The organism is Bacillus stercoris (genome assembly GCF_029772985.1).
Lineage (GTDB): Bacteria > Bacillota > Bacilli > Bacillales > Bacillaceae > Bacillus > Bacillus stercoris.
This window is the reverse complement of record NZ_CP121861.1, coordinates 2,006,817-2,122,159: the sequence shown is the minus strand read 5'-3', so window position 1 is coordinate 2,122,159 and position 115,343 is coordinate 2,006,817. Positions and strand designations below refer to the sequence as shown.

The following is a 115,343-nucleotide window of genomic DNA, read 5'->3' as shown; positions in this document are numbered from 1 at the left end:
TTGGATAGCAGCTACTGGGTGGAATCCTGATGCCTACTTGTCATTAATGGAATATGAAAAAGAAGAAGGATTTGATGAGAAGTTCCCTGTTCATGCAACTTCCTACACTATGAGTAAGAATGATAAGTCTGCTGGTCGTCCTGAAGACGATAGTTCTCAAAACGAGAACACCATTAAGTCCAAAACTAATAACAGTAACGGTACGCCCTCTGGCTCATGAAGGGAGGTGAATTAATATTTGAGAAGTGCAATCTTAGAGATTAATAATCAACGAAAAGTAAGTGGACGAACCTTTGTAAAGTGGGTTGTTCTTGAAATACATGAAAACAATACCCAATACAATAAAAACGGTATTACCTGGATCGAAAAATACGTTAATGCAAACTTAAATTCCATTAAGGATATGCCGCTGTGTGTAGAATTTATTGATTGTGAAAACAGTGAGCCATTTGGTCATGGCATGACAGAAATTAAAGATGGAACTCCCCTGTTTGAAAACAGCACTGTAGTTGGTGTTACAACCAATGGATATATCGACACTATAGAAGTAAATGGTCAACAAAAAAGAGTGTTAATTGGTGAAGGTTTTATTTACAACCAAAGGTACCCTAAGTTTGTACAATGGCTTAAATCGAAAATGTTTGATGGCGAATTCCCTGAGACCTCAGTAGAAATTTCTGCTGTTGAAGACAGCTCTTCAATTGAGTATGACGGTGGGTATAAAGAAAAAGGTCGTATACCTATGAGATTTGATTTCACCGGCGACGCAATTCTCGGAATTGACCCAGCTGATGATGCTGCTGTCTTACTGGAACTAAATAATAATCACAAGGAGGAACAGTCAATGGCAAAAACACAAGATGAAGCATTAGTTGAATTGAATAATAAGCTAAACATTGAGAATAAAGCACTTGAAACAAAAGTGACTGAACTTAATGAGGCGCTCAAGAAAAAAGATGAGGAGTTAAATGCTGCAGTAAAAGCAGCTAAAGATGAGAAAGCAAAAGTTGAGGAGAAAGAAAAAGAAATCAAAAAAGCAAAAGAAGAAAAAGAAAAAGCTGATGCCGAGTTGAATTCACTGAAAGAATTTAAACAAAACGCAGAAAACGAAAAGCTAAAAAGTGAACTAAATCAAGATCTCAATAAATATACAGAGAAAGAAAAATCGGTCGCGAAAGAAAAAATCGAACTCTTCTCCAAATCCCCTTCGCTTGAGCTAAAGACACAAATTCTCTCTGAAATTAACTCTTCAATTGCTCAATCATTTATTGCACAACGTCAAAAGAATCAATCAACTGAAACAAATAGCACTAATGATAAAGACATTTTTTCAGAAATTAATGATGCTGGACAAGAAAGTTCAGTATCTATTGATGATCTCTATTAAGATAAAATAACACTTTTATAGAAATGAGGAATTTATATGTTCAAGTTTGGAACTATTGGTGCCTTCAAACAGGTACGAAATAACCCGCGTTGTAAAGCAACGAAAGATTTAGTGCCTGGGTTGGTTGTGTTACCAGATGACTCTACCGGCCTGGCGCCTACCCCTGCCGATGCTACAGCAGCAAAGGGCGACATTTATGTTGTTGGCAATATCATTGATAAACCTGAGGTTAGAAACAAAGCTGATTTTAAAGTATTGAAAGATGAATACGTTCGGGCTTTCCGTGCAACTGATTTGACTGATCTACCAGTTGAGTTGAGTCAAGATACAGTTCAAGGTTTTGACGCTCTCATTGTGGGCGATGTTATTGTCCCAGCAGGTGATGGAACTGGTCAATGGACTAAAGCTGGAGAAGATGTTGCTGATTATAAAGTTAAGCTTAAAGTTCTTGAAAAAACTACATTCGGTGGTAAAGGACTGTACTTAAAAGTACAAGCCTAATCCCTAACTTTTGGAGGTAAAACTTATGAAAATTGAACTTAATAACGTAAAACGGGATTCAGATGTGTTTGCTAATCCCAAGTTAAATTCAAAATCGCCAATTATTGAGATCTTCTCTGCAATTGCAACAGGAAAAGATATTTCTAAATTCGGTAATAAAGCCGATACAGTTATGAAACATGTCAAAGATTTAGCAGCTCAAGCTGTACTAGGAAACCCCGTGGCAAAAGCTGAAATAAATACAATTGTTAGATTGGCAATTGAACCTAAACTTATTTCAGCTGTTAAATTATTTGATTTCATGGGTACTTTTAGACAAATCGGTTATGATCAACAACCAATGATGACTACATACGCACACGAATCAATTAGAAGTGGTTTCCAAGCTTCTCGTGGAGACGTTCCTTTTGCTACTACAACTTGGAACGAATACCCTATTGGAACACAGACTATTTCAGCAGGCTATGCTGTTAATTACCGTGAAATCCAAAGTGGAAACCTAGATAAAGTTGCTGAAGGTATGGAACAAGTTCAGACCGATATGATGAATAAAGCTATGTATTATGTCGTAAATGAAATGTACAACGCCATTAAGTCAGCTACCGGTGTTAAATATTTCTCGGAAAATGCCGGTATTCAAAAATCTGCAGTTGATGACACTATTAAGAAGGTTCGTAGATTCGGTCAACCATCTATCGTTGGTGATTATTCTGTTATTTCTCAGTTAAATGATTTTGCTGGATTCCAAGCAGTCGCCGGAGATGCGACTAGTACAAAATTGCCTGAATCAGTAATGGATGAAATCCGCAAGACAGGTTTACTGAGTACTTATAAAGGTTCTTCTGTTGTTGAATTACCTAATGCATACAACCTCACTGAACTTAACAAGACTGGAGATAACTTCAAAACTTACCTTCCTGAAGGTCTTCTATTCTTCATTCCTCAAGGTGCAAAATCTCCTCTTCAAGTATTCCAACGTGGTGGATTAACTTCTATGACAGGTAACGATATCGTGTCTGGTACAGAGATTACTCGATTTGACATGGAAATCGGTGCAGGTGTAGCTAAAGGACAAGAATATCAAATCGGATTAATCCGTGATGAAAATTTCGAAATCACACCTGAATAAAATCATTATGGAGGGCATTGTCCCTCCTAAGTAAAATTATGGAGGGCATTATGTCAATTAATTTAGATAAGAAAATCGCTATTAAAAATTTGTGCTCGTGGGACTTATATTTCAAAAAATTAGAAAGCCATGGAGATTTCCGTTTACCTGCTAATGGCATTCGTCAAATTACAGTAGGTGAAGTTCAGTCTCAAGTTTTTGATAATGTGAAAATGTTTGTAGGCACTGATGGGCAAGGGTCTCATGCGAAAATTTTCATTGATGATAAAGAAACTAGGGTTCACCTTGGGTTTGAGGCTGCTGAAAATGACAGTGAGCAAGAAGTGATCACACCTGAAAGAATCAAGCAGATTTTAGCTTACAAAACTCAGAAAACATTCGAAGAAAATGTAACTAAAGATATCAAACTAGAATCCGAAAAAGCTCAGTTATTTGAAATTGCAAAGAAAGAAAAAGTAAATGACTATAAAAAGATCAAGTTTATCGAAGAGTTTACTGGTTTTAAGTTTGATACAGAATCATAAGGAGTGATTTAATGACGCCTTATGAAAAAATTATCAATGTTTTTCATTCTTTGTTTCAATCGAACGAAGTGTTGCCGGAGGGTCTTGAAAAACAGTTTTTGATTAATGCTATTAGCGATTACGAAACAGATCTTACAGATCTTGGTTTCCATGAAGAAACTAATACGTTTGATGTCAAACTTTCAAGAGCTCAAACCCAATTACTCGGAATGCTTATGTACAGAGGATATTTAGGCAGATACAGAGATAGGGCTCTCAAGCTGAATAACGTAATTGGACGAGATATTCAATTAACAGGCTTAGCAAACACAAAAGCACAAGTAAATAGAGCATATGAGAGCTTGTGTGATGATATTGATCAAAAAATTAGCAAGCTTAAAACCAATAATTTCGAGTGAGGTGCTTAGATGTCAATAGATTGGTACCTTTCTTCCTCCTCGAATTATTTAAGTGGCTGGGAAAACGATGAATTTAATACGAACAAATATGAAATATTTAAAGAAATTCTTGCGAATTCACCCGAAACATATGATATTGAGCTCAATCATAAGTCTCAACAGGTAATTATCCAAACAACCCAAGACAGTGAAACTAAGAAAGTGCTTACCGTATTAGGATTGCTTAATCGAGGCGACTTGATTAAATATGATGATAGTTATTGGATTGTTAATTCAAGACCTACAGACAATAAAATGAACGATAGTGCTACTATGAGACAATGTAACACCTCATTTTTTCTAACCTCAGAAGACAAGTTAGTCGATACTGGCAAAATTAACGAAATCACCGGTAAGCCAATTTATGAAAAAGTACCTGGTGAAAAAACTGAAGTCCCCTGCATATTCGAAAGGACAACTTCAATAAATGGCACTGAATTGGCGGTAAATCTTCCGGATGGTCAAGCAAACATTACAAGTCCTTATCTTGTTCATGAAAAATTGAAAATCGGACTTACCCTCACCTTCTTTGGCGAAGATTATCAAGTTGATGATATAGACTATTCTAAAGTTTATGGAGACCACGGAACAATAAAATTGGTTGCCAAAAAGAAAGTTGGTGAAAAGACATGAGCATGACTGTTGAACAGATGACAAAAGTCTTCAGATTAGTTATGGATGATGTTGAACTGAATCGGCTCTTGTATTACAAAACTGATCCTCTCTCCCCTTCTCATCCAGATGTTCAATCACTCGAAAATTATTATGACTCCACAAATGACTCTCCCGCTATAATCAATACCATATTCAAGCGAGCACCTAAAACAGATGATCTATCGGATTCACCATTATGTAGGATGTGTGTTTATTTAGGGAACGCATTACCAAAACCATCCAACCAAAGTGCGATGCTTCTTGATCAAGACTTGATGATTGATGTTTTCACCCATATTAACACCTTTGAAGAAACCGAATTTAGAAATCTTAAGATTAATGACAGAATTAATAAGCTCTTGTTCAATCAGAATTTTGCTGGTATTGGTAAGACAAACTCTTATAAAAGACTGCTAATCACTAATCCTCCTGATGGTTACCTCGGATATAAATTAATTTATACCTTTGGGGCAATGAAATGATTGATAGTGAATTCTTTATAACCGGTGAACCAATCCCTACTGAATTTGGCGATTGTCGGTTTATAAAAGTTAAGGAATATGCTTTTTTAACTCCGTACCTCAGCTGGTTTAAGATGTCTAAGAAAGAGATTATTTATACTTACAGCAAAAAAGAAAATAATCAATTTGGCCAATTAGATGGTCTTATTGCCGAACTTAAAAAACTGTCATTATTTGAAATTACAAGTATCCTTCCGAATTTTAAAGAAGCGTATGAAGTAATATTTAGTACAGTTTTTAATGGCGTTGAAATTTTAGAGAAACTTACACCGGAAAACTTTGAAGCCCTAAGAGAATTGGTCTTGAGAATGTCTTGTCTAAAAGAGGAAAAAATCAGCTCTAACCCAGAGATACAGCGAGCTAACGAGCGCAGCAAAAGGGTGAAAAGTCAGGATTCGGATATGGTTGATATGGCAGACATCATGAGTAGTGTTGCTGCTCACACTGGATATTTGTACAAAGATATAAATGAAATGACTCTGTTTCAGTTATACATGACTTACTACAGAGTTGGTCAATTCAAACAGTACGATACCTCCACCCTGTTTGCAACCGTTTCACCTGATGCAGCCAAACACATGGAAAGCTGGGGAAAACATATCGACTTATTTGAAGAAGAAAAACACTACATAAGCAGAGAAAGTTTCATGAAACAAACTAAAGGTTTTGGTAAAGGCAGCGCATAGCTGTCTTTTTTATTATTTAAGGAGGCAACAATTAGATGAAAACAGTTATTCAAGATACAGCTGACGTTTATTTTAAACGAAAATCTGACGGTAAGCTTGTATTCACAGCCGAGGCACAAACAGCATCATTCTCCCAAGCAATCTCCGAAGAAAAACTCAGAGGTGGAATCGGAAATAAACCACTTTACATTCTTAAATCTGAGAAGGAAATTAACCTAACTGTCAAAAATGCTTTCTTTGATTTAGAATGGCTTGCAATGACACAGGGTGAAACAATTCAGGAAGAAACAAAAGTAAAGGTTTTCGATAGAGAACATGGACTGATTGTAGATGATACAAACAAAGTTACTCTAAAAGGAAAACCTGTAAGCGATGTTACTTTCTATAACAAAAAAGGTTTAACATATAAGATTGCTGTTTCAACTGATGGCACATATACAATTCCAACAGCATTTGCGGCTGCTAAAGACAAACTAACAGCTGTGTATCAAATTGAAAAAGTCGGTAGACGTTTAGCCATTAAAGCCAGCAAGTTCTCAGAACGATATGAAGTTGAATATCGCACCATTGCTTATAACCCTGATACAGAAGAAGTTTACAGTGACATCTATATCCAGTTCCCTAATGTTTCTCCTTCAGGGGAATTTGAAATGTCATTAGAAAATGGAAATGCTTTAGCACCTGAAATTAAGTTTGAAGCGTTAGCAGATACAGATACAGACGAAATGGCTGTAGTAATCGAAGCAAGTAGAGATGAAAATACCGCAGCTCCGGTTGAGGATACAACAGGTTCAACTCAAAGCTCAGATCTTGGCGGAACAACTGAATAATTAAGGAGGCGTTTATTATTGCTTTTTTAAACCAGGACGGTGATAAATACACCTCTGCAAAAGATGATGGGACAGGTAATCCCATAACAGCTGTATCAATTGAACGTTCCACTGTCCCCTTGGAGGTTGGTCTCAATAATGACCAGCCTCTTAATGTTAATGTGGCCAACACTGCACTTGATGTAAATATAACTAATACGGCTTCTGTCCCTGTTTTGGTTAAAAACACTGCAGCAATTAAAACCCAAGTTCAAAAATCCTATTCTGAATTTGTTGTTACTGATGCTGATACCATAGCTACAGGTGCAACTAAGTCTTATACAGTTGATCTAATCGATTCACTTGGTGTTTTCAGAACTTACGGTGTTGCTATGTACACAACTCAAACAGACAGCTCAAACAGCAAAGTTTTAGCAAGTATTTATTCCGTACCGAAAAACATCCCATTTTATTCTGCAACTACATCAGGTAATGATAATTCTGTTCTTTTTAACAGCATTGCCTTTGTTCAGAACTATCCTTTGCAAAAACAATTAACTTTCACTGCTCCAAAAATACATCTGACAGTTAAAGCAGCCGGTACAGTTGATCTAACTGGGTTAAAAATCGTTGTTTGGGGGATGGAATAATGACATTTGATGAAGTATGTGGTCTGTTCAAACAATTTGATGGTTTGGAACAAAAATTCCTCTTGCTATCAGATGGTTCCTATATCAGTGTTGATGATTTTAAGCAGCGCTTTGAAGGCGACTTCAATGAGTACGAACCTTTAAGTTCGCTTCAGTCATCCCCTTCTTCAACCCCAGCTTGGGAAAGTATATGGAATAAACTACATGAGGATGGGCTTTTTGAATAAGTCCTCCCCTCTTATTTTTCTAGATAAAAGACAGTTTTTATACAGATTAAGGAGGTGGAGTTGTTGACAGAAACGACTGAAAATGTCGTAATCACGATTCCAGACAAAACTTCATTTACTTTTCACGACTCTGCAACAACCGCATCAGAAGGTGAAGAATTTGTAGTGGGTCATTTTCGGGAGCTTACTGTTAAGATCTCTGGTTCCTCTACTTCTAGAGAATTAAAATTCTTTTCTATAGATGAAAACGGTGAAAAAACGGAGTTGGGAGCAACAAACAAAACAGACTTCCAATTAGGAACTGGTACTCTAAATACCAATGAGAATTGGGATATTGATATCGCCGGTCTGTATAAAATTATGGTTGAAGTAATCTCAGTTAGTGGTGGGGATGTTACAGTGAAAGGAATTGCAGTGAGCTAATGAGTAGCAGCAAATTTGTAGGCCAACTTAAACAAAACAACATACAAATCAACAATCTTAAAGATTCCCTATCACGTACTGAAAAACATATGACTGATTATGAAAAAGAATTGTCTAATGAGATTAATTCGTTTATGGAAAGACAAAATTTCGAGCTTAAATCACACACTGAAGATATAAACAATCCTCACAAGGTGACTAAAACACAAGTCGGCCTCGATAAAGTTTTGAATGTAACACAAGCTTCTAAAGAAGAGTTTGACATACATACATCAAACATTGAAAATCCGCATAATGTTACAGCCTCTCAGATTGGACTTAGTAACGTCCTGAATGAAAAGCAAGCTACAAAACTTGAATTTGATAATCATGTAAATAATACATCAAATCCCCATTCAGTGACAAAAGAACAGATAGGTTTAGGAAATGTCACTAATGTGGAACAAGCAAGTAAAATCAACTTTGATAACCATACCTTAGATACTTCGAATCCTCATAAGGTGACATCTGGACAAATAGGGCTTGATAAAGTTTTAAATGTAGAGCAGGCGTCGAAGACGGAGTTTACTATACATGTCAATGATGCGATAAAACATGTCACGGGTGCAGAACGTACCAAGTGGAATGCAGGACAACTTTTAAAAATAACCAAGGATGACGGTACATTTTTGGTTCGTATTGATGATACTGATGATTTTCTCAGTAAAATTGTCCAAGCAGGCCGAACATTTGGTACGTTCTATTCAACAGGAAAAGCAACGAATTCACCCTCCACCTTATCGACAAGAGGTTTTTTCCACTTCACATCCATTGATAGTAGCGGTAACGGTACTTTCGGATATGTCGTGGCTATAGATTATAAAAATAATATGTATTCAAACTATGTTGACCTCAATTTAGGCTGGTCGGGGTGGAAACGATCTTTAAACACTGATGACTTATTGTATTCGTACGCTAATATAACACTGAAGAATGGTGCGACAGCAGGCACGCGAACTCCAACTTACTCGAAGAATGGGGGAGTTTTATTATTAAGAGGGCATGTCGTAGCTCCCGCTGGAGTTATCTTCGGAACTATCCCGACCACACACGTCCCCACCGGTGGTGCAGTAGTTAATGTCTCAGTGAGTGGAACTTCAGGTTATGCGAAACTTATTATCTATGAAAATGGGGACTTGAAAATCACGGATGTCGTCGCAACTGACTCTAGCGCGATTACTGGCTATTGGTTGGACGTTCCTGTATCAATTTAGAAGGAGATTTGACATGCGCCAAGTCTATATGTATGACGAAAATTACATGTTTGTTCAGCCGGTAATTATCGAAGATATTGACGAAACTGGTAACTACACCATTCCAAATAATTGTACTACAATTCAGCCCCAATCATTCTACAAAGCAAAATTTAATCCCGAAACCCAACAATGGTTTGAGTCAGCAACACAGGAGTATATTGATAGTCTGAAGCCGCCTCCCCCAGTTCCAACAGATTTGGATAAAGTAAAGCAACAATTGGGTGACTTGACATTTCAACTCATGATGGGAGGCTTAATATAATGAATTGGTACGAAATAATTAAAGATTATTATAATGATGGGAACGGTGTTTGGGATGAATACCGAGTAAAGCAAGCTGTTATCAAAGGAAAAATCACTCCGGAAGAATACAAAGAAATAACCGGTAAAGATTACATTGAAGACGAGATGTAAATGTGATAATTTGTATTTATGAATATATTAAAAAACTTAATAATTGTACTTCTAATCTTCATAGGAGGATGTTCCACCGCTTCCCACTCTTCTATTAAAGGATCAGGAAAAACTGAAAATCCCCCTATTGATAACTACAATCCACTGATTATTGCTCACAGAGGAGCATCTGGTTTAGAACCAGAACATACTGTATTATCTTATAAACGAGCAATTCAAGATAAGACAGATTTTATAGAAATTGATCTGAGACAAACTAAAGATGGCAAGTTAGTCGCAATACATGATAAGGATGTTGAAAGAACAACTAATGGAAAAGGAAAAGTGCAGGAACTGACTTTGTCACAATTGAAAAAATTCAATGCGGGTAAAGGTCAAAAAATATTGACAATTGAAGAAATTATAAAAGAATTTGACCTCTCGACCAATTATTACATTGAAACTAGAGAAGATAATACCGGCAATTTAGTAATGGAACATGAACTTGTTGATATACTGAACAAATATAACTTAATTGCTAAACATAAAGTTGTCTTACAGTCTTTTAGCGAAGAGAGTTTAAAGAAGTTGCACTCAATAAATAAAGATATTCCTCTTGTTCGTCTACTTGGTGATGAAGAGGTAAATAGTTTAACAAGTGATACTCTAAAAAACATCAAAAAATATGCTTATGCGGTTGGCCCAAACGCTAAATTAGTTGACGAAACAGTTGTAAAGAAAGTCCATGATTCAAATCTAAAAATACATGTGTTCTTTGATGCAGAAAATGAGAGAAAGTTAACCAAGAAAATGCTTGGTTTAAAGGTTGATGGATTGTTTACCAATGATCCAGCTTATACTTTAAATGAGCTAAAATAAAATTATATTGAAGTTTACCAAGACACCCCTTCTTGCGGGTGTCTTTTGTTATGAAGAGGATAAAAAGGAGGAAATAAAATGGCATCAAAAAAGTTGAATTTAGGTTTAATCGAGGAAAGCATCAGTAAATATGACAAGAAAGAAAAAGTCACATTAACTGATAACGTTCATGTATTCATTTATCCATACTTCTCCCCTTCTCGGTTAACAAAAATGTTAACAGGATTGATTTCAGATCCACAAGAAGCAAAAGAAGCAGGTATCAAATCCTTCAAGGATATAAATCAAGTTCATTGGGCATTCTTCTCACTAATCAAAGAATTTACAGATTTGGGTATTCCAAATGACATTAAAAATAAAGTCAAATGGTATCTTAAACTGGTAGACTCAGAGTATTTCCCTTTGATTATTAAAAGTTTCCCTAAAGAAAGCCTAGAGAAGCTGGGAAAGGCCACTGTGATGTTGCAACAAAACATAGATGAGTTATCAAAAAAATCTCAGGAAGAAGCAAATAATCTTATCCTTCAGAAGGTCGAAGAAATTGAAGGCAGCGCTGTCCCACAATGATGGCGAGAAACATTAAGGAAATTAAGATTATGATTGAACAAGCTGCTATTCAATCAATACATAAATCCTCATCTAACGTCAAAAAAATTATGGTAAAAACAGGACATGAGCGCATTGATGAGGATGTTTACGGTGCATATAATCCCCTGCTTTATGAACGCACAGGACAAGTTAAAGATGCCTTTATAACGACCAACGAAAGCAACGGGGTGTCACTGGACAATATTAGAGAAGATGACGGAAAAGATGTTGCTACAGTCATTGAAACTGGTCAGGGTTATACCTACCCGGATTCATATGGATATGGCTACGGTAAACCTCGTCCTTTTATGAAGAATACTGCTGAGACTCTAAAAGATGGACGAATAACAGAGGCATTGAAAAAAGATTTAAAAACAGATGGAATCAAAACAAACTAATGGTGGTGAATTAATGGTCAAATCAATTGAAAAGAATATGCTCAGATCACGAGCAAAAAAGCTCCCTGAGATTACAGAGTCAATGTGGCAGCAAGTTGACGAGGAACATAAAAACTTAGTTCAAGAGTTTTTAGATGCTCATTCATTTAGAGAAAAAACACGAAAACAGTATTATTCCTCCCTTCGCCAATTCTTTTGGTGGGTACATACCTCTCTAAATGGGAAAAAACTTTATAAAATCTCAAAGCGTGATTTTATTAGGTATCAAAGTTTCTTAAAAAATCGTGGAATGTCTTCCAGTGGGATTGCATTAAAAAAAGCTGGTGTATCATCATTAAATAACTATATTGAAAATGTTGTTGCAGAAGATGATGAGAATTATGAGAAATTCAGAAACTTCACCCGTGGACTCCCGGCTATTCCAAAAACCACAACATATGAAAAAGTAAAGGTTACATATGATGATTACAAGCTAATGATGGACGCCTTAAAAGAAGACGAAAATTATTTAGGATTGGCCTGGCTTGCCACAGCTTTTAATGTTGGCGGGCGAAGAGCAGAACTCATACAGCTAAAAACAGAAATATTAGATTACCCTATCCCCGAAGGTCAGTCATATGTGATGAGTCACAAGGTATTTGGAAAAGGTAAAGGTGAAGGAAAGCCTCTTGAGTACATGATTAACACAGAAGCATTGGAGTACCTTCGATTGTGGCATGAAAAACGCGGTTATGATCATGAATACCTCTTCACTACTCAGTATGGCGGAGAGCCTAAACAGATGTCAGAATCTTGGGCTGACTATTTTTGCTCGGACGTTTTATCAGACATTCTTGGTCGGCGTATTAACCCTCACCTCTTCAAAGCTTCATGCATCACTTATCTCCTCGAAGTTAAGAAAATCAAAATTGAATTGATAAGCAAATATGTAGCTCATCATGAAGATGTCTCAACAACAATCAAACATTATGATTTACGGGATTTTGAAGAAGAAAAGAATCAAATATTTGTTTAGTTAAAATCCCTCTTTTATGCAGAATCAAGATCCTTCAATCGAGGGATTTTGCTTATACATAAAATAATTTAAAAACCCTACATATTAATATGTAGGATCTGGTTTTTTCTCAATGATGTTTTTACAAACCTTAGTGAGGACAACACTGACTATGAGTATTGGGAAAATAAAGCTCATTCCAGCTACCAATCCGAATATTGATGTGCCCATAAAATCAACTGCATTAATCTGTTTAAACAACGATCCAGCTAAAGCTTCAAAAATTAATATCATTGCCATCAAAACTCGACCTTCGGTTGTTTTTAAAGCTATTATGTACCGCCTGATCTTTTCCATTTTTAGCCCTCCTCTTTGAAAATATTGTATCATAACTTAAGATAAAAATGAAAAATCATCAATTATAAATGTTATATATAAAAATGTCAATATTCAAATTGCCATTATTTAGCCGATATTTACCTTGAGGTGACTACAGTGGCATTTATTGAAAGTGTAAAGGAACATCTTACATCATCAAATTTAAGGCAATTAACTAAATTTATTAGACAAGAATTTCCTTTTAAGGGGCAAAGTCATACTGAACAATCAAAAAAGTATGAGGCTTTAAAACAGTTAAGTGATAATGATCTTTCTTCTGGGATAGCCAGAATGACACTTATTGAATCAAGTTTTGATCACTCTAAATCTGCTGCACTTTTTGTTGTAATACTAACCTTATTCTTTGGTGCATTGAAAATTATTTTTGTTGATGATAAACAATCCCTAGGAAGTGGAGTTTATTTGACATTCACTATGTTTTCGGTATTAATACTTTTGATTGCTGTTGGGAAGGATAAAAAAGATATGGCAACAGCCGCCTACTTTAAGACATTACTTGAACGTGTTAAGGTCGACAAAGAGAATAAAAAAGAAACCACATCTCCTTCAAATCATGAAATGAATGATAATCAAATTGTAGTTAATATTCGAACATGGCAATTTTGGATAAAAGACTTTTATAAACAAGCTGACAATTTAGATGAAATCTTATTAAATTGGTCAGACTATGAAATTGCTAGCTACATTACATATTACTTTGGATATTGGACAGCCAACAATAAGAAGGCTGAACTACAACGAATTCGAGGATTAACTTTTGATATATTAGTATTAGGAATCGCAAGAATGAAAGAAATAGAGGAGTCAAATGATAACTCTAAAATAATACCTGGTTTCAGTGCTGGTCTTGTTCTTATTTGTACTCAAGCTTCAATTCTTTATCGGAATATGAATAGTCCCCTAGTTGGTGCATCTTCTGCTGTTTTTGTGGCCTTCATTGTTTATATACTTTTAATTAAAGGGATTAGAAATGGCAGTAATCTCCGATCACGAGCAGCTAAATACAGAAGTTTATTAGAACAGGTATTGTCTGAGAAGAAATAATACAAATAAAATAAACTGTTATCGGCTTTTATCTCTTTGGTAACGATGGTATAATCTAGTAAAATAATCACGGTGGTGGTTGTATGATTTGGGCAATTATTGTTCTGTTAGTAATAGCTGCTTTCTTTATAATAGGGGATTTTGGAGCAGATAAACAAAAGGAAATAGAAAAACAAAATTTTGAGAAAATAATTTCCGCAGGAAATTACCCAAAGGATTATAAGTCATATCTAACCCCAGATAAAAATAAAAAGCTGACTTTGGTTGAATCAGAAAATAAGTTTGTTATACATCATCTCAATGAAATATTGGCAATTGAAGAAAATTCAATCCCATTTAGCAAGATAATCGAAGCTGAGATAGCTATTGACGATCAATCCATAACAAGAGTTTCTAGAGGTAGTCAAATGGCAGGAGCCGTTATCGGAGGACTTGCTGCAGGAGGTATTGGGGCTCTTGTTGGAGGGTTATCTTCAGACAGAACCGAGTCCAAATATTTTAGAAAGATTGACCTTAAGTTAAAACTTGATGATTTTTCTAACCCCATAACTAAAATAGAGTTCTTACCGAGTAAAACTGATACTGGCTTACAAAACACTAAAGGATTTAAACAAGATGATCAAAAAGTTAAGGAAGCTTTATCTAATGTTGAAATTTGGCAAGGGATTATGGAAATAGCAATACGCAAAGGTAGTAAAGCCGCTCAATAGCTGAGTGGCTTTTTTATTTTCCCCCTTCCCTACTGAAAGGAAGTGATTCTTACTTGAGTCAAAACCTCAAAATCATATTAACCCCGCAAGCTGATACCTCATCAAAAACTGTCGAACAGTTAAATCAGCAAATCAAATCTTTAGAAAAAAAGCTTAACTCCCTCAAACTAAACACAAATATCGATTCTACAACCTTAAAAGCTCTGCAAGAATTCTCTTCTGCTGTAGATGCGTATCAAAAAAATCTAAAATCCTATAATCAAACAGTAAAAGAAACGTCTACAGTAATTAAAAATTCTAATGGATCAGTTGAAAAGCTCACCCAGCAATACAAGAAAAACGGTGAGATTCTTCAACGTGAAACGAAAATAATTAATAATCGCAATGCTGCTCTAAGGCAAGAAACTCAAGAAGTTAACAAGCTCGCTCAAGCTACTGAAAAATTAGGTCAAGTACAACAAAAGACAGAGCAAAAGAACTTACAAGGCCAAACCACAAAGGTTATACAGAAAAACCGTAACGGTTTTGAAGACATTGTTTATACGACTGACCCTAAAACTAATGCAACTTCTTCAAGAACCACAACCAATTACGATCAACAAAGGAAAGCAATTGAACAACTAAACCAAAGCCTAGAAAAGTTAAGAGAAAAAGGATTAGTCTCTTCCCAGGTGCTCTCTCGACTTTCCACTTCAATTAACGGTGCTCAAACTGCTGCTCAATTTGATCAAATTGCAAATCGTATTAAACGACTTGATGATTCCTCTACCGCTAAAGCAAAAACAAAAGAACTTGAGCATCAAGTTCAATTATATCAACGTCAAGCGCAAATAAATGTTCAAAACCTAAATACTCGTTACGGCAGTTCACTTAGTACCGCTAACTCCTCTGCCCTTCAGAATTATCTCAACTCAGTTAACCAACTTACGGCAAGAACTCCTAATTTAAGAACACAAATGCAGAATCTAAATATGCAGTTCAGAGAAGTATCTGCGAATGCATCATCTGCTTCTTCTAATGTTTCAGGCTTTGGAGAACAATTAGCACAATCATTTAGTCGTATGCCCGCATATTTTCTGAGTGGGACGATGTTCTATTCAGGGGTTCAAGCATTAAAGTCAATGGTGGAACAAGTCATTCAAATCGATACTTTAATGACAGACATTAGACGAGTCATGGACTTACCTGATTACAAATTTAATGAACTACTGCAATCCTCAATTGATCTTGGTGATCAGCTATCTAATAAAATTTCGGATATCCTTGAAATCACTGGTTCATTTGGACGAATGGGCTTTAGTGAATCTGAACTTGGAGATGTAACTAAAACCGCTCAGGTCTTACAGAACATTTCTGATTTGAATCCTAACGATACTGTTAACACCTTAACAGCTGCAATGCTTAACTTTAATGTAGCAGCCGGTGACTCTATATCAATTGCAGATAAGTTAAATGAAGTCGATAACAACTATGCAGTTAGTACCTTAGACCTTGCAAACAGTATTAGAAAAGCCGGCTCTACAGCCTCTACTTTCGGTGTTGAATTAAACGACTTGATTGGTTACACAACAGCAATTGCCAGTACTACTCGTGAGTCAGGAAATGTTGTAGGTAACTCACTAAAGACCATTTTTGCTCGTATTGGTAATAACCAAAGTTCAATCAAGGCATTAGAAGAGATTGGTATCTCAGTTAAAACAGCTGGCGGTGAAGCTAAGTCTTCGAGCGAATTAATTGAGGAACTCGCTGGGAAATGGGATACGTTAAGTGATGCTCAGAAACAAAATACATCAATAGGCGTTGCGGGTATTTACCAGTTATCTCGTTTTAACGCAATGATGAATAACTTCTCCATTGCCCAAAGTGCTGCGAATACTGCTTCTAATTCAGTCGGCAGTTCATGGAAAGAGCAACAAAAATATGCCGATAGCTTGCAAGCAAGAGTTAATCGTTTATCCAATGCTTTTACAGAAATGTCTGTGGCATCAGGTGAAGCGTTAATATCTGATAGTATCGTAGTGTTCGCTGATGCGTTAAAAAGTTTAATGCAATTAAGTGCCCAAGTAACCAAGTCCGTTGGATTACTTCCGCAAGTATTTGGAGCAGCGACAGCTGCAGTAATATTATTTAACTCTTCACTTCGTGCAAGTGCTATAACTTCAGGTACTGCAATGGGTGCAGCTCTAAAAAATCTTATCCTTAACTTTAATACTTTTACGGTTGGAGTGACAGCAGCTTCAGCCAAAACAGCAATTTGGAGTAAAATCACAACTGCTTTTTCAACTTCACTTACAAGCTTAAAAAAGGCAGCAATGACTACAGGAGCTTTCTTAGCTGGCAGCTTCCTCCCTATGGCAGCAATGATGGCTTTTGGTGTTGTTATTGAGAAGCTAATATCCTCATATTCAAAATTAAAACAAGCCCGCGAAGACTTTGAACAAGCTAAAATCACAAGTATTGAAGCCATTACAACTAATAAAGACACAACTGATCAATTAATTGCTCAATATAAAGAGCTTCAAAAAGCAAAAGAATCAGGTACCTTAAGTTCTGAAAAAGAACAGGAGTATCTTCAGGTCACGCAACAATTAGCTCAAACGTTTCCTAATTTAGTTGCTGGTTACGACTCACAAGGGCAAGCAATAATTAAAAATAATGATGCTCTACAAGATGCCATCAAATATACACAAGAACTAGCTGACCTCAATAAGAAAGATATTCAAACGGGTGCTAAAGATACTTTTTCTGATAGTTTGAAAGAAATTAAGGATCTTCAGGCTGAAGTTGATCAATATAAAAAGATGGCTGATACATACTCAAAAGGTAAGGGTTTTTGGTCATTCTTTGAAAATCCTTTTGCAGATGACAGCTCAATTAAAAATCAAGGTGTTAAAGCTGAACAAGAGGCTCTTCGTGTTGAACAATCACTCTCTAGCTCACAGTCAAAAATCCGTGAGCAAGTTTCCAAAACAGTCGAAGCATTTAACTCCGTAAAAATTAACCCTCAGCTTACCAAGGAAGTCAATGATGCATTTAACAAAATTGATTTCAGCAAAATGGATGCATCGCAGTTAGAGTCCTTTTCTATCAATGTGTCTCAATATATGGATAAGATACAAAAGGCTCTACAATCTGGAAATCAGACCGACTTTTCTAAAGCCTCTCAAGGTCTTGAAAACCTCATAAGTCAATATGTAAATGGTTCTGATAAGGCAAATGGTCTTGTACTCTCTTATGGGGATCTTAAGGATGCTATTGACTCAACAAACAATTCAGCCGAATCAGCTAAAGTAACATGGGATGAAAATGGAGAAGGTATAGATGCTTTAGGAGAATCTGTTGGCACCCTATCTGACAAACTTAAAGATGCCAAAGGTGACTTTGAAGAAATTAGTTCCATTATTAGTGACCTTGTTGATTCTAAACAAAATGATTTAGCAATTTCCGCACTGCAAAACGATGCTTATGATGCCATGGCTGATAACATCTCCCCTTTAAATGAATTGCTTGAGAAAATGGCTGAAGGTAAAAGTTTATCAGCTTCGGAAGCTATGAAGTTAATCCAGAAAGAAAACGATCTTGCAGACGCTATTTCAATTGAAAATGGCGTTGTGAAAATAAACAGGGATGCAGTTGTTAAGCTACGTGACGCCAAGCTAAAAGCATACAATGACATGCAGCAGTCTGTTAAGCAGGATCTAATAAATCAAGCTAATGCTTTAAACAAGAAGATTAATATGTATAAATCTGAAGTTAAAGCAATCAAAACTGTTCAAGATGCTTATAATTTGAAATCAGATCTTGAAAAACAAAAACAGAAAATTCTTGAGGAAATGAAAAAAGGTAATGGCGGAGCAATTCAATACCTTCCTAAAACCCAAGAAGATTTAAATCAAGTTACTGACATTACTGATCAACTTGATGAACTTGATAAATTAGCTGATTTAGCCTCCTCTTCTCTATCAGAGACTGGTACATCAATGGAAGATATGTCTTCATCTGCAGAAAAAGCTTCTGAAGAAGTAAAAACTTCCATGTATGTTGTTGATAAATACAAGGAAGCATTAGAAAAAGTTAATGCTGAGATTGACAAGTACAACAAGCAGGTCAATGATTATCCAAAATACTCTCAGAAATATCGAGATGCAATTAAGAAAGAAATTAAAGCACTTCAGCAAAAGAAAAAGCTTATGCAGGAACAAGCTAAGCTGCTTAAAGATCAAATTAAATCCGGTAACATTACTCAATACGGTATTGTAACCTCTACAACTTCTTCTGGCGGAACCCTCTCCTCAACTGGTGGATCATATTCAGGAAAGTATTCAAGCTACATTAATTCAGCAGCTAGTAAATACAATGTTGATCCTGCCCTTATTGCAGCTGTAATTCAGCAAGAATCAGGGTTTAATGCTAAAGCACGATCTGGTGTAGGTGCCATGGGATTAATGCAACTGATGCCAGCAACAGCAAAAAGCCTGGGAGTAAATAACGCATACGATCCTTATCAAAATGTTATGGGTGGAACAAAGTACCTCGCCCAACAACTTGAAAAGTTTGGCGGTAATGTTGAAAAAGCATTGGCTGCATATAATGCTGGGCCTGGTAACGTAATTAAATATGGTGGTATCCCTCCTTTTAAAGAAACACAGAATTACGTCAAGAAGATCATGTCCAACTACAGCAAATCCCTCTCCTCTGCCACTTCTTCAATCGCCAGCTATTATACAAATAATAGCGCTTTTAGGGTAAGCTCCAAATATGGACAGCAGGAATCCGGTCTCCGCTCCTCCCCACACAAAGGAACTGATTTTGCTGCAAAAGCAGGTACAGCAATTAAATCTCTTCAAAGTGGTAAAGTCCAAATTGCTGGCTACAGTAAAACTGCAGGTAACTGGGTTGTTATTAAACAGGATGATGGAACAGTTGCCAAGTACATGCACATGCTTAACACTCCTTCTGTTAAAACAGGTCAATCAGTTAAAGCCGGTCAAACTATTGGTAAAGTTGGTAGCACAGGGAACTCGACTGGGAACCACCTTCATTTACAGATCGAACAAAATGGAAAAACAATCGATCCTGAAAAGTACATGCAAGGTATTGGAACATCTATTTCAGATGCGTCACAAGCTGAGGCAGAACGGCAACAAGGGATAGCCCAGGCTAAATCTGATCTTCTCTCCCTTCAAGGAGATATAGATTCAGTCAATGATCAGATTCAAGAACTTCAGTATGAACTAGTTCAATCCAAACTCGATGAGTTTGATAAAAGAATTGGGGATTTTGATGTTCGGATAGCTAAAGATGAATCAATGGCTAACCGATACACTTCTGACAGCAAGGAATTCCGCAAATACACCTCTGATCAGAAAAAAGCTGTTGCAGAACAAGCTAAAATCCAACAACAAAAAGTTAATTGGATTCAAAAAGAAATAAAAACAAATAAAGCATTAAACTCCGCTCAACGTGCCCAGCTTCAAGAAGAGCTTAAACAAGCCAAGCTAGATTTAATTTCTGTTCAAGATCAGGTTCGTGAGCTACAGAAGCAACTTGTCCAATCTAAAGTTGATGAGACGCTTAAGTCAATTGAAAAGTCATCTTCTAAAACCCAAGGGAAAATTAAAGATGTTGATAATAAAATTTCAATGACTGAAGAAGATGAGGACAAGGTTAAGTACTATAGCAAGCAGATAAAGCTCATTCAGCAACAACAAAAGGAAGCCAAAAAATATATCAAACAGCTTGAAGAGCAAAAGAAAGCTGCGAAAGGTTTCCCTGACATCCAGGAACAGATCACTGAAGAAATCGAAAACTGGAAAGATAAACAGAAAGATTTTAACCTTGAGCTTTATAACACCAAGAAGTCGATCAAGGATATCTATAAATCATTGGCTGATGAAGTTGTATCCATCTACAAAGAGATGTACGAAAAAATGCGGGATATTGAGTTAGAAGCCCATCAGAAAGCGACACAAGATAAGATTGATGAGATCGACAAAGAAGACGAAGAAGCTAAATATCAAAAGGAATTGAAGGAGAAAAACCAAGCAATACAGGAAACAAAAGATAAGATCAGTAAACTTTCCATGGACGACTCCTCTGAGGCTAAATCGCAAGTCAAAGACCTAGAGAAACAACTTCAAGAACAACAGGAAGCTTTGGATGAGTATATAAAAGATCGTAGCAACACAAAACGGAAAGAAGCCCTTCAAGATCAGCTTGATAAAGATGAAGAATCAATTAACAACAAGTACGATGACCTGGTAAATGATGAACGAGCATTCAAAAAGCTTGAAGATAAGCTTATGGATGGTAAAATCACTGATATTGCTAAACAGCTTAATGAATTCACCAAGTTCATTAACGAGAATATGAAGTCGATTGGGAAAAGTATTTCCAATAACTTGATTGATAAGCTTAAGGACGCTGCCAGTGCATTAAATACCGTTACAACTGGAAATACAACAGGTAAAAAGGTGTCATCATTTGCTTCTGGTGGATATACAGGCACAGGACTTGGAGCAGGAAAGCTTGCATTCTTACATGACAAGGAACTTATTTTAAACAAGACAGATACTGAAAACATGCTGGAAGCTGTGAAACAAGTTCGTCAAACGTCCACTGACAATTCAGTAAAGACTACCTCTAAATGGGGTCAACCTGGTAAAATTTCAGATGTTTTAAGTAAGAGTATTTCTCTTGTTACACCAGCAATGAACGCTGCAGTTGCTAGTCAAACAAGTCTAACTAAAGGCTTAATTCCAACTCTTAAGAACTTCTCGACACCTACTGTAACCCCTTCTACACCTCAAGGAAATACATCAAACAATCAGAACTCATTCACAATTAATGTAACAGAAGCTAGTAATGCTAAAGAAACTGCAAGCTTAGTGTACAAACAATTAGCAAATGGTCTTAAAAATACTGGACTGAATTTCAACATAACATGAGTCGGCTAAAGCCGGCTCTTTTTATATTGGGGGTGAAAAATTGATTAGACAGAGCCAATATTTCCTGTTTGACAACGAAAAGTCCATTGACTACGGAGTGGAAAACGTTAATACAGAGTCTGGGTTAGTTGAGGAATCTTTTTTGGGTTCACGATCAGTTAATGAAACTTATGTAAAAGGAAGATCAGAGCCGTACACTGAAGGTGTCAAAAGAGAAGCAAAACAATTTCCTTTAAACTTTTATGTTGGTGAAAATTATGATGAGAAAAAAATAAGAGCAATTAAGCGCTGGCTAGATGTTGATGATTACAAGCCCTTAGCTTTCAGTGAAAATTTAGACATTGTGTATTATGCAATGCCCGTAGATACCAGTGATCTAGTCCATAATGCGGCTAGACATGGATATGTTCGTTTGACAATGAAATGCAACTCCCCTTATGCATATAGTCGAAACACAAGTACTCATTCCTTTGATATATCATCAGGAATGAAAATCATTGAACTCCATAACAAAGGCGATGTTGCGATTTACCCTACTGTTGAAATTCTTAAAATTGGCGACGGCGATGTAAAAATCGAGAACCTGAGTGATTATACTGATCCCTTTATATTCAGTAATCTAAAAGACAGAGAAATTGTTAAAGTGAATGGCTTCAAAGAAATTATTGAGTCGTCTTTATATGGGAATGAAAGATATGATGATTTTAATGACAATTATATTAGATTGGATTACGGGAAAAATCGATTAAAAGTGACCGGAAAATGCAAACTGAGATTCACTTTCAGATTTAAGTATCGGTAAGAAGGTGGAAAATTGATAACTATTCGCAAGGATACAGAGATAAAAAACATACGCTTATCCCTTGCTAAGCCAGATAAGACTAAAATAGCCAACATTGATGAAGTTCTGAATCCAACTGTAACTTTAAATCATGGAAGCAGCGTTCACGAACTCTCCTTCTCTATTCCGCTTAAGGCCACCTATGATGGGGTCATTAAAAGGAATCATGTTGTAGATTTACTAAAACCCTGGTACCTAATTAAAACTGAGTTCTATGGGCTTGCGATTTGGTTTATTATCACAAAAAGAACCAAGTCTTTCAGCAGTGAAATGGATACTGTACAAATTGAGTGCAGATCTCTTCAACATGAATTGAGTAGAATAAACGTTCTTAAATATGAGGAGACATCTAAAAATCTCCAGGAAGTAGTTACAGACTGTTTAAAGAATACCAGTTGGACGGTTGGATACATTGATACTCTCTTTAACATAAAACGGAGACAGTTTGACGTATCATCAACTAACAAGCTTGATTTTTTATATTCAATCTGCGAGAAGTTCGATGCAGTCCCAGTCTTTGATACAGTAAATGAAACTGTAAGCTTTTATAAAGAATCAGACATTTCGAAATACAAAGGCCTTAAACTGAACCCTCGGCAATATATGATTAGCATGGACGATTCTGATGATGCAGACGAATTGGTAACAAGACTGTATGCTACTGGAAAAGATGGCATAAGTATTAATTCAGTGAACCCGACTGGCCAATCGTACATTGATGATTTCTCTTATTTCCTCTTCCCCTTTCAACGTGACGAACAACGAAATGTAATTTCCCACAGTGCCTATATGCCAGATGAACTTTGTCATGCAATTCTTGATTATAATGATCTTGTTAATAGCGAAGGAAATGCGTTTAATAAGCTTCTCACCCAAAAGAACGAAGCTGAAACTGGTTTAACCGAATTGAATAATGAGCTTTACACACTTGATCTAGAAGTCCAAAAGTTATTAGATCGAATTGATGTTGCGAAGAAAGCTGGAGATGACACAAGTCAACTAAAAGCTCAACTTGCCGTAAAGCAGAAAGCAGTTGCAGAAAAGAAAAACCAAATTGCTACGATTGAATCAACAATTTCTCAAATATCTGCTTCAATTTCTAAGCTTAAAGAAAAGCTTTCTTTTGAGAACAATTTTAGTGAAAATCAGCAAAAACTGCTCTCACGTTTCATTTCGACAACTGAGTGGTCAAATGACAGCATCTATGATGAGAATGAACTTTATGATGATGCCAACGAAGAACTTGAAAGTCGTAATACACCACCAGTGAATGTAACACTCGATATTGTTAACTTTTTTAACTGTATTAGTGAAAAACATAACTGGGATAGGTTCAGTTTAGGAGACATAGTACGAGTTCAACAGAATGATTTAAATACCGATATTAAAGCCATACTTTCAGCAATAACAATTGATTTTGAACAATCAAATATTAGTGTCACAGTTACAAATGGAAAAAGAGTTCAATCTGATTTTGAGAAAATCATTAAGACTGTTTACAGAACAAACAAAATAAGTACTGAATTAAACAAAAGAAAGATTGAATGGGACAAAGTCACTGAAAACTTCAATATCCGAAATGACAGAATCTCAGTACAGCCGGCCCCTCCTGCCATTGCTTCTGATGGCACTGCAATTACCCACAAGGTAAATGATAACGGTTCAGTTGATATTACCATTCAGTGGGACTATGTTTATTCCGATGAGGACAAATACAACATTGATGGATTTGAGGTTTACTTACACGGTAGTGATGACAATGAGGAGTACACATTTGGCTCTGTGCAAGCTAGTGAGAACTTACAAAATGTTAAATATGACAGACGGACAGCCACTTTTACCGGATTACCTTCAAATATGTACTACACTATTGGTGTCCAAGCATATCGAAGAGTAGATGCAGATATAGATATAAATCAGATTCTTCTTTCGGATATAGTTAAATCAAGCCATCCTTCTGAAAACCCCTACCTCCCTTCTCCTTCAATTGAAGTAAAAGGAAGCCTTAGTGGAAAAGTTAACGGTCTCTATACAATCTCCACGGAAGCTAAGCCAGAAGATCCAGAAACAGGGACAATTTGGATTGACCCAAAGACTAATAAACAGGAACTGTTTAACGGAGAGGAATGGATTGTCTCATCTGCAGGATCAGCAGACTCCTTGAATGGTTTTCCTGCTTCTACATCAACTTCCCCAAACTCAATCCCCGTTCGAAATGAATCAGGGATAATTAGTGGTTCAATAGATGGTAATGCAGAGATGTTAGGTGGACGGGCAGCATCTGATTATGTATTAGTTGAAGATATCCTCACTCCCCCAAAGTTTGCAAAGGGTTCTTATATAGGTGACGGTACTCCAAGTAAAGCAATCCCACTCACCTTTACTCCCGATTTGGTAAAAATAACTCCAATTTCAACCGAGGACAGTCAACTTGTTATTGAAAGCACTTTGGGCGGTTATACCTATCAGGTAACTTCAACCGGATTATCCTTAAAAGGCGGAGATACAGGTTACGGCGCTTTAGGCAACTTCATGTTTATTACAGGAGCAGATAGCAATTTTAGGGGCAATAAATTAAACGTTAAATATATCTGGGAAGCTTATCAACAAAATTAACGGAGGTGATTAAACTGGCGGATTTTGCTGAATTATACAATGACCCGATACTAAGTAAAAAGAGAATAGGTTCAGTTGAAGACCCGTACCTAACTTACAATGAAACATTAACAATATTTAATGGAAGAGCACTCCTAACTGAGATTCCGAACAGAGAATTTCGTGTTGAAGTTACTGGGGACAATAAGGAATGGCGAGAGATTGAAGATGGAGAACTTGACGACAACTATTTTAAGGTTGATTACCTTATGGGAGTGGTCTTTTTTAATGCCTCAAACGAAGGAAAATCGCTTACCTTCAATTACAGTGGCGAAGGAGCTTCCTTCTTTCCCGCCTCTCGAATTTGGATAAAGCGTCAAGGGAATATGGTAATTGAAACTCTACAAGGGCTTATTGATGAAGCTGAAGATGCAATAATTCGAATGAATGAACGGATTGCTGAATGTGAACGTGTTACAAAGCGATGTATTGAAATAACTAAATGGTGCAGAGAAGCTACATCCGATTATGAATATGTTGTTGAAAACACAAGAAAAATTTATAAGCCTTCAGTTTATACATACGCCGATATTATTACAACATATCCAAACCCGCTCATTGGCTGGACTGTTGCAGTTAAAGATACAAAAACAGTCTATAGGTGGGATGGATTTGACTGGGTAGACATTGGTACTTCAGAAGTATATGAAGGTTTCAATATTTTATTAAGTGCTGTCGAACCGTTTAGTACAAATTATATATGGTATCAAGATGAAGGCTTGGTACCTGAAAAACAAAGAGTAATCATATCAAATGTTGCACCTGAATCAGGTATGGTTTGGTATGAAATTGATTAGAAGGAGAATCTACTAGTCTCTTTTTTAACTTGGAGGAATTAGATGGGATTTAAATATTATGATAAAAATACCGGTTCCTATGTTCCCATGTCGATTGAATTACTTAAATCAGATGGCGTTTCTTACACTGCACCCTCGATTAAGCAGACTTTCGAGGATATCTTAAAACAAGTAAGCAGTGTTTCAAGTAGCGTCACTGAGAAAGTTGATGGGCTATCAAATCAAATTGGGAACATAGATGATTTTCATATTACGGGTACAAACCTTGTTGAGAAGATATTAAATGCATTAATTCAGCGTAGAGTTAGCGTTACGGATTTTGGAGCTAAAGGCGATGGTGTGACTGATGACACTGCAGCCTTTAACAAAGCTTTGGAAATGGGAAATGCAGAAGTATTTGTGCCAGCCGGAACATACATGGTTAAAGGCTTGAAAGTCCCATCCTACACTAGATTATATGGAACAGGTAAACTCTCAGTTATTAAACTTTATAAAGATGCCCCCGCATACAGCCACGTCATCACAACTGTTCAAAATTCAAAGTACATTATTTTTGAAAACCTCTTGCTTGACTGGAACCTTCAGAAGACTAACAACAGCATTTCCTCTGGCCCCAACTCAAGTTGCTTAAACATTACCAATTCACAATTTGTATGGGTAAATAATGTTCATGCCAAAGATGCAGGATTACACGGGTTTGATGTAACCTCTCCTTCTTATAACTCCCTTACAGATACAGAAGATGTTTATCAACCAGGTGGAAGTAAATACGTTTGGATTAATAATTGTACAGCAACGAACTTTGGCGACGATGGTTTCACAACCCACTTCTCAGAGTATGTTTTTATAACAAATTGTTATTCATATGATGGAAACGGATCAGCTCATACATCAGGTGCCAGCAACACAAATGGATTTGAAATTGATGATGGTTCAATGAAAGTTTGGCTGATCAACTGTGTCAGTAAGAATAACTGCCGAGGATTTGAAGCTAAGGCTCATGAACATGCACCAGCAGCACAGAATGTCACCTTTTTAAATTGTGTATCTGAAAATGATATTCGAAGTTTTGATTTTAGACACATTGGATTCCATAAAGCTAGTGACCCAGAATCTAAAACTGCAAGAAATATTATGGCTTCTAACTGCACAGCAATAAAACCAATTTTCAACGATAGGTTATACGCTGGAATGACACCAAGAGCTTTGGTTATTTCTGCTTACAAAAATGTTAACATTTCTAATTTCACAGCTATCGGTGACCCTTCTTATGACTATAAAGGTAATCCAGCTATTGCAACTCAATATAAAAGCAGGAACATTACTTTTAATAATGTTTCTTCATCTGGATTTAAAACAGCTGGAGCAGATATTTATATTTATGGAGGAAGTCAAAAATCTGACTTTGTGTCCTTATCAAATATAAATGTTCTTGAATCTGCATTAATTGGCATCAGAATTGGCAGTGCTATTAAGAACGCAAGTGTAAATCAAGCAAGTTTAATTGGTTACAGCAAAGAAGGGTCTATTGGCTTGTATTGTACAAATTCTCAAGTTGACATTAACGCAGTCAATTGTGATAAATACGCTATCCCCTCGAAGATTGCCGGAAAAGCCTATACATCCTTTGTACCAAAAAATATTAAAGGTGGCACAAGGATTGCGACAACTTCTGGCTACGCTGCTAAAAATACTAGTCTTGTAGCTGCTTCTTCTGGTGGTGGACAAGCAACGGGTACTGCTTCTGCTGTTATAGCAACAACTGGTGGATCTAAAGCCGATGGCCCTCGTAACGTAGTAATCGCTTCATCTGGCGGTTCTAAAACCACATCTGAAGGCAGTCGTTCAATGGTTGCCGCTTCAAATAACTCTTCTATTGAAGGCACTGGATCATCTAGGATGGTCATAGCTTCCCAAGGTGTTGCCAATAAAACAGGTTACACAGTTGCTTTAGGATATGCTGCTACAGGTGTACCCTCTACAGCAAATACAAAGATTCAATTAGATGCAAAGAATGGGAATATTAATCTTACCGGTCAAGTTAAAGGTGCCTCAACTTTCTCAGATTACGCCGAGTATTTTGAATCGATTGATGGTAAAGCCATTCCTTCTGGTTATTTTGTAACTCTAGAAGGTGACAAAATCAGAAAAGCCAACGCAGGAGATAAAGTTTTAGGAGTGATTTCTGAAACAGCTGGTGTAGTTTTAGGTGAAGCAGCTTTTAACTGGCAAGGTCGTTATTTAAAGAACGAATTTGGCGGATTGATTTACGAAGATATTGATGTAACAGTTACCAATGAAGACGGTACACAAAGAATCGAAACTAAAACAGTTCCGAAAGAAAATCCTTATTATGAACCTTCTGAAGATTATATTGCTCGGTCTGATCGGCCTGAATGGAATATCGTAGGAATGTTTGGCCAGATATTTGTACGTATTGATGGGACTGTTGCAGCTGGTGATCGTATAATTCCTAAAGCCGGTAAAGGGTCAAAATCTGAGGATGGTTCAGGTTACTATGTAATGCGTATCACAACCCCGTATTCACAAGAACGAGGATATGGTGTAGCGCTATGTCTTATCACCCCTACAATCTAAATGCATTAAAAATTAAGGAGGTGTTTACGTTCTAGATAAAATATAGATTTTATTCAAAATACATACTTGAAAGACAGAGATAACAAGAGCATACGTGAGCTAAAGAGAGATGGGTTTAGTCCCCTTCTCTCTTTTTTGTGTTCAAATTTAATTATTAGGAGAGATGTTTTTATGACAATTCAAGCGAGACAAATGCTGGTACCATCAAGTAAATATGCAATTAAATGTCCTTATGCAATGACAGCTGAATATATCACATTCCATAATACAGCCAATGATGCATCAGCAAATAATGAAATTAGCTATATGAGAAATAATAACGCAACAGTATCATACCATTTCGCTGTAGATGATAAAGAAGTTGTTCAAGGACTTCCTACAAACCGGAATGCATGGCACTGCGGTGATGGAGACCACGGTACAGGAAACCGCAAATCAATTGGTGTGGAAGTTTGTTACTCTAAATCAGGTGGGGAACGTTACAGAAAAGCAGAAGCTCTTGCAATCAAGTTTATTGCACAACTACTCAAAGAACGTGGCTGGGGAGTTGAGCGAGTTAAGAAGCACCAAGAGTGGTCTGGAAAATATTGTCCTCACCGTGTTTTAGATGAAGGTCGTTGGAATGAAGTTAAAGCTGCAATTGCCGCTGAATTAAAATCTCTCGGTGGCAAATCAACTACTTCAACTAATCCAACATCATCCTCTCCTTCCCCTTCTTCAGCAGCAAATGGTTCCCTCAAATCAAAAGTTGACGGTCTTCGTTTCTACTCAAAACCATCTTGGGAAGATAAAGATGTTGTCGGTACAGTAAACAAAGGCATTGGATTCCCTACAGTTGTTGAAAAAGTTAAAGTTGGCACTGCGTATCAATACAAAGTTAAGAACTCTAAAGGCGCTACATATTACATCACTGCTTCTGATAAATATGTTGATGTTACAGGATCAATTAAAACCTCTTCCTCTGCCCCAAAAACAGCATCAACTTCTTCAAACTCCTCATCTATTAAATCCGTGGGAAAAATCAAAATTGTCGGTGTATCAAGCGCAGCAATCGTAATGGACAAACCTGATCGAAATAGTTCAAAAAATATTGGCACAGTCAAGCTTGGAAGCACTGTTTCAATTTCTGGTTCAGTTAAAGGTAAAAACAATTCCAAAGGTTACTGGGAAGTTATTTATAACGGTAAACGCGGATACATCTCAGGACAGTTCGGTTCAAAAATCTAATTATATTCAATTATCTCGGAGGATATTTATTGATCTAATGTATCATTGACTATCCTCTTAATTTTAGGAGGTGATGTAATGTCACCTTTCTATATTTATTAAAGGTTGGTGACAAATGGATAATTTTGAGCAAAGCACCATTTCAAGATTAAGTGCACTAGAAGAAAAAGCAAAACACACTGATAGCAAGATTGATTCTCTTGAAGAAAGAACAAATGTTATCGGTCGTATAGCTACACTTGTTGAGCAACAAGTCGAAATTAACAAAGACTCTCAAGCACAATCAAGAGAACAGTTCAGTACTCTTAACGAAATGAGTAACAGTTTAAAAAATCTAAGCAAATCATATGAAAAACTGGACAATCGAGTTGAAATCTTGGAACGCTCTGATTCCACTCGAAAAATTGACCCCTCTCAATTTACAAAAGACCTTGTATTCAAGGTGCTACCAAGTGTGATTGCAACTATTATCGGTGCATGGTTACTCATACATTTTGGTCTTAAATAAAAATGAACAGGAGACGATTAAATGACTAAAATTAACTGGAAAGTAAGACTAAAAAAGAAGACATTTCTTGTTGCAATTTTCTCTGCAACACTTTTATTCGTACAAGCAATTGCCTCTGCATTTGGATACGACTTGACTGTATTTGGTGACGAATTGACAGAGAAATTTAATGCGCTTCTAACTTTTTTATCTGCAATGGGTATCATTGTTGACCCAACAACTCAAGGTATTTCTGATAGTGAACAAGCAATGGATTATGATTCACCGAGATAAACCCCATACCCTTCTCTTGATTGAGGCGGGTATTTTTTTCGTTTTTTCAAATGAAAAAATTGCAGAAAACCTTACATCCTTTTACAATTTTTTCAATGACTATGTTATGATTGTTTTCGAGAGATTTTTGAAATTTTCAGAAAGAGGGGTTTAAATGAGTAAGATCGCTTCTGAAGTTGTCGCTACTACACTGAATGACTGGTACATTGCTATAAAAAAACAAAAGGTTGATGAATCAATAAAATATTATTCAGAGATAAAGAAACTTTTTGATGAAATGGAAGAAGATCAAGAAGTTCTTGCGTATTATAGTCTATTAGAAGAAAGACATAAAATGTTGCTGCATGCCTCACGAGGAGAACCTTTACAAAAGCACACCTATTTTACTGAAGACAATCAAAACTTCATTAAAAAAACAAATGATAAATTAGAATACAACTTTTATTTATTTGAAGCAATGTATGAGGCATACAACAAAAACTATGATCGAGCAATCAACTTATATGGATTAGCTGAGAAAAAGCTTGCAGAAATTCCAGATGAAATTGAGGCAGCTGAATTTTACTCTAAAGTCTCTTATTTATACACTCTTGTTAAACAAAGCATTGTGGCACAACACTATATAAAAAATGCAATTTCAATATATAAGCGACACCCTGATTATAAATGCAAACTAGCTACATCAACAATGATTGCAGCTGCAAACTATGCTGATATGAAACGATTTGAGGAAGCAGAAAAATATTACTTAGAAGCAATTGATATTGCAAAAGAAACAAAAGATGAATTTTTGAAAGCTCAATTATTTCACAATCTTAGTATCGTTTATTCTGATTGGAACAAACCTGATAAATGCATTGAATCTCTTGAAAAAGCAATAGGAAATGAACCTTGGTTACATTCAATTTATTATATAAATTCTTTATTCATGATGATTAAAGAACTCTTTAAAATTGACGAAAAAATGAAAGCCGTTAATTTTTACAATAAAGCACAGGAAAGACTCATATTAATGGAGAATAAAGTATACGAAGCCAAAATCAGCATCTTATATAACCTTTATTGTGGGGAATTAAAAAATAATTTCAATAATTGTGTTAGTAATATTGAGTTTTTAAAACAACAAAATGAACTTGAAAGTGTAGATGAATTGTCTTACATAGCTGCAAAAAGGTTTGAATCAATAGGTGCTTTTGAAGAAGCAACAAGCTTTTTCAATGCGAAAATTTGGGCTGAACAGAAAATGAATCAGGTGGAGGGAATCTTATGAAAAAACTTGTGCTTTGCGTATCTATTTTAGCTGTAATTTTAAGTGGGGTAGCTTTAACGCAATTGAGTACAGATTCACCATCTAACATACAGGTAGCTGAAAGGCCTGTCGGAGGTTAAAAAAAGGTTGATTAATTAATTAGCCCTACTCAAACATTTGAGTGGGCTTTTATTTTATGATTTTTGTCCCCCAGTAAGCCCTGCTCTGTGAAGCGCAGTTCCTGCAGATGTATAAGAAACTGCTCTCAGAATGGCTTTCGATCAATACTTGCATCTAATCCCATCCAAACGAAACCAAGCTTTCTTCTCTTCTCATTATCCACTTCAAATAAAATCATCAGGTGTTACACATATTGATTTAGCCCAAGTAGACGCTATATTGATTTATTTATCATTTTTGGGGTTCGTTACTGATCCAACGACTTTAAGTATTTCAATAAAAAATTCAAAGGGTGAAAAAGACACGCCACTCTATAGAGGCGTGTTTTATATTCTCCATATTAAATAATTATCTAGAATTAAAGCGTCTAAATTACTTTCTGCGAAACAAGATATTGCATCTTCTGGTGTTTCTACAATTGGCATGCCATTTAAATTAAAAGAAGTGTCTAGTACTACGTAAACGCCAGTTATCTCCCCAAATTTTTTTATAAGCTTATAATAAAGCTCGTTATCACATTCTTGAACTGTTTGCAACCTAGCAGTTCCATCAATATGAGTTATAGCAGATAATAAGTTTCTTTTATCTGGATTAACTGTAGCTGTAAACATCATCGATGGACTTCTCTCTCTGAAATTAATGAAATATTCAGATGTTTTTTCTAAGATTACACTTGGGGCAAATGGTCGAAAGGCCTCCCTTTTTTTTATTTCTAAATTAAGACGATTCATAACTAACTTATCTCTTGGGTCTGCTAAGATACTACGATTACCTAAAGCTCGTGGACCAAACTCACTTTTCCCTTGGTACCAACCAATAACTTTTCCTTCACTTAATAATTTAGCTCCCACAGTAGTAATATTATCCATCTCTTTAAAAGTTAAACCTTTGTATTTCTTGATGATAATTCTAAGATCTTCTTGTTTTATTCTATATTCCTTTCCAAGATACAATGGTATATTAAAATTAGGGCTTACTGGGATATTCCTTTCTTTCATATCTTCTATAACACCATATAAGGCATTTCCTATACACAAACCTTGATCCTGAGGGGCACTAGGAACATAAACGCTTTCAACTCTTTTTATATCTAACAATTGACTATTACTAAGACAATTTAAAGCCACTCCTCCTCCCACGCAAATATTACTTAAATTATACTTATTCAATAAAAACTCTGCCCTAACCCTTGTCCATTTTTCTAGTTGTTTTTGAATATACTCTGCCATATCTGCATGAATTTGCTTAAGAGGTTCATTTCTTTTTCGTGGATCTGGTATTGTTACAGATAGTTTACTAAATAAATTTTTAATATCTTTTTCTGTATCTCCCGTATCCTCTATAACACAATGCAAATTTCCATCATAATCCATCCTATAGGCATCACCTATATTTTCAAAAGCCCCAGAACCATATGATGATAATCCCATTGTTTTGCCAGCGTTGTGATAGTTACCTAATCCCAAGTAGTTAGTAATTTTATTATACAATTTTCCGAACCCTAAGGCATATGGATAGTCAAAGTCTCTGTCCACTAATTTTATTTCGTCCTTATTTCCTATGTAATAAGAATTTCTTTCGCAAGTATTTTCGAACATATACGGTGATGTTTTTTCACCAATTATTTGCCCTTCATTGTCATTAATTATAATTAATGCAGAGTCATAACCGCTAGAAAAATAAGCAGCGTATGCATGTGATAGGTGGTGTGTTGGTATTACTATAAGCGATTGTTTTTCATTAATACCTATCTCTTTTTTTATATGATCAATTAAAAATTGAGGAACATTTATAGATACTCCATAAAAACTTACCACAAATTGATCAACGTCTTCCAAACTTAAATTGCAACTTTCAAGAACATATGGTAATGATTTTTTAAAGCCACCATCATATTTTATATATGAGAGTCGTTCTTCTGTAATCGCTGCAGCTATATGGTTGTCTTTGAAAATACAGACCCCTCCCCCATCAACATATCTGATTTCATCATCATCATTTACAATGCACGCATTTAAACCTACTGTAATCATAATACCCTCCAGTAAATAATAAATTTATCCCTCTGTATAAACTTGGTCATTAGACTCAACCGATTTTAATTTAGATGTTAATGAGATAATCAAAGATATTATCCCCATCAATAATAAAATAAAAATAGCAACCCTGATATTATATATACCTACAACTGTAACCATTAAAGACATGCTTAGAGGGTTAGCTGTTTGTTCAATCATTTGAAACGTGGAATTTACTCTAGCAAGATACTCTGTAGGACAGTGCTTTTGAACAAACGTAGCTCGACAAATAGCATACATAGTAGAACCACAACTCATACAAAACAACCCTATAGGGATTAGAAACCATCCAGGCATTAATAATATAAATAACCCTAAAGATATTATGGAATAAGCTAAATTAATTATAAATCCTAAATTTAATTTTTTTAGAATTCTAAACAAAAGCGTAGCTGAAAACATACCGAATCCAGCTGTAGCAGTTATAAAACCTATCTGAGAATCTGTAAAGTGGAGAGAATCTTTTAAATAATAGATTACTATAGTTGTTACTGGAGCAACTGAAAAAGTAATTAGGAATACAGATAAGGAAAAAAACCTTAAAGTTCTAGTTTTAAAGGATATTTTTAATCCTTGCGCAACATCCTGAAAAAAGGTTTTATTAGGCATTTTAATTTTTTTATCTGGGATTCTAACAAGATACAAAAAAAACATCATTATTCCAAATGTGACAGCATCTAATAAAACTAAGTCAATTGGAGCGAGAAAAGTTAATAGTAGTCCTCCTAAAACTGGCCCTGTTAACATTGAGGATGTCCAAACCGTTGTAAATCCTGCATTAGCCTCTATTTTTTGATTAGGGTAAAGTACTGGAATCAATACAAAATTTGAGGACCTTGCAAATAAATCAACCGATTTAATTAAAAAGCCTAGTATAAGTAACACCCAAGCATTCAATATACCAACGTAGTAAAAACAAACTATTAGGATTGCTAAAAGTGCTTGCAGTATATAAGAAGAAAAAATCACTTTTTTGGGGTTTAATCGATCAACCATAGCTCCAATAAAGGGCCCCAATAAAATTTTTGGCAATTGCACTATAACCGTTAAAACACCCATTAAGGATAACGATTTAGTTAAACTATATATTAATAAAGGTAAAGCAAGATCAAACCATGCATTCCCTAATGAATTAAATAGTGTACCGGTTGCATATGTAGTAAAGCGAGAATTCTTCCAAATAGAATTACTTACTTTATCCATTAAAATCCCCCTTTCGATTGAATAGAAGGAGGCTTCAAAAAAAACCTCCTTCTACACTTACAAGATTAATTTGTGTAATGCCCGTTTTGAGCTCTAATAATTTTCACTTTGCGAATTTTCAACATCCCGCTCACCTCCTTTCAAGTTTTTTTATTATCATTTCTTTGCAAAAATCACCCCAAAATTCAAATATTTAAATGCTAAAGAAACTTCTTTAAAACCAGCTTTTCTGAGCATATCGATATTTTCATTAAATGTGTATGGGATCAAAACATTTTCCAATTCCTCTCTCTTTTTTGCTATTTCAATTTGAGAATAGTTATTTTGAGTTTTAAATGTATAGTACATATCTATATATCTGCGGGTGAAGAATGAAGAAGTATCAATGAATTTCTCGTATAACACCAAAATTCCATCTTCCTTAAGGTTATTAAAAAGGTTATTTAAAATCTTTTGTCGATTAATTGGTCTAATGAATTGTAAAACCAAGTTCAGAATAAAACATCCCGACTTTTCAAATTCTAAATCATTTGTTATATCACCGTGTATTAAATTTATTTTTTGCAAATTAAGTTTCTTTATTTTTTCTTCTGCTTTTTCAAGCATTGATTTTGAAAGGTCTACTCCTATTAATGGATTTCCCTTTTGAAATTCTGTTAATTTTCTTCTTAGTAGTATTAATGTTGTTCCTGTAGAACAACCTAAATCGTATATACTGTTATCATTTTTAATATTATCAACTATAAAATCAACTATAAGATTTTGAGTTTCATTGTATAAAGGAACACTACGAGTAACCATGTCATCAAATACATTGCTTACTTCACTATTAAAAGTGAAATCCTCAACTGATTTTTTATGTATATATATTGAATCAGATGGCATATCTATCTTCCTTTTTTAAAACAAAAACTTGGAAATAAGGAATTCGTGAGCATTTTTCAAAAAGTATTGGGTGAGTTTCACTAACCCTACTTATTGGCTGTGGCTCTAGAAGAGACACAATCTTAAAACCCGCATCGCTAAAAGAATTGAAATATGTTTCTGTTGTCCGATGGTAAGTTTTAATAGACTTTATAACTGTTTCACCGTCCTTATCTTCCCTTGATTTTTCTATTGAGCCTTCATTAAAATAGTCTTTCAAAATAAACTCTTCATAATTCCATTTGCCATTATAGTATTCTTTTCTCCAACCTCCTCCATCCTTAATTGGATGAGGAATAGTAATTATTAATGTTCCCTCATTTTCCAAAAGTTCATTCAATTTCCTGAGAGTATTGTTTATTTCAGGCAAATAATCAAGGATATTATTACATAGAATATAATTAAATTTATCATTAATTTCTATAGATTCAATATCACCTAGTACAGTCTTAACTGACCCTGCATTTATATTGTTTGCTTTTTTATCTAAGACCTTTAACATGTCATTTGAAATATCAACTGCTGTTACTTTTGCTCCCTTGTTAGCAAAATGTAAAGCCTGTTCACCAGTAGCACACCCAATATCAAGTATTTTAGTTTCCCCTTTATTCATTTTCACCAATTTACTCATAGTTTTATCTAACAATATGGAATTAAAAGAATCGCTCTCCCGTTCTTCAATATATACTTCATGTAATTGTTTTTCTGAATTTGAAACAGTAACAACTGACGGATATTTACATTTTATATCAGAACATAAGCAGTTATTTTTTTTCTCGAATTTTTCTTCGTGTATTTTATAGTTTTCCGAATTAATTAAAAGCCTTTTTCCGCTTGTTTTTGTTTTTAACCCTAAAAGAAACCGAATGACCTCATTAGCTTGTATTGAAGAGACCATTGCGTTTAAAGGACCGTAACTAGGAGCTTGGAAACTTTCATTTAAATTTACAGATAGTTCCGCCTTGTTGTCAGAAAACTGATAAAGATCGCCTTTATCTTTATAGCACTCGTAACATGCCGTTTCACCAGGTATAACTAAAGGCCCTATTGCACCATATGTCTCTATATAACCAGCGTTACTATAACTAAACCCATATTTTAATGCAGCATTGTTAATCCATTCATGAATAAAGAAAGGAGAATCAGCAGACAAAACAACAAAATCACACTCACTAAAATGATTATCAAACAATTCTTCTCCAGATATAGACTCACAAACAGGAATTAACTCAATCTCAGAATTAAGTAATTGAAGTTGCTTTTTCGCTGACTCAACTTTAGATTGACCAACTTGGTCTTCTTTATAGAGATACTGTCTTGTTAAATTTGATATTTCTATAGTATCTCCATCTGAAAAAATCAACTTGCCAACACCTGCTGCAGCTAAATTCATTGCCACATTAGACCCGATGCCCCCCATACCGACTAAGCCAACAGTCTTTTCTGCTAAAATTTTTTGAGCATCTCCTGCATTCGTATCAATCATTTCATAATACAAGCTGTGTCGAGAATACCTATTATTTGGATCATAATTTGATTTTACAATGATTTCATTTTCCATCAGATCATTTAAAAGTAAATTTATTTCTTTTAATGAAAGATTTGTATTTTCCGAAAGATATACTTCTGCTTCCTTAATTGTTTTTTTTGAAGAAAAAAATCTAAGGACATCAGACAAGTATTCTGGAGCATCTTCAATGACTAATGCATGAGGAGGCATTGAACCAATTGCTATATTGTTTTGTAACTTATGTATACGGCTATAAACTTTCAGTTGATAATAATCTTCCAAAAAAACCATTCCTTTCTATATTAATCATTTATTCCATTAAATAAAATATTCTGATAACTTCGTTTACGGTTTTATTTTACATTATTTTCTCTTTTTTTACAATAAAAAAATAAAAAAAGACATAAAAATCAATTTTTATGTCCTCCAGTAAGCCCTGCTCTGTGAAGCGCAGTTCCTGCAGGTGTATATGAAACTGCTCTAAGAATCGCTTTAGAGCCATATTTGTTTCTAATTCCATCCATAACGAATCCAAGTTTCCTTCTTTTTTCATTATCTACTTCAAATAAGCTCAACTGCTGATTAACATCATCCTCAATATTTGATAACGTAACTGAGATACTTCTCACTGTTTTACCCGAGTAAAACTTATTAAAGAGCATCAAGCAGCATCTATAAATGTCCATCGTGATATTTGTGGGAAGATCAATTGTTTTTGCTCGATGAAATCCACCACCAAGCTCATCTTTACTGTAACCAATTCCAAGGCTGATCGTTCGACCAACTTTATTATGTGTACGTGCCCTCCTCGCGACTTCCTCACAAATCTCCAGAAGAACAGCCTTAATCTCTTCTGTTCTTGTATAATCCCTCAGTAAAATCTGACTCTTACCAAAACTAATCTGACCTTGCATCAATGGAGCTCCTATTTCAGACAAATCGATTCCATGAGCATGATAATACAACTGGTTTCCCATTATTCCGAACTTCTTTTCAAGCAGCTCTAAAGGAAATTTAGCTAACTGACCTACAGTTGATATACCCATTCGATTCAGGTTCCTTTCCATCCTCCCTCCTATCCCCCACATTTTAGACAACGGATGAACATTCCAGAGTTTATTTGGCACATCTTCATATCTCCAACGTGCAATACCACTCTTCGTTTTCTTACTTTCCAGGTCAAGCGCAAGCTTACTTAGCAACATATTGTCTCCAATACCTACAGTACACATCAAACCGAACTCTCTCCACATACTGCTTTGAATTGCTTTGGCCATTTCTTCAGGATCTTCTTTTCCTGCATCTAAAAAAGATTCATCAATTGAATACGTATGAACACATTTTTCTGGCACAAATCTGTAAAACAGCTTTGTAATCTCAGTTGAAACTCTGATGAAAAGCTTCATTTGCGGATTTACAATGTGTATTCTTGGATCTTCAGGTATCTCAAATAGTCTCGATCCTGTTTTGATTCCAAAATCTTTTTTAAGTGCAGGAGATGCAGCTAATACTACACTTCCCTGTCTCTCCGTATTCCCTACAACAGCAAGATAGCATGTTAAAGGATTAAGTCCCATTGTTACAGCCGATACAGAAGCATAGAAGGATTTCATATCGACACAAAGTATATTCTTTCGTGGAAATTGTGAGTAATCAATCATTGTATGTAACTCCTATGATGTTATTCATGTTGATATAAACTGTATTGTCGTTCTGGTCTTTTACGTGAAGCTTTTGTTGGTCAAAATTAATGTAATGTACTCTGCCGATAACATTTTCAACGAATCCGTTATTAAAAAGCTTGAATTTCAATTCTTTATTAAATTCCAATGCCTCAGAGACGAGAATATCCATCTCCTCAATTTGTTGGTCATCTAAGGATGGTTTTTCAATTTTTGATACATCAATCAAATCTTGTTTAAGTTGTGTTAAATGTTCTGGAAGCATCATTGATGTCCATTTGATTGTTCCTCGATCCCTAAGCATATCGACCCACTCCTTTATTGATCTAATATTAGCAGAACAAACGTTCTTTATTCAAGATAAATAAGAACAAAGGTTCGATGTAAATGTTGGTAACGATATTCTTTCAATAAATATCCTAATATTCGCTCATGCAGATGAGAAAAATTAAAAGCACCCTAATATAAGGTGCTTTAAAACTGTTCTTTTTAAATAGATTATTTGTATTCCATTTATAAGGCTTTTCCCCAATCCCCTTTTTACAAATAATTTTTATTCACTCTATTCGCTTTTTAGATTAGACTTCTTCATTTCCGCAATTTCAGTTTCCAGTTCTTTAATCCTTTTATCTTTTAGTTTAACTTCTTTTATTTTTTGTGGAAGAAACGCAATCACTGCTCCCAACCCAACTAAACTATAAAAATTTGTATAAGCTCCCAAATCATTAATTGTATCAATAGGTAAGTGGGGCATTACTATTATCGCAAAAATACCCATGAAATATAAAAGGATTTTTAATTTTTTTTGTTTTTGTTTTTCTGTATCCATTAAATCGGAGAATGTAAGAAAACAGGCGCAAACTGATATTCCAAAAAGATAATTGTTGCCTAATTCTAGCCCACATAAACTCAAAACCCCTAGAAACATAATACATACACCTAATACTTTTACTATTTCTTCATTATCATCCATAGGAAACCTCTTTCTAAATATCTACTACAAATAATTAATTGTGTTTATTTATTGAGTATGCGCTTATCAATTATTATCTAGTCTTTATTGAAGTGTATCACTGTTGAATATCGGTAAATGCCTACAAAATGTTTAACATTTGATATAAAAAAAGAACTTACTTTAAGCAAGTTCTTTTCATACTGGAAATTTATTATGGATATGTCAAGACAAGGACATTTATCTGTTGTATAATTAATCCTGTACATTAGTTGCCAAACAAGGATACGCTCTCCTTCCATGTCAGAAGACGGAAGAGGTGAGAAATTTGACTGTATACCAATCATTAGTGATTATGATCCAGTTTGGCGGTTTAATATTAAATACCGTCTTATTAATATCAAATATCGTGATGTTTTTAATAACCAGTCAAAAAAGAATGTAGCACCCGAAAACTTCCTAGGGTTCTGGGGTGCCTTTCACATAATAATGAGCAAATCCTTTGGTAAACTTGTGTACCAGGGTGTATACAGCACCCTGTTTTTTTACTTTTCTGATTTTAAACAACCATATATCTTACACTTTTGATTATAACACATTAAATGAAACCATTGAAATAATTTGCAAAACTTTTGTTTTATGGATAAAACCATTATTTTATTGGAACCCAGTACTTTATCGATGCAAAAGTGATATTATCCATGATTCAGTTCAAATTCTTCTCTTGTCATCCCAAAGCAAATACCATCATAATAGGCACCTTTAGTGAAAATGATCTTTCTTAGTTGTCCCTCTTTCATGAAACCTAATTTTTCATGTAATCGTATGGATGGATTATTAAAAGAATAAACAGTTGTATTTACTTTTTGATAAGCAAGTTCCAAAAAGAAAAAGCGAAGAACCATCAAGATCATTTCTTTGGCAAATCCTTTGCCCCTATATGGCTCAAATACAGCCAAATAATAACCGAAGGTACCATTTTTCCTATCACAGTCAAAAGTTTCAATCATACCTACTATATTATTATCTCTATCAACTGCAATAAAACGGAATTCATCTTTTTCTAATTGTTCTTCTACCCATTCTCTCATGTTATTAGCTGAACGAGGAAAATGTAGCGAGTCCATATTTCGCAGAATTTCATCATCTAACGAATCAAATATAACGATATCTTCAGGTTGAATTGCTCGCAGTGTTAAATTTTCTCCAGTCCAATAAGTAACTGCCATTTTAACGTTTCCTCCAGTTATCTCCATACGTTTTCTTAACTGCTTAGTAAGTCATCATCTAATTCAATATACAGAATTCCATCATCTTTTTCATCTGTTTCAATTGGTTTATCAACTAAACTAAATATAAACTCCTCAAACGAATTGGCAATCAGGAAAAAATCTTTATTTGGATGACTTAATTCATGATCCCAAAACAAAATCTTTTCATTATCGATATCCATGCATATTTCATTCCCGCCTGCGGAACTTGCGATAGGAATAATATTTCTAGGAAAGCGATCAGAATATGTATCGATTGCATTCTGAAGACTGTCATGATCGTTCGCTAAACCATAAAAACCTCCTAACAATTGTGTATCATCGCCCTTGCCCATCCAAGGATCTTTCTCTATAGGTTTATAGCAAACGTCATACTCAATCTCATCTGATGTTTTTTTACTTTCTAAATAACAGCCGCCATATTCCTTCAAAAAGTCCTTATAATCAGAAGGTAATTGTTTTCCTATGTTCATTTCAATTTCTTTGAGTTGTTCATTTTTATTGATTCTGGGATCTGTTTTTGCATCAATTGAAAACTCTTTCAACTTTTGTTTGATATTATTGAAGCTCATATTAATCCCCTTCGCATTGCACATCTTTAGCAATGAACAATTGCAATACTTTTGTTTAATTGTCTAAACTAACTTTCAATGCATCAGCTAGCATGGCGTTAAAATCATTAAATTTGTTCATCAGTGTTCCAGAGGGTTTATCAAGCTCTAAGTATTCATTCTCAATTACATCTAAACAATACCAAGCTGTATCTGAGTCACCAAAAAACAGATATTTTTTCTGCTCATCATTTTCGTGCCACTGTTCATTTGTTTCAATAAAACCATAAACTTCTTCATTATTTTCTTCTCTCAGTAATTCTTGATCCAATCCATAGATTACCAAGCCATTAAAATCTAATCCGTTTACAGTTTGAAGGAATTTTTTATATTCTAAAGGAATCTCATTTACAGGGAACTTACCTAATACTGCTTCTTCAAAGTTCCTTATTTCTTGGTCTGTAACAGGAGAATTTAATTCATCTCCATACTTTGCTTCAGTTTTTCGAATTTCCTCTAATAAATTTACCCACATAATACTGCCCCCTTATTTCTCACTTGGATATATCTCACCATTAGGAATAGGCCAATTAATCTTCTTTGTTTCCCCCGGTGTCAAACCTTTTGTTAACGAATTTTGCTCATTAGTTATTGCTTTATGATAAGGGTCATTTTTAATCAAAATCAAGTTATCCATGTCGTTTGTGCCACCGTCATCTAGAGGAAGCTTATGGTGAACTTGATATCCTTTTGGATTCAACCCATCTTTCATTCGGGCAATATCCTTATCTGTTAAGCCAGCCTTCTTAAGTTTCTTAACTTTATTGGGATCATTTAATAGACCTTTTAAGAATTGTTTTTTTATAGAACTATTGAACTTTCTTCTAAGTTTTGCTGTTTCTTCTGGACTTCTCTTTGTGTAGCTAATTTCCTTAACTTTAACACCTTTTAAAAGAACCTGTTCACCTTTTAGTGTTCCTACAAAATCATCGCTACCAGCCGATTTATATAGCACACTGTTCTTCTGGTCTATCGCTTCTTTCAATATTGATGTGTTTTTCACATTATGAGTATTCTCTATATCCTGAAGGATACCTGCATACGCCAATTGATTATTATTTAATGAAATAGAATTAATGAAGGTTTTTCCTTTATCAATTCCAGTCTTTACGCTATTAGTAATTGCTTTTTCTCCAGCCCCTAAGACTTTATCGACCTTGGCTGCTCCAGTTGTAGCTAACTTACTTGACCCTTTAAGAATAGAGCCTCCACCTTTTAATCCAACAAGGCTTCCAACAGCATAAGTTATATAGTGTGCTCTCGAATAAGCATCACCATTAACCATTTTATCATTCCAGGAATCAGATAAGTCTTTCCAAATAATTTTAGCATAAGTAGGTGTTTCAATTATGGTACCAGTTATTTTTAATAGCTTCTGCTCATCAGAAAGCTGTGAAAATTCCCAAGTACCAACTGCTAAGTCTTTGGCACCAACTACCGTATCCTTAACGACATCATATGCAGCTACACTTACTCCTTTAATAATATCCCAAGTGATCTCTCCTGCTTCTTCTAGCTGCTTTGCTTGTTCAATTTGCATTGCTAGCTGTACTTGAGACGGCTCCAGATTCTTATAGCCTACCTTCTTAGCAATCTCTAAATACTCATCTGGGTCAGATACACCGTCATTAAGTTTTTTCTTTAATTCCTTGATTTCACGTTCCTTTGCTTCTTCTTTCTTCACACTTAAGTAAGCTTCAGAATGCTTTTCAATATCGCCTTTTTTCTTATGTATGTCACTTTCTCTGTACGCTTTAGCGTTATAGTGAATCGGAGTGGCGTTCTTCCCTTTGCCTGTTGATTCCTGCAGCTTTTTAAAATCTTGCTGGATGAATTGTTCGTTTGGCTCAGTCTCAGCGTACTCTGTTTTTAAATCCTCATCAAGCTTGTTTAGCTTATCGATTGTATTTTCACGTTTGTCATCTGCAGAAGAAAGTTTGTCTTTGAAGTCTTCTGTTGAGAATATTTCAAGAGGTAAGATGTCATTGATGTCATTCAGAATGTCTTTCATCGCTTTCTTCTGTTCTGACATAATGGATTTTGATTTTGTGTATGCATTTACAAGTTCATGTTCTAAAAAAGATTCTTCTATGTAAGCATCAGACATCTTGGCGTCTTCAAGCTTTGCAGAAATGCTGCTTAAGAAAGCAATCTTCATGTCAATTAAATCAATCCATTGATCTGTAACACCGACATGATCATGATAAAATGCTTTAATGTTGTCTGCACCCTTACCTGAAAACTCGCTGTCGTCTAGGTCAGCTACAGCTTTAAACGCTTTTTTGAGCTTCACCATTTGCGACCTTAGTTCCTTATACTCTTTGGTTCTTTTATCCGCTTCAGAGAGTAGTGAATCAGCTTCAAAAACCTTCATATCATTCTCCTTTCATGCTTACTCCATATAAATTTTACCACAAATCCCCATGTTATCACCTAGTACACAACCAATTAACCTAGGAATTTACAACTTTAAATGTTTCTTAGCTCTCTAAAAATCAATTGTAATTTTTTAGGTCATTTGATATAATCCTGCCCGGAGGTGGGATTATATGTAATTATTTGCAACAATTTAACACTCGCTGATTATTCATTTGTTAATAACACAGAAAAAGGAGATGATTGTTTATGAAAAAGTTTTTAAAATGCTTTGGATTAACCGCTCTAACTGTTGTTTTACTTCTTTCTGGACTCTTCACACATGAAAAGAAAGTAGCTGCAAGTGAATCATCTAACAAAACAAGCATCCAAGGAATCGACCTTACCCAACGTATTTCTTCAGTTAATGGAATAAAGCAATTCAGTGAAAACAGCTCCAAAAAAGAGATCACTGGTACCTCTAGCAAACTAGCTAAAATTGCAAAAGAAGAAGGACTCGATGTAACAGATTCCTATCAAACATATATAGCCTACGACAAACAAGGAAACAAACTTTCATCAGGAAACGTTACAAGTGAGAACCAACGAAAAACCCTTGAAAAGAAAGCTGGGAATGTAGTTTATCTCGGTCATACTTTTTTAGGTGGAAAGGTCAATAAAGTAATTCATGGAGTAGAGGTTACAAAAGTTGTTGGAACACCTCCTGCAACTCTTGAAGTTCAACAAGCTCTATGTAAAAGTGGTTATTACAACAAACAATTTACATGCCCTCACGTAATAAGAAAAACTTTCGTTGCAGGTCAAATAAAAAAAGGTGCGGAAGTACATCAACTGCTTAATGTGAATGCTTCAGCCTTTTGGAAGTATTCAGGAAGCGCTATCGCAACTTGGGCAGGAAGACCCCCTTCCATTAGAACTTTAACTTGGACAGAAGGCCTATACCTTACAAACAAAAAAGGCATGTTCTTCCCTGTCTATACTGACAAACAATCGGGATTAAATCTATTAGCACCATCACATGTTTTCTGGAAGAAGATTCCCGCGGAAAAAAGAGTTAAATGGGGAACTAAAGAACGTACAGCCTATAGAAATTGGTACGATAAGAAATATGGCAAAAAAACTTGGACTAAGTTTGAAATCCACCATCAACTTCCAAGGGAATATGGCGGTGGAAATATGACTGGGAATTTAATTCCTTTGGATAAGAGTTTCCACAGAACAGAAGTCAATCCATGGTGGGCTTCTTACTAATTAAAAATAATAAAGGACTCTAATTAGAGTCCTTTACTCATCTATGTTTTCATAATAAGCTTTAACATCTCTTTCAACTTCCCAGTACTTATTTCCGTTCGAACTTAAAAGTCGATCAAACCAAATTTCAAAATTCGCTTTTAAATCCACTGCTTCATCAAAATGATCAATTGAATCCAAATAAAATAGGTAATCTAAGTCCCCTTTTTCATACCTATTTGAATCTATAACATACCTTCCATCAAAATGATATCCAATCAAAAAACACTTTTCTGGTAGGTCTTCTGTTTCATTGTATTTTATAACATCTTCAATACTGAGTATTTCGATTCCATCAAGAAACTCCAATCCATTATGTAGAGCTAGGAACTCCTTATAATCTTTGGGTAAACTTACATTGAAATGTGATTCTAATTTTCTAATTTCTTCTTCTGTTGCAGGTTCATTAAATTCAAATGTGGCATCTTCTAATACGAAACCACCTGGTTGAATCATTGGAAAAGTGCCATACTTAGAAACAGCTTCTTTAATACCAGCAAGTGTCAAATGAATAAGTTTGCCTTCTTCCATATCCCATCCCCCTATCAATAATTATCTAGATTTTACCATGTCATATAGCTATAAGGAAAGCATTACTAATAGGACATTAAATGGTATTAGGAAACAATTTTACTCATAATAGAAGCAGCATTAGTGGTGAACAAAATGTAAGTGTTATTTGCTGTTTTAATCACTACCCTATCCGTAGAGCCATAAGGAAATCCAATCCTTACTGCACTTTTTTCCTCTCCCCCATAGTTTGGATCAAGAAATACATCATTAATTTCTTTGATTGGAATTTCAATTTTGGATAGCTGCCAATCGATAATTAAGTTTTCATTTGATTTTTCAACTTTAATTCCAAGCATAAAAACATTCCCCTTTTGACTATGAATTCAGTGAAATTTTAACATGCGCCTGGAAGTTTTAAAGAGAAAGGCAATGATATTAAGGAAAAATTAAATTCACAATAATTGGATATAGGATTATAATTATTGATGTTTTACCGATATAAATAGAGAACAAACATTCTAAAAGGGGAAATGAAGTTGAAGAAAGTATTATTAGGTTTTGCAGCATTCACTTTGAGCTTATCATTGGCAGCCTGCAGCTCAAATGATTCTGAAAAAGTAAGCACAGAAAAAGAAACACCACAAGCGTCTACAGATGTAGAAAAGAAAACAGAACAAAAGGAATCTACTAAAGAAAAAACTGCTGACAAGTCTAAGGAAAAAGACAAAAAGGAATTGGTAGATGTTACTCTAGATAGAGCTGTTGATGGTGACACAATTAAAGTTACCTACAACGGAAATGTAGACACAGTCCGCTACTTGCTCGTTGATACACCTGAAACTAAGAAACCAAATTCTTGTGTTCAACCATACGGTGAAGAAGCTTCTAAGCGAAATAAAGAATTGGTTAACAGTGGTAAGTTGCAGCTTGAATTTGACAAAGGTGATCGCAGAGATAAATACGGAAGACTATTAGCTTATGTTTATGTGGATGGCAAATCTGTTCAGGAAACATTGCTAAAAGAAGGATTGGCCAGAGTAGCATATGTATATGAGCCAAACACCAAATACATAGACCAATTTAAGAAAGACGAGCAGGAAGCAAAATCAGAGAAGCTTTCAATCTGGAGCAAGAATGGATATGTGACCGACCGAGGATTTAATGGCTGTGTGAAAGAGAAAACCACTGCAGTTAAAAAAGCAACAACGTCTAAACCGGCAGCTAAACAGCCTACTACTCCAAAGGCATCAAGTGAAACTTCGACTACAACTGAAAAAGAAGCTTCTTCAGAAACAACTGGAGAAACAGAAACATTTAAAAATTGCACAGAGTTAAGAAAAAAATATCCGCATGGAGTGCCTAGCTCCCACCCTGCTTACCAATCTAAAATGGACAGGGATCATGACAACTATGCATGTGAACGCTAATTGAAAGCCCTTTGTGGCTTTCTTTTTTATTTTTAGGGCTCTTTACACAAAAAGAGGCTATCCATAGATTTAAAAATTTTCGGGACAACCTCTTTTTAACAATATCTAATCAATCATCTAATTTTCACTCAAAAAAAGCTTTTGAATAATTAACGATACCTTGCACATCTTCAAGAGAATTATCTGCTAATTCTAGAGCCATAAACACTTCATCAGGCACCTCAAATGGGGCTTTTATATTCCATAAGCTAGCTGGCTTAAAACCAAACCTTGGATAATAATCTTTATGTCCTAAAACAATTACTGAACGATAACCAAGCTCTATTGCGTTTTTTAACGCAGTACGAATTAATTTACTCCCAATTCCTTTTTTCTGATAATCAGGCGCAACAGAAACTGGAGCAAGTGCTAAAGAATCGACAGTGTTATCGCCATCTATGATTTTTATTTTAGATAAAAGGACATGGCCTACGATATCTTTATCTTGATTTAATGCGACCAATGAAAGTTCAGGAATGAATGCATCTGATTTTCTAATCCTATTTACAAGTAAATGCTCTTTCTTGTCACTATATTCTTCATTTAAAAAAGCTCTTTTAACAATTTCTTCAGTCGTATTATATTCATGTGTGAGTTCTTGTCTAATTAAGAATTCCATTCATAGTCTCCTGTTCTTTTAATTAATTACCATAAGATTTTTCTTCATCCTATAAATTGCACTCCCTTAATGACCGAAACAATTAAGAACATTTACTTACCCAGCTCTACACGTAAGTTTAATAAACAGATTAGTATGTACTTATTATATGAAATTTGCGTATTTGGGATCAACTTCACTATTTTATTCCCTTAGATTATTTGAGTTCATCTTTAAAATTTTCATCTTCACGATGGTCTTTATGAAAAAACAGCCTATAAATTAAAAGAACCAGAGAGCTATGTGAGGGAGCTCTCTGGCGTTATAGTGGCTGTTAAACCCCTATGATACATATACAGAGTACCTTATATTTGGTATGCAATCAAGCCACTTTCAGATTTGAATAAAATGGGAATTTTATTTAGAATTAAACACTATATACATACATATCAATCATGAGTATATCTATATATAGATCAATCAAAGAACTCGAATTCAATTTCAAAAGGATATTCTTTTCTCTCTTTATTACGTGTTGATTTTTTTAGGATATCTTCTGGTATTACCCGTGTAAAATGGATTTTCTTTATAAATTGTTTTAGTAGTTGGTTACCATATTCCTGGTCAGTAATGTCTTTTAATTCCTCTAGTATTTCTTTTCTTTCTTTAATTGTCTCTAGCTCTTCTTCAACCGACATGGAGCTAATGCTTTTAATTATTTCTTCTTTCTTGGATCTAAGCTCGTCCAATAATGTAACAAGCTCTTGTTTCTTATCTCGGATCTCCTCGTGAGTAAATAAGCCCTCCATTGCCAAATCAATTAAATTTTTCTGTTTTAGCTCATTTTCTTTAATTGCCTTTTCAATTTGTTCAAGCTTCAACTCATTCTTCTTATTAAGATCCTTCATACTCTTACTCTTCAATTGGTCTTCTATTTGCGTCAAATTTTTAGTATACATTCTTAATCCATCAAGGACTTTTGCTATTACAGCGTCCAACTTCTTCCCACAGTTTGGACACTTTTCTCCGTTAGGTAGCAAGTATTCACATTTTTTAAGAGTGTAACCGATGCTGTCTTTTGTGTCTTTCCTAATAATCATTTTTCTACCGCAAACCCCACAAAAGATTAAGTCTTTTAATAATGTAACGCCTGATTTAGTTGCTGGTTTTTCTCTAATACTAATCGATTTTCGTGCTCTTGATTCACGATCCTGATTTGCTTTTGCCCACACATCAGGTGGAATTATTGCTGGATGGGCATTTTCAACAGTGATAGTTTCTACGTTGTCATATTCAAACTTTCCATTTCTTTTAATCTTTTTCCTATTATTAAAAACTAAAGTTCCCTTATATGCAGGATTTCTGATTATCCTCTTTATAGAAGGAAGATTGAAGGCCTTTCCTGTAGCTGATTTATAACCTTCATTGTTCAAAATATCTCTAATTTTAAAGCTCCCAAATCCTTCTGAATGCAGTTGGAAAATGTACCGAATTGTTGGTGCTGCTTCTTCATCAATTTCAAGTTTTTTTGTATCGTTGTTTCTTTTATATCCGAAAGGAACATTTCCACTCACATGTAAGCCTGCTTTAGACATTTGCATTTTATTAGCTTTACTTCGCTTACCTATAGTACTGTGTTCATGACTTGAAATCATGCTGCCAACGTCAAATAAGAGACGGTCAGTCTCTGAGTTAGCTAAATCATAAGATTGATAAGGCGTTAGTATTGGTTTGTCATAATCGATACAGTACTGTTTAACCGTCTGACTTATAAGACCGTTCCTTGAAATCCTGGTTAACTCAAAGCACGCAATTGCATCATATTTTTCAATATTGTCGAGTAGCCTTTTAAGAGCAACCCTTTGAGTTATTTCAGATTTTCCTCCACTTATGACTTCTCCAAATTCTTCATAAGTAAAGCCATGTTCTTCACAAAACTCTATAAGGATTTGTCTATGGTTCTCCAGAGTTTCTACGTTTTCACCCTTCTTCTCCTGACTAATCCTAAGGTATATAGCTACATGGTGTATGTTCTCAAGATTCTTAATCATCGGCGTATTCCCTTTCTCCGTACATGGTGCTATATTTAACTAACTAGAGAATACCACTTTTTATCAAGAGTTTCCATACTTATTTTAAAAAACACAGTAGGAACTGCATAGCCTGAGGTATGCCCTCTCAGCCCTTCAATGATCTCCAAACCTTTGGAAACAGGCGCCCTGAAATGCCCGATACCCTCTGACAGATCACATTGGTAGATATAATACGGACGGACTCTGATTTTTACCAAATCGTGCATAAGCTTTTTCATAATTGGAACCGAATCATTAATACCCGCTAATACGACAGCCTGATTTCCGACCTAAGACACCTGCGTTCACAAGCTTTTCACAGGCTTCAACGGATTCCTCTGTCATTTCGATGCTTGTGTTGAAATGGGTGTTCAGCCAGACCGGATGATATTTTTTCAATATCTCACACAATTGATCGGTAATGCGCTGCGGAAAGACGACAGGCGCCCTTGTTCCAATTCTGATGACTTCCAAATGCGGAATGCTCCGCAGCTCTTTTAAAATGTATTCTAAAATTTGATCATTAATAAGCAGCCCGTCACCGCCTGAAATTAAACAATCACGGATTTCAGGTGTTTCCCGGATATAAGCAATCGCAGCATCCAGCTGTTTTTTAGGGACTCCCATTCCGATTTGTCCGGAAAAACGCCTTCTTGTGCAGTAGCGGCAGTACATGGAACATTGATTCGTGACAAGAAACAGCACACGGTCGGGATAGCGGTGTGTCAGACCCGGTACCGGTGAATCTTCATCCTCATGTAGCGGGTCTTCCAGATCGTATTTTGTTTTGTGCATTTCTTCAGAAAGCGGCACAGACTGCATGCGGATCGGGCATCTCGGATTGTCGGGGTCCATTAAAGAAGCATAGTAAGGCGTAATATTTAAGGGGATCGTTTTTGTAGAAATTCTGACACCTTCCTCTTCTTCCTTGGTCAGATTGATGACCTTCTTTAAATCCTCTAACGTTCTAACAGTATGTGTCAGCTGCCAAAGCCAATCGTTCCATTTCTCTTCCGGAACGTCCTTCCATAACTCGATCTCCTTCCAATGCCGTTTCGGTTTATACCATTTGTTTTCCAAACGAACTCCTCCTCGCGCATGTTTTGACTTACAGTTGTTTGCACCAAATATTCATGTTTTCAAGACCTTCGGCTATAAAGCAATTATTGATCAGCCTTCCGCCATACTGATAACCTGAATGGTACAACACAGCATTCATCCCAAAAGACGAAGCACGGGCGAGAGAAAACACATGGAAGATATCCCTTCCAGCCATTTCTTTTTCTAACGCCTTGATTAAAAAGCTTGTCAGCGAATGGCCGCGGTATTCCGGCAGCACAGCACAATCGGTTATTTCTGCATGCCCCAGCTCTGGATTGATTTCTGCGCTTGCTGCGCTGATCAAGCGGTCATGATCAAGCATGATATAATACACCGTATTTGCCTTCATCGTCTTTTCAATATAAGCGGGGTCAAATACGGGGGTCGGATACGTACGGAATACTTTTTTATACAGCATTGACAGCTGATACATGTCGTTTATCTCTGCTTTTCTCATCGTAAATACGGGTATGTTGTCGTTGCGGAGACGAGGCACTGTGTGATATAAGGATTCGATGATCTCTTGTTCCTCAGTATATGAATCTGTTTGCCTCCGGCTTTCTGAAAGGTAACGAACCATGACACAAGCCGAATGGCCGAGATAATAGCCCTTTAGATAACCCTCCGGCGCAAATAATTGTTTGGCAAGCATTGGTTCATCATGCTGCTTCGTATAGACGATGATTTTTTCCGCATTCTCTTCTTTCGCCGCTGCCACGATATCTGGCAGGGCCTTCTCAATGGCTCCGTCATAACAGACCACTCTGATTCGTTTATTAAAGCTGTCATGGTCCAAAACTGCTGTGACACCGCTACTCTTTATCGACTTGAGCATCCGCATCCTCCCCGTCTGTATGAAGCCCGCACCAATCCATGACAAAAAGTGCAATAATTTTAGCAGATTCTATCATGGCCTCAACCTCAATGTATTCATTGGCCTGATGAGCCGCTTTTGTTTCCCCTGGCCCGAAGACGATCACTGGCGTATCTCCTGCATGATATAAAAGCCCTCCATCCGTTCCCCACGGGGAAGCTTCGAGAATCGGCTCTGTCTGTTTCATTTTTTGATAGGCTGATTGCAGCACAGAAATTAAAGGGTGGTCATCAGGTAAATCATTCGGCAGCCACTGAGCGCCAAACCATTCTACTTCTACGGGATGGCGTTTAAACCATTCGTCACGGTATTCTAAATCCTTCAGCCAGTTTTCCAATTCAAGTTTGACAGCTTCTGGTTTCTCATGGGGGGCAATTCCGCATCTCCCTTCTATGACGACACGGTCTGCAACTGAAGATGGCCAGGCACCGCCTGAGATGGTGCCGATATTCACCGGTACCGGTATTGGGATATTGTCATACAGCGGATCTGAGATTCTCGCATTGCGGACCTTCTCCAGCTCTTGTATCGCTGTAATAACATGCATGCTTTTTTCAATCGCGCTTACCCCTTCATAACGTGTGCCCCCATGTGCCGCTAATCCCTTCACTGTGATCCGAAACCACATTGAGCCCTGCTGCTTTATAAATAGTTTCATATTCGTCGGTTCAGGTATCAGCGCCCCGTCAGCACGATAGCCCCTCATGATGGCAGACAGTGTTCCGGCGCCGCCGCACTCTTCATCTACAACACTCTGAAACAATACATCTCCCTTCAATTTGACATCGCAGGCGTGCAAGGCTTCTAAAGCAAAAAGAAGGGCTGTATTGCCTCCCTTCATATCCGTTGAGCCGCGGCCGTATATTTTACCGTTTTCTTCGAAAGCTTGATACGGTTCATACTTCCAATCCTTTACGTTTCCTTCAGGCACAACATCGATATGGCCGTTCAAAATCAGGGACCTGCCTCCGCCTGCTCCTGTTTTTTTCGCCACGATGTTCGGGCTCTCATGAAAATCAGAACGATTTGATTTAAAGTAGGGATGCTGTTTTAATTGCTTTAGGCTTGGCTCCCATACATCAATGTCCATATGAAATTGCCGGAGTTTTTCAAGCACAACAGCTTGGGCGTTAAACTCTGACCCCAAAGTGCTTTTTTCCCCAATCAGCCTTTTGAGAAGACGAATGGCTTTGGCCGAATGCTGATCAAGCCACCCGATAACTTTTCTTTCAATGTCTTGCATCCTCATTCCCCCTCTTAAGAAAAAGGCATATCTATTTTGATTTCAGCCTCTGTCAGCCTCGTCACCTCTTCGATTGTCGAGCCATTCATCAGCTCTTTTAAAATAAAGTGATGGCCATCGACCTCAAGAACCGCTTTTTCGGTAATAATCAAATCCACACAGCCTGCGGCAGTTAACGGCAGCGTACATCTTTCTGTTAATTTAGGCCCTCCCTTTTGATCTGTATGACTCATGACAACAACCACTTTTTTCGCTTTTTGGGCAAGCTCCATCGCCCCGCCCATACCCGGCACCTTTTTTCCCGGAACAAGCCAATTTGCCAAATCGCCTGATTGGCTCACCTGCAGGGCGCCTAAGATGGTAATGTCAATTTTGCCTCTTCTGATCATTGCAAAAGACATCGTAGTATCAAAATAGGAAGCCCCTTTTACAGCCCGGACAGGATATCCCGCAGCGTTGCATAAATGCGCATCCTCTTCTCCCTTTTCAGGACTTTCTCCAATGCCAAGGACACCGTTTTCGGCTTGAAACATGACCTGCATGTCAGTTGGCAAAAAGTTAGGGACCAAGGATGGGATGCCGATGCCGAGATTCACAATCATGCCCTGCTTAATTTCAGCAGCAGCCCGTTTTGCGATTTGTTCTCTTTCTGCTACTCCCAAGCCCATTTCCACTTCACTCCTTCACTTCGTACAACCCCCTCGACAAAAATCCCCGGTGTGACAATCATTTCTTCAGAAATCTCTCCCATCGGGACGATACGCTCAGCTTCGGCAAAGGTTCTCCTGGCGGCCATTGCCATTAACGGATTCATATTGCGCGCGGTTTTGTCATACGTTAGATTGCCGAATTCATCGGCAATGCACGCATTGATGAAAGCAAAATCAGCCGTCAGCGCTTCTTCTATCAAATATCGTTTTCCCGCCACAGTTACGATGTCCTTTTCCTCGCAAACCATTTGATTATCAATGCCGATATCGCTTAAAATACCGCCAAGTCCTGCTCCGCCGGCGCGAATCCGCTCCGCAAGCGTTCCCTGAGGTGAAAATTGAATTTCTAATGTCCCGTCTGTCATCTGTTTCCCCGCTACAGGATTGGAACCGATATGCGAGGCGATCAGGGTTTTGACCCGTTGATTAACAATAAGCGGGCCGATCCCTATCTCCGGGAAACCCGCGTCATTGCAAATAACAGTTAAATCCGTTACACCGCTGTCCAAAATAGCCTCAATCAATGAAGGAGGCGACCCGACTCCTCCAAAACCGCCAAACATCAGAACCGATCCGTCCTGAACATCTGCAATTGCTGTTTCAATGCTGATTGCTTTTTGAAATGGCGCCATTTGATGTCAATCCTTTTTTAAGTTTTTTTCGACCGCTGCAACTGTTTCTGAAAAAATAGAGATAAGCTCTTCAACTTCACCGTCGGAAATGGTAAAAGGAGGAGCAATAATGACAGCATCTCCTTCTCCGCTGTCTATCCCAGCTTTGGAAGGATAAACAATCAGCCCGCGTTTTTTCGCCTCGCTGACAATAAGCTGGGTTACCGCCTGTTCTGGCGGAAACACTTTCTTCGTTTTCTTGTCTGCCACAAATTCAACGCCTAATAGCAGACCCTTTCCGCGCACATCACCTATGATGCCGCTTTGAGATGCCGCCTCTTCAAGCTTCTTCTTCAGCACAGCTCCTTTTACTTCTGATTGTTTGATCAAGCCGTGCTTTAACACATACCGCAAAACTTCAAGAGCAGCTTTGGCTGAATAGGGATGTGCACTATATGTGTGGCCGCTCATAATCACACCTGATCCTTGTTTAATCGTTTCAACAATAGAATCAGATACAACGGCAGCAGCAATGGGGGCATACCCCGCACCGAGACCCTTGCCCAGTACAGCAATATCAGGAATGGTGTGCCAATGCTCTGTCGCAAGCATCCTTCCTGTTCTCCCAAGCCCTGTCATGACTTCGTCTGCAATAAAAAGCACGTCGTGTGTGCGGCATACCTCGCTTAATTTCTCATAATATCCCGGAGGCGGAGTAATCGCTGCTCCTGCAGCACCAATAATTGGCTCAGCCACAAAGCCGGCAATGAATTGGCTTCCAATTCTTTTGATTGCAGTGTCTAGTTCATCAGCTGCAGACTGAACAAAGTCTTCTGCCGTCTCATGATTCAGCCGATAAAGGTGTGGAGCTGAGATAGCAGGATATCGTTCAACGAGATGGGTGAACCGGTATCTCCTTTCATAAAAACCAGATAATGAAAGCGCTCCCAAAGTTATTCCGTGGTAACTGCTCCACCGAGACAAAAAGATGGATTTTTGTGTTTGCTTTTTTTCCTGCCAATACTGAATGGCGATTTTCATCGCTGTTTCTATCGCTTCTGATCCGCTGTTGACAAAAAAAGACCAATTCACATCTCCCGGCAGCTCCCGTGCCAAGAGAGCGGCTAATTGCTCGGCGGGCTCGCTCGTAAACTGTGAGCGGTAAGCAAAAGACACCTGATCAAGCTGTTCTTTCAGCTTCTCAGTCACATCACGAACTCCGTGGCCGATATTACATGTCACCGCACCTGACGAGCCGTCAAGATATTTTTTTCCGGTCTGATCATAAACATATGAACCCTTCGCATAACCGACAACCGGATAGACCGAGCTAAGCTCCGGCTTAATCAAATAACTGCTCATGCTCCCACCTCAAAACCCTTTTAACATATTGTATGAGTGTCCAAATGGCGGCATGACGTTCCCAGCAAAAACTTTTTCACATAAAAAGAGCCTCCCAGAAGGGGAAGGCTCTTTTTGAATTCAGCATCTAGCAAATAAAAGCGGCTCCGACAATAATTAATAAAATGAACAAGACGACAATCAATACAAATGTATTTGTCCCGCAGCCAAATCCGTAACCGTATCCAGGGTATCCATACATGCTGTTTTCATCCTTTCTTATCACGATATACGGCATTTTATGCGGGCCAAGTCCCAAATGGTTTGTGCAAACGCCTATTTCATGTAAGGAAATAATGAAAAACAGTATGCACCCGCTCATATTTTTTAAATGTCAGCTTTTCGTAAAAATGGGTTGCACCGTCTGTGCTTGTAGCGACTAAGTAGACTGCTTCCATTCCTAGTGATTTGGCGATGGACAGCATTTCTTGCACTAAGATACTGCCGTAGCCCCTCCTTTGAAACTGATCTAAAATTGCTACTTCTTCGATTTTAGCTGTTTTCTCTTGCTGATCGATAAACAGCTCTCCGCACCCAATGGGAATTTTCTGTGCCTGGTCGCTATAACAAACAACAAGAATGATTGTACCCGCTTCGTAGAAAGGATATTTTCTATTTAATTTTTGTTCGGCGATCGCTTCTCCAATATAAATGGAATCGTAAATTTTCATAATAGAAGATCCGTCGCTAAGGCTCTTTGCCGTCCCCCATGCGGTTAAAGGATGTCCCATCTGTCCATTCCAGTCATTAAGCTTCATGTCATATAGCAGCTCATCCTCGACGACAAAACCGCTTTTTACAAGCGACTGCTTCAAACCGAGCGGAAAAACATGCTGCGGCGATGCTTTTAAATGGAGATAATTCGCCCCAAGCAACTTTGGTACGGAGGGCAAAAAATTCAATAACCGCTCCAATGGAAACGTATCATGGAGCTGAACAAAATTATGAGAAAAAATTTGCGGAAGCTGAGGATCTCTGTATACGCTGTAATGATCAAACGATGTCGATTCAGACGTTAACAATATATATTGATGTTCCGTTTTTGCATAATGTCCTGTCATGAACGTCTCCTTTTTATGACCTATCCCTATACTCTGTTGCAATGTTCAATTTCTTTATAATCTCATCGTACACCGGATAAAACGGCTTTCCAATTGGAAATTGCTGAATATTTCGGAAAGAAGCGGAGATTGGCTTCTGATGTAAAAAAAACTTCCTTGCTACTTGTTCACTAATTGGGTGAAAGAAGCCGTTTAGAAACAAAAACGGCTCGCGTTCGATGAAAAACAGCCTTCGGCCAGGCGGATTTTTGATCAATTCAGATCGCTTCCACATAATCGGCGGTCCTTCCAAAAGCGCCTCCAGCTCCTCTTTTCCAACTGTCAATATGTCTTTTTTTTGAAATTGATAAAATTGAAACGCATACTGGTCCACAATGCGCCTTTTTTTTCCGGCTTCAATATAAAATATGGCAGGATGGTCAGCTTCCTTTACTAAAATATAATTCGGAATGTTTAAAATTTTACCAATCCTATATTGGAATAAATATGGGTCTGGAACAGCGACAGTCCGATTTAGATACCAAAAACTCCACTTTTCCCCGACAGGGTGCCGTACACCCTGATCAAGAAAATACACAGTTTGATCTGAACCTTTCACAAAAGAGCCGTCAATCAAATCGGCGGGCAGAAACCGATATGCATTTTGAAATGAATCTGGGGTTTTATAAGTTGTATCTAATACTTCATTTATCGGCAGAAATGGGGTAAAGTTGTTGAGTCTCGCCCAAAAAATTGCGTCGCCATGATTCCAATGCTTCATATCATCATCCCAATAGCCTCCATATTTATAGTGAATGAGATTAAGTAACGAACGGCGATGCATTACTGAACAATGATCAACATGAAAAGCCGCCTGCTCTAGCACTGCATTGGCATTTCTGTAGAAATGTGAGATTTCCTCTCCCCTTTCGTTTACATGTACAACTTTTTGTTTTGAATAGACAACCTGCGCTTCAGGCTGATGTGAAAATTCTTGCACCATACGGCTCAGCCGCTCGGGATGATAAACAGTGTCATCAGTAAGATAGGAAATGAAATCGCCGTCTGCAAATGGGAGCGCACTGTTAATTAATGTGGCATAACGGGCTGTTTTTAATCGATCTGCAGGTTGCACGAAACTGTTATGATATTGAATGCGCCGGTCATGGAGATACTTGTGAATCACCGCAGTTGTTTCTTCATTCGAATGATCATCCATAATAAAAAGCTCCCAAAGATCATGCGTTTGCTGAATCACGCTTTCGATCGCTTTTTGCAAATATTTAGGTTTGTTGTAACTTGTTAAAATAATAGACACTTTCTCTCCCATCTATACCGCCCCCGCCGTCAAACATAAAAACGGCTCCGCAGCAAGCAGAGCCTCTGTCATCATTTAAAAAGCACCCCAGCTTACAACACTTGAGAGTGACACATGAGATCTCGTGTTATTTAACGGGTTTTGAAAAATAACCAAATCAGTCAGTACTTCTTTTACGATGACATTCTGAAGCGTATCTCCATTGATCAAATGAACTTTTGAAACCGGTACGCCCAGCTCCTTTGCAAAAACGAGCTGGCGTCTGAGATCAGATGGATTTCCTTCAGTAGATGATTGACGAATAAGCAGAATCAGCAAAAGCAAAATAAAATGCAGTTCATCTTGGTTTTCTTCTCGATCCACTTGTTTCTCTAAATCCAAATAATCCCTCTCCCTTATCCCTTTACTCTGTTTCACAATATGAGCGACTTTGATGTATGGTATAGGGCTATGTCCACTCCATTAAAAAATCAGCATTTTCCTTAAATACATGAAAAATAGGTCTGGTACGGCGTTCGACTCATACCAAACAACAGCCAGAAGAATAGATTAACGTGAGTTCACTATCGAATAGGAGGTGTGTGTAATGAGCTCTGAAAATGCACAGTTAAAAAAGGATTTAATTAAAACCGTTTTAAGTCCTTTATTTCCAACTGCAACAGAAGGAGGAGAAAACATGGAAAGTAATCTTAAAGCCTTGCTTGAAGCTGCCATCGATCAAAAAGTAGATGAAAGTGAAACGGTTACGGCAGAATCTATTTTAGACCCTTCCCTTCCGGCAAGATGGATTTTTGCCAGAATTACGCCAGGCACGACAATCAGCATTGTGACTGATTCAGGTGACATGATTGGGCCGGTTGTTTTCGTTGCTTTCGATCAAGTTCACGGTATCGTCTTTGTAACACAGGAAAGCTCCGTCACTCCGGCAGGTCAAGCTACAACATTAATTGATGTAGACAAAGTAGAAAGCGTTACGTTCTTTTCATAACATCCGATGAAAGTCTTGTATATCCAGTCGGGATACGGAGGCATATACAGTTATTTTGATCGCTGGGCTGAAGATTGTTTTCAAAACACTCATACAGAGTATATGATTGCAGATAAACCGGAAGCAGAATATTTGGTGAAGATCGAAGCGTTTCAGCCGGACTTCGCACTTATAATGGTTGGAGACCGCGTTCCTCACGACTGGCTGACCTGGTTAAAGGGTAAGGATATCCCCGTGTATGTTTGGCTGACCGAAGACCCATTTTATATTGATATCAGCCTACAGGTAATTAAGCTTGCTGACGCCATATTAACGATTGAACAAAATGCCGCTTTCTTTTATCAAGAGCTCGGCTACCAGCACGCCTATTATGTTCCGATTCCAGTTAATCATCGGCTGTTTAAAAAAATGGGCACCGAACATTCCTTTCATTCAAATCTGCTTATCATCGGCTATCCTTACCCTAATCGGGTTCAGCTTATGAAAGAAGCGGTACATCTGCCTTTCACGGTTCGAGTCATCGGAAAGGAATGGAGAAAATATCTGCCTAAAAATGTGCTCAAACAGCCGCATATCGATGTCGTCAGCACATGGATTCCACCCGAACAGGCCGTTCATTATTATAACGGGGCAGACATTGTCATCAATGCGCATCGGCCTTATCATTTTGCTTTTAACAAAAATAATATTCGCATCAAAAATGCCAGTTATAATAACCGAACGTTTGATATCGCTGCATGCGAAGCATTTCAATTAACAGATTTACCCGCGGCTCATCCTTTTTCATCCTTTATTTCTTATCACAGCATTAACGACTTTAAGGAAAAAGCCGCTTTCTATATCAAAAACCCTGAAGAACGGCATAAAGCTGCAGCAGCCAATTATAATGAGACCGTACCCGCATTTACGTTTGATGAGCTTCCTGCAACACTAAAGGCGATTCATCTGGCGCTTTCTTGAAAAATCGTTCATTGCTATGAACGATTTTTTCATTCACAGAAAAAAGCAGCTTGTTCAGCTGCTTTTTTTCTAGCCGTCAGAACGGTCTTTCAGCTTCCTCGGGTTCACCTGTTTATGAAGATCAGGCATTCCGTCGAGATGCTGTGCAATTTGTTCCCACGATACAATTTTGAAGTTTTGATTGACTGCTTGTCCATTATCGATATTTTCGCCGTCCTGCGCCACAAAAATCCCATACGGATATTTTGGACCAAGCCCGAAACCAAGAACATCAATGCCATCCGTGTCACTAGTACCGTCTATCTTCTCTCCATCTGTAATTTCAAAATTGGCCACATAGCGATTTTTCCCCTGCCGTTCATACATTGCATAGCTGTTATTTCCTTGACTTGAGGCCATGAGATATCCTTTGCCATTTGGTGCATAATAGATTGTCAGTCCTTCAATATCAGCTGTCAAATGTTCTCCTGTCGCACGGTCAACAACCTGTCCCTTTGATCCTCCGCCTGGCTCAGCGTTAAATTTCCAGATGGCCTCATCTTCCTCTGCTATGTATAGATTTCCGTACTCATCATCCGCAACAAGGCCTTCAGTCTGAGTATTCAACTTAAATTCACGCACTTTTTTTCCTGTTACAAAACCTTTTCCACCATCAACAATTTCATATTGCTCAAATTCCCCTTGTTTGCCTGTCACTAATGCGTAAAATGCTCCTGTTTTCTGGCTGTGATACAGGCTGAATCCGTAAACCTCAGAAATACCAGTGGAAATAGGATGTTTCGGATCTGTAATGCTTTTCAATTTTCCTTTATCCCCGTCTATTGCATATACTTCAATTGTATTTTTTCCTTCAGACCTGTTGGATGCTGCAGCAATATCAATTTTTTCGCCTTTCAATGGAAAATCATAGCGCAGATCGACATTATTGAGCTTGCCAAATTCATAAGAATGAAGCTGCTTTCCATCTAAATCATACACGACGAGCCCTGATTTCTTATTTGTCGTAATTAATTTGCTTTTTTCCGGATGCTTCTCATGTACCCAAATAGCCGGATCATCAGCTGCGTCATCGCCAGAAGCGACCGGATCTGTCTCCGTTTGCGCAGTCACTTTGAAATGATGTTCCTCATTCACATCATGAGCCGACACCGAGTTTGCTGTCAGGCTAAGCAATAAACCCGCGGCGGTGCTTAGCAGCATTGTTTTTGAAACCTTCATTTGGTATCCTCCTCTTTTATCACTATCATCTCTATTGTAAAATATATACATGTATTTACCGTGAGGAAAATGAACCTTTTTTTATAGGGTTTCTGGCTCATAAACAACTTTCCCTAAAGAGGTACGTGAGATGACTTTGTCAGCTTTGTTTTTGAGGTGCGAAATGAAAACATAATGAATATTTAGTACATTGTTTATTTAGTTTTATCGTTTGCTAGTCGCTCCTGTTTTCCATTTTCTGTTAAAAAAAGACCACGTTGTGACATGATCATTCCCCTATATTTTGTTTTATTGGTTGCTTTCATTAATTCGATTATAAAGTTGAACATATGATGCATGGTAGAGAAACGAGAGTTGGAGGATAAGCCATGCCTAAACAGCAAACAGCAGAACTAAAACCATTTTTTCATAACAAAACAGTTTTAGTCACTGGCGGAACGGGTTCAATCGGGAGTCAAATTGTCAAACGCCTTTTGCTGCTTACACCTAAACAGGTGATTGTATTCAGCAAAGACGACAGTAAACAGTATGTCATGAGCCAAAAGTATGCGGAGGATAAGCGGCTATTATTTGTACTAGGAGATGTGCGCGATCACAGAAGGGTGAATCAGGTGATGAAAGGTGTCGATATCGTCTTTCACGCGGCTGCGCTGAAACAGGTTCCGACATGTGAGGATCATCCATTTGAAGCGATCCAAACCAATCTCATCGGCGGACAAAATGTGGTGGAAGCTGCCCTTTTACACCGAGTGCAGCATGTCATTAATATCAGTACAGATAAAGCTGTATCTCCTGTGAACACAATGGGTGCCACCAAGCTGTTATCTGAAAAGCTGTTTCATCAAGCAAACCGCCACGTTCAAAACAAAGGAACCGTGTTTTGTTCGGTCCGCTTCGGAAATGTTCTGGGCTCCAGAGGTTCGGTCATCCCTATATTATTTGAACAGATGATGGAGGGTCAGCCTCTGACTATCACAGACAAGAACATGACCAGATTTTTCATGTCAATAGACGATGCAGCTACATTGACTTTGCAATCAGCTGCGATTACAAAAGGCGGAGAAACCTTTATTTTCAAAATGGAATCACTGAAACTTGAAGAACTGATTCATGGATTTGAAGAATATGCATCGCAGCACGGGCTCCCGCGGCCGGCTGCAGTAGAAGTCGGCAAGCGTCCAGGTGAAAAGCTTCACGAAGAATTAACATCCCCGCATGAAATTGAATCACTGTATGAATGGGGCAACCTCTATGCGATCCTTCCAGAGCCTGAAAAACATCCTGACTTTCGCAAAGTCAATCTGCCTGGGTATCAATCTGATCAGGCCCCGCTCATTACGAAAGAAAGAATTGCCCAGATTATTGAAGACTTGCATCAAGAGAAAAAGGCATAAAAACAAGCCTGTCTATCCATTAGGCAGGCCTGTTTTTAATATTTTATTTATCAAAGAGATGCAGGTAACTTTCGTATCCTTCCTCTTTCAGCTTATGCTTTGGAACAAACCGCAGCGCTGCTGAATTTATGCAGTAACGAAGCCCGTTTGGCCCCGGTCCGTCATTAAATACATGACCAAGATGAGAGTCAGCAGTTCGGCTTCTTACTTCTGTGCGAATCATGCCATGGCTCGTGTCCAGTTTTTCTTCCACTTCTTCTTCTTCAACCGGCTTTGTAAAGCTTGGCCAGCCGCAGTGGGAATCAAATTTATCCTTGGATGTAAACAATGGCTTGCCTGACACAATGTCTACATAGAGCCCTTCTTCCTTATGATCCCAATATTCATTTTGAAACGGCGGCTCCGTGCCGTTATTTTGCGTTACCTCATATTGTATGCGATTTAATGACTTCATTTTTTCTTCTTTATTGTACGCCATTTATTTATCCCCCCAATGCTCATTAATAAATCCGGCACGTCCGGAACCTGTCCGGTAGCGCTGATAATGTGCTGGATTCTTTTTATAAAAATGCTGATGGTAGCCTTCCGCTTCATAGAAAGGTTCAGCTTTTAAAATGTCCGTTACAATCGGATCTTTAAAGATGCCGCTTTCAGCCAGACGTTGCTTGGAAGCTTCCGCAAGCTCCTTTTGTTTATCATTATGATAAAAAATGGCTGCGCGATAGGAACTGCCGCGATCAGCAAACTGCCCGCCTAAGATCTGTCGGATCGATTTGCTGCCAAAATAATTCAAGCAGTTTTTCATAAGGGAATACATCAGGATTAAACGTGATTTGAACGGCTTCACGATGTCCCGTCGTTTCACTGCACACCTCTTCATACGTAGGGTTTTCAGTATGGCCGCCTGTATACCCGGACACCACTTTTTCAATTCCCGGCTGTTCGTCAAAAGGTTTAACCATACACCAAAAACAGCCTCCTGCAAATGTGGCGATTTCTTTTTTTTCAGACATACTGGTGCCTCCTTTGTTAATACGTGGTATTATTATATTATAGCATGTAAAAATAGAATGAAAATGATTCTGCTTTTCAATAAAATCTATAGGTTTTAAGCAATATGCTTATGTAATGGAGGTTCACAAATTTGAAAGTAAGAACACAGATGATGTACGATATGGAAACTTTACTCCGTAAAGTCTTTAAACAAATACGAAACGAAATCAATGAAATTTTAGATAAAGAGCTGTCGCGGAATGAATTCACCATTCTTCGGATCCTCAGTGAACAAGGGCCTAAAAAAGTCACTGAATTTGCGCCTATTTTAGAGGTATCGGCAAGCCACATTACGGCTGTGACCGATGCGCTGGTAGAAAAGGAATGGATTACGAGAATCAGATCGAAGGAAGACAGACGCATCATCCGCATTCATATCACTGAAGCGGGCGAAAAAGTCCTTCAGCACTTTAACGAGAAAAAAACGGAATATTTCTTTAAACGCTTTGACTGCTACACTGATGCTGAACTTGCCACGTTAATCGAGCTCTTCAGCAAACTTGATAAAAAACGGTGAAAAAAAGCACATACCGATGTATAGGTATGTGCTTTTCGCAGTGCTTCACTTATTTTTCAGTAAACAGCTTCATTGCTTTCCAGCGGCCATATCTATAATACAAAAATGCCGCGCAGCTGCTAAATAAAAAACTCATTCCGATTCCAAGCCCGATTCCTTTTTGTCCAAGCCAAGCTGAAAATAGAGCTGTGAAAGGATATCTCAACACCCAAAACGAGATCAAATTTAGAACCAGCACCTGCAGCATCGCTCCCGCGGCCCTGACGATTCCGTTCAGCACAAAATTAATCCCAATAAAAGGGTAGAAAAACGCGATCCACTTCAAATATTGTTCACCAAATGCGACCGCATCAGGCTCGCTGATAAATAACCTTATAAGGTATTTACCAAACACCCAAATCATAACCGCAATCACCAGCATGCAGGAAATAACAGCCATCACACCAAGCCTTGCAATCGTTCCTACTCTTTTCTTGTTTCCGATTCCGATATTTTGCCCTGCCATACTGTTGACGGCCGTACCGGCAGCCATTGCTGGAAGCGTGATGATGCTGTCGAGCCGCTGGACCGCGCCAAAACCTGATACCACGTGCTCCCCGTATGAGTTGACAACACTCATAATCGCCAGCATACCGCCTGTAATCACCATCATCTGCAGACCGGCCGGAATTCCGAGTTTTAAAATCAGCGCAGACTCTCCCCACTTGGGCACTCTCGGAATTGAGAATGGCACAAGCTTGTGTTTGATGACATAAAACAACCCATATAGAAACGCAATTCCCTGTGACAAAATCGTTGAATAAGCCGCACCCGCTATTCCCATGCGGAACACAGAAATAAAGAGCGGCGCAAGCACTGTATTCAGTACAACAGCAAACGCAATAAACCGGAGAGGTGTCTTGCTGTCGCCCAGCGCCCGAAGCACAGTACTGATAAAGTTATAACCAAATAAAAACAAAATGCCAATAAATTGAATCTGCAAATAAGTCTCAGCAAGCGGCAGCATAGACTCCGGCGTTTTTAGAAGACGCAGCAAAAGCTCTGACAGAAAAAAACCGGCTGCGCCGAATCCGATGCTTAGGCCTGTTAATAAAACAACAAAAGCGTTAATATACGACGTCATTCCCTTTTCATCATCTTTTCCTTTTTGCTGAGATAAAATGGTTAACGTCGCATTGTTAAGGCCCAAAATAAAAGACAGCACGGTTAGAACAATCGTGCTTGATACCGCGACTGCCCCAAGAGCCTGTGCCCCCAGTAAATTGCCGATCCACAAGCTGTCTATAAACTGAAAGGAAACCTGCAATGCGTTTCCGAGCATAATAGGCGTTGAAAACAGTACAAGCTGTTTCAGCACGTTCCCCTGTGTAAAATCGTATGCTTTCATCTTTTCTCCTTGTGTTCTCAAATTTTCTTCGGACCGCACGAAAAAAGAGACGTTGTTTCATGTCTCTTTTTTCATGATTTATCGGTTTTTTTTCGGTCTCGCATACCGAATGTAAACACCATCACACTTAGGAACAAGGCACAATAGGAAACATTCAAATACATTTGATCCATGTCTTCAGCGGCCAGATGATGATAAGCCAGCCAGCCGAAGTACAGGGAAAATGTAAAGGATAATAAACTGAAATACTGGTAAACCTGTTTCATTTTCAGTCACCTCTATTGTTTAGGATGGTAATAGGAAAATTCAATTTCATCATTTTCTAAATTTATTTTATCCGCTTTGACATACATATCATTCGTTAAAGGCATTTCTGACAAACGCACTTCAATGCTTTTATCTCCGGGGTGAACGTGGACAAATGACGGCAATTCATAAAAGCTGTCCATATAATTTAACACAAAGCTAATCGGTATACTCAATTTCCCTAACGAAAATTTCGTAACATTCAACTCTACATCACCGTTTTTTTTCACGGTCGGTTCAAAAGCGATAAAAGCATCAATAGAGGTAGAAAATGCCTTGATATTCCCTGCGACATGAACATCATCATCAATCTCTACTTTATAATCAAGCTTGTTTGATGCCTTGTCGTTTAAATATGAGTTAACAAACGCAGCTAATGATTCTTTTGTGCTTGTCACTTGAAATCCATACTCGCTCTCAGATGAATCCTTCACCTGAGCTTGCTCTCCCGGGAGCAAAACAAGTGTAACAAACCCGGCAGTGAGGATAAAATTGATTGCAAGCAATATAAAAAACAGTCGTTTCCACTTATTCATGCTGTCACCCTACTCTTTCGGTAATCCTTCTTTTTTTATGGATTGATAGACGCGCTTCGCGATTAGAGAATAACCCGTACCATTAGGATGAAAATCATCTTCCTCAGAAATTCGGCTGCTGTCACTTTTTTTGTTGAACAAATCTTCGATATAAATGATTTTCGCTTGCTTATCCTTTTTCAGCTCTTTTTCAGCAATATGGTTCCAATCCGTGACAACACCGTTTATTTCATTTAGTTCAGATAATGTAAACGTAAACGGATTGTACATGCTGACATAAATCAGCTCAGCGTGATCATTCAGCTTGCGAATTTCAGAAATGATTTTTTCAAAGCGCTTTTCGTACGGTTTTTCCGCTTCCTGAAACGGTTCAACGGTTAATTGCAGGAAGTTTTGGCGAAGGACTTTCATCAAATCATTACCACCAATTGTAAAAAAGACATAATCTGCGTCCTTTATGCCTTTTTGAACCTTTTTATCTTTTAGTTTTTCTAATAAATCATCCGAACGGTTCCCTTTTACGGCATAATTTTTCACGTCAACCGTTTTGACTTGTTTATCTGACCGGATAGAATCCGCCACCTTGCTGACATATCCCTTTCCATCGGGATCTCCGACTCCTTCTGTCAGCGAATCTCCGACAGCCGCTATGACAATGTGCTCTTTCGTTTTCGTTTCATGATCTTTTTGTTTTCCCTCAGATGCTGTACGTATGCTCGTACAAGCAGTAAGAAGCAAAATCAAACCAGCCATGATTGAAAAAATGCGCAGCTTCAATCTTGTTGCTCCTTCCCATTCTACTAGTGGAAAGTGTATCATGTTTTAGAAGATTTGCAAATGCCTAGTCTCCTAGCCTACTTGAGTGCACTGGCTGACTTCACATCAGAAATGATATCATCATACGGTGTATTCTCAACTCCATTGTAATCTTTCAGCACCTTACCGTCCGGGCCCACCAAATAAAAAGATGATTGATGAATCACTTGTTCCTCTCCCTCAGGTTTCTTTACGATCGCTTTAAAGCTCTTAAGTGCGAACTCCTCAATCTCACTCTGGCTGTATCCGGTGAGAAAATCCCAGTTATCAAACGATAATGGATAATTTGCGGCAAATTTCTTCAGCTGTTTCGGCTTATCGTTTTCTGGATCAACACTAAATGATATGATACGGACATCTATATTTTCGGCTTTCAGTTTTTTTTGCAGATCGGTCATATGAGCGGTCATTGGCGGACATATAGTTTCACAATTGGTAAAAATAAAATCCGCCAGCCATACTTCTCCTTTTAAACTCTCTAATGAAACGTTCTTGCCGTCTTGGTTTTGAAATGTAAAAGGCTCCACTTCGTAATTGAGTGGATTTTTAATCTGCTGTTCTCCGCAGGCACACAAAAGCAGAAAAAACAGCCCAGCCATTAAACCTTTGATAACCTTCATGACATTCATCCTTTCAGCCAGCATAAAAACGCTTTCTAAAGCCTGTCCTTACTGTCCCATATTTGTATTCGATACTGAGCAAAAAAAATCCTGCATGCCTCCCATTAACGATTACAAAGGAGGACATACAGGTAAAAACGGCATGTTATGCGTTGTGCTTTAACACCTCTTGATGAAAAACAGCCTGATAATCTGCCCACTTCATCCGGCGCTTCATATAATGTCGGAAAGAATACACTTTTGCCCTGCTGTTTGATGAAAACACTTCTTTTAAGTAGAATTGCAAATGGTGATGTAACATAAAGAAATAGTGCTCATCTTCCTTTAATACAGGTATTTCTGTCACTTTCACCTGAATCCCGTCATCGCGTTTGAACTCTAGGCTTTTGAGTAACAAGCTATCAATCCTCTTTTTTTGTTTTTCTTCTATTATATATGATGCCAGCCTAGCTGTCTGTCATTTTGCGCGGTTGCGAAAAAAATTAGATCAGCAGATGGAATAAGTCTTCATCCTTATTCACCTCTACATAATGAAACGGTTTTTTGTTCATCCGTTCAATCAGCGGCCCATAATCGGCTTTGTTCTGCAGCTCGATGCCAACAAGAGCAGGTCCGTTGCTTTTGTTATTTTTCTTCGTATATTCAAACCTTGTAATGTCATCATTCGGCCCTAGGACTTCGTCAAGAAATTCGCGGAGTGCCCCCGCTCTTTGCGGAAAGTTGACGATAAAATAATGCTGAAGACCTTCAAAAATCAAGGATCGCTCCTTCATTTCCTGCATTCTTCCTATATCGTTATTCCCCCCGCTGACCACACACACCACATTTTTTCCTTTAATTTCATCCTTGTACAAATCAAGCGCTGAGACAGAAAGAGCTCCGGCCGGTTCAGCAACAATCGCACATTCGTTATACAATTCAAGAATGGATGTACATACTTTTCCTTCAGGAACAAGGAGAATGTCATCAACAACAGATTCCAGCGTCCGAAAGGTTTCCTCTCCAATTTTTTTAACAGCTGCCCCATCTACAAACTTATCAATTTTATCAAGTGTGACGACATGCCCAGCTTTGTTTGATTCAAAATAGGATGCCGCTCCCGCCGGCTCAACAGCAATTACCTTTGTATCAGGAGACACATTTTTCAAATATGTACCTACCCCTGAGAGAAGGCCGCCGCCTCCGACACTTGCAAAAAGAAAATGCGGTTCTGCATCAATGTCGTTTAAAATCTCGACTGCGAGCGTCCCTTGTCCGGCCATCACATCCGGATCATCGAACGGATGGATAAACGTCCGAGATTCCGCCTCACAGCACTCTACGGCACTTTTATACGCGTCATCAAACGTATCGCCTGTCAAAATAATATCGATAAATCCTTTTCCGAATAGTTCAACTTGAGATACTTTTTGTCTCGGTGTAGTAGACGGCATAAAAATTTTTCCGTGAATGCCAAGATGTTTACACGAGAATGCCACGCCTTGCGCGTGGTTTCCGGCGCTTGCACACACCACTCCGTTTTCTGTCTGCTCGCTGGAAAGCTGTTTCATTTTATGATAAGCCCCTCTGAGCTTAAAAGATCTAACAACTTGCAAGTCTTCACGTTTTAAATAGATATTGCATTCATATCTCTCAGAAAGTCTGTCATTCCTCTGCAAAGGTGTGTGAATGACAACGTCCTTTACGTTTTGATGAGCCTTCAAAATGTCTTTCACTTGGATGAGAGAGTTTTCTTTCAACAACGGTTTCATGTACAGATTCCTTTCTTGTTTTAAATCCCTATTTAATATGCCATTATAACACGAATATTCAAAAAATAAGACAATTATTTTTATTTAATAATTAAAAAAATACAGACTATGTCCACCACATCTCGTGGAAACTTCTGTTTAACCATTATCCTGCAGACTCAAGAAAAAAGATGATCGTAAAATAAAGGGTGTTTTCAGCCAAAAGGCATGATATAATGAAACCAATTAGAACCAAAAGGAGCCAATTGATGAATAGCGCACCAAAACTCAATACCTTTCAACAACTAATCGGAGAACATCAAACTTTCCTGGAAGCAAAGCGAATCGCCAAGCAGTTCTCATTATCTGAGCTTCCTGTCTTAATAACAGGAAAAATCGGAACAGGCAAAAATCATTTCGCACATGCCATACACTTAGAATCTTCGAGAAGCAATGAACCGTTTATAAGCGTCAATTGCAGCACGCATTCTGAAGAAAGCCTTATGCATGAGCTTTTTGGTCCTAACGGAAACTCAGGTGCTTTTCACAAAACGGCACGAGGAACCCTTTTTCTTGATGAAGTATGGCGCATGCCGGCTTCTGTACAAGCTCAGCTGTTAAAAGCGTTTGATTCAGACATGGAGAAGCCGCGAATGATCTGTGCTTCTGCAGACGGATCCGTGGAACATTCCTTCAGGCAAGACTTATTTTACAGGCTGAACATTTTGACGCTCACACTGCCCGAATTATCTGAACGAAAAAGCGATATACCGCTTTTGACACAATATTTCCTCTCAAATTCCGGGCAGCAATTGTTAATCGACCCCTCTGTCTTTCCGGTGCTTGAGCAGCATACATTTGAAGGCAATGTCAGGGAATTAAAAAACGCTGCAGATTATATGGCGGCAGTATCAAGCGGGGGAACGATTCATCCACATGACCTGCCGCCATATATTAGAGGCGCGATAGACGGAAAAACGTCGAAGAAAAAAGCAAAGCTGCTGACTTTAATGGAAAAAGCTGAGTTTTTGTTTATTTTGGAAACAATAAAAGTATTGAACGAAAAAGGAGAACCTGCCAGCAGACGGATCATTTCTGAACACAGCAAAAATACCCAAACCTCGTTAACGCCGCAGCAGGTCAGAAGCCGTCTTGACTATTTGGAGAAAAAAGACTATGTCACCAAAAGCCGCGGACGCGCCGGCACAAAAATTACCTTTGAGGGCTTGCGCTTTATAGAGACGTTAAAAAATCAAATGATTTAGCGATCGAAAGGAGAATGCACTTGTTTACAATGAAAGAAGAGATCGCCAATGCCATTACACACGGCATTGGTGTACTCTTATCCATCCCTGCTTTAGTGTTTTTAATCATATTCGCGGCTAATTACGGGTCTGCCTGGGACATTGTCAGCTTTACGATTTTCGGTGTCTCTATGCTGCTGTTATATTTGAGCTCTACACTGCTTCACAGCATCACACATAAAAAGACGAAGGACATTTTGGAGATTATCGATCATAGCGCGATTTACGTACTCATCGCAGGAACCTACACGCCTTTTTTACTCGGACCGCTGAAAGGCACACTCGGCTTTACCCTGCTGGTTATCGTATGGTCACTTGCCCTGGGTGGAATTGTCTTTAAAATTTTCTTCGTGAAACGCTTTATCCTACTGTCAACCATAGTGTACTTGATCATGGGCTGGCTGATGATTATTGCGGTTAAACCTTTATATGCTTCGCTGAGCGGAGCGGGATTCAGCCTTCTTTTTCTCGGCGGCATTCTATACTCTGTCGGAACCATCTTTTACATTTGGAAAAAGATTCCCTTCCATCACGCCATTTGGCACAGCTTCGTATTGGGCGGGAGCGCTGCTATGTTTTTCTGCGTGCTTTTCTATTGTGTAAAGGTGCCGTTCCTTTCGTAACAAAAAAGCGCAGTCTTAACGACTGCGCTTTTTTATGCACGTAATTGTTTTTCATTGGCAGGTATATAAGCTTTTGAAAAGGACAATTCAATGTCGGCTGGTTTTAAGCGTTTAAAAAGCGACCCCTTTTGCAGGTGCTCTGTTCCTTTCGTTTCCACCATCACTAACGGAAGTTGATAGCGGGCTGCAAGTTCTACAGGATCAATAGAACCATCTAGTGAAAGAATCAAGCTTTGCCCCTTTTCCAGCTGTTTTGTCACATTTTCATATACCTTCTCTGAATGACCGTCTGAAATCACATCCATCCGATCCAGCCATTGCCCGATAAAAGGCAAGCGGAACACTTTTGGGTTGGCGATAAAGCCGGCTGGTTCCTCAATATATCCAGCAATTAAGGCCAGTTCAGCCAAGCGCAAACGAGAGTGCACATACAAAACAGGACCTTGTGGGATTGGCTCTGGCTGATGGATTGTCACAACTGAACCGGAGATGCCAATACAGCCTTCCAAAAATGCCTTTGGCTGTTCGTACACAAGAGTCATCTGTTTTTTATATGACAGACGAGGGTCGAGCATTGTTTGATTAAATAATTGTTTCATATTTTTCAACAGCATATACACAATATAAACCACTAGAAAGCTGTAGCGAACCAATTAAAATCCTCCCGCTTTAGAAGAATTCTTTTTTTCATACACGAGAAATTCGTAATTATAAGGGTTTTTTTCGTCCTTGATCCCCTGCTCAGAAGAAACCAGTTCCCAATCCCCTTCATCAAATTCAGGAAAGTGACGGTCACCTTCAAACTCGTGATGAATTTTCGTCATATACAGTCTGTCCGCATAAGGGAACAGGTCCGTATAGAGCTGAGCCCCTCCGATCACAAAGCATTCTTCAGAGCCTGAACAAATATCTAGTACATCCTGTAACGAACTGACAACCGTGCATCCCGGAAATTCTGAAGCCGGCGCTGATGTGACGACAATATTTTTCCGATTTGGAAGCGGACGTCCGATCGATTCAAATGTTTTCCTGCCCATAATGATTGAATGGCCCGATGTTACTTTCTTAAAGTATGCAAGATCATTGGGCAAATGCCACGGCAAATCATTGTCTTTGCCGATAAGCCTGTTGGCATCCATCGCAAAAATAAATGAAATCATACGCTGACCGCCCCTTTTTGCTTTAAAACATGTCTGCATAAATCCTTATACTGTTTCATTTTTTTCATCCTTTAAAAGTAGTCTTCTTGTAGTGTAACACAATAAAAAATCATTCCTGGGTTCAGAAATGATTTTTTTATAGTCAGCTGACGACAGGCTTTTCATCCTGTTCTTTTTCTTCATCTTGCAGATCCTGATGCGTATGCGCAATTCTGCTCGCCGCTGCTGCAGCAAGAGCTGCCACAATATCATCCAAAAAGGTGTGAATACCGTCTGGACTTTCATCAAGTTCCTTAATAATACCAATCTTCTCTTTATCCAAATAACCGAAATTGGTCAAGCCGATCGACCCGTACACATTAACGATTGAAAGCGGGATGATTTCATCTATGCCGTAAAGCGGTTCATCTGTTTCAACAAGATGCTGCAGCGGTTCGGGGAGAAGCTTTTGTTCTGCAAGCTGATCGAGTGCAAGTCCTGTCAAAACAGCATGAATAATTTCACGTTTGTTCAAGACTTTTTCTACATTCTCCATGCAAACACTGAGCGGCAGGTTTGGATTGTATTTTTCCTGAAGTTTTTGAACAATGCGTGCAATATCTTCTATCATAACGCCCCGTTTATTCAGCATATCTTTTGTTATATTGACCATTTCATTCATTGTGTACTTTTTCATGTCTAATGGCATCTCCTTTAGGCACTCATCCAGTTGGGAGGCGTGTTGCGGTCCCAGTAAATGCTCCCAAGCTCATGATGTGATTGAAATCCATCTTCTGCTGTATGATAATGAAAATTAAACCAGTAGCCGTCATGAGGCGGATGGTCTCTGCGCACATGGAATCTGAGAAGATCTTCTCCAGTTGTCCGATGGTAAACGTTGAATATTTTTTCCGTTTTGCCTGCTGAAGGCATGCTTGAGATCACAACATCTTGATACGCCTCATCATCTTGAAATGTCGCTAAATAATCACTAATCACATTTTCGATTTTTGGCAGGATCTCTTTCCGATAATCATCTTCAATGACCGGAGCGATTCTGCTGCCGAATTTTAAAAAGGACTGATCCTCAGCGCTGTCAAGGAGCTGTTCCTTGTACGATTGAAAAAGCAGTTCAGGATCTCGCCTGTCATCCGACTCATCATCGTACAGGTCATGCTCATCATAAAAAGCGGTGTAATCATTCTGCTCAAGACTGCTCGGCTGTCCGGAAGGCTTGTCCGCCATAAGAGCAGCCGGAGGAGATACGAGCCCGAACGTCACAATGGTAAATAAAACCACAAGGGTCTTTCTCATCCACAATTTCATGACTGCTTATTCCTCTCTATTTTATTGTCATGTTTCTCTTATTTTAGCACATCCAAAACATTCAAGTCATGTACTATATGAAACTGATACACAAATTAGGAGATTCGTTGCTATGCACTTTGTGTAAAAACGCTTACAATATTCTGTGAAAGGAGGCTTTCCGCATGATTGACGCTCTGTTTGCCACAGTTTCACTCTTGACATTGTTATACTTTGTCGTCATGGAAGTCACCGATTAACAGAAAATCCCGTGATATGAATCACGGGATTTCTTTACTTGCCTGAATGACACCATAATGGAACAGTGCTGTTTTTCTTTTTATGACATGAAAACCAAACTGTTCAAACCGCGGGCTTTTCCAGTGGTCTTTTAGCACAACACTTTTTCTGGCAATACGTACCGCTTCCTTGATACACTCTTCGTGCAAAACGGAATCCTCAGCCAAATCGCGTAAAGGCGCAATACCGTCAGAGGTCTCTACAGGTTCATGAAACATTGGATCGAAGTAAACCACATCAACAGAGCCGTCAGGAAGCTGCTTGATGTATTCTAAGCAATCACCGCTCTTCACCTGGATTCTTCTCATCGCTGCTTGAAGCTCTTCTATACCTGTTTCCCATGAATGCAGCCCCGTCCTCACTAAAACGGATACAAGATGGTTTTTTTCCACCCCAACCACAGACCCCGTTTCGCCTACCGCCATACTTGCGATAATGGCATCTGACCCCAGCCCGAGTGTGCAATCTAAAAACGTATCCCCTTCCGATAAACCGGCAGCCCGAAGCATCGGCTCTTGCTCACCGCGTAAGAAGCGTTTGGCTCTGAACATCGCAGTATTCGGATGAAAAAAGAATTTGGCACCTTGTTTCGTAAATAGCTCAAATCGCTCTTTGCCGACCACAAGCAAATCACGTTCAGCTGACTTCAGCAGGTTTTCAACCGTTTGTTTATTTCGGCCGCAGTATGGCATATTTAGCTCTTTAGATAGCTGCTTTGCAGTTTTTATGGTGTGTTCAGACGGTCTATAGCTTGTTGTTATCATCTTCTGTACTCCCAAAAAGAAAATGCCCGGAAAACGGGCATTTAGCAGTGTGCATCAAAGGCAGCAGTCAGATTTTTCATAATTTCTTCCATGTCGTGTCCTTCAATTTCATGACGCGGAATAAAATGTACAACTTCTTTGCCTTTCAAAAGAGCCATTGACGGCGAAGAAGGCTCTTGGCCAGTAAAATACTCACGCATTTTTGCAGTAGCTTCTTTATCTTGGCCCGCAAATACAGTCACCGTATTGTCAGGCGTTTTGTCATTCTGGAGAACTGCCTGTGTTGCTGCAGGACGTGCCAGGCCTGCGGCGCAGCCGCATACAGAGTTAACGACTACAAGAGTTGTGCCCTCTGCCTTTTCCATAAAGTTTTCTACTTCTTCCGCTGTTGTTAACTCTTCAAAACCTGCTCCAGTCAGCTCACGGCGCATCGGTACGACAAGCTGACGCATGTATTCTTCATAAGCCATTGACATAAAAAAAGCCCCCTCTAGTATCCTTCATCTGAAGTAAAGGATACTATAGAGAGGGCCGGATTTCAAATGTTCACGCCTTAAAATACAGAAGTAAGTGTCCTCACCTGCTAGATTTTCATGATACCGCCAGTGTTGGCACTTGTCACAAGCTTAGAATAACGTGCCAGGTAGCCGGTTTTCACTTTCGGTTCAAAACCTTTCCAGTTTGCTTTCCGTTTTTCCCACTCTTCTTCTGGCACTTGTACATCCAAGATGCGTTTTTCAATATCAACGATAATATGGTCTCCGTTTTCAACAAAGGCAAGCGGTCCGCCCTCAGCGGCCTCAGGGGATACGTGACCGATGGAGAGCCCACGGGAGGCTCCGGAAAAACGTCCGTCCGTAATCAATGCCACTTTTGGTCCGAGTCCCATTCCAACGATTTGAGATGTTGGCGCCAGCATTTCCGGCATGCCAGGTCCCCCTTTTGGCCCTTCGTATCTGATAATGACAACGTCGCCTTCTTTTACTTTTCGGTTGATAATGCCGTCAAGTGCCTCGTCCTGAGAATCAAATACGACAGCCGGCCCTTCGTGTCTTGTAATCCCATTCTGTACGCCGCCCGTTTTAATGATAGCGCCGTCCGGAGCCAGATTACCGAATAAAACAGCAAGACCGCCCTTTTCAGTAAATGGCTGATCCAATGGATGAATAACGTCATAATCCTTTATTTCATGTCCCGCAATGGTTTCTCCAAGAGTTTTTCCTGTAACAGTCAGCGCATCTAAATGAAGCGCTCCTTCTTTCTTGGAAAGCTCATTCAGAGCCGCTGACACGCCGCCCGCTTCATGAAGATCTTCAATAAACACATCCGATGCAGGCGCCAGCTTGGCCAAGTGCGGCACGCGCTCAGCGACTTCGTTAATGCGTTCTAAAGAGTATTCAACGCCGGCTTCGTTTGCAAGGGCAAGGGTATGAAGAACGGTATTTGTAGAACCTCCGAGCGCCATATCGAGTGCAAACGCGTTATCAATCGCTTTTACTGTAACGATATCACGCGGTTTGATATCTTTGCGAATCGTTTCCATTAATTGCGCAGCCGATTTTCTCACAAACTCTTTGCGTTCCGGAGATGTCGCCAGAATGGTTCCATTACCCGGCAAGGCAAGACCAAGTGCTTCTGACAGACAGTTCATTGAGTTCGCCGTAAACATGCCTGAGCAAGACCCGCACGTTGGGCATCCGAACTGCTCTAGTTCTTGAAGCTCGTTTTCGTTGATTTTCCCTGCTTGGTAGGCGCCTACCCCTTCGAATACTGAGGAAAGAGAGATTTTTCGCCCGTCACTTGTTCTTCCTGCCGCCATCGGCCCGCCGCTGACAAAAATCGTCGGAATGTTGATGCGCATTGCCGCCATAAGCATTCCCGGCGTGATTTTGTCGCAGTTCGGAATACAGACCATTCCGTCAAACCAGTGTGCGGATACAACCGTTTCCACAGAGTCAGCGATGATTTCACGGCTTGGCAGCGAATATCTCATACCAATATGCCCCATCGCGATGCCATCATCTACTCCAATGGTATTAAATTCAAATGGCACGCCTCCTGCTTCCCTGATTGCTTCTTTCACAATTTTTCCAAATTCCTGCAAGTGAACATGACCGGGAACGATATCAATGTATGAATTACACACCGCGATAAACGGCTTGCCGAAATCCTCTTCTTTTACACCAGCTGCACGAAGCAAACTGCGGTGCGGAGCTCTATCGATTCCTTGTGTGATCATGTTACTGCGTAATTCTGCCATGGTGATCCCCCTAAATTCTTTCAATTGTTAGATTGGATTTTATTTTAACAATTTTCAGTTTATTTATGGGCTGTTTTTGCAAAAAAGATAATTTAAGGCCGCCCTCGCCTTGGTTTGTTCTTTTGTGTTTTTATATTTATATAGCTTTCTGTCGATTTGAACCCTCCAACTATTAATATTGTTACTTACTATAAATAGTTTTCGAACATTTTTCAACAATATTCGAAATAATTTTTATAAAAAGTGAATTCACATAAAAAAGGTGCATGATCTGCACCTTTTTCATCTCTATTCACCCTTTTTTCTGCTCTCTGTCATTTGTTTCCAAACAGACCCTTTTGCTTCTTCTCCATGTTCAATGCGCTCAAGCGCCATTTTCACTTGAAGGCTGACCTCAAATTCGGGATCATCTTCGGCAGCGCGCAAAGCTTCAATTGCACTTTCATCGCCGACTTCGTACAGGAACATAGCCGCACGCCAACGAACAAGCTTGCTGGAGTCGCTTAACGACTTGATCATAGCAGGAATGGCTTGAGGATCGCCGATATCAGACAGGCAGTCTCCGGCCGTTCTTCTGACTGAGACCGCTTTGTCCTCAAGTGCTTTATACAATAGAGGAAGAACAACAGGTGTTTCAATCATTCCTAAGTACACAACAGCCTGTCTTCTGATGGACACCTTTGGATCATCCAATGCCCTCTGTAAAACCGGGATATCCTCTTCTTTTGGATCCATCTGTTCCAGATGCGCATAACGCTTTTTCCAGTCCTCATCATCAAGCATGTCGAGCGTTACTTTATACGCTTTGCGCTGTACTGCTTGTTTTGCTTCGCTCTTTCCTTGAGCAGCTGCTTCTGTCAGTCGTTTCAGCCGTTCATCACTGTATGCCGCCTGAAGCTCTTCTGTCACGTCATGGCCGATTTCATTAAAGTCGCCGAATCTGACACCTTGTTCTTTCCAGGCCCGCTCAAACACAACATTTGAAGCTTCAGATCTGAGTTTTAAGATCGCCTGCTGAAAGCGCTCAGGTAAGCCGAAGCGCTCTTCCCGCTCCCCATCCGTCAATTTAACTTGCATAGGAATGCCGCTGAACATCTGCACAAAAACTTTTACCTCCCCAAAAGATTCTTGTTCAGAGCGGTTTTCTTCTGCGCTTTCAGCACTTTTCATCCCAAATGCAGTGCGGACTTGCGGTAAAATGTCTTTCCAGTCGTATCTTGCATTCCGTTCAACAGCTAGAAAATCTGCGACGTGATATACCCCTTTAACTCCATCTATTTTAAGGATTTCCGCTATAACGGGCGGTGCGCCTTCTGCTTGCTCAGGTTTATAGTTATTGCTTTTGCCCGCCGGAAGCTCTTCCGTTAAGATGACTTTCATTGTATTCGGGCTTGGTGTAGGTTCAATTGATTTTATCTTCATGATCGTCCTCCTATAGCATATCTGTGACTTATTCTATCACAGTCGTTCCAAGCCTTCTATCACGACGTTTTGGCATCAATCCCGGGTATGTCTTTTTCTAATTGGCGGACAAACTGAAGCATAAAATCGTGTCTTTCTTCTGCCAATTCCCGTGCAGTGTCTGTATTCATCATATCTTTCAGCCGCAGCAGCTTATGAAAAAAATGAGCGTAGGCACTTTGATCATCTCCATAAAGGCCATACCCTTTTGCGCCCGCAAACATGAAAGCTCTCGCAATGCCGACAGCACCAATCGCATCAAGTCTGTCAGCATCCTGTACAGCTTTTCCTTCAATTGAGAGCGGCTCCTTCGCCAATTTCCCCCTGTCCCGAAAGGACATCCTTGTTATAATATGAATCACTCTGTCAGCATCCTCTTTTCCTACCCCGAAAAAAACGAGCTGATCATACACTTCGCTCACAGAAAGCCTGACCGTGTCAGGCAGCTTCACATCAATTAAATCATGAACCAAAGCTGCCGTTTCAACAATGAACAAATCCGCTTTTTCCTTTTCTCCAATATACACAGCAAGATCTGCAACTCTTGATACATGATGATAATCATGTCCAGAGCTTTCGCCAGTCAGGATAGATTGAACCCATGTCCTGATTTGCTCTGCCTGCTTCAATTTCTTCACAAAAACACCCTCTTCATTGCCCTAATAGCTTCACGATAGCATCTTCCAGCTCTTTCGGATTTGTATTTGGTGAATAACGGCCAACGATTTCTCCATTTCTATCCACTATAAATTTCGTGAAATTCCACTTAATTGCCTTAGTTCCCAGCATTCCTTTTGCATGCTCTGTCAAATACACAAACAGCGGATGGGCGTTTTTTCCGTTTACATCCACTTTTGAAAACATGGGAAACGTAACACCGTAATTTGTTTCACAAAATTCCTGTATGTCAGCCTCTTCTCCAGGCTCTTGGTTCATAAATTGATTGCAGGGAAACCCTAAGATCTCAAGCCCCTCCTGCTGATATGTATCATATAATTCCTGCAGCTGCTTCAATTGGGGAGTAAAACCGCACCTGCTTGCAGTATTCACGATCACCAGTACCTTTCCCGTGAAAGGCTGAAGTGTCATGTCTTTCCCTGTTATTGTACGTACCTTCATATGATATATAGACATGTAATTCCCTCCTATGTCCCTGGTGAATATTTTATCTTTTTTTAAATTTCAATTCAAAATGTAAACATCAATTAAGAAACTTGACGACATGAGCAGTCGTTTATTTTCAATTCCTAGGGTTCGTTTTTATCTTATCATTCTATAAAACATTTCAATTCCCTCCGACATCATGGAAAATCATTTTCTGTGAAACCAAAAGATGTGTCAGTGCGTTTATATAAAGAGTTTTCTGTTGTTTCCCCCCTCAACACGTATAGATAGATTGAAAATTGGCGTGAAAATTCCTATAATGAAGAAAATTAAACGGGGAAATAATGGAGGTGGCACGTTGCCTATTAATATACCAACACACCTGCCGGCAAAACAGGTGCTTGAAAGTGAACATATATTTGTAATGGATGAAAGCAGAGCATTTCATCAGGATATCCGGCCGCAAAAAATTATTATCTTAAATTTGATGCCGAAAAAAATCCAAACAGAGACTCAGCTTCTCAGATTGCTTGGAAATTCGCCTTTACAGGTTCATTTCACATTTTTAATCCCAAGCACACACACGCCGAAAAACACTGCAAGAGAACACCTTGACGAATTTTACACGACTTTTTCCAATATCCGTCACAAGAAGTTTGACGGAATGATTATCACCGGTGCGCCGATCGAGCATTTGGCGTTTGAAGAGGTTTCATATTGGGAAGAGCTCAAGGAAATCATGGAGTGGAGCAAAACAAATGTTACTTCAACCATGCATATTTGCTGGGGCGCTCAAGCAGGTTTGTATTACCATTATGGTGTGGAAAAAATTCAAATGCCGAAAAAAATCTTCGGTGTGTTCGAGCATACCGTTCTTTCAAAACACGAAAGATTGGTAAGAGGTTTTGACGAGCTATACTACGTGCCGCATTCCCGGCATACAGATATAAATATGGAACAGCTTCAAGCAGTGTCCGAGTTAAACATTCTTACCGCATCAAAGGAAGCCGGGGTTTGCTTAATTGTGTCTAAAGACGAAAAACAAGTCTTTTTGACAGGGCACCCTGAATATGATACAAATACGCTTCTTCAAGAGTATGAAAGAGATTTGGAACGAAACCTTTCTACTGTCGAGGCGCCTAAACATTATTTTGCAAAAGGCAGCAACGAGCCAGTGAATCGCTGGAAAGCGCATGCCACATTATTGTTTATGAACTGGCTGAATTATTACGTTTACCAAGAAACTCCTTATGAATGGGACTAATTTTTCTTATTTTAGTGATACGCTGAGCAAAAAATATGATAAAATACATCTGATTCAGTCTGCCTATAACAAAAATTTAAAATACTGGAATCCAAATCATTTAAAATTAGCTTAACTTTTTCACTGCATTAATAATTCGATTATGTATTTGTGTTATGTTTATGTATAGACAATAACTCCTTACGATGCATGAAGCTTGCTTGTTGTTGATTACATTGAGGTGAATTTACTTGAATACCAATAAAAGAGTATTAATTTTGACTGCAAATTACGGAAATGGACATGTGCAGGTAGCCAAAACACTTTATGAACAATGTGTAAGGCTCGGCTTTCAGCATGTAACAGTTTCTAATTTGTACCAAGAGTCAAATCCGATTGTTTCAGAGGTAACTCAATACCTTTATTTAAAAAGCTTCTCAATCGGGAAACAGTTTTATCGTTTGTTTTATTACGGAGTTGACAAAATCTATAATAAACGTAAATTCAATATTTACTTTAAAATGGGTAATAAAAGATTGGGCGAACTTGTTGATGAACATCAGCCCGATATTATTATTAATACATTTCCGATGATTGTCGTGCCGGAGTACAGACGCCGAACAGGAAGAGTCATTCCTACCTTCAATGTTATGACTGATTTTTGCCTTCATAAAATTTGGGTTCACGAGAACGTGGATAAATATTATGTGGCGACAGATTACGTGAAGGAAAAACTGCTGGAGATCGGCACTCATCCAAGCAACGTAAAAATCACAGGAATTCCAATCAGGCCGCAATTTGAAGAATCCATGCCGGTTGGACCGATATATAAAAAGTACAATCTTTCGCCAGACAAAAAAGTGCTTCTGATCATGGCAGGTGCCCACGGTGTATTAAAGAACGTAAAAGAGCTGTGCGAAAACCTTGTCAAAGATGAGCAAGTGCAAGTGGTTGTCGTGTGCGGGAAAAATACGGCTTTAAAAGAATCTTTGAGTCCGCTTGAGGCGGAAAACGGTGACAAATTAAAAGTTCTGGGCTATGTGGAGCGCATTGATGAGCTATTCCGGATCACAGATTGCATGATTACTAAACCAGGCGGCATAACTTTGACTGAAGCAACTGCCATCGGTGTGCCTGTCATTCTGTACAAACCTGTGCCTGGCCAGGAAAAAGAAAATGCAAACTTCTTTGAAGACCGCGGAGCTGCCATCGTCGTGAACCGACATGAGGAGATTCTCGAGTCAGTCACTTCCCTTCTTGCAGATGAAGATACCTTGCAGCGCATGAAGAAAAACATTAAGGGCCTTCATTTAGCAAACTCCTCTGAAGTCATTTTAGAGGATATCCTGAAAGAATCAGAAATGATGACAGCCAAACAAAAGACCAAAGCGCTATCTTAATGGCGTACTTGAGAGCATACGAAAACCGTGTGCTCTTTTTATTTATATTCAGCCATTAATAAAAGCGGTTACATTTTTTTCGTGAAACTCACCTTCCTTTTCAAAAATAAGCCGATTCGCAACTTGACGGGTGCTCCCAGATGGTGTATAGTTGAACCATCATTTAACAATGAATCAAAGTTAAATGATGACAAAATTTTTTTTAGCACATGGGTGCTACAGTACTAGGAGGAATTAAGCAATATGCAAAACGGTAAAGTAAAATGGTTCAACAACGAAAAAGGATTCGGCTTCATTGAAGTTGAAGGCGGAGACGATGTATTTGTTCACTTCACAGCTATCGAAGGAGAAGGATACAAATCATTAGAAGAAGGACAAGAAGTTTCTTTTGAAATTGTCGAAGGTAATCGTGGACCTCAAGCTTCTAATGTTGTAAAACTCTAAACTCAATACATGATGATGAGATGACAAATAGAGGAGAGGCATTCGCCTCTCCTATTTGATTTTCATCTGGATTTCAATCGCCAAAATGTTTTGTTTGCACCTCTGTTCAATCTCTTCAACATACTTTTCCATTGACGGTTTTCCTTTTTTCGCGATATCCGCCAGTTCTTCTAAATCACTGTATATTTCTATAAATGTTTTGTGAAGGATCGACTTCAAATCTTTATCATCCATAGCTGCGTTCCCCTTCTCTATCAAGATACCTCAAATAGTAAAACAGTCCTATTATTTCTGGTTCAATAGTTATATCGGCTTATTTTTATTTTATTTGCTATTTTGGTACATAAATTTCAAAAAAACTCTGCAAAATAATTGTGGAGGTGTTTTTGTTGACTTCAAAATTCCATAATGAGGATCAGACTGGCTTTACGGATAAGCGGCAGCTGGAACTAGCAGTGGAAACAGCGCAGAAAACAACAGGAGCCGCGACGAGAGGCCAAAGCAAAACATTAGTCGACTCAGCATACCAAGCCATTGAGGATGCTAAAGAACTGTCACACTCTGAAGAGCTGGCAGCTCTCGACGATCCTGAATTTGTAAAGCAGCAACAGCAGCTGCTGGATGACAGCGAGCATCAGCTCGATGAATTCAAAGAATAAAAACCGCAGCTTCTGCGGTTTTTATTTTTAGTGATTGGTTAAGACATCTCCGTATGCTTTCAATTTTTCACCAACCGTACATTTATTGATACAAAATGAATGTGCATAAGTTTTGCCAAATTCTTTGCGAAATTGCTTCTTAATAAAACAGTCTTTGCAATATTCATCGTGCAGTTCTGTCAGTTCTTTAAAGATCATTTTCTTATCCAATATCGTCATCTCCGTTACGGTCTAATTTCGTGTGGCTTTCTACGAATTGATGGGATAGAATTTTTTTAGCGAGGCCATCAGCTTCCTGGTTGTCTTTCCGTTGTATCGTTTCGTAGGTTGGAGTAAGCTTCAGTGATTCAAGGAGTGCTTCTATTTTGTCCAGCCATTCATTATGAGATGGATCATAGCAAGGCCAGCTGCCGTCAAGCTGATTCAGTACAACAAGTGAGTCCCCTTTGATTGTAATTGAATTTCTGCTTGCCCCAAGCTCTCTTACTTCTCTTATTGCTTCATAAAGTGCCGCATATTCAGCTTCATTATTGGTTTTCAGCCTAAAGCTTTTATTTTTTCTCAAACGATGCCGGACTCCTCCCAACGAATAATAGATGACAATCCCTAGACCCGCAAGTTCGCTCTCCTTATCGAAACTGCCATCAAAATAAACAGTGATGTTATCAGGCTCTTGAGCAAGCTCCTCGGTCAGCTTTTCCAATTCCTTCAGCGTCCAGCTGCCGCCTTTCTCGTCTTCGAACTCCAGCTCTTTCATGTATGGAAAACGTCCAAGATCTCTGGCGAGCATACGTGCCTGCTGTGCTGTCAGCCAGTCTTCGCTGAAAAATGAGACGGATCCCGTTCCTTTTGCTTCTATTTTTAAATGCGGTCTGAGCTTCATTACGATCACCTTACCATTCATTAGTTGCCGGGCTTATGCTATAATCAAACCAATCTTACCCCGGAAAGGAAGCTTTTTCATCTTGTTTAATAATTCGTTTTGGATCTTTTTTGCGATCATTCATTTTATCATTGTTCTTTTATTTTATAAAGGATTTGGCAAAATGGGACTGTTTGTTTGGATCGGTTTTGCGACAGTCTGCGCCAACCTCCAAGTCGTCAAAACAGTGGAACTGTTTGGCTTAACAGCGACACTCGGGAATGTGATGTATGGCACAATCTTTTTTGCGACAGATGTACTGAATGAAAAATACGGGCCGGCTGAAGCCAGAAAAGCGGTATGGCTCGGATTCTCAACGCTCCTGACGCTGACATTTGTCATGCAGGGCGTGCTGCTTTTCGAACCGGCTTCCAGCGACATATCACAAACAGCGCTTGAAACGATTTTTGGATTCCTTCCGCGAGTTGCGTTAGGAAGTCTGCTTGCTTTTATCTTCAGCCAAACGCTGGATGTTTATGTATATTCGGCAATTAGAAGGATATTTCCTTCTGATCGGCTTTTATGGCTCAGAAACGGCGGCAGTACAGCAGTCAGCCAGTTGTTTGATACATTCATATTCACTGCTGTCGCTTTTTTCGGCATTTATCCGGCAGACGTTTGGCTTCATATTTTTATTTCTACATATTTGATTAAGTTTGCGGTATCTTTAATTTCATTGCCTTATGCTTATGCAGCCAAAAAAATGATACCTAATGATGAAAGGAGTTCATAATGCCTACAGAAATATATGTAGACGGCGCAAGCGCTGGTAATCCCGGGCCTTCCGGTATCGGCATTTTTATCAAACATGAGGGGAAAGCAGAATCTTTCTCTATTCCAATCGGAGTGCATACAAACCAGGAAGCGGAATTTCTTGCATTAATTGAAGGGATGAAGCTATGCGCAACGCGCGGGTATCAATCGGTTTCCTTTCGAACGGATTCAGATATTGTGGAGCGCGCCGCTGAGCTTGAAATGGTTAAAAATAAAACGTTTCAGCCGTTTGTAGAGGAAATCATCCGTTTAAAAGCAGCTTTCCCTCTTTTTTTCATCAAATGGATACCGGGCAAGCAAAACCAAAAAGCCGATCTCCTGGCAAAAGAAGCAATTCGGCTGAATGAAAAGAATTAAATCTTAGTCATTGGTTCATCCTAATGGCGAGGTGAACTAACATGAAAAAGAAAGATAAAGGCCGGCTGACTGGCGGCGTTACTCCGCAAGGCGACCTGGAAGGCAATACACATAATGACCCTAAAACAGAGCTTGAGGAAAGGGCAAAAAAAAGCAATACAAAACGCTAGAGAAGATCTATACGATCTCTCTAGCGTTCAGCTTTTCAAGCATGCGCTCAATTCCTTTAATTTGATGGCGGCGAAGCATTTGAGCCGCCTGCTCCATTTGCAAAGTAAATAAAGCGTCTTTCAGTGTGCAGACCAGCGGCACAGAGCAATGAATTTCCGCAAGCTTCCTCGACATCTCCAAATCACTTAAACCTTGCTGAATTTTTCCCTGCTGTCCCTTTGGAAGAAGAGAAAGATTTTCCAATAAACGGTCAATCGTTTCATATTCACGAATCAGTTTGTAGGCTGTTTTTTCTCCAATCCCTTTGACGCCGGGATAGTTATCACTGGAATCACCCATAAGCGCTTTAATATCAATCAAAGCTTTCGGCATTACCCCTGTTTCTTCATAAAAAGTCTCTTTTGTATAGACTTTATAATTTCCGATTCCTTTTTGAAGCAGAGCAACGCTTACTTTATCCGTTAGCAGCTGGAGTAAGTCTCTGTCCCCTGTTACGACCGTAATGTCTGCTTCATTTGCAAATAAATCGGCAAGAGTTCCAATACAATCATCTGCTTCATAACCGGCAAAGCCAATATTCATGATCCCAAGCTCAGCGGCTGCTTCCTTTGCCAAATCAAACTGCGGGATCAGTTCCACAGGCGGTGCGCTGCGGTTTGCCTTATAATCTTGAAACAAGTCATTACGATACGTTTTGCTCCCCATGTCCCAGCAGCAGACGACGTGTGTCGGCTGGAATGTTTCCACGGCTGTAATCAAATGCTTTAAAAAGCCGTTGACACCGTTCGTCGGCACCCCGCTGTCATTTATCATAAAGTTGCGATGTACGGCCGTGGCAAAAAAAGCCCGAAATAAAAGAGCCATACCGTCAACCAGCAATAGTTTATTATTATTCATCTGATAACTCCCTTTTCTTTCATTCCTTCTATTTTAGCATAAAGCGGCCCAAAATAAAAAACAGTATCTCTAATAAAGAGATACTGTTTGGGTATCATCAGTCGTTGTGTCTTTTGTTGCTGGCGATCAGCTTCTCAGCTTCGCGTCCTGCGTAAGAGTCAAAATGGGTTTGAAATCCGTTTTTCTTTTTGGCATTGTTATTCGCCTGTGCATTTCTGTTTCCCAGCTTTGTTCTGCCCAACATGAATCCCCCCCTTACGTCGGATGCCCATAGTATGTGCATCCGGCAGGAGATTCAATCGCGGCAGGATCATCCAGCTTACACGCGGCTTGCGTATTCTCTGACCATTTCTTTTGATACAAGCCGTCTTGTCGGGACTATGCCTTTTTTAGCGAGCTGATTCATTTGCTCGGTGATGTCATTAATAGCGTCTGTAGTAAAAGGCTCATCGTTTTTGCATTTAGCAACAGCTTCTTCAATGGCCATTTCACGCATATTTTCAAGACGCATAAATGCTTTGATATGCTCGTGCTGTTTTGATGAATGTGCTGAAATTGCTTTATGTACCTCTGACATTAATCGTTCATCTCGCTTTTTTCTATTTAGTCTATCATGACCTGACATACAAGCCAACTGAATTTTACATTTTTATTGCATTGTCTGAACTTTTCCAGGAGATGCACGCTTGGTACGCCATTTCAATCTCTTTCGCATGTTCCCCTTCTGCATATCCTTTGAAATACGTCTCTTTTTGATCCGTTATTTGCGCGATTGCCTTTTCAGCCATATCTTCCTGTAAGCGTCTGAGGTGAGCTGTGTAATGAGAGATCAGGCTCTCTTCTTCATTTTTTATCCATGCCTCTGTGATTTTCGTAAGTTTCATCCGTACAGCTTCGATAAAGGCCGATTTTCCTTTTTGCTCAAAAAACTGCTTCGGTGATTTGACCTCTTTTAGTTCCTTTTCAAAAACACGTTCTTCCATTTCTGGTTCAACTTCCTTCAGCTGTATGCCGCTCAAATGCTGATCACCCGCATAAATGGAAAAATAACCGTCTGCGTTTAATGTTTTTTGAAAGTTATCCAGCCATTCTTCTGTGATATGCCGTTCGATGAAACCGCTCATGCGAACATCAAGCGTTTTGATTTCCTGAATATATTCAAACTGGTATTCATGCAAGGCTGTTGTCATCGCCTTACTCACATTCTTTTTCCAATCCCCGTTTTGCAGCCCGGGATGAAATGCCGATTTTAATAAATCATTTGCAAAATACGATAATCGCTGTGTAATGTGATAAAGCTGCTCTCTTGTATCTTTTTTCACTTTCTCAATGATGGTTACTGAGTTCCGCCGTTTCTCGATACCGGCAACTGCCTGCTCAAATGACAGCATGAGACGCTGTTTCTGCGCTTCCTTCTCTTCTATGGACTGATGCTGGGATTTGTGAAGCTGGAAAACAGTTTCGCATAGTTTGTCTGCTTCCAAACTGAGCTGTGCAGCTGACGCTTTTTTAACGTCCACTTCGATAAACTGATCTAAGTGTTTTCTTACTTTAGGGAACTGATTATAAAATGATTCTGGTTTTCCCAGCAGCTCCTCCTTACTTGAAACGGTAAAGAGCTGCGGCTCATAAACCCCTTCTTTTACAAGCTCTGCGCTGACATAATCGGTCACTGTTTCAAGCTCTGTTTTATCTTTTGCAAGGTCTGCGGCATTAATAACGAAAAACATTTTATCCATGCTGAGCGATTCTTTCACAAGTCCGAGCTTCCGTAAAAATGAACGATCTCCTTTTGAAAAGGAGTGTTGATAATAGGTCATATAAAAAAATGCATCCGCATCTTTGATATATTGGAATGCCAGCTCTGTATGCCGTTTATTCATGCTGCTCGCGCCGGGTGTATCAACAATCGTAATTCCTTTTTCAGTGAGTGGGCATGTATAGTAGACCGTTACCTCTTTCACAGCACAGGCCGTTGTTTCCTCTGCTACATACGGCTTTAATTCAGACAGCGGAATCGTTAATATATTCTGTTCCTGTATATACTGCTGATACCTCTCGTATGCAAGCACGAAATTTCTGATCAATTTCACGTGCTCTTCTTGCAGCCTGTTTTTTTTGTCTGCCTTTTCCCACTTCTCTGTGAAGGAACGACCTGCGGGTTCTTTTGATATTCCGGTGAGCTGCAAAATTTCAGCTGTTATGTCATCCTCCGTCTTAAATACTACATCCGCTGTTTTGTTTAGGCTGCCATTGATTGGCTTTGTGATTTTGTTAATTGTCGCTGTGGTTGGCGTTGGTGAGGATGGCAGCACTCTTTCGCCGACAAGCGCATTGGCAAAAGATGATTTTCCCGAACTGAAGCCCCCAAAAAGAGCAAGTGTAAATTTCCGTTCCTCAAGCCGTTTAATCCTATCACGAAACGCTGAAATATGCTTTGACAACATGCTGCTTTCGCCTAAAACATCAGACAAAGTGTAAAAGCGATTGATTTGGTCTTGAAGCGGCAGTTCTTGTTCTATTTTGATTTCTGAATTCGGCATCTGCTGCTCCGCCAGCTGGCCTCGGCCTTGTTTCTGTTCTGGAGCCGCCACTCTTTTTTTCTTCAATTTAAACCATTCTGTGTCTATATGCATCGGGCATTCGGACTCTTCTTCCCAAATGGCCCACAGGCGATTGATTTTCTCGTGGGCATGATTCTCTAAACGAGCCTGTTCTTGAAGAAGGACAAGTTTTTCTGATTCTTGGGCGAGCCGGTCGTTAATCGTTTGCACATCTTTGGAAACACGCTCTTTCACCATAGCGGAGAGTACCTTTATGATGTCTGCGGCCTCTCTTTTCGCCTCTTTCCGGACCAGCTCTGACAAGTCTTTTGTATATTGCAATACATATTCAGAAGAAAAGGCTGCACCTTGCTTGACCGCGCGTTCAATGATGCTTATATCAAGCGGAGTGCGATAGGACTGAATCAGCTTTTCACTTTTAGCGTCATGGACATCAAATACTTTGGCGAGTTTATGGAGCGTGTCTATTATGTGCCAATCCGCTTCGGCCTCTGTTCGTTTGGTCACATCAGAGAAAAAATCATTCCGCCTTTTATCTCTTTCTTGTACAGTTTTCGCTTTAGAAAAGAAAAAGCCGGTTTTAAAAGAAGGCTTTTGTGACTCTAAAAATGCAGCCGCCAATTCACGCATTTCAAAAGGCGTCAGGTTGGCGTTTTTTAAAATACGATTGATTTCTTCCTGCATCCTCTTCTCTGCCTCAGCCGCTTGATTTGCAGCCCCATCCAATTGATCACGCAGCGATTGGACCAGTCCAGTTTGGATGTGAAGCTGTTCAGCGAAACTCGGGCCGTCTGTTTCGTCTTTCTTCAGCATTTCCGTATGTTCCTTCAGCAGATTACGGATCTTTTGTTCGGTTAAAGCCTGCAGATTGTTTTTTGATTGCTTTTCTATTCTTTTTAACTCTTCTCTCAAAGCCCCAATCTGATTAAACGGGTGATCAGGTTCTGTTACTGACGTAAAATAGAGCGCTTCCTTTGAAATCCCTTCATTGCAAAGCATCTCCTCTACCTGTTTTTTATAGTCTCCAAAGTTTGTCTCCGTCTCGTCATGGCGGTCAATTTGATTAACGATAAAATACACATTCGGAATGTTTTCTTTAATTGATCTGAGAAACTTTACATTTTCCTCAGCGTGTACGTGATTATAGTGAACAACGTAAAACAGCGCATCCGCCTGGTGAAGAATAGAAGCAGCCGATAGAAAATGCGCATCATCTGTTGAATCGATCCCTGGAGTATCAATATACGCAACCCCGGAATCGATCTCAGTATACCTGTCAAAAATTTCGACGCTTTCAATCTGTTCACCGTCTTTGCAATATTGCTGAACCTTGTCTTTCTGGTAAGCCCCTTCCAGCTCAGCACACGCTCCGTCTGTTGTATGAAGCCGAACTCGCTTTTCCCCGTTTCTGATCACAACAAGGTTAGCGCTCGTTGGGATCGGGCTTGTCGGTAAAATATTCTCCATTAACAGGCAGTTCAGCAGTGATGATTTCCCCGCTGAATAGTGCCCCGTAAACGCGATATAAACCTCTTCATCTGCCGCTTTTTTCATGACCGCAGCCAGTTTAGCAGCCCTTTGTTCATCTTGATTCTCAATAAATTGCTGATAAAGTTCCCCAGTTTTGTGCAAAAGCTCGTTTCTGTTATGTTCTGTCATAAGCCTGTACCCCTTTGTGCCGTTTCAATTGTGAACCTTTTTCGAAAGGTCTGAATTCATTCCCTTTTCATTTTACACAAGAATAAACTAAATTTCTTTAGGAGAATAGAAAAAAGCCGCCATTACGGCAGCTTCTATAAAAGAAAATCTGCAACTTTTACAAGTTCCAGATTCATCAAACAGATTTATTAGAGATTCCTTTTAATACAAAACCAATTAATACACTATATGTACAAACCGCGCCGAGCAAAAACAGCATTGTCATTTGATTCACCATCCTGATTGAGAATCTTTTTCAAATTCATTTTAACATGAGTGAGAATGATTTTCAATCGCTATTTTACACTGTATTCCTGTAGTGCCTTGTCTTCTGCACGAATTCTGACGGTTAACAACACGGCATTGAAAATGGAAAACAGACACATGGTGACATACGCTTGATAAAGCAGCGGAATCAGCAAAATTTCAAGTATAACAACAGCATAGTTTGGATGTTTCATCCATTTATAAGGACCTTTTTTTACAAGCTCCGCACCTGGAACGACAAGGATTTTCGTATTCCAATATGCTCCCAAGGAACAAAGCGCCCAATATCGCACTGCCTGTACACTTAAAATAACTGCGGCGATACCGATCCACCAGCTTGACGGCTGTTTATTCATTAGCAGCACTTCAGCAATTAAAGACATAAAGAAAAGGATATGCATCGTAATGATATACGGATAGTGGCTCTCGCCAAATTCAATTGCTCCTTGCTTCTTTACCTTTTGTTCATTTTGTCTGGCTACTGCCATTTCTGCTGCTCTTTGAACAATGAGAGTGGAGATCAACAACCAAAACATAAGTCAAGCCCCCTTTTCCCAGCTGAATAATAGCAGTTCTGATGAGAAACCCGGCCCTAATGCGCCAATCAGTCCCCGTTCAGCTTCCTTTTTATGTCCGTTCTGCAGATGGTCTTTGACCACATACAAGATTGTGGCTGAAGACATATTTCCGTGTTTTCGCAATATGTTTTGCGCTGATGAAAGCTTTTCTGACGACAGTCCAAGACTTTTGATGTATGCGTCGATCACTTTTTTTCCGCCTGGATGCGCCAAAAAAACACTTATATCACAGAATGACAGCCGATGTTTGTCCAAAAAAATCTGTACATTTGTTTTGAGCCAATTTTCTACCAAAGTTGGTATGTCTCGTGAGAAAATGACTTTGAATCCTTGATCGGTAAAGTCCCAGCCCATGACATCTTCTGATTGTTTCATCAAAACAGATTGGGAGTCTGTTATCTTCGGGGCAAGCTTCAGTTTGGACACCGTGCGTTCTGCCTTCTCTCCGCATAATAACGCTGCGGCAACGCCGTCACCAAATAGCGAGGTGCCGATCAGATTGCTTTTCGTTTTATCTTCCGGCTGAAATGTGAGGCTGCACAGCTCAGCAGCAATGACAAGCACAAAAGCCTCCGGATACGCTTTGCAGTATTCGGCTGCGCGCGCAAGCCCGCTGGCCCCTCCTGCACAGCCTAAGCCCCAAATCGGAATCCGCTTCGTATATGGAGAAAACGGAAGTTCATTCATAAGCCGCGCCTCGATACTCGGTGTGGAAAGACCTGTGCTGGAGACGAAAAAAACCGCTTCCACTTTCTCATAAGGAATGGCTTCTTGAACAAATTCAGGGTGAGAGAGGCACTCACGAACAGCCTCCCTGCTGTGCTTAAGTGTTTCTTCTATGTATATTTGATTTTTTTCTTCAAAACTGTGCTCCTCTTTATACCATTCAATCGGCTTAACAAACTGTCTCGAATGGATTTGCCCGTTTTTAAAGGAGGATAACAGCCGGTCAATATCTTTAAAGGAATGCTGAAACATATAGCGGGCGAACTCAGCCGCTTTCTTTTGATTTACATCATATACAGGAAGACTTGTTCCAATGGATAAAATAAACGCCATGCAATCACCTCTTTGCATACATTGTGCCGCAACGATCTTTTTTATATGCAAAAAAACTCCGCCGCGGCGGAGTTAGACTGCTGTTTTTTGTTCCGTAAGGTCAGCTTCTTGTTCTGTTTTTTTGGCTTTAGAAAATACGTTATATACAATATTTAAGACAACTGCAGTGAAGCTGCCCGCTACAATGCCATTCGTTGTAAGAAGCGTAAGTGCACTCGGAAGCTGTTTGAAAATATCCGGCACAACGGTCACACCGAGTCCCAAACCCACTGAGCAGGCAACAATCAGCAGATTTTCCTGTTTCGCAAAATCAATGCGGCTAAGCATTTTAATTCCGTAAGCGATCACCATTCCAAACATCGCAACCATTGCACCGCCCAAAACAGCAGATGGAATAATCGTCGTGAAAGCAGCGATCTTTGGAAACAGCCCGAATGCCATTAAGATCACACCTGTGACCACAATGACAGCATTTTTTTTGATTCCTGTGAGCTGAACAAGCCCGACATTTTGAGAGAATGCCGTGTAAGGAAAAGCGTTAAAAATACCGCCCAGAAGCACAGCCAGCCCTTCAGCGCGATAGCCTTTAGACAAATCTCTCTCTGTCAAACGGCGGTTTGTCAGGTCACCTAAGGCGAAGTAAACACCAGTAGACTCCACAAGACTGACAATTGCAACGATGGACATCGTAATGATAGGCGCTGCATGAAAAGACGGCGCTCCGAAGTAAAATGGCTGAATCATTTGTACAACTGCCGCATCCGACACATTATCAAATTGAACTTTCCCCATAAAATAAGCGATGAAGGTCCCAATCAAAATACCGATCAAAATCGATACGGACTTGATAAAGCCTTTTGTAAAACGGTATAGAAGCACAATGATACTCAAAACGATAAAAGCAAGTGCAAGGTTCGAGAGATCTCCGAAATCTGCACTTCCTTCTCCGCCGGCCATGTTATTCATGGCAACCTAAGATCAAAGTAATACCGATAATCGTAACAACAGAGCCTGTCACAACCGGCGGAAAAAACGAGACGAGCTTTCCAAAGAAAAATGAAATAAGTATGACTAGAATGCCTGAAGCAATAATGCTTCCGTAAACCGTCGAAACCCCGTATTCAGATCCAATCGCAATCATAGGCGATACCGCTGTAAATGTACAGCCAAGCACTACCGGAAGTCCGATCCCGAAAAAGCGGTTGCTCCATACTTGCAGAAGTGTAGCCACACCGCACATAAAAATATCAATCGATACTAAGTAGGTCAGCTGTTCAACAGTCAGTCCCATTGCGTTTCCGACAATCAGAGGAACGACAATGGCACCGGCATACATGGCAAGAACATGCTGAATCCCTAATGACAGCGTTTTTTCGAATCCATTTTTCATGAATGAACCTCCTGTACGAAGGACACTTTCCCTTCTTCTAAAGACCGAATTCTTGCCAAAGATTCCACTCGGTAGCCCAGTTTTACAAGTTCATCTCTTCCCGGCTGAAATGACTTTTCAATCACAATGCCAATTCCTGCAATAGAAGCACCCGCTTGCTTCACAATTGACGCGAGCCCGTGTGCTGCCTGTCCATTTGCCAAAAAATCATCGATAATCAGCACATGGTCCTGATCCGACAGGTGGGTCCCAGACACTGCGATTTGGCTTTCTGTTTGCTTCGTAAATGAATAAACGGACGCTGTCAGTAAGTTGTCAGTAAGTGTTAATGATTGATGCTTTCTTGCGAAGACAACAGGTACACCCAGCTTCAAGCCAGTCATTACAGCTGGAGCGATACCTGATGATTCGATTGTCACAATTTTGGTAATACCGTCTTGTGCAAACCTGGTCGCAAATTCGTCACCAATTTGCTGCATAAGCAGCGGATCAATTTGATGATTCAAAAAAGAATCCACTTTCAATACTTGATTTGATAATACGGCGCCTTCTTCCTCTATCTTCCTTTTCAGTGCTTCCATCCAGTCTTACCTCCGTTATGAGAATAAAAAAAGCATTGCCCGCTCAAATAAAGAGCAAGCAATGCTGATATAACAAAAAACCGTACATATGCGGTTCCATTGCTCACCCATAGTCGGGACATTTACGGTGCCCGGTAGAAACTTGCGTGCCATATCCACGCGATTATATGAGTGTTCCTATGATATTGTAATAAATTATATCAAGATTCTAATCTCTTGCATAGGCTGAAAGTGAAAATTTCCGAACTTTATTTTCTTTATTTTAGATATCATTCGTATTTAAAAGGAATCCGATCATAAAAAGCCTGGCAGCCGCGCCGCCAGGCTTTGATTATGCCAAATAGAGATTTGAATATTTGGTTGATAAATAGTCAATTAAATAGCGAACGTTCAGTTCTTCTCCTGTCGCATCTTTAATAATGTCTAACGGCTTTTTCCGTTTTCCATGAATATGCACCTTTTCCGTCAGCCATTGCTTTATCGGATGAAATTCCCCTCTTTCTAGAAGAGCGTCAAATTCAGGGAGATCCTCAAGCATTTTTTGTTTCAGCTGAGCCGCATACATGTAGCCGAGCGCATAGGATGGGAAATAACCGAAATCTCCTCCTGCCCAATGGACGTCCTGTAAAATCCCCTCTGCGTCCGTCTGCGGTGTAATCCCTAAATAATCTTGGTATTTTTGATTCCAAAGCGATGGCAGTTCTTCTACAGACACTTCATTGCTGAAAATCGCTTTTTCAATTTCATAACGGATGATGATATGAAGAGGATACGTCAATTCATCCGCTTCAACCCTGATAAATGAAGGTTTTGATTCATTGATTGCACGGACAAAATCATCCAGGGAGATGTCCTTGAACTGTTCAGGTGATGCCTCTTGAATTTTCTTATAGTACGGTGTCCAAAAATGCTTGTTGCGGCCGATAAAATTCTCGTAAAATAATGATTGAGATTCATGAATTCCCATTGATGCACCGTCTGACAAGTTCGTGCCGCTCAGTGCTTCATCAATATTTTGCTCGTATATCGCGTGCCCGCACTCATGAATGGTGCCAAAGATTGCCGTCCGAAAATCTTTTTCATCATATCTCGTCGTGACTCGAACGTCTCCCCGGTTCAGCGTAGTTGCAAACGGATGAACGGTTTCATCAAGTCTTCCGCCATCAAAATCGTAGCCAAGCTCCTGTAAAAAATACAGACTGAGCTCTTTTTGCTTTTTTTTCGGGAACGCTTTTGTAATAAAGCTTGTATCTGGTTTATTTCCGGAAGCTGTCACCTGTTTAACAAGAGGGATAATCGCTTCCTTCAGCTCAGTAAACAGCTGATCAAGCACCTTTACCGTGACGCCGGGCTCAAACAAATCAAGCAATGCATCATAAGGATGCTCTTGATATCCCCAGTACGTAATAAAACGTTTATTACATTCAATCAGCTGTTCTAAATAAGGAGAAAATAAGCTGAAATCAGATTTTCCTTTCGCTTCCTCCCACGCTGTTTCTGCCTTTGAACACAGAATCACGTATTCTTTATATTCAGCCTCAGGGATTTTCTTATTCTCTTCATACTCTTTTTTCGCCAGTTCAACCGCTTTTTTCGTATCTTCTGACAAGTCATCAATTCGTTCATACAAGGCATCGATTAGCTCTTTCATTCGATCGGATGTCTGGATATTGAATATATCTGTTGAAAGCTGGCCGATGCTTTCAGCCCGGTCCTCTGAGCCGTTTTTCGGCGCGCCTGTTCTGGAGTCCCAGTGCATTAACGCGACTGCTTCGCTGTAATGTGAAATTCGTTTTAAAAGATCAAAAAATTCCTTTTCATATGTATGTATCTCCATATCCATTCCCTCCCTATTCTAGCCGTTCCATTACAGGCTAATGGAAGGGGGGGGGAAAGTCAAATTGTTTGTATAAAAGGCTGCCGGTACGTTTGGCGGCAGCCTTTTTATTCAGTTGATCGTCATTTGATTTTTTGGCGGAGGTGTTCTCCTCTTTTTCCGTTTGATTTTTTTATCCACCCACACTGTTGCCAGCGGGGTTAAGAGCGAGGTGACAATAACGCTTGTCGCTATAATTGCAGTTGCCGATTCAGCAACTGGGGCAAATGAGGCATTCGCTTCCGCTAATGCGTATGGGACAGCTACAGCAGCCCCCGCCGTAGAAGAAGCCGCCACACCCGCGACACCGTCCCCCCGCGCAACAAAACGATCAAGCAAAAACAAGGAGCTGCCCGATAAAATGACGACAGAAACTCCGATAAAAATGCCGAGCAGCCCTGATTGAATCAGCATTCCAAAATTCAAGGTATTGCCGAGCGAAAAGGCGAAAAATGGAATGATCGCTGGCACAACCTTGCTGAATAAGTCCCTGAGATCATGATCCAGATTTCCAAGTATACATCCGAGCAAAAACGGGATGACTGTCGCTGCCAGCGTTTCCCATGGGAATGCGGCAAGTCCCGTCACACCAAACGTCACCATGGTCATAAAAGGACCTGATTCTGTACTAATAAAGGCGAAAGCGCCCGCATCCTCTTTTCTTCCCATATGGTTCATAAGCGCCAAATACAGTCCGCCGTTCGTTTCATTCATTACCGCGACAATTGCTAAAACAGAAAGGCCTGCAAAAAAGCCGGATTGTATGCCATCGTCTGGTATAAATTGCGCTGCGATCACGCCGAGCAGCGCCGCAAATCCGACCTTTCCCAATAATAACGTGATTCCTTTTCTTGCGATGTAGCCTGAGGAACGAAAATCAATCGTTGCTCCTACGCAAAAGATAAAAACACCCAGTATCGGCAGCGTTCCGGTAATCAAAGCACCCGTAAAACCTCCAAAGAACTCCGCTGTTCCAGGAGCAAACGTGTTGAGCGCCGCTCCAAGAAATAGCGGAATAATCATCATTCCGCCAGGTACCCGTTCAATTGTCGCCTTGATTTTCATATTGTGGATTCTCCCATCCTCCGGTTATGAAAAAACAATACCCCTTACACTTGGAAAACAGCCTGTAAATCCTCTTTTGAACAGCTGCCCAGCTGGCTGCCGACACCGACGGCACCTGCTCCGGCTCTAAGCCAATCCGGCACTTCAGACGGATGAATCCCGCCTGTCGGAATAAAGGTCACCTGCGGGAAAGGGCCCGCTAAACTTTTCATAAACGGAAGGCCAAATACACCGCTTGGGAACAGTTTTAATGTCGTAAAACCGAATGTCAGCGCTTCCATAATTTCGCTCGGAGTCAGGACGCCGGGGATATAATGTGTTTTTACAAAAGAAAGGTGCTCAGCAAGATCAGCTGAAAAACCCGGACTGACAATAAACTGTGCGCCAGCCTCAGCAGCTTCCCCAGCTTGCTGCGCGGTGATGACCGTGCCCGCGCCAATTAAAATATCGTCTCTATTACGGAAGGTTTCGATAATATCTGATGCCCCGGGCGTCGTATACGTCACTTCAACTGCACGAATCCCTTTATCTAATAAACTCTCAATCTGCTGACAGGCATCCTGTTTATCCTTTGAGCGAATGACTGCAATCAGCCTGGCTTCTTGCAGACGGTTTTCAACGATTTTGGACTCCATATTAATAATCCCCTTTCTTTTGGTAAACCGTTCTTTGAGCAGATAAAAACGAAGCTAATTTCTCCCTGGTCGGCAAACCGTCCATATCCCCCGGTGCCTGCACTTGCAAAGCGCCAATCGCATTTCCCCTTTGCACCGCATCCTTGTACGACAAACCATCTAGGATACCGCTGATTACACCGACTGCAAATCCGTCTCCGGCGCCGACTGTATCAACCACCCGGTCGACTGGGAAGCCTTCTAGAAATCCTTCACTTGTCTCCGTTTTAAAGTAAGCGCCTTCTTTTCCGAGTTTAATAGCAACAAAGCTGACTCCTTTTTTCAGATAATAATCAGCAATGCCTTCAGGTGTTTTTTCTCCGGTCAATAGCTCTCCCTCTGTGATCCCCGGAAAAAACCAGTCTGCAAGCCCAGCCAGATCATTAATTGTGTGTATCATTGTTGCTTGATCAGGCCAAAGCGAAGGCCTTAAATTAGGGTCGAATGAAATGGTTTTCCCGGCGTTTCTCATATCGTTCATGACATGATACGTGAAGTCTTTCATATCGGCTGATAAGGCAGGCGGAATGCCTGTCACATGCAAATGGCCTGCGCATTGAAAATAGTCTTTCGGATATTCAGCAGAAGTTAATGTGCTTGCAGCTGAGTTTTTCCTATAGTAGGTAACTTGCGGGTCACCTTCTTTCACTTTTGACTTCAGCAGCAGCCCGGTGGGATTTTCGTTCGAGGAGCGGATCACGCGGGACACATCCACTCCCTCTTTTTTAAGTTCCTGTACAATAAACGTGCCGAGCTGATCATTGCCGACCTTGCTCATCCATCCCATTCGGAATCCAAGTCTGGCAAGGCCGCAGGCGACATTGCTTTCTGCTCCGGCAAGCCCTTTAGAAAAAGTGGATACTTCATGAAGGCCTCCATACTCATTTGCGTAAAACATGGCCATTGATTCACCGAATGTCACCGCATCAAGCTTCATCTCTTCCCAACCTCCTCTTAGTTGAGGGCACCTAGGATTAAAGTGACTTTCTCATGATGACTTTTGCCTCCAATTCAATGGTTTGAGGCGCTCCTTTGTCACCTTCAATCCTTTTTAATACACGTTCCATCGCCGTCCTGCCCATATCATGTGACGGCTGGGCGATCGTTGTAATGCCTGGACCGATCAGTTTGTACCATTCCGTATCATCGAATCCTGCAATCCCTATATCTTGAGGGATGCGCAGGCCAAGCTCTTCCATACAGCTGATGATTTTCAGCATAATCAAGCCATTCAAAGCCAGAATCGCTTTTTTTTGCTCCGGCATCTCCTTGTGAAAAGAACGAAGCGCCGCCTTAAGCTGCTCCTTGTCCTTTACGTCAATTTCATACATTCTGACAAGCCCGTTCACATTTTGAACCGCAGCCATTTCCTGATACACCGCTGCTCTTTCTGCACGAGGGCTGATAGAGGAAATTGGTTCGGTAAACAGCGCGACATCAGTATACCCTTTGCTGTAAATCTTCTGAAGAATCTCTTTAGTGATCCATCTGTTGTCAGTCGTTACGGTATCCAGTTTCAGGTCCGGCAGTTTCCGGTCAATTAAGATTGTTGGAATGTGCTGTTCAGCAAAAGCGCGCAGTACATCCTTGTTTTCCCCTGTTGCGTTTAAAATCAGACCCTCAACCGAATGGGCTTCTAGCTTTAAGAGCATTTCCCGCTCTTTTTCAGGACTGTTATCTGTGTTGCACACCATAATGCTGTAGCCATATTGATCACAAACCTCTTCGACTCCCCTGAAAGCATCGACCGAAAAAGGGTTTGTAATATCCGCTACAACAAATCCAATTAACTTGCTTTTTTTTATTTTCAAACCTTGGGCCATTTTACTCGGCCGATAATTCAGTTCTGCGATTGCCTTTTTAATGTTTTTCACTTTTTCAGGAGAAATCGCGTCAATTTTTCCGTTAATATAGCGGGAAACTGTTGATTTCGAAACTCCTGCATATTCAGCTACATCTTTGATGGTTGTATGGCCTGTTGTTTTCTTTTTCATTCAAGTGCTCCTGTATCTCTTATATTTGAAACCGATTTCAAAACCGTTACAACAAAAGAATACCATAATTTTAACATTTGGGAAGAGTTTTTTTAATAATGTGTCAATTCATTATTTTTTCGTTGACTCTTTACACTATTTATCCTAAAATTTTCTTTGAAACCGTTACCAAAATATTTTCATTCAAGTGATGCTGAAATCCTAACCAAGGGGGAAATATAATGGAAAATCGTTATTCTGTACATCCTGAACAAGTAAAACGCTTTACAACAGAGGAGCTTCGCAGTCATTTCTTAATGGATTCTTTATTTACAGAAAACAAACTTACGATGTATTACTCACATGAAGACCGGGTTGTCATCGGCGGAGCGGCTCCAGGGCAAAGTGAACTGAAGCTTGATGCAGGTGATTTTCTAAAAACAGACTTCTTTTTGGAACGGCGTGAAATCGGGATTATTAATGTCGGCCAGCCTGGTGCTGTCAGGGTTGGCGATGATGAATATGTGCTTCAAACAAAGGATTTTCTCTATATTGGAATGGGCAATCAGGATGTATCGTTTTCAAGCCTGAACGGGGAAAAAGCGAAGTTTTACTTCGTCTCCTCCTGCGCCCACAAAAGCTATCCGACACAAAAAGCCGCCCTATCTGAGCTGACACCGGACCGCCTTGGTGATGATGCAGCGTCTAATGTCAGAAGCCTGTACAAAGTCATACATCAGGATGGCATTAAAAGCTGCCAGCTGATGATGGGAATAACGATGTTAGATCAAAACAACAACTGGAATACCATGCCGGCTCACGTTCATGACCGTCGGATGGAGGCTTATCTTTACCTGGATCTTGAAAAAGACTCAAAGGTGTTTCATTTCATGGGCCAGCCAGACGAAACACGCCACCTTGTGGTTGGTAATGAGCAGGCTGTCCTTTCCCCCGCCTGGTCTATTCATTCTGGCGCAGGAACATCAAATTACAGCTTTGTGTGGGCAATGGCTGGAGAAAATTATACTTTTACGGACATGGATCTCATTCCGATGGATGGGCTGAAATAAGATGGGTTATCTGCATGACGCCTTTTCACTAGAAGGAAAAACAGCGCTGGTGACAGGCCCGGGAACAGGGATCGGTCAAGGAATTGCCAAAGCGCTGGCCGGGGCTGGCGCTGATATTATCGGCACATCACATACAAGCAGTCTGTCTGAAACACAGCAGCTTGTGGAACAGGAAGGCCGGACATTTACATCTTTTACATTGGACATGAGCAAGCCGGAAGCGATCAAGAATTCAGCAGCTGAGCTGTTCGAAAACAGGCAGATCGACATCCTTGTTAATAATGCGGGTATTATTCATCGAGAAAAAGCGGAACATTTTGCAGAAGAGAACTGGCAGCACGTACTGAATGTCAATCTAAACAGCTTGTTTATTCTGACACAGCTGGCAGGCAGACACATGCTGAAAAGAGGTTATGGAAAGATAATTAATATCGCCTCTCTCCTGTCTTTTCAAGGCGGGATACTCGTTCCTGCTTACACCGCGAGCAAACACGCTGTTGCCGGTTTGACAAAATCCTTTGCAAATGAGTGGGCAGCATCGGGCATTCAGGTCAATGCAATCGCCCCAGGCTATATTTCTACTGCGAATACAAAGCCTATTCGGGATGATGAAAAGCGAAATGAGGACATTTTAAAAAGAATTCCTGCCGGCCGCTGGGGCCAAGCGGATGATATCGGAGGGACAGCAGTCTTTTTGGCGTCACGTGCTTCAGATTATGTGAATGGACATATCTTAGCTGTTGATGGAGGCTGGCTATCCCGCTGACAATGAAAAAAGCTGACGAACAAGATCGTCAGCTTTTCCTATTACATCATATGCGGTTCAACAGGCAGGACCTTTTTGACTTCATCAATGATGCGTTCATTTTCTCCGCCAGCGTAAATGTGAATCGAGCCGCTGTCTTGATTCGAGCGAATCAGACGCCCGATGCCCTGCCGTACGCGTAACAACATATATGGCAGATCCACTTCTTCGAACGGATCTTTTTTCGCTCCGTTGCGTTTCGCAGTAAATACAGGGTCATGAGGCGGGAATGGCAATGACCAAATTGTAACATTCCTCAATGCGTCACCAGGAATATCGAGTCCTTCCCATAAGTGAACCGAACAAAGTACTGTTTCCTCTTCCTCTTGGAATTTCTCCACTAAGCTGCTGATTTCTTCATCACCTTCAAAGAAAATCGGATACGGCAGCTCCCATGCAGCCGACAGCTCTTTAAACTCGTTTAATTCTTCAAAAGAAGGGAATAGCACAAGGGTTCTACCTTTGTAACGTTTAATTGTTTCAATCGTCTCAGCCGCTTTTTGTTCAGCTGCCATGTCTGTTTTTGTGTATAGATTAACAGTCATTTGCTCGTCATAATCATAAGGTGAATCTACAGTTAATGACAAATAATCATGAATCCCGAGACTGTCGGCAATATAATCAAATGAACCGCCTTCTGACAACGTAGCAGACGAGAAGATATAAGGGATTTTCTTAGAAAACACCTTTTCGCCAAGTACTTCTGCTACCGTTCTCGGCATCACGACAAAAGTGGATTCTGCTTCCTTTTTCTCCAGCCAGCTGATCGCGTCCTTTTGATATAGAGATAATGAATACGCCATTTGTTCAACATATTCTTCCACAACTGACAGCTCGTATTGATCAATCGTGTACATTTCAGACTCGAATACAAGTGCCTCACCGATTTTATCAAGTAAACGGCAAAGCTCGTCCGCCGTCTTTTTGACACGCTGGTCATTTTTTATTTCTAAACGGTGTGAACCGGCTACTTCTTTTGATTCTTCAGAAAGAACATAGAAAAATTCGTCGTTTGCAGCAAGTGCATCTTCAATCAATTCTGCAAACTCTTCTCTGATGTCATTTTGCAGCAAACGTTCTAAAAACAATTCAAGTGTAGACTGCTTCACTCTGTAGGTAAGCGCTTTTTGTGCAGCAAACTCCAGCAAATGCCCTTCATCAAATACAACTGCACTATGATCAGGCAAAAGCGGCAGCTGCCCTTCTCGTTTGCGTGATTCTTCCGTCCATACATGCTCCATATAAAAATCATGAGAACATATGATTAAGTCCGTTGACTTGCGGTAGTAATCTCTGGAAAGCGTCAGGCCGCATCTGTGTCTCATATCACAAGTCAGACAGTCCTGAAACGAGTCGTAGCTTACGTCAGACCATTCTTCATTTGATAGATTTGCGTACTGCTTACGGTCGCCATACGGATAAAAGCGCTGCATCGCCTGTGACTCATGGACAAATGACGGTAACGATTCATAAAGATCCAGCCATTTATCATCATCAGAACGCTGCATTGTTTTTTCAAGCTTCTTCAAGCATAAATATTGCTCATGTGATTTTGACAGCCTTGTATCAATTTTCAGATCAAGATGCTCAGCCAGCTTTGAAATATCGCCCTCTTTTTTCACCAGCTGTTCGATTAATGTTTCATCGGCACAAGCAATGATGGCCGGTTTGCCGACATACCTTGCATAGCTGATCGCAAACAGAAGATAAACCAGCGTTTTCCCCGTTCCCACTCCAGCTTCGGCGAACATGACTTTTTTCTCTTTAAACGCCCGCTCCAGCTGAAAAGCCATAAATACTTGCTCATCCCGAAGATCAAACCCTTTTTCGGGAAGGATATCGTAAAACACGTCACCAATCCAATTGTTCAATTCTTCATAAAAATTCTTTGTTTTCGTTAAAGAAAAAGGCAAACGTGATGTTGTCACCTAGTTCCAACCCCCAACTATTCGACATTCAGACCACCAATAATATCATTTTCCGCTGATGAATACAATAAAAAAACTTGGCATTGCCAAGTTTTTTGCAGTTTACTTGCGATTGATCACATGCGACGATAAAAAAGGATGGTCTGTTGAATAAATATGTTCTACCGCTTTTTCTAAATCATTTTGCGCATGCGACATCACAGACGGAGACGAATCAGTCCCGAGCTCCTTTAGCTCGTTTGCTGTTGCGTCAAGCGCCCTTTGAATAAGATTAAAATGTTCGCTGTTCAGCATGAGATCACCTCTGATGGAAATAATCATCATTGTATGCGAACTTTTCATTTTATATACATGCTTTACCGCATGTTATCCCCGAAACTTGCACAAACTACACTTGATATTCCGTCTTTGGATTATCCGTCTTATCAACAATATTCTATCAGGGAGTGATGTTGACATGAGTTATAGAAACCGATTAGATCAGCATTCTGAACTGTTTCATCACAATTGGACGCGGCCTAAACGTTCTAAGTCTCAAGTAAACGGTCACACTGAAATGTCCCAAACCAACATTATATTGAGAAGCAATGCGAAAGCTCACCGTTGGTAACGATAGAATATGGCTGAAAGATGAAAGAAGACGCATGCAGAGCGTCTTCTTTTTATTCGTTTTCTGTTTTCTTGCGCTGCGGTCTTACTTTTGACCAATATTGATAATAATCCGTTTTAATAAACCCGTTAAAGAGCTTGCGTTTCTTCGTTGCTTTTCTGCCATATGCTTCCTCAAAGTTTTCATTTGATGTCAGCATATACACAGACCAAGTATCAAGCGGCTCGAACGCCTGCCCCATTTCTTTGTACATCTGTTCAACAGCTTTTTTCTCGCCGAGACGCTCTCCATATGGCGGGTTGCCGACAATTACGCCAAACTCCAGATTTGTGGTAAAGTCTTTGACCTGCATCTGCTTGAACTGGATGAAATCTCCCAAGCCAGCTTCCTCTGCATTTTCTTTAGCGATTTGAACCATGCGGTGGTCTATATCGCTTGCGAAAATCGTAAGCGGCTGGTCATAGTTTGCCTTTTCTTCGACTTCAAGCCGCGCTTTGTCCCACAGGTCTTTGCCGATCCATTCCCAATCCTCTGAGACAAAATCGCGGTTGAATCCCGGAGCGATGTTTTGGCCGATTAATGCCGCTTCAATCGCGATTGTTCCGGAACCGCAGAAAGGATCGGCAAACGGACGGTCCGGCGTCCAATTGGTTAATTGCACCAAAGCAGCTGCAAGTGTTTCTTTAATTGGCGCGCCGCCCTGATCGACACGGTATCCTCGTTTGTGAAGGCCTGTCCCTGATGAGTCCAGTGTAATAAGAGCCTGATCTTTCAATAAAGAAATTTCCACTTTATACTCAGCACCTGTTTCTTCAATCCAATCATTGGCTTTGCCGGACTGCAGCTTAAGCTTTTCTACAATTGCTTTTTTGACAATCCGCTGACAGTCGGGAACGCTTGCAAGTGTTGATTTTACCGATTTTCCGATGACAGGGAATTTCCCGTTTTCAGGTATAAATGAGCGCCAGTTAATCGCTTTCGTTTTTTCAAACAGCTCATCAAATGTTTTCGCTTTAAAGGAAGCAACCTGAACCTTTATGCGGTCGGCTGTTCTAAGCCAAAGGTTTGCACGGCAGATGGCGAGCGCATCACCTTCAAAAATAACTTTCCCGTTATCAACCTTGCATTCGTATCCTAAATCTCGTACTTCCTTTGCGACAACCGCTTCAATACCCATCGGCGCCGTTGCAATTAGTGTATACTTCTTCATCGTATCACCCTGTCTTTTAAAACTTTTCTCATTTCAAGATAAAAGCTCTCCTTATACGGGAGAGCTTGTTTTCATCATTTTAAATGTAAGTGGTCTAACGTTCTGTAAGCCATGTTTTGTTCCGTCGTACTGCAAACGGCTTATCACCTCGTACTCAGGCGGCAATCATCTATCTACAGAAAGCATTCTGTCCTTCTCTCCGTTGAATTCCGTTAAGAAGGTTCCCCTACCAAAATTTGGGTTTCTCGCTCGAGGGGTTTACCGCGTTCCACTCTCACCATTTCTAGTGAGACTTCGTCACTGTGGCACTTTCAAGGATACTCAGCCATATCCAGAGGACGTAGGCTTTTTTCCTGCCGTCAGCCCCTAAAGGCTGCCCTAGCTTATGACTTCGCTAGGCACGAACACTACGGGCATCTCAGCACCGTGCGAGCATGGACTTTCCTCTACAGATTCAAGATCTGCAGCGATTACCCGAACGTTAAGAACATGAATTATTATATAACAACTGATTACAATTTACAAGCGCCATTTTTTTCAAGCGCGTCAATCATAAAGCTTGCTGCCAAAAACGTGTTTTTCTAAGTTAGACAGCCGTTTTAAAATATCAAAGTTTGTTGTGTTAGATTGCACAGGCTGTTTCTTGCTGGCTTCTTCAAGCTGTTTTTTCAGCTGCAGATTTTCCTGCTGCAGTTCTTCAATCTCTTGATGGAAGGTTTCATAATCCTTAATAATCATATCTAAAAATTTGTCAACGTCTTCTTGCTTGTAGCCTCTAACGCCTGTTTTAAATTCTTTTTCCAAAATTTCTTTCGCAGAAAGCTTTACTTTATCAGCAAGCATCTTTTTCACCTCGTATCGTGAATCATCACATATATTTTTTCAGAAATCTGTACGGTTGTCAAATTTCTCTCTCTTTGTTAGTAGCTGTCTTCCTCCACTGTCACTCTCAAGTCATCCATCGTGATAAAATAGATGGGATACCCGTCCCGTTCGCGTCTCTTTTCAGCCGTCTCAAGCATATACTTTGGAGATCCTTCCTTTTCAGGATCATATAACAGCATCAAGGCGTCTGATTTTTCTATAAAAAACTGATTTTTTTGTTTAAACTGAAGCGGGCTTTCATACGGCCTGTGAGTCAGGCTTTCTTCGTAGTCAGCCTGTGCCAGGACAGCTTCGTAAAGCTCTTTATTAGGCTCTTTCCAGTTCTTGTCCTGATCGTAGAAAGGGGTAATTACAGCTACCTTTAAATCAGGGTATTCCTCCTGCAAATCATATGCAGCTTCAGCAGCCCACAGCTCCGCTCCAAGCTGTCCCGAAATTAAAATCCATTCTAAGCCCTCATCTAAAAATCCGATCAGCCGGTTTTTAATCGCTTTTTTTATGTAATACAGCGCCTTATCATCCTGCTTAAAAATCCCCAATTCAAACGGTTTATATCCCGTAATAGCCAAAACTTTCAAGTTTTCACCTGCTTTTAAAAAATGGGGTCCCCTTCAGGGCCCCATTTTTAATGTTGCGTGTTACACCAATCAGTCTGCACGATTCAATACTAATCGCAGCAAGGTTTTCCTGCCTGAAAATGCTGATGTGTTGTCGGATCATAGCTAGAGTATGTGTGTGGATAGTAGTGAACATGCTCAAAATGATGGTGATTTACATTTGTCGTATGCTGTGGATGAATATGCGGCACGACAGTATTGGAAAACGTATGGTGCTCACAGCAATGCGTAGGATGGACAATCGGCGCCATCACGTGCGGTCTGCAGTGGTACATAATAAGATCCCCTTTCCATAACTTTATTACAATATTAGGTTATGAAACATAAGGGGTACATGTTCTAATACAAAAACCTATTTTAAAAGTGTGCAATTAAGCTGTCTTTAAAGTTTGAAAACACAAAAGCAATCAAAAATACCACAACAAAGAACAAGTAAAAAACACCCTTATACATACCAACTCTCCCTTTAAAAATAACTAACGTCATTTTACAGGATTCGCCGCTATTCTACAACAAAATCACTGTGAATTCAGCAAAAAAAATTCATAGCGAAACAAGTCGTCTTTTGCGCTTTCCCGGGGAATATTTAAGAGGAATATTTCCTCTTCAGCCGGGCGATTCTCATATGCAGTTTTTTTGTTTCTTTTTCTGATAAAAATGCCGCATCGCTAAGCAGTTGTTCTGCTATCTGCAATGCTTTTCCGAATTCTTTTTTCTTATGCTCAAAATATTTCGCGAGCTCTATTACAGCAGCGTATCTGCACTTCTGATTTTGCGAGCGGGACAGTTTTTCCCAAAGCGGCACTGCTTCTTCCAAGCGGTTTTGTTTTTTGTACAGGAGCGATAAATCCAGTCGTGCACTGTCCTGATCCTCAAACGATTTTTCTATAAGCCTTTCCAGCTGTTTGATCGCTTGATCCGTTTCTTTATGAGCCATAAACCATTTGGCCATGGCATAAGCTTCACTGTGTTCTTTTGGCGCATGTGATTCTGAAAGGATTTTTTTAGACATATGAATATACAATGAAATAAGCGATAGCACATCCATTTCATTATGCTGCAGGACACCTTTTAGAAGATCCGGCTCTTGCGCCTTGATAAAATGAAAGTAAAGCATCGGCGCCAAGTAGCCCGGTGTGTCTTCTAGTCTGCGGATGCCGAGCTCTTCTTTTTCAACCGTGCCGAGGGATACACGGTCCATTTTGTGTTTCCACAGGCGTCTAGCTCCATGTAAAAGGTCAAAGTGGCCGAATTCCGGAAGCTTCGGAAGTCTGTCACGGATCAAGGTATGCCTTGTTTTCACCTGAGGCCAATCAAAGGCTTTGCCGTTGTAGGTCACAAGTGATGTAATGTCAACCTCGCTTAAAAAGCTTTGATACAAGGCGACTTCGTTCCCCGGCTTAGGCAAAAGATGCTGTTTGACTGTCACTCGGTCTTCATACACTCTCGCATGGCCAAGCAAAAAAATGGTATTCCCAGCTCCGCCTCCAAGACCGGTTGTTTCTGTATCAAAGAAAAAGAGATTGTTTTTGTTATACCCTTTTGCTGACAACGTATGCGACAGGCCGCTTTGATTCCACAATGTGATCACTTTCTCAAGTTCAGAAAAATGGTATAACCCATGCCGGTGAGAAAGCGGATATTCTACTTCTCTGATCAGGCAGTATTCATCTTCGAAAAAGAAAGGCTTCATGCCAAAAGCCTCCCACTCTTCTAAAAACGGGATGTCATCAAAGTGGTTTTCTTGTTTGCCAGCTTCTATTTTTTGTTCTCCTTCGTCGAGCACCATGTGCTTTTTCATACGCTGGAGTTTCCCTTTTAATGACATATCCAACCTCCCTCCTTACGACATCTGATCCAACATGCGCAAAATTCTTTCCTTTGCTTTTATCCCTTCTATTTCGGTACCTATACAAGACGGACAGCCGTCATGACAAGGGCATCGTTTTATAAGCTGTTTCGCCGCTTCTTTGATGTCTGAAAAACGTTTAAAAACTTCCTCTGCCAAACCGATACCGCCCGGATAATGATCGTATAAAAATATGGTTGGCAATCCTGTATGGGCTGCTTTAATTTGAGAAACGACATGAACATCATTTCGATCACACATGATATATACAGGGACAATATGCTGAAGCACATTTGTGATGCCAAGAAGCAGCTGTTCCAGTGTCTTTTCCCCGATGTCTTCGTCCGCTGTTTTGATTTCGAGCCAAGCTGCACTTGTATGCAGTTCTTCTTCCGGCAAATGAATAGGTCCAGACCCAATATTTTCAAACGTGGTCATTTTTATTTTTTTAAAAATGGTCGGCAGAGCATTGACAGTGACATCTCCGTAATGCAATGATGTACGGCTTTTTTCTTTCGTTTGATCGATTTCTAACACCTTCAGCTGAACTGCTAGGTTTGCATCTGTATAATATTCGACATCAACTTTTCTGACATAAGCCTTTTTATGGTCCCAATCGAGCTTCTCTACTTGATACTGAACGCCTTCATGCAAATAAATGGCTTCATCATGTAAAAGCGTCATCGCACTAAAACGGTCCATTTCACCGATAATCCTGACATTTGCAATATCCGACTGATCAACTATGACGACATTTTCCTGTGATGCGGAACGCAAACTGATGTTTGAAGCAGGGAACGACTCACTTGCCCAATGATACCGTTCGCCGTTGCGGTGAAGAACGGCCTCTTCCTGAAGATACTCAAGAATATCACTTACATCCATGGGCCCAAATTCTTCATCAGCTCTAAATGGAAGCTCATAAGCAGCACACTTTAAGTGGTCTACTAAAATAATCAAATTCTCCGGATTGATTCTTGCAGATTCCGGCGAACGATTAAAGAAGTATTCAGGATGCCGTACAATATATTGGTCGATCGGCGTCGAATTGGCTACCATGATAATTAAAGATTCACCGTGTCTTCTGCCGGCTCGTCCCGCCTGCTGCCAAGCACTTGCGACACTTCCGGGATAACCCGTCATCACGCACACCTGCAACTGGCCGATATCAACACCAAGCTCTAAGGCATTTGTACTGACCACTCCTAAAATGTCGCCTTCTCTCAAGCCTCTTTCGATTTCTCTTCGCTCTTTAGGCAGATAGCCTCCCCGATAGCCTCTGATTGATTTTGTTCCAATTTCTTTTTTCACGAGCTCCTGAATATGGCTTAAAATAATTTCCACCCGGACTCTGCTTCTGGCAAAAACAATGGTCTGCACTTTGTTTTTTAGAAACTCTTTCGCCAGTTCATTCACTTCTGCAGTTGCGCTCTTTCTAATATTCAGCGGTTTGTTTACAATTGGCGGATTATAAAATACGAAATGCTTGCGTCCGCTCGGGGCACCGTTGTCATCGACCAGCCGCATCGGTTTGCCTGTCAGCTGCTCTCCCAATTCCTTCGGGTTGGCAATCGTTGCAGAAGTGCAAATAAAAACCGGATCACTTCCATAAAACCGGCAGATCCGCTTCAGCCGACGGATCACATTTGCCACATGGCTGCCGAACACCCCCCGATACGTATGAAGCTCATCAATGACGATATACTTAAGGTTTTCAAACAAACTGACCCATTTCGTATGATGCGGAAGAATGGCAGAATGCAGCATATCGGGATTTGTGATGACAATGTGACCTGCTTTTCTCACCTTTTGCCTGATTGCCGGAGACGTATCCCCGTCATATGTAAAGCTTTTAATATCAATGCCCATTTCATCAATAATTTCATTCAGCTCGCTCTTCTGGTCTTGTGCCAGCGCTTTAGTCGGAAATAAATATAACGCTCGGTTTGTTTCATCCTGAGCGATGGACTGCAGGACTGGGAGGTTGTAGCATAACGTTTTTCCTGACGCGGTTGGCGTAACGGTAACAATGCTTTCTCCTTTTTGCACATATTGAAAAGCGGAATATTGGTGGGTATATAGTTCATCAATGCCCCTTTTCGTAAGGGCAGCTTTGATCCTCTCATCTATACTTTCAGGCATGGGCCTTGTTTTTGCTTCACGAGGCTCAATTTCATGCCAATTCACAACGTTTTCATTTCCTTTCAAATCAGAAATGAGTTCAGTCAGTGATTTCTTTTTCATTCTTTACACCTCTTTGTCAAGTACAGTTTACCGAATATTTGTTTGCATGGCTAGGTGCAAATTTTATACAGTTGAATAAAAAAAGCAAGGCATACGCCCTGCTTATTTCGCTTTGATTGTAAGGAGCTTTGATTCGCCTTTACGGGCAGCCTTTTCGCCTGCCGGCACAATTGATCCTACAGCCTCACCATTCATAATAACGATCGGGATGACGGTGCTGCTCGCTTTTTCATTTATTAATTCCAAATCACATGTAATCAGCGGGTCACCGACCTTCACTTTATCCCCTTCTTTAATGTGGGCAGTAAATCCTTCTCCGTTCATATTGACTGTCTCCAGCCCGACATGAATTAACAGCTCGATTCCGGAGCGAGTCCGAATGCCAACAGCGTGTTTGGTGTGGAAAATCTGAATGACTTCACCTTCAGCGGGAGAAACGATTTCACCGTTAGAGGGCTCCAGCGCTATTCCTTCTCCCATCATTTTCTGTGAAAAAACTGGATCCGGCACATCTGACAGGTCCATTACTGTACCGTCTGCCGGAGAATAAATAACCTCTTCTGTCACTTTTTCTTGAGTTTTGCCCATTCCGAATAATTTTTTCAGCAATGTGTTTTCTCCCTTCTCATTCACTTCAACCGTTATCCCTTCATTCACCACTATTTAACCACACTTTCAATTTTGCTTCAATTTATAACAACATCTGGCATAGACGCATAATCTGGTTAAAAAAAGGCGGTGGCTGAAGTGGAATTCTATGATGACAAAAAGAACGAACTGCAAAAGAAAGAGGAAATCATAACGGAGGCAATAGACACTCTTTTTCAATCCTCAGCATTCGGTAACCTTATAAACGGATTTCAGAACCTGATCAATTCGAGTTTAAAGGATGTGCAGACGACCATACATGTCAGAGAAAGAGATACTGGGCTTTATGTCGATATTACCATTCCGGCGACGTTTCGAGATGGCGAAATCGTCGTTGATGTCAAATCGAGGTATCTCCATGTCACACTCCAAGAAAAACAGAAACACCAATATGAAGCTACCTTTACAAGCATGACAAGAACGGTGCAGCTTCCTTATGAAGTTCGCCAAGAAGATATGGAAACATCTTGGAACGAGCAGACAATGACACTATTCTTTCCAAAAAATAAGCATGAATGAACGATTCATTCATGCTTCTATCATTTAAAAAAGCTGGTAAATCCCTTTATTAAAGATCCGACCTGATTCATTGCACTCATCACTTGACCTGTCGTATCCATCATTTTATTAAAATCAAATTGCCCATTGGCTTTTTTGAACTGCGACATAATGCTTTGAAATTGCGAAGGCTGCTGTTGATTAGGCCTTGGAATAGGATAAGGGTTGGAAAATACAGGCGGCTGCATAGGCATAGGCTGGATCGGAGCATAGGGCTGATAGTAATCCTGCTGTCCATAATGCTGCTGAGGAAGATGTTGCTCCAAATAACCGGGTGCAGCCTGCTGATAATATCCTTGCATTTGCTGAGGATCATAATAGCCCATTTGCCGAGGATAGCTTCGAGAGCTCCTGTTCATTGCGATTCCCCCTAAACTCAACATATTTCCCTTCTATATATGTATGAATGACTTCTATTGTTTGTGTCACGAGTAAAGATAAGTGTTTGTCAAATTGTGTCGAAAGTTTAAATTTTTTAAAAACAGAAAAAAGTCGAATCATTATGGTACCATATTTTCAATACAGATGAGAGGGGATGCACCATAATGAACGTATCATACTTAAGCAAACGTTTTGCAGAAATGAAGAAATATGAAACAGACTGTATGAATAAACTGATGGACTTTGCCAAGTTCCTCTATATTCAAGGACATCTCAGCATAACTGAGTTTCGTAACAGTATGAAGGTTCTCGAAGCAAATGGAGCAGAAAGCCCGGCATATGAGATGAATTAACGTCCGGCCCCCTATAACGAATTTAAAAGAAGACAGCCTTTACCGGCTGTCTTCTCTTGCAATTTCATCCTTTACTGCATGCAATGTATAAAGGACTGACTCAGTGATGTCCTTGAATCGTTTTTTATGAATATGATGAACATATGATTGAAGGACCAATTCCAGGAAATTATCTTTTGCGGTCTCAATTTGCTCTTTATGCACATATTTAGGGCGACGGGCTTTTATCAATTCAAGAGCACCCTCCGCCCAGCGAGCCGCCAGCTCATCATTCTCTTCAACTGCAGGCTTTATCGTCTCAAAAAAATCATAAGAATGATTACTGCTTTTTCCTTCCTGATATCGATCAGCGCCTTTTTCAGCAACTTCAATCATTTTCTCGGTCATTTCCAGCAATGTTTGTGATAGCAATACCTTTCACCTCAATGCCTATCGTACCAAACTTCACTCGTAAATTCAGCCGAAGCGGTATACCTTCTCAAACGCATACCTGTGTTCAGGCGATTGATACAGCTCATTTATACAAATATGAAGATCTATGATTTCTTCTTCCAGCACACTCAGGCGATCGTTTTCCGCTTCCCGCATCTCAGCCTCTAATGCATTTACAGAATGATTCAGGCTTTGCTCAGCTCGCGTTAATTCATCTTCTATATCAGAAAGCATACGGAGAATATCTGTCTTGCTTACATAACCGGACATTCGTGTACCTCCCTTTCCTCGTCTCTCCGGTTAACATTCTTTGCTCCCCAGGCTCTTTCCTTCTTCATGACAAAACTAGAAGCAAATCGCCAAACAAACAGGTATTCCACGAAAAGCTGAAGTTTTCGACAAAAACACCTGCAAAAATTGTATGATCCTCCTCCTTAATGCAAACGATACTTGTGAGGAGGTGCCGTATGAAAACTAGACCGAAAAAAGCCGGCCAACAAAAAAAGACTGAATCAAAAGCAATCGATTCTTTAGATAAAAAATTAGGCGGCCCGAACCGCCCTTCTACGTAAGAAGCAAGGAATTTCCTTGCTTCTTTATTTTTTCAGC

At 39.5% G+C, this 115,343-nt stretch carries 128 protein-coding genes, 1 other RNA gene, 5 pseudogenes and 1 riboswitch (2 of these 135 cut by a window edge); of the genes and pseudogenes, 54 read left to right on the top strand and 80 right to left on the bottom strand.

Annotation, left to right across the window (positions count from 1 at the left end):
- From QA442_RS11260 to QA442_RS11165, 20 genes are all read left to right on the top strand, one after another.
- On the top strand, positions 1-220 hold the 3' portion of the coding sequence (locus tag QA442_RS11260; RefSeq protein WP_279474454.1) for a hypothetical protein. The gene continues 1,319 nt to the left of window position 1, outside the view; the window shows 220 of its 1,539 coding nt (coding positions 1,320-1,539); its start codon lies off the left edge, out of view; the stop codon is at positions 218-220.
- Between the two features lie 18 nt (positions 221-238).
- Entirely contained in the window at positions 239-1,387 is a 1,149-nt protein-coding gene (locus QA442_RS11255; RefSeq protein WP_279474453.1) for a hypothetical protein, read from the top strand.
- Between the two features lie 36 nt (positions 1,388-1,423).
- Entirely contained in the window at positions 1,424-1,888 is a 465-nt protein-coding gene (locus QA442_RS11250; RefSeq protein ID WP_279474452.1) for a hypothetical protein, read from the top strand.
- 25 nt (positions 1,889-1,913) lie between these two features.
- Complete coding sequence (locus QA442_RS11245; RefSeq protein ID WP_279474451.1) at positions 1,914-3,017, top strand: hypothetical protein; 1,104 nt, start codon at positions 1,914-1,916, stop codon at positions 3,015-3,017.
- Positions 3,018-3,067: 50 nt separating this feature from the next.
- Positions 3,068-3,541 (top strand): hypothetical protein, encoded by a 474-nt coding sequence (locus tag QA442_RS11240; RefSeq protein ID WP_017696877.1) that lies wholly within the window; start codon positions 3,068-3,070, stop codon positions 3,539-3,541.
- Positions 3,542-3,552: 11 nt separating this feature from the next.
- Positions 3,553-3,939 carry a hypothetical protein gene (locus QA442_RS11235; protein ID WP_017696878.1) on the top strand — a complete coding sequence of 129 codons (387 nt, stop codon included), beginning with the start codon at positions 3,553-3,555 and terminating at the stop codon, positions 3,937-3,939.
- 9 nt (positions 3,940-3,948) lie between these two features.
- A complete protein-coding gene (locus QA442_RS11230; RefSeq protein ID WP_279474450.1) occupies positions 3,949-4,611 on the top strand; it encodes a hypothetical protein in 663 nt (220 codons plus the stop codon).
- Positions 4,608-5,114, top strand: a complete 507-nt coding sequence (locus QA442_RS11225) for a hypothetical protein (protein WP_041352945.1) — start codon at positions 4,608-4,610, stop codon at positions 5,112-5,114. Before QA442_RS11230 ends, QA442_RS11225 begins: the two co-directional genes overlap by 4 nt.
- The gene (locus tag QA442_RS11220) at positions 5,111-5,839 is read left to right on the top strand and encodes a hypothetical protein (RefSeq protein ID WP_042976254.1); all 729 of its coding nucleotides are present in this window, start codon (positions 5,111-5,113) and stop codon (positions 5,837-5,839) included. The genes QA442_RS11225 and QA442_RS11220 overlap by 4 nt, the downstream gene beginning before the upstream one ends.
- A 35-nt stretch (positions 5,840-5,874) precedes the next feature.
- Positions 5,875-6,669, top strand: a complete 795-nt coding sequence (locus QA442_RS11215) for a hypothetical protein (RefSeq protein ID WP_010328117.1) — start codon at positions 5,875-5,877, stop codon at positions 6,667-6,669.
- Positions 6,670-6,686: 17 nt separating this feature from the next.
- Positions 6,687-7,298 (top strand): hypothetical protein, encoded by a 612-nt coding sequence (locus tag QA442_RS11210; RefSeq protein WP_279474495.1) that lies wholly within the window; start codon positions 6,687-6,689, stop codon positions 7,296-7,298.
- A complete protein-coding gene (locus QA442_RS11205; protein WP_124058446.1) occupies positions 7,298-7,525 on the top strand; it encodes a hypothetical protein in 228 nt (75 codons plus the stop codon). Before QA442_RS11210 ends, QA442_RS11205 begins: the two co-directional genes overlap by 1 nt.
- A 63-nt stretch (positions 7,526-7,588) precedes the next feature.
- The gene (locus tag QA442_RS11200; RefSeq protein ID WP_268291959.1) at positions 7,589-7,948 is read left to right on the top strand and encodes a hypothetical protein; all 360 of its coding nucleotides are present in this window, start codon (positions 7,589-7,591) and stop codon (positions 7,946-7,948) included.
- Positions 7,948-9,201 carry a hypothetical protein gene (locus QA442_RS11195; protein WP_279474449.1) on the top strand — a complete coding sequence of 418 codons (1,254 nt, stop codon included), beginning with the start codon at positions 7,948-7,950 and terminating at the stop codon, positions 9,199-9,201. The genes QA442_RS11200 and QA442_RS11195 overlap by 1 nt, the downstream gene beginning before the upstream one ends.
- A 13-nt stretch (positions 9,202-9,214) precedes the next feature.
- Positions 9,215-9,505, top strand: coding sequence for a hypothetical protein (locus QA442_RS11190; RefSeq protein WP_279474448.1), 291 nt, complete (start codon positions 9,215-9,217; stop codon positions 9,503-9,505).
- A complete protein-coding gene (locus tag QA442_RS11185; RefSeq protein WP_080332179.1) occupies positions 9,505-9,657 on the top strand; it encodes an XkdX family protein in 153 nt (50 codons plus the stop codon). The genes QA442_RS11190 and QA442_RS11185 overlap by 1 nt, the downstream gene beginning before the upstream one ends.
- Before the next feature lie 18 nt (positions 9,658-9,675).
- Positions 9,676-10,515 carry a glycerophosphodiester phosphodiesterase family protein gene (locus QA442_RS11180; RefSeq protein ID WP_279474447.1) on the top strand — a complete coding sequence of 280 codons (840 nt, stop codon included), beginning with the start codon at positions 9,676-9,678 and terminating at the stop codon, positions 10,513-10,515.
- A 78-nt stretch (positions 10,516-10,593) separates the two neighbouring features.
- Complete coding sequence (locus QA442_RS11175; protein ID WP_279474445.1) at positions 10,594-11,082, top strand: hypothetical protein; 489 nt, start codon at positions 10,594-10,596, stop codon at positions 11,080-11,082.
- Positions 11,082-11,501, top strand: a complete 420-nt coding sequence (locus QA442_RS11170) for a hypothetical protein (RefSeq protein WP_279474444.1) — start codon at positions 11,082-11,084, stop codon at positions 11,499-11,501. Before QA442_RS11175 ends, QA442_RS11170 begins: the two co-directional genes overlap by 1 nt.
- Positions 11,502-11,514: 13 nt before the next feature.
- Positions 11,515-12,516, top strand: coding sequence for a tyrosine-type recombinase/integrase (locus tag QA442_RS11165; RefSeq protein WP_279474494.1), 1,002 nt, complete (start codon positions 11,515-11,517; stop codon positions 12,514-12,516).
- A gap of 84 nt (positions 12,517-12,600) precedes the next feature.
- On the opposite strand, the gene QA442_RS11160 is transcribed toward QA442_RS11165, so the two are convergent.
- Positions 12,601-12,852, bottom strand: a complete 252-nt coding sequence (locus tag QA442_RS11160; protein WP_059293764.1) for a hypothetical protein — start codon at positions 12,850-12,852, stop codon at positions 12,601-12,603.
- 138 nt (positions 12,853-12,990) lie between these two features.
- Between QA442_RS11160 and QA442_RS11155 the strand changes: the two genes are divergently transcribed.
- The 12 genes from QA442_RS11155 to phrK all read left to right on the top strand — a co-directional run bounded on the left by QA442_RS11155 (position 12,991) and on the right by phrK (position 31,883).
- A complete protein-coding gene (locus QA442_RS11155) occupies positions 12,991-13,938 on the top strand; it encodes a hypothetical protein (RefSeq protein WP_279474442.1) in 948 nt (315 codons plus the stop codon).
- Between the two features lie 83 nt (positions 13,939-14,021).
- Positions 14,022-14,648, top strand: a complete 627-nt coding sequence (locus QA442_RS11150; RefSeq protein WP_279474441.1) for a hypothetical protein — start codon at positions 14,022-14,024, stop codon at positions 14,646-14,648.
- Positions 14,649-14,701: 53 nt separating this feature from the next.
- The gene (locus QA442_RS11145; protein ID WP_279474440.1) at positions 14,702-21,595 is read left to right on the top strand and encodes a phage tail tape measure protein; all 6,894 of its coding nucleotides are present in this window, start codon (positions 14,702-14,704) and stop codon (positions 21,593-21,595) included.
- A 40-nt stretch (positions 21,596-21,635) separates the two neighbouring features.
- Entirely contained in the window at positions 21,636-22,397 is a 762-nt protein-coding gene (locus tag QA442_RS11140; RefSeq protein WP_114523679.1) for a distal tail protein Dit, read from the top strand.
- Positions 22,398-22,409: 12 nt separating this feature from the next.
- Positions 22,410-25,052 carry a DUF7361 domain-containing protein gene (locus tag QA442_RS11135; protein ID WP_279474439.1) on the top strand — a complete coding sequence of 881 codons (2,643 nt, stop codon included), beginning with the start codon at positions 22,410-22,412 and terminating at the stop codon, positions 25,050-25,052.
- A gap of 14 nt (positions 25,053-25,066) precedes the next feature.
- Positions 25,067-25,888, top strand: a complete 822-nt coding sequence (locus tag QA442_RS11130) for a hypothetical protein (protein WP_279474493.1) — start codon at positions 25,067-25,069, stop codon at positions 25,886-25,888.
- A gap of 42 nt (positions 25,889-25,930) precedes the next feature.
- Complete coding sequence (locus QA442_RS11125) at positions 25,931-28,486, top strand: peptidase G2 autoproteolytic cleavage domain-containing protein (protein ID WP_279474438.1); 2,556 nt, start codon at positions 25,931-25,933, stop codon at positions 28,484-28,486.
- 171 nt (positions 28,487-28,657) lie between these two features.
- Entirely contained in the window at positions 28,658-29,713 is a 1,056-nt protein-coding gene (locus QA442_RS11120; protein WP_279474437.1) for a peptidoglycan recognition protein family protein, read from the top strand.
- Positions 29,714-29,828: 115 nt separating this feature from the next.
- Positions 29,829-30,221 (top strand): hypothetical protein, encoded by a 393-nt coding sequence (locus QA442_RS11115; RefSeq protein WP_279474436.1) that lies wholly within the window; start codon positions 29,829-29,831, stop codon positions 30,219-30,221.
- Positions 30,222-30,242: 21 nt separating this feature from the next.
- Positions 30,243-30,494, top strand: coding sequence for a phage holin (locus QA442_RS11110; protein WP_153256881.1), 252 nt, complete (start codon positions 30,243-30,245; stop codon positions 30,492-30,494).
- 154 nt (positions 30,495-30,648) lie between these two features.
- Complete coding sequence (rapK, locus tag QA442_RS11105) at positions 30,649-31,764, top strand: response regulator aspartate phosphatase RapK (RefSeq protein ID WP_279474435.1); 1,116 nt, start codon at positions 30,649-30,651, stop codon at positions 31,762-31,764.
- Positions 31,761-31,883 carry a phosphatase RapK inhibitor PhrK gene (gene phrK, locus QA442_RS11100; RefSeq protein WP_004399440.1) on the top strand — a complete coding sequence of 41 codons (123 nt, stop codon included), beginning with the start codon at positions 31,761-31,763 and terminating at the stop codon, positions 31,881-31,883. Before rapK ends, phrK begins: the two co-directional genes overlap by 4 nt.
- Positions 31,884-31,937: 54 nt before the next feature.
- Here phrK and QA442_RS11095 read toward each other — a convergent pair.
- The 12 genes and pseudogenes from QA442_RS11095 to QA442_RS11035 form a co-directional block, all read right to left on the bottom strand.
- Positions 31,938-32,095 (bottom strand): annotated as a pseudogene (locus QA442_RS11095) (hypothetical protein); the annotation flags it as partial.
- A gap of 154 nt (positions 32,096-32,249) precedes the next feature.
- Positions 32,250-33,956: a carbamoyltransferase C-terminal domain-containing protein gene (locus QA442_RS11090; RefSeq protein WP_279474434.1), complete on the bottom strand. Its 1,707-nt coding sequence runs from the start codon at positions 33,954-33,956 to the stop codon at positions 32,250-32,252.
- 24 nt (positions 33,957-33,980) lie between these two features.
- Positions 33,981-35,204 carry an MFS transporter gene (locus QA442_RS11085; RefSeq protein ID WP_279474433.1) on the bottom strand — a complete coding sequence of 408 codons (1,224 nt, stop codon included), beginning with the start codon at positions 35,202-35,204 and terminating at the stop codon, positions 33,981-33,983.
- Between the two features lie 156 nt (positions 35,205-35,360).
- Positions 35,361-36,089, bottom strand: a complete 729-nt coding sequence (cmoA, locus tag QA442_RS11080) for a carboxy-S-adenosyl-L-methionine synthase CmoA (RefSeq protein ID WP_279474432.1) — start codon at positions 36,087-36,089, stop codon at positions 35,361-35,363.
- The gene (locus QA442_RS11075) at positions 36,079-37,920 is read right to left on the bottom strand and encodes a ThiF family adenylyltransferase (protein WP_279474430.1); all 1,842 of its coding nucleotides are present in this window, start codon (positions 37,918-37,920) and stop codon (positions 36,079-36,081) included. The genes cmoA and QA442_RS11075 overlap by 11 nt, the downstream gene beginning before the upstream one ends.
- A gap of 128 nt (positions 37,921-38,048) precedes the next feature.
- On the bottom strand, positions 38,049-39,299 hold the full coding sequence (locus tag QA442_RS11070; protein WP_279474428.1) for a Y-family DNA polymerase: 1,251 nt from the start codon (positions 39,297-39,299) through the stop codon (positions 38,049-38,051).
- On the bottom strand, positions 39,292-39,624 hold the full coding sequence (locus QA442_RS11065) for a YolD-like family protein (RefSeq protein ID WP_279474427.1): 333 nt from the start codon (positions 39,622-39,624) through the stop codon (positions 39,292-39,294). Before QA442_RS11065 ends, QA442_RS11070 begins: the two co-directional genes overlap by 8 nt.
- A 258-nt stretch (positions 39,625-39,882) precedes the next feature.
- Entirely contained in the window at positions 39,883-40,293 is a 411-nt protein-coding gene (locus tag QA442_RS11060; RefSeq protein WP_071581353.1) for a hypothetical protein, read from the bottom strand.
- 674 nt (positions 40,294-40,967) lie between these two features.
- Complete coding sequence (locus tag QA442_RS11050) at positions 40,968-41,501, bottom strand: GNAT family N-acetyltransferase (protein WP_279474425.1); 534 nt, start codon at positions 41,499-41,501, stop codon at positions 40,968-40,970.
- Positions 41,502-41,536: 35 nt separating this feature from the next.
- Positions 41,537-42,115: an SMI1/KNR4 family protein gene (locus QA442_RS11045; protein WP_279474424.1), complete on the bottom strand. Its 579-nt coding sequence runs from the start codon at positions 42,113-42,115 to the stop codon at positions 41,537-41,539.
- Positions 42,116-42,170: 55 nt separating this feature from the next.
- The gene (locus QA442_RS11040) at positions 42,171-42,629 is read right to left on the bottom strand and encodes a YrhA family protein (protein ID WP_120028292.1); all 459 of its coding nucleotides are present in this window, start codon (positions 42,627-42,629) and stop codon (positions 42,171-42,173) included.
- A 12-nt stretch (positions 42,630-42,641) separates the two neighbouring features.
- Positions 42,642-44,528, bottom strand: a complete 1,887-nt coding sequence (locus tag QA442_RS11035) for a T7SS effector LXG polymorphic toxin (protein ID WP_279474423.1) — start codon at positions 44,526-44,528, stop codon at positions 42,642-42,644.
- 251 nt (positions 44,529-44,779) lie between these two features.
- Between QA442_RS11035 and QA442_RS11030 the strand changes: the two genes are divergently transcribed.
- Positions 44,780-45,781 carry a hypothetical protein gene (locus tag QA442_RS11030; RefSeq protein WP_231833920.1) on the top strand — a complete coding sequence of 334 codons (1,002 nt, stop codon included), beginning with the start codon at positions 44,780-44,782 and terminating at the stop codon, positions 45,779-45,781.
- A gap of 33 nt (positions 45,782-45,814) precedes the next feature.
- On the opposite strand, the gene QA442_RS11025 is transcribed toward QA442_RS11030, so the two are convergent.
- Entirely contained in the window at positions 45,815-46,351 is a 537-nt protein-coding gene (locus QA442_RS11025; RefSeq protein ID WP_202657324.1) for an SMI1/KNR4 family protein, read from the bottom strand.
- An 86-nt stretch (positions 46,352-46,437) separates the two neighbouring features.
- Complete coding sequence (locus QA442_RS11020) at positions 46,438-46,689, bottom strand: SunI/YnzG family protein (RefSeq protein WP_160245122.1); 252 nt, start codon at positions 46,687-46,689, stop codon at positions 46,438-46,440.
- A gap of 180 nt (positions 46,690-46,869) precedes the next feature.
- Between QA442_RS11020 and yokF the strand changes: the two genes are divergently transcribed.
- Positions 46,870-47,760, top strand: a complete 891-nt coding sequence (yokF, locus tag QA442_RS11015; RefSeq protein WP_279474420.1) for an endonuclease YokF — start codon at positions 46,870-46,872, stop codon at positions 47,758-47,760.
- A gap of 124 nt (positions 47,761-47,884) precedes the next feature.
- Here the strand turns inward: yokF and QA442_RS11010 are convergent, their stop codons facing one another.
- The 13 genes and pseudogenes from QA442_RS11010 to cgeC form a co-directional block, all read right to left on the bottom strand.
- Positions 47,885-48,418, bottom strand: a complete 534-nt coding sequence (locus tag QA442_RS11010) for a GNAT family N-acetyltransferase (protein ID WP_003230849.1) — start codon at positions 48,416-48,418, stop codon at positions 47,885-47,887.
- A gap of 455 nt (positions 48,419-48,873) precedes the next feature.
- Positions 48,874-50,448, bottom strand: coding sequence for a recombinase family protein (locus tag QA442_RS11005; protein WP_279474417.1), 1,575 nt, complete (start codon positions 50,446-50,448; stop codon positions 48,874-48,876).
- Between the two features lie 95 nt (positions 50,449-50,543).
- Positions 50,544-51,549 (bottom strand): annotated as a pseudogene (locus QA442_RS11000) (KamA family radical SAM protein); the annotation flags it as partial.
- 28 nt (positions 51,550-51,577) lie between these two features.
- The gene (ablB, locus tag QA442_RS10995; protein ID WP_014664305.1) at positions 51,578-52,405 is read right to left on the bottom strand and encodes a putative beta-lysine N-acetyltransferase; all 828 of its coding nucleotides are present in this window, start codon (positions 52,403-52,405) and stop codon (positions 51,578-51,580) included.
- The gene (locus QA442_RS10990; RefSeq protein ID WP_095431563.1) at positions 52,383-53,693 is read right to left on the bottom strand and encodes a peptidase; all 1,311 of its coding nucleotides are present in this window, start codon (positions 53,691-53,693) and stop codon (positions 52,383-52,385) included. Before QA442_RS10990 ends, ablB begins: the two co-directional genes overlap by 23 nt.
- 8 nt (positions 53,694-53,701) lie before the next feature.
- Entirely contained in the window at positions 53,702-54,355 is a 654-nt protein-coding gene (locus tag QA442_RS10985) for a 3-oxoacid CoA-transferase subunit B (RefSeq protein WP_095431562.1), read from the bottom strand.
- Positions 54,340-55,029: a CoA transferase subunit A gene (locus QA442_RS10980; RefSeq protein ID WP_095431561.1), complete on the bottom strand. Its 690-nt coding sequence runs from the start codon at positions 55,027-55,029 to the stop codon at positions 54,340-54,342. The genes QA442_RS10985 and QA442_RS10980 overlap by 16 nt, the downstream gene beginning before the upstream one ends.
- 6 nt (positions 55,030-55,035) lie before the next feature.
- Entirely contained in the window at positions 55,036-56,370 is a 1,335-nt protein-coding gene (locus QA442_RS10975; protein WP_095431560.1) for an aspartate aminotransferase family protein, read from the bottom strand.
- Positions 56,351-56,490 (bottom strand): annotated as a pseudogene (locus QA442_RS10970) (hypothetical protein). The gene QA442_RS10975 and the pseudogene QA442_RS10970 overlap by 20 nt, the downstream one beginning before the upstream one ends.
- A 7-nt stretch (positions 56,491-56,497) precedes the next feature.
- Positions 56,498-56,647 carry a YjcZ family sporulation protein gene (locus QA442_RS22230; protein WP_370881202.1) on the bottom strand — a complete coding sequence of 50 codons (150 nt, stop codon included), beginning with the start codon at positions 56,645-56,647 and terminating at the stop codon, positions 56,498-56,500.
- 43 nt (positions 56,648-56,690) lie between these two features.
- Positions 56,691-57,470 carry a spore maturation N-acetyltransferase CgeE gene (cgeE, locus tag QA442_RS10960; RefSeq protein ID WP_095431559.1) on the bottom strand — a complete coding sequence of 260 codons (780 nt, stop codon included), beginning with the start codon at positions 57,468-57,470 and terminating at the stop codon, positions 56,691-56,693.
- A gap of 13 nt (positions 57,471-57,483) precedes the next feature.
- Positions 57,484-58,779 (bottom strand): spore maturation glycosyltransferase CgeD, encoded by a 1,296-nt coding sequence (gene cgeD / locus QA442_RS10955; RefSeq protein ID WP_095431558.1) that lies wholly within the window; start codon positions 58,777-58,779, stop codon positions 57,484-57,486.
- Positions 58,780-58,842: 63 nt separating this feature from the next.
- Positions 58,843-59,148 (bottom strand): spore maturation protein CgeC, encoded by a 306-nt coding sequence (gene cgeC, locus QA442_RS10950; protein ID WP_014664314.1) that lies wholly within the window; start codon positions 59,146-59,148, stop codon positions 58,843-58,845.
- 205 nt (positions 59,149-59,353) lie between these two features.
- Here cgeC and cgeA point away from each other — a divergent pair, with 205 nt between their 5' ends.
- A complete protein-coding gene (cgeA, locus tag QA442_RS10945) occupies positions 59,354-59,755 on the top strand; it encodes a spore crust protein CgeA (RefSeq protein WP_040082853.1) in 402 nt (133 codons plus the stop codon).
- Positions 59,756-59,761: 6 nt separating this feature from the next.
- Positions 59,762-60,715: a spore maturation protein CgeB gene (locus QA442_RS10940; protein WP_095431557.1), complete on the top strand. Its 954-nt coding sequence runs from the start codon at positions 59,762-59,764 to the stop codon at positions 60,713-60,715.
- Between the two features lie 69 nt (positions 60,716-60,784).
- On the opposite strand, the gene QA442_RS10935 is transcribed toward QA442_RS10940, so the two are convergent.
- Positions 60,785-61,933 carry a phytase gene (locus QA442_RS10935; protein WP_095431556.1) on the bottom strand — a complete coding sequence of 383 codons (1,149 nt, stop codon included), beginning with the start codon at positions 61,931-61,933 and terminating at the stop codon, positions 60,785-60,787.
- A gap of 368 nt (positions 61,934-62,301) precedes the next feature.
- Here QA442_RS10935 and QA442_RS10930 point away from each other — a divergent pair, with 368 nt between their 5' ends.
- The gene (locus QA442_RS10930) at positions 62,302-63,327 is read left to right on the top strand and encodes an SDR family NAD(P)-dependent oxidoreductase (RefSeq protein ID WP_014664318.1); all 1,026 of its coding nucleotides are present in this window, start codon (positions 62,302-62,304) and stop codon (positions 63,325-63,327) included.
- A gap of 43 nt (positions 63,328-63,370) precedes the next feature.
- Here QA442_RS10930 and msrB read toward each other — a convergent pair whose 3' ends face one another.
- Together msrB and msrA are read right to left on the bottom strand one after the other, a co-directional pair.
- Positions 63,371-63,805, bottom strand: coding sequence for a peptide-methionine (R)-S-oxide reductase MsrB (gene msrB / locus QA442_RS10925; protein ID WP_014664319.1), 435 nt, complete (start codon positions 63,803-63,805; stop codon positions 63,371-63,373).
- Positions 63,806-64,340, bottom strand: a pseudogene (gene msrA / locus QA442_RS10920) (peptide-methionine (S)-S-oxide reductase MsrA).
- 131 nt (positions 64,341-64,471) lie between these two features.
- On the opposite strand from msrA, the gene QA442_RS10915 reads away from it, so the two are divergent.
- On the top strand, positions 64,472-64,897 hold the full coding sequence (locus QA442_RS10915) for a MarR family transcriptional regulator (RefSeq protein ID WP_004398634.1): 426 nt from the start codon (positions 64,472-64,474) through the stop codon (positions 64,895-64,897).
- 49 nt (positions 64,898-64,946) lie between these two features.
- Here the strand turns inward: QA442_RS10915 and QA442_RS10910 are convergent, their stop codons facing one another.
- The 7 genes from QA442_RS10910 to ilvA all read right to left on the bottom strand — a co-directional run bounded on the left by QA442_RS10910 (position 64,947) and on the right by ilvA (position 70,313).
- Positions 64,947-66,284: an MATE family efflux transporter gene (locus QA442_RS10910; RefSeq protein ID WP_095431554.1), complete on the bottom strand. Its 1,338-nt coding sequence runs from the start codon at positions 66,282-66,284 to the stop codon at positions 64,947-64,949.
- Positions 66,285-66,355: 71 nt separating this feature from the next.
- Positions 66,356-66,550, bottom strand: a complete 195-nt coding sequence (gene ypmT / locus QA442_RS10905; RefSeq protein WP_014664322.1) for a protein YpmT — start codon at positions 66,548-66,550, stop codon at positions 66,356-66,358.
- A 12-nt stretch (positions 66,551-66,562) separates the two neighbouring features.
- Positions 66,563-67,126: a YpmS family protein gene (locus QA442_RS10900; RefSeq protein WP_095431553.1), complete on the bottom strand. Its 564-nt coding sequence runs from the start codon at positions 67,124-67,126 to the stop codon at positions 66,563-66,565.
- A 9-nt stretch (positions 67,127-67,135) separates the two neighbouring features.
- Positions 67,136-67,903, bottom strand: a complete 768-nt coding sequence (locus QA442_RS10895) for an SGNH/GDSL hydrolase family protein (RefSeq protein WP_095431552.1) — start codon at positions 67,901-67,903, stop codon at positions 67,136-67,138.
- A 77-nt stretch (positions 67,904-67,980) separates the two neighbouring features.
- Positions 67,981-68,562 (bottom strand): cytochrome c oxidase assembly accessory protein ScuA, encoded by a 582-nt coding sequence (gene scuA / locus QA442_RS10890; protein ID WP_095431647.1) that lies wholly within the window; start codon positions 68,560-68,562, stop codon positions 67,981-67,983.
- Between the two features lie 145 nt (positions 68,563-68,707).
- Positions 68,708-68,959 (bottom strand): DUF2535 family protein, encoded by a 252-nt coding sequence (locus tag QA442_RS10885; RefSeq protein WP_014480066.1) that lies wholly within the window; start codon positions 68,957-68,959, stop codon positions 68,708-68,710.
- Positions 68,960-69,044: 85 nt separating this feature from the next.
- On the bottom strand, positions 69,045-70,313 hold the full coding sequence (gene ilvA / locus QA442_RS10880) for a threonine ammonia-lyase IlvA (RefSeq protein WP_069149749.1): 1,269 nt from the start codon (positions 70,311-70,313) through the stop codon (positions 69,045-69,047).
- A gap of 248 nt (positions 70,314-70,561) precedes the next feature.
- Between ilvA and QA442_RS10875 the strand changes: the two genes are divergently transcribed.
- Both QA442_RS10875 and trhA read left to right on the top strand, forming a co-directional pair.
- On the top strand, positions 70,562-71,557 hold the full coding sequence (locus tag QA442_RS10875) for a sigma 54-interacting transcriptional regulator (protein WP_014664328.1): 996 nt from the start codon (positions 70,562-70,564) through the stop codon (positions 71,555-71,557).
- 20 nt (positions 71,558-71,577) lie between these two features.
- A complete protein-coding gene (gene trhA / locus QA442_RS10870) occupies positions 71,578-72,219 on the top strand; it encodes a PAQR family membrane homeostasis protein TrhA (protein WP_014664329.1) in 642 nt (213 codons plus the stop codon).
- Between the two features lie 32 nt (positions 72,220-72,251).
- Here trhA and QA442_RS10865 read toward each other — a convergent pair whose 3' ends face one another.
- From QA442_RS10865 to QA442_RS10820, 10 genes are all read right to left on the bottom strand, one after another.
- Positions 72,252-72,872, bottom strand: coding sequence for a lysophospholipid acyltransferase family protein (locus QA442_RS10865; RefSeq protein ID WP_095431551.1), 621 nt, complete (start codon positions 72,870-72,872; stop codon positions 72,252-72,254).
- Entirely contained in the window at positions 72,873-73,379 is a 507-nt protein-coding gene (dfrA, locus tag QA442_RS10860; protein WP_095431550.1) for a dihydrofolate reductase DfrA, read from the bottom strand.
- Between the two features lie 142 nt (positions 73,380-73,521).
- The gene (locus tag QA442_RS10855) at positions 73,522-74,055 is read right to left on the bottom strand and encodes a phosphatidylglycerophosphatase A family protein (protein ID WP_040082840.1); all 534 of its coding nucleotides are present in this window, start codon (positions 74,053-74,055) and stop codon (positions 73,522-73,524) included.
- Between the two features lie 17 nt (positions 74,056-74,072).
- On the bottom strand, positions 74,073-74,684 hold the full coding sequence (locus QA442_RS10850) for a YpjP family protein (protein ID WP_095431549.1): 612 nt from the start codon (positions 74,682-74,684) through the stop codon (positions 74,073-74,075).
- 260 nt (positions 74,685-74,944) lie between these two features.
- Positions 74,945-75,727, bottom strand: coding sequence for a class I SAM-dependent methyltransferase (locus tag QA442_RS10845; protein WP_095431548.1), 783 nt, complete (start codon positions 75,725-75,727; stop codon positions 74,945-74,947).
- 41 nt (positions 75,728-75,768) lie between these two features.
- Positions 75,769-76,203 carry a bacilliredoxin BrxA gene (brxA, locus tag QA442_RS10840; protein WP_003230794.1) on the bottom strand — a complete coding sequence of 145 codons (435 nt, stop codon included), beginning with the start codon at positions 76,201-76,203 and terminating at the stop codon, positions 75,769-75,771.
- 107 nt (positions 76,204-76,310) lie between these two features.
- Positions 76,311-77,987 (bottom strand): dihydroxy-acid dehydratase, encoded by a 1,677-nt coding sequence (ilvD, locus tag QA442_RS10835; RefSeq protein ID WP_040082837.1) that lies wholly within the window; start codon positions 77,985-77,987, stop codon positions 76,311-76,313.
- Positions 77,988-78,275: 288 nt separating this feature from the next.
- Positions 78,276-79,409 carry a conserved virulence factor C family protein gene (locus QA442_RS10830; RefSeq protein WP_095431547.1) on the bottom strand — a complete coding sequence of 378 codons (1,134 nt, stop codon included), beginning with the start codon at positions 79,407-79,409 and terminating at the stop codon, positions 78,276-78,278.
- Between the two features lie 59 nt (positions 79,410-79,468).
- Positions 79,469-80,086: an Mn(2+)-dependent (deoxy)ribonucleoside pyrophosphohydrolase gene (hdhQ, locus tag QA442_RS10825; protein ID WP_071580502.1), complete on the bottom strand. Its 618-nt coding sequence runs from the start codon at positions 80,084-80,086 to the stop codon at positions 79,469-79,471.
- A gap of 13 nt (positions 80,087-80,099) precedes the next feature.
- Positions 80,100-80,582 (bottom strand): glutathione peroxidase, encoded by a 483-nt coding sequence (locus QA442_RS10820; protein WP_071580501.1) that lies wholly within the window; start codon positions 80,580-80,582, stop codon positions 80,100-80,102.
- Positions 80,583-80,910: 328 nt separating this feature from the next.
- Here QA442_RS10820 and metA point away from each other — a divergent pair, with 328 nt between their 5' ends.
- From metA to cspD, 4 genes are all read left to right on the top strand, one after another.
- Positions 80,911-81,816 carry a homoserine O-acetyltransferase MetA gene (gene metA / locus QA442_RS10815; RefSeq protein WP_014664339.1) on the top strand — a complete coding sequence of 302 codons (906 nt, stop codon included), beginning with the start codon at positions 80,911-80,913 and terminating at the stop codon, positions 81,814-81,816.
- A gap of 230 nt (positions 81,817-82,046) precedes the next feature.
- Entirely contained in the window at positions 82,047-83,195 is a 1,149-nt protein-coding gene (locus QA442_RS10810; RefSeq protein WP_095431546.1) for a diglucosyl diacylglycerol synthase, read from the top strand.
- A gap of 81 nt (positions 83,196-83,276) precedes the next feature.
- Positions 83,277-83,423 (top strand): hypothetical protein, encoded by a 147-nt coding sequence (locus tag QA442_RS10805; protein ID WP_139236111.1) that lies wholly within the window; start codon positions 83,277-83,279, stop codon positions 83,421-83,423.
- A gap of 15 nt (positions 83,424-83,438) precedes the next feature.
- A complete protein-coding gene (cspD, locus tag QA442_RS10800; protein ID WP_003153604.1) occupies positions 83,439-83,639 on the top strand; it encodes a cold-shock protein CspD in 201 nt (66 codons plus the stop codon).
- Between the two features lie 51 nt (positions 83,640-83,690).
- Here cspD and degR read toward each other — a convergent pair whose 3' ends face one another.
- A complete protein-coding gene (gene degR, locus QA442_RS10795) occupies positions 83,691-83,873 on the bottom strand; it encodes a transcriptional regulator DegR (protein ID WP_014664342.1) in 183 nt (60 codons plus the stop codon).
- 155 nt (positions 83,874-84,028) lie between these two features.
- On the opposite strand from degR, the gene QA442_RS10790 reads away from it, so the two are divergent.
- Positions 84,029-84,298 carry a DUF2564 family protein gene (locus tag QA442_RS10790; RefSeq protein ID WP_069149756.1) on the top strand — a complete coding sequence of 90 codons (270 nt, stop codon included), beginning with the start codon at positions 84,029-84,031 and terminating at the stop codon, positions 84,296-84,298.
- Between the two features lie 27 nt (positions 84,299-84,325).
- On the opposite strand, the gene QA442_RS10785 is transcribed toward QA442_RS10790, so the two are convergent.
- Together QA442_RS10785 and QA442_RS10780 are read right to left on the bottom strand one after the other, a co-directional pair.
- Entirely contained in the window at positions 84,326-84,508 is a 183-nt protein-coding gene (locus tag QA442_RS10785) for a zinc-finger domain-containing protein (RefSeq protein ID WP_004397944.1), read from the bottom strand.
- Positions 84,501-85,181 carry a ribonuclease H family protein gene (locus tag QA442_RS10780; protein WP_095431545.1) on the bottom strand — a complete coding sequence of 227 codons (681 nt, stop codon included), beginning with the start codon at positions 85,179-85,181 and terminating at the stop codon, positions 84,501-84,503. The genes QA442_RS10785 and QA442_RS10780 overlap by 8 nt, the downstream gene beginning before the upstream one ends.
- Before the next feature lie 82 nt (positions 85,182-85,263).
- Here QA442_RS10780 and QA442_RS10775 point away from each other — a divergent pair, with 82 nt between their 5' ends.
- Genes QA442_RS10775 through sspL form a run of 3 tightly spaced genes read left to right on the top strand, consistent with a single transcriptional unit; the run spans position 85,264 to position 86,521 of the window.
- Positions 85,264-85,953, top strand: coding sequence for a queuosine precursor transporter (locus QA442_RS10775; protein ID WP_040082830.1), 690 nt, complete (start codon positions 85,264-85,266; stop codon positions 85,951-85,953).
- The gene (locus QA442_RS10770) at positions 85,953-86,351 is read left to right on the top strand and encodes a reverse transcriptase-like protein (protein ID WP_040082829.1); all 399 of its coding nucleotides are present in this window, start codon (positions 85,953-85,955) and stop codon (positions 86,349-86,351) included. The genes QA442_RS10775 and QA442_RS10770 overlap by 1 nt, the downstream gene beginning before the upstream one ends.
- A 41-nt stretch (positions 86,352-86,392) precedes the next feature.
- Complete coding sequence (gene sspL / locus QA442_RS10765; protein WP_003218255.1) at positions 86,393-86,521, top strand: small, acid-soluble spore protein L; 129 nt, start codon at positions 86,393-86,395, stop codon at positions 86,519-86,521.
- 7 nt (positions 86,522-86,528) lie between these two features.
- Here the strand turns inward: sspL and exnP are convergent, their stop codons facing one another.
- The 14 genes and pseudogenes from exnP to kdgR all read right to left on the bottom strand — a co-directional run bounded on the left by exnP (position 86,529) and on the right by kdgR (position 101,165).
- Positions 86,529-87,419 carry a 5'-3' exonuclease ExnP gene (gene exnP / locus QA442_RS10760; RefSeq protein ID WP_014664347.1) on the bottom strand — a complete coding sequence of 297 codons (891 nt, stop codon included), beginning with the start codon at positions 87,417-87,419 and terminating at the stop codon, positions 86,529-86,531.
- A gap of 97 nt (positions 87,420-87,516) precedes the next feature.
- Entirely contained in the window at positions 87,517-87,663 is a 147-nt protein-coding gene (locus QA442_RS10755) for a hypothetical protein (RefSeq protein ID WP_003230761.1), read from the bottom strand.
- 75 nt (positions 87,664-87,738) lie between these two features.
- Complete coding sequence (locus QA442_RS10750) at positions 87,739-87,996, bottom strand: YpbS family protein (RefSeq protein ID WP_040082827.1); 258 nt, start codon at positions 87,994-87,996, stop codon at positions 87,739-87,741.
- Positions 87,997-88,060: 64 nt separating this feature from the next.
- A complete protein-coding gene (gene dynA / locus QA442_RS10745; RefSeq protein WP_095431544.1) occupies positions 88,061-91,642 on the bottom strand; it encodes a dynamin GTPase in 3,582 nt (1,193 codons plus the stop codon).
- 175 nt (positions 91,643-91,817) lie between these two features.
- Positions 91,818-91,907 carry a Fur-regulated basic protein FbpC gene (gene fbpC / locus QA442_RS10740; protein ID WP_100069434.1) on the bottom strand — a complete coding sequence of 30 codons (90 nt, stop codon included), beginning with the start codon at positions 91,905-91,907 and terminating at the stop codon, positions 91,818-91,820.
- 70 nt (positions 91,908-91,977) lie between these two features.
- Entirely contained in the window at positions 91,978-92,484 is a 507-nt protein-coding gene (bpsB, locus tag QA442_RS10735) for an alkylpyrone methyltransferase (RefSeq protein ID WP_279474354.1), read from the bottom strand.
- A gap of 3 nt (positions 92,485-92,487) precedes the next feature.
- A complete protein-coding gene (bpsA, locus tag QA442_RS10730) occupies positions 92,488-93,585 on the bottom strand; it encodes a type III polyketide synthase BpsA (RefSeq protein WP_255220403.1) in 1,098 nt (365 codons plus the stop codon).
- Positions 93,586-93,657: 72 nt separating this feature from the next.
- Positions 93,658-94,975: pseudogene (pbuX, locus tag QA442_RS10725) on the bottom strand (xanthine permease PbuX).
- Positions 94,972-95,556, bottom strand: a complete 585-nt coding sequence (xpt, locus tag QA442_RS10720; protein WP_279474353.1) for a xanthine phosphoribosyltransferase — start codon at positions 95,554-95,556, stop codon at positions 94,972-94,974. Before xpt ends, pbuX begins: the two are co-directional and overlap by 4 nt.
- 90 nt (positions 95,557-95,646) lie before the next feature.
- Positions 95,647-95,747, bottom strand: a riboswitch (purine riboswitch).
- Positions 95,748-95,887: 140 nt separating this feature from the next.
- Positions 95,888-97,393 carry a carboxypeptidase gene (gene ypwA / locus QA442_RS10715; RefSeq protein WP_279474352.1) on the bottom strand — a complete coding sequence of 502 codons (1,506 nt, stop codon included), beginning with the start codon at positions 97,391-97,393 and terminating at the stop codon, positions 95,888-95,890.
- A gap of 111 nt (positions 97,394-97,504) precedes the next feature.
- Positions 97,505-98,497, bottom strand: coding sequence for a 2-keto-3-deoxygluconate transporter (kdgT, locus tag QA442_RS10710; RefSeq protein ID WP_279474351.1), 993 nt, complete (start codon positions 98,495-98,497; stop codon positions 97,505-97,507).
- A 44-nt stretch (positions 98,498-98,541) separates the two neighbouring features.
- Complete coding sequence (gene eda, locus QA442_RS10705) at positions 98,542-99,132, bottom strand: bifunctional 4-hydroxy-2-oxoglutarate aldolase/2-dehydro-3-deoxy-phosphogluconate aldolase (RefSeq protein WP_279474350.1); 591 nt, start codon at positions 99,130-99,132, stop codon at positions 98,542-98,544.
- 1 nt (position 99,133) lies between these two features.
- Entirely contained in the window at positions 99,134-100,108 is a 975-nt protein-coding gene (gene kdgK / locus QA442_RS10700) for a 2-dehydro-3-deoxygluconokinase (RefSeq protein WP_279474349.1), read from the bottom strand.
- 37 nt (positions 100,109-100,145) lie between these two features.
- A complete protein-coding gene (kdgR, locus tag QA442_RS10695) occupies positions 100,146-101,165 on the bottom strand; it encodes a pectin utilization transcriptional regulator KdgR (RefSeq protein WP_279474348.1) in 1,020 nt (339 codons plus the stop codon).
- 221 nt (positions 101,166-101,386) lie between these two features.
- On the opposite strand from kdgR, the gene kduI reads away from it, so the two are divergent.
- Both kduI and kduD read left to right on the top strand, forming a co-directional pair.
- A complete protein-coding gene (kduI, locus tag QA442_RS10690; RefSeq protein ID WP_069149766.1) occupies positions 101,387-102,214 on the top strand; it encodes a 5-dehydro-4-deoxy-D-glucuronate isomerase in 828 nt (275 codons plus the stop codon).
- Between the two features lies 1 nt (position 102,215).
- Positions 102,216-102,980: a 2-dehydro-3-deoxy-D-gluconate 5-dehydrogenase KduD gene (gene kduD / locus QA442_RS10685; protein ID WP_014664360.1), complete on the top strand. Its 765-nt coding sequence runs from the start codon at positions 102,216-102,218 to the stop codon at positions 102,978-102,980.
- Between the two features lie 41 nt (positions 102,981-103,021).
- On the opposite strand, the gene QA442_RS10680 is transcribed toward kduD, so the two are convergent.
- Together QA442_RS10680 and QA442_RS10675 are read right to left on the bottom strand one after the other, a co-directional pair.
- A complete protein-coding gene (locus QA442_RS10680; protein WP_014664361.1) occupies positions 103,022-104,947 on the bottom strand; it encodes an ATP-dependent DNA helicase in 1,926 nt (641 codons plus the stop codon).
- 102 nt (positions 104,948-105,049) lie between these two features.
- Positions 105,050-105,241 (bottom strand): hypothetical protein, encoded by a 192-nt coding sequence (locus QA442_RS10675; RefSeq protein ID WP_014664362.1) that lies wholly within the window; start codon positions 105,239-105,241, stop codon positions 105,050-105,052.
- 163 nt (positions 105,242-105,404) lie between these two features.
- Here QA442_RS10675 and QA442_RS10670 point away from each other — a divergent pair, with 163 nt between their 5' ends.
- Positions 105,405-105,557, top strand: a complete 153-nt coding sequence (locus QA442_RS10670) for a YpzG family protein (RefSeq protein ID WP_010327933.1) — start codon at positions 105,405-105,407, stop codon at positions 105,555-105,557.
- A 52-nt stretch (positions 105,558-105,609) separates the two neighbouring features.
- Here the strand turns inward: QA442_RS10670 and QA442_RS10665 are convergent, their stop codons facing one another.
- The 9 genes from QA442_RS10665 to QA442_RS10625 all read right to left on the bottom strand — a co-directional run bounded on the left by QA442_RS10665 (position 105,610) and on the right by QA442_RS10625 (position 112,971).
- The gene (locus QA442_RS10665) at positions 105,610-106,767 is read right to left on the bottom strand and encodes a THUMP domain-containing class I SAM-dependent RNA methyltransferase (protein WP_014664363.1); all 1,158 of its coding nucleotides are present in this window, start codon (positions 106,765-106,767) and stop codon (positions 105,610-105,612) included.
- A gap of 100 nt (positions 106,768-106,867) precedes the next feature.
- An RNA gene (rnpB, locus tag QA442_RS10660) (RNase P RNA component class B) lies at positions 106,868-107,249 on the bottom strand.
- A 64-nt stretch (positions 107,250-107,313) separates the two neighbouring features.
- Positions 107,314-107,610 carry a cell division regulator GpsB gene (gene gpsB / locus QA442_RS10655; protein WP_003225629.1) on the bottom strand — a complete coding sequence of 99 codons (297 nt, stop codon included), beginning with the start codon at positions 107,608-107,610 and terminating at the stop codon, positions 107,314-107,316.
- Positions 107,611-107,687: 77 nt separating this feature from the next.
- On the bottom strand, positions 107,688-108,230 hold the full coding sequence (locus QA442_RS10650; RefSeq protein ID WP_147772163.1) for an SLOG family protein: 543 nt from the start codon (positions 108,228-108,230) through the stop codon (positions 107,688-107,690).
- Positions 108,231-108,319: 89 nt separating this feature from the next.
- Positions 108,320-108,544 carry a spore coat protein CotD gene (cotD, locus tag QA442_RS10645; protein ID WP_040082809.1) on the bottom strand — a complete coding sequence of 75 codons (225 nt, stop codon included), beginning with the start codon at positions 108,542-108,544 and terminating at the stop codon, positions 108,320-108,322.
- A gap of 82 nt (positions 108,545-108,626) precedes the next feature.
- Positions 108,627-108,755 (bottom strand): hypothetical protein, encoded by a 129-nt coding sequence (locus tag QA442_RS10640; protein ID WP_003230707.1) that lies wholly within the window; start codon positions 108,753-108,755, stop codon positions 108,627-108,629.
- 100 nt (positions 108,756-108,855) lie between these two features.
- Positions 108,856-110,097, bottom strand: coding sequence for a metal-dependent exonucleaseMrfB (mrfB, locus tag QA442_RS10635; protein ID WP_279474347.1), 1,242 nt, complete (start codon positions 110,095-110,097; stop codon positions 108,856-108,858).
- 15 nt (positions 110,098-110,112) lie between these two features.
- On the bottom strand, positions 110,113-112,362 hold the full coding sequence (mrfA, locus tag QA442_RS10630) for an ATP-dependent helicase MrfA (RefSeq protein WP_279474346.1): 2,250 nt from the start codon (positions 112,360-112,362) through the stop codon (positions 110,113-110,115).
- 102 nt (positions 112,363-112,464) lie between these two features.
- A complete protein-coding gene (locus QA442_RS10625) occupies positions 112,465-112,971 on the bottom strand; it encodes a PTS sugar transporter subunit IIA (RefSeq protein WP_279474345.1) in 507 nt (168 codons plus the stop codon).
- Between the two features lie 138 nt (positions 112,972-113,109).
- Here QA442_RS10625 and QA442_RS10620 point away from each other — a divergent pair, with 138 nt between their 5' ends.
- Complete coding sequence (locus tag QA442_RS10620) at positions 113,110-113,529, top strand: Hsp20/alpha crystallin family protein (RefSeq protein WP_014664369.1); 420 nt, start codon at positions 113,110-113,112, stop codon at positions 113,527-113,529.
- Between the two features lie 20 nt (positions 113,530-113,549).
- Here QA442_RS10620 and QA442_RS10615 read toward each other — a convergent pair whose 3' ends face one another.
- Positions 113,550-113,927: a YppG family protein gene (locus QA442_RS10615; RefSeq protein ID WP_014664370.1), complete on the bottom strand. Its 378-nt coding sequence runs from the start codon at positions 113,925-113,927 to the stop codon at positions 113,550-113,552.
- Positions 113,928-114,113: 186 nt separating this feature from the next.
- On the opposite strand from QA442_RS10615, the gene QA442_RS10610 reads away from it, so the two are divergent.
- Positions 114,114-114,302, top strand: a complete 189-nt coding sequence (locus QA442_RS10610; protein WP_003230690.1) for a YppF family protein — start codon at positions 114,114-114,116, stop codon at positions 114,300-114,302.
- A 39-nt stretch (positions 114,303-114,341) separates the two neighbouring features.
- On the opposite strand, the gene QA442_RS10605 is transcribed toward QA442_RS10610, so the two are convergent.
- Together QA442_RS10605 and QA442_RS10600 are read right to left on the bottom strand one after the other, a co-directional pair.
- Positions 114,342-114,713, bottom strand: coding sequence for a YppE family protein (locus QA442_RS10605; RefSeq protein ID WP_014664371.1), 372 nt, complete (start codon positions 114,711-114,713; stop codon positions 114,342-114,344).
- 45 nt (positions 114,714-114,758) lie between these two features.
- On the bottom strand, positions 114,759-115,004 hold the full coding sequence (locus QA442_RS10600; RefSeq protein ID WP_279474342.1) for a DUF5446 family protein: 246 nt from the start codon (positions 115,002-115,004) through the stop codon (positions 114,759-114,761).
- 197 nt (positions 115,005-115,201) lie between these two features.
- On the opposite strand from QA442_RS10600, the gene sspM reads away from it, so the two are divergent.
- Positions 115,202-115,306, top strand: a complete 105-nt coding sequence (sspM, locus tag QA442_RS10595; RefSeq protein WP_003225606.1) for an acid-soluble spore protein SspM — start codon at positions 115,202-115,204, stop codon at positions 115,304-115,306.
- A gap of 24 nt (positions 115,307-115,330) precedes the next feature.
- Here sspM and QA442_RS10590 read toward each other — a convergent pair whose 3' ends face one another.
- On the bottom strand, positions 115,331-115,343 hold the 3' end of the coding sequence (locus QA442_RS10590) for a DUF2515 domain-containing protein (RefSeq protein ID WP_095431529.1). It continues 950 nt past the right edge of the window; the window shows 13 of its 963 coding nt (coding positions 951-963); the start codon falls outside the window, past its right edge; it ends in the stop codon at positions 115,331-115,333.

Excerpts from the sequence above, each read along its gene's own strand:
- QA442_RS11160 (WP_059293764.1), bottom strand. The coding sequence starts at position 12,852 with ATGGAAAAGATCAGGCGGTACATAATAGCTTTAAAAACAACCGAAGGT.
- QA442_RS10980 (WP_095431561.1), bottom strand. The coding sequence starts at position 55,029 with ATGGCGCCATTTCAAAAAGCAATCAGCATTGAAACAGCAATTGCAGAT.
- gpsB (WP_003225629.1), bottom strand. The coding sequence starts at position 107,610 with ATGCTTGCTGATAAAGTAAAGCTTTCTGCGAAAGAAATTTTGGAAAAA.
- ypmT (WP_014664322.1), bottom strand. The coding sequence starts at position 66,550 with ATGAAACAGGTTTACCAGTATTTCAGTTTATTATCCTTTACATTTTCC.
- bpsB (WP_279474354.1), bottom strand. The coding sequence starts at position 92,484 with ATGTTTTGGTTGTTGATCTCCACTCTCATTGTTCAAAGAGCAGCAGAA.
- cspD (WP_003153604.1), top strand. The coding sequence starts at position 83,439 with ATGCAAAACGGTAAAGTAAAATGGTTCAACAACGAAAAAGGATTCGGC.
- QA442_RS10820 (WP_071580501.1), bottom strand. The coding sequence starts at position 80,582 with ATGTCTATATATCATATGAAGGTACGTACAATAACAGGGAAAGACATG.
- mrfA (WP_279474346.1), bottom strand. The coding sequence starts at position 112,362 with ATGAAAAAGAAATCACTGACTGAACTCATTTCTGATTTGAAAGGAAAT.
- QA442_RS10855 (WP_040082840.1), bottom strand. The coding sequence starts at position 74,055 with ATGAAAAAGTACACAATGAATGAAATGGTCAATATAACAAAAGATATG.
- QA442_RS11035 (WP_279474423.1), bottom strand. The coding sequence starts at position 44,528 with ATGAAGGTTTTTGAAGCTGATTCACTACTCTCTGAAGCGGATAAAAGA.
- QA442_RS11110 (WP_153256881.1), top strand. The coding sequence starts at position 30,243 with ATGACTAAAATTAACTGGAAAGTAAGACTAAAAAAGAAGACATTTCTT.
- QA442_RS10990 (WP_095431563.1), bottom strand. The coding sequence starts at position 53,693 with ATGAGGATGCAAGACATTGAAAGAAAAGTTATCGGGTGGCTTGATCAG.
- ypwA (WP_279474352.1), bottom strand. The coding sequence starts at position 97,393 with ATGGAGATACATACATATGAAAAGGAATTTTTTGATCTTTTAAAACGA.
- QA442_RS11085 (WP_279474433.1), bottom strand. The coding sequence starts at position 35,204 with ATGGATAAAGTAAGTAATTCTATTTGGAAGAATTCTCGCTTTACTACA.
- QA442_RS10845 (WP_095431548.1), bottom strand. The coding sequence starts at position 75,727 with ATGATAACAACAAGCTATAGACCGTCTGAACACACCATAAAAACTGCA.
- QA442_RS11215 (WP_010328117.1), top strand. The coding sequence starts at position 5,875 with ATGAAAACAGTTATTCAAGATACAGCTGACGTTTATTTTAAACGAAAA.
- QA442_RS11045 (WP_279474424.1), bottom strand. The coding sequence starts at position 42,115 with ATGAGCTTCAATAATATCAAACAAAAGTTGAAAGAGTTTTCAATTGAT.
- QA442_RS11150 (WP_279474441.1), top strand. The coding sequence starts at position 14,022 with ATGATTTGGGCAATTATTGTTCTGTTAGTAATAGCTGCTTTCTTTATA.
- QA442_RS11025 (WP_202657324.1), bottom strand. The coding sequence starts at position 46,351 with ATGGAAGAAGGCAAACTTATTCATTTGACACTTGCTGGTATTAAAGAA.
- QA442_RS11090 (WP_279474434.1), bottom strand. The coding sequence starts at position 33,956 with ATGATTACAGTAGGTTTAAATGCGTGCATTGTAAATGATGATGATGAA.
- eda (WP_279474350.1), bottom strand. The coding sequence starts at position 99,132 with ATGGAGTCCAAAATCGTTGAAAACCGTCTGCAAGAAGCCAGGCTGATT.
- cgeE (WP_095431559.1), bottom strand. The coding sequence starts at position 57,470 with ATGACAGGACATTATGCAAAAACGGAACATCAATATATATTGTTAACG.
- exnP (WP_014664347.1), bottom strand. The coding sequence starts at position 87,419 with ATGAATAATAATAAACTATTGCTGGTTGACGGTATGGCTCTTTTATTT.
- QA442_RS11010 (WP_003230849.1), bottom strand. The coding sequence starts at position 48,418 with ATGGAATTCTTAATTAGACAAGAACTCACACATGAATATAATACGACT.
- QA442_RS10640 (WP_003230707.1), bottom strand. The coding sequence starts at position 108,755 with ATGACGTTAGTTATTTTTAAAGGGAGAGTTGGTATGTATAAGGGTGTT.
- scuA (WP_095431647.1), bottom strand. The coding sequence starts at position 68,562 with ATGAAGGTTATCAAAGGTTTAATGGCTGGGCTGTTTTTTCTGCTTTTG.
- cgeA (WP_040082853.1), top strand. The coding sequence starts at position 59,354 with ATGAGCTCTGAAAATGCACAGTTAAAAAAGGATTTAATTAAAACCGTT.
- QA442_RS11125 (WP_279474438.1), top strand. The coding sequence starts at position 25,931 with ATGGGATTTAAATATTATGATAAAAATACCGGTTCCTATGTTCCCATG.
- QA442_RS10830 (WP_095431547.1), bottom strand. The coding sequence starts at position 79,409 with ATGAAGATAAAATCAATTGAACCTACACCAAGCCCGAATACAATGAAA.
- ablB (WP_014664305.1), bottom strand. The coding sequence starts at position 52,405 with ATGCTCAAGTCGATAAAGAGTAGCGGTGTCACAGCAGTTTTGGACCAT.
- QA442_RS11170 (WP_279474444.1), top strand. The coding sequence starts at position 11,082 with ATGGCGAGAAACATTAAGGAAATTAAGATTATGATTGAACAAGCTGCT.
- QA442_RS10910 (WP_095431554.1), bottom strand. The coding sequence starts at position 66,284 with ATGAAAGCATACGATTTTACACAGGGGAACGTGCTGAAACAGCTTGTA.
- QA442_RS11030 (WP_231833920.1), top strand. The coding sequence starts at position 44,780 with ATGAAAAAGTTTTTAAAATGCTTTGGATTAACCGCTCTAACTGTTGTT.
- QA442_RS11235 (WP_017696878.1), top strand. The coding sequence starts at position 3,553 with ATGACGCCTTATGAAAAAATTATCAATGTTTTTCATTCTTTGTTTCAA.
- cotD (WP_040082809.1), bottom strand. The coding sequence starts at position 108,544 with ATGTACCACTGCAGACCGCACGTGATGGCGCCGATTGTCCATCCTACG.
- mrfB (WP_279474347.1), bottom strand. The coding sequence starts at position 110,097 with ATGTCATTAAAAGGGAAACTCCAGCGTATGAAAAAGCACATGGTGCTC.
- QA442_RS11180 (WP_279474447.1), top strand. The coding sequence starts at position 9,676 with ATGAATATATTAAAAAACTTAATAATTGTACTTCTAATCTTCATAGGA.
- QA442_RS10900 (WP_095431553.1), bottom strand. The coding sequence starts at position 67,126 with ATGAATAAGTGGAAACGACTGTTTTTTATATTGCTTGCAATCAATTTT.
- ilvA (WP_069149749.1), bottom strand. The coding sequence starts at position 70,313 with ATGAAACCGTTGTTGAAAGAAAACTCTCTCATCCAAGTGAAAGACATT.
- dynA (WP_095431544.1), bottom strand. The coding sequence starts at position 91,642 with ATGACAGAACATAACAGAAACGAGCTTTTGCACAAAACTGGGGAACTT.
- brxA (WP_003230794.1), bottom strand. The coding sequence starts at position 76,203 with ATGTCAATGGCTTATGAAGAATACATGCGTCAGCTTGTCGTACCGATG.
- xpt (WP_279474353.1), bottom strand. The coding sequence starts at position 95,556 with ATGGAAGCACTGAAAAGGAAGATAGAGGAAGAAGGCGCCGTATTATCA.
- cgeD (WP_095431558.1), bottom strand. The coding sequence starts at position 58,779 with ATGGGAGAGAAAGTGTCTATTATTTTAACAAGTTACAACAAACCTAAA.
- kdgT (WP_279474351.1), bottom strand. The coding sequence starts at position 98,497 with ATGAAAATCAAGGCGACAATTGAACGGGTACCTGGCGGAATGATGATT.
- QA442_RS10610 (WP_003230690.1), top strand. The coding sequence starts at position 114,114 with ATGAACGTATCATACTTAAGCAAACGTTTTGCAGAAATGAAGAAATAT.
- QA442_RS10940 (WP_095431557.1), top strand. The coding sequence starts at position 59,762 with ATGAAAGTCTTGTATATCCAGTCGGGATACGGAGGCATATACAGTTAT.
- QA442_RS11190 (WP_279474448.1), top strand. The coding sequence starts at position 9,215 with ATGCGCCAAGTCTATATGTATGACGAAAATTACATGTTTGTTCAGCCG.
- sspM (WP_003225606.1), top strand. The coding sequence starts at position 115,202 with ATGAAAACTAGACCGAAAAAAGCCGGCCAACAAAAAAAGACTGAATCA.
- kduI (WP_069149766.1), top strand. The coding sequence starts at position 101,387 with ATGGAAAATCGTTATTCTGTACATCCTGAACAAGTAAAACGCTTTACA.
- QA442_RS10850 (WP_095431549.1), bottom strand. The coding sequence starts at position 74,684 with ATGAAATTGTGGATGAGAAAGACCCTTGTGGTTTTATTTACCATTGTG.
- kduD (WP_014664360.1), top strand. The coding sequence starts at position 102,216 with ATGGGTTATCTGCATGACGCCTTTTCACTAGAAGGAAAAACAGCGCTG.
- QA442_RS11070 (WP_279474428.1), bottom strand. The coding sequence starts at position 39,299 with ATGATTGATTACTCACAATTTCCACGAAAGAATATACTTTGTGTCGAT.
- kdgR (WP_279474348.1), bottom strand. The coding sequence starts at position 101,165 with ATGAAAAAGAAAACAACAGGCCATACAACCATCAAAGATGTAGCTGAA.
- QA442_RS10750 (WP_040082827.1), bottom strand. The coding sequence starts at position 87,996 with ATGTCAGAGGTACATAAAGCAATTTCAGCACATTCATCAAAACAGCAC.
- sspL (WP_003218255.1), top strand. The coding sequence starts at position 86,393 with ATGAAAAAGAAAGATAAAGGCCGGCTGACTGGCGGCGTTACTCCGCAA.
- QA442_RS10755 (WP_003230761.1), bottom strand. The coding sequence starts at position 87,663 with ATGTTGGGCAGAACAAAGCTGGGAAACAGAAATGCACAGGCGAATAAC.
- QA442_RS22230 (WP_370881202.1), bottom strand. The coding sequence starts at position 56,647 with ATGCCGTATATCGTGATAAGAAAGGATGAAAACAGCATGTATGGATAC.
- cmoA (WP_279474432.1), bottom strand. The coding sequence starts at position 36,089 with ATGCCATCTGATTCAATATATATACATAAAAAATCAGTTGAGGATTTC.
- QA442_RS11205 (WP_124058446.1), top strand. The coding sequence starts at position 7,298 with ATGACATTTGATGAAGTATGTGGTCTGTTCAAACAATTTGATGGTTTG.
- QA442_RS11175 (WP_279474445.1), top strand. The coding sequence starts at position 10,594 with ATGGCATCAAAAAAGTTGAATTTAGGTTTAATCGAGGAAAGCATCAGT.
- QA442_RS10975 (WP_095431560.1), bottom strand. The coding sequence starts at position 56,370 with ATGAGCAGTTATTTGATTAAGCCGGAGCTTAGCTCGGTCTATCCGGTT.
- QA442_RS11225 (WP_041352945.1), top strand. The coding sequence starts at position 4,608 with ATGAGCATGACTGTTGAACAGATGACAAAAGTCTTCAGATTAGTTATG.
- QA442_RS11040 (WP_120028292.1), bottom strand. The coding sequence starts at position 42,629 with ATGTGGGTAAATTTATTAGAGGAAATTCGAAAAACTGAAGCAAAGTAT.
- QA442_RS11230 (WP_279474450.1), top strand. The coding sequence starts at position 3,949 with ATGTCAATAGATTGGTACCTTTCTTCCTCCTCGAATTATTTAAGTGGC.
- bpsA (WP_255220403.1), bottom strand. The coding sequence starts at position 93,585 with ATGGCGTTTATTTTATCCATTGGAACAAGTCTTCCTGTATATGATGTA.
- msrB (WP_014664319.1), bottom strand. The coding sequence starts at position 63,805 with ATGGCGTACAATAAAGAAGAAAAAATGAAGTCATTAAATCGCATACAA.
- rapK (WP_279474435.1), top strand. The coding sequence starts at position 30,649 with ATGAGTAAGATCGCTTCTGAAGTTGTCGCTACTACACTGAATGACTGG.
- QA442_RS10615 (WP_014664370.1), bottom strand. The coding sequence starts at position 113,927 with ATGAACAGGAGCTCTCGAAGCTATCCTCGGCAAATGGGCTATTATGAT.
- fbpC (WP_100069434.1), bottom strand. The coding sequence starts at position 91,907 with ATGACAATGCTGTTTTTGCTCGGCGCGGTTTGTACATATAGTGTATTA.
- QA442_RS10600 (WP_279474342.1), bottom strand. The coding sequence starts at position 115,004 with ATGTCCGGTTATGTAAGCAAGACAGATATTCTCCGTATGCTTTCTGAT.
- QA442_RS10780 (WP_095431545.1), bottom strand. The coding sequence starts at position 85,181 with ATGAAGCTCAGACCGCATTTAAAAATAGAAGCAAAAGGAACGGGATCC.
- QA442_RS11005 (WP_279474417.1), bottom strand. The coding sequence starts at position 50,448 with ATGATTAAGAATCTTGAGAACATACACCATGTAGCTATATACCTTAGG.
- QA442_RS10875 (WP_014664328.1), top strand. The coding sequence starts at position 70,562 with ATGAATAGCGCACCAAAACTCAATACCTTTCAACAACTAATCGGAGAA.
- QA442_RS11250 (WP_279474452.1), top strand. The coding sequence starts at position 1,424 with ATGTTCAAGTTTGGAACTATTGGTGCCTTCAAACAGGTACGAAATAAC.
- QA442_RS10665 (WP_014664363.1), bottom strand. The coding sequence starts at position 106,767 with ATGAAGAAGTATACACTAATTGCAACGGCGCCGATGGGTATTGAAGCG.
- QA442_RS11220 (WP_042976254.1), top strand. The coding sequence starts at position 5,111 with ATGATTGATAGTGAATTCTTTATAACCGGTGAACCAATCCCTACTGAA.
- QA442_RS11240 (WP_017696877.1), top strand. The coding sequence starts at position 3,068 with ATGTCAATTAATTTAGATAAGAAAATCGCTATTAAAAATTTGTGCTCG.
- QA442_RS11245 (WP_279474451.1), top strand. The coding sequence starts at position 1,914 with ATGAAAATTGAACTTAATAACGTAAAACGGGATTCAGATGTGTTTGCT.
- QA442_RS11060 (WP_071581353.1), bottom strand. The coding sequence starts at position 40,293 with ATGGATGATAATGAAGAAATAGTAAAAGTATTAGGTGTATGTATTATG.
- QA442_RS11185 (WP_080332179.1), top strand. The coding sequence starts at position 9,505 with ATGAATTGGTACGAAATAATTAAAGATTATTATAATGATGGGAACGGT.
- QA442_RS11165 (WP_279474494.1), top strand. The coding sequence starts at position 11,515 with ATGGTCAAATCAATTGAAAAGAATATGCTCAGATCACGAGCAAAAAAG.
- QA442_RS11020 (WP_160245122.1), bottom strand. The coding sequence starts at position 46,689 with ATGCTTGGAATTAAAGTTGAAAAATCAAATGAAAACTTAATTATCGAT.
- QA442_RS11115 (WP_279474436.1), top strand. The coding sequence starts at position 29,829 with ATGGATAATTTTGAGCAAAGCACCATTTCAAGATTAAGTGCACTAGAA.
- degR (WP_014664342.1), bottom strand. The coding sequence starts at position 83,873 with ATGGATGATAAAGATTTGAAGTCGATCCTTCACAAAACATTTATAGAA.
- kdgK (WP_279474349.1), bottom strand. The coding sequence starts at position 100,108 with ATGAAGCTTGATGCGGTGACATTCGGTGAATCAATGGCCATGTTTTAC.
- QA442_RS10930 (WP_014664318.1), top strand. The coding sequence starts at position 62,302 with ATGCCTAAACAGCAAACAGCAGAACTAAAACCATTTTTTCATAACAAA.
- phrK (WP_004399440.1), top strand. The coding sequence starts at position 31,761 with ATGAAAAAACTTGTGCTTTGCGTATCTATTTTAGCTGTAATTTTAAGT.
- QA442_RS11065 (WP_279474427.1), bottom strand. The coding sequence starts at position 39,624 with ATGCTTAGGGATCGAGGAACAATCAAATGGACATCAATGATGCTTCCA.
- ilvD (WP_040082837.1), bottom strand. The coding sequence starts at position 77,987 with ATGGCAGAATTACGCAGTAACATGATCACACAAGGAATCGATAGAGCT.
- dfrA (WP_095431550.1), bottom strand. The coding sequence starts at position 73,379 with ATGATTTCATTTATTTTTGCGATGGATGCCAACAGGCTTATCGGCAAA.
- QA442_RS10675 (WP_014664362.1), bottom strand. The coding sequence starts at position 105,241 with ATGCTGAACAGCGAACATTTTAATCTTATTCAAAGGGCGCTTGACGCA.
- QA442_RS10770 (WP_040082829.1), top strand. The coding sequence starts at position 85,953 with ATGCCTACAGAAATATATGTAGACGGCGCAAGCGCTGGTAATCCCGGG.
- QA442_RS11195 (WP_279474449.1), top strand. The coding sequence starts at position 7,948 with ATGAGTAGCAGCAAATTTGTAGGCCAACTTAAACAAAACAACATACAA.
- QA442_RS10670 (WP_010327933.1), top strand. The coding sequence starts at position 105,405 with ATGAGTTATAGAAACCGATTAGATCAGCATTCTGAACTGTTTCATCAC.
- QA442_RS11120 (WP_279474437.1), top strand. The coding sequence starts at position 28,658 with ATGACAATTCAAGCGAGACAAATGCTGGTACCATCAAGTAAATATGCA.
- QA442_RS10985 (WP_095431562.1), bottom strand. The coding sequence starts at position 54,355 with ATGGGCTTGGGAGTAGCAGAAAGAGAACAAATCGCAAAACGGGCTGCT.
- QA442_RS10935 (WP_095431556.1), bottom strand. The coding sequence starts at position 61,933 with ATGAAGGTTTCAAAAACAATGCTGCTAAGCACCGCCGCGGGTTTATTG.
- QA442_RS11050 (WP_279474425.1), bottom strand. The coding sequence starts at position 41,501 with ATGGCAGTTACTTATTGGACTGGAGAAAATTTAACACTGCGAGCAATT.